The sequence below is a fragment of the Streptomyces sp. CB00316 genome (genome assembly GCF_001905595.1).
Lineage (GTDB): Bacteria > Actinomycetota > Actinomycetes > Streptomycetales > Streptomycetaceae > Streptomyces.
This window is the reverse complement of the sequence record NZ_LIXI01000013.1, coordinates 56529-170344: the sequence shown is the minus strand read 5'-3', so window position 1 is coordinate 170344 and position 113816 is coordinate 56529. Positions and strand designations below refer to the sequence as shown.

Below are 113816 nucleotides of genomic sequence, written 5' to 3'. Positions count from 1 at the left end.
CCGCCCGTACGAGCTGGTCCTTCTCCGCGTCGCTGGTCGTCGGGGACTCTCCGGTGGTGCCGTTGACGATCAGTCCGTCGTTGCCTGCGTCCACCAGATGGGCGGCGAGCCGCTGGGCGCCGTCGAGGTCGAGAGCGCCGTCCGCCGTGAAGGGCGTGACCATAGCGGTGAGGACCCGCCCGAAGGGGGTCTGCGGAGTGGAGATCGGAGCCATGGGTAACACGCTACTCGCTGCTCAGCGCGTGGTCCCCTCTCGGGGGGACGGGGAAGAGGAGCCCGGCACCGCCTGCTCGGGGGTTCAGGCAGTGCCGGGTCCGTTTGATCAGCCTAGATGAACTTCTCGAAACGCCGCAATACGGACACCGCCTACGGGGCTACCCGGCCATTTTTGTTGAAGGCCGCATGAGTGAGCGGCATGAGCCGCGCCCAGTGGGCTTCCATCTCCTCGCCGACCATCTCGATCTCGCGCTGCGGGAAGGACGGGACCTTCGCCAGCTCGTGCTGGGTGCGCAGGCCGAGGAAGTGCATCAGGGAGCGTGCGTTGCACGTGGCGTACATCGAGGAGAAGAGACCGACCGGGAGGACCGCGCGGGCCACCTCGCGGGCCACGCCCTCCGCCAGCATCTCCTGGTAGGCCGCGTAGGAGGCCCGGTAGGAGTCCTCCATGGCGCGGGTCGTGAGGTCGTACTGCTCCTCGGTGCCCTCGACGAACTCGTACTTGCCCGGGCGGCCCTGCTGGACGAGCTTGCGGGAGGTTCCGGGGACGTAGAAGACCGGCTCCAGCTCCCTGTAGCGGCCCGATTCCTCGTTGTACGACCAGCCCGCGCGGTGCCGCATGAACTCGCGGAACACGAAGATCGGGGCGCTGATGAAGAAGGTCATCGAGTTGTGCTCGAACGGGCTGCCGTGCCGGTCCCGCATGAGGTAGTTGATCAGCCCCTTGGACCGCTCCGGGTCCTTGGTGACCTCTTCCAGCGACTGCTCGCCGGCGGTGGAGACCCGGGCGGCGAACAGCACGTCCGCGTCGCCCGCGGCGCTTTTCACCAGGTCAACGGTGACATCGCTACGGAAATGGGGCTTTGCGGGTTCGGGGGTGTCGGTCACCGGCGGGGGTCCTTCCAGGGGCGGCGCTCGGGCGGCGACCACTTTACGGGCCGGGTGGGTGACGCATGCACGCGGCGGCGTCGGGCAGCCGTTCGTGGAGTTCACCCAACAAGTACGGCGATTCGGGCACCGATCCGGCCCGTCGTACGTCTGACTCATTAGCAGCACCCGCCACTGAGATCAAGGAGAGTTTCCTCATGTTCCGCCGGCGTGAATCCGTCCCGTTCTCGTTCGTCGCCGAGGCCGACCGATTCCGCAGTAACGTCACTCCCCCTCCCTCCCCCCGTGCCAGCGTTCCCGAGCTGCTGGGGCGTTCCCTCGTCGGGCTGACCGTGGTCGCCGGACTCGTGGGGTCGCTGCTGCTGGGTCTTCCGGCGCTCGACTCCGGACAGTCCGCCTCGCACGGCAAGCAGTCCGAGGCGTCGCAGGGCCGCTGAGTACGTCCCGGGGCCGCTGAACTACTCGTACGGACCCCCTGGGGTGGTCTGTGCGGGGGCGGCCTCGGTAGCCTCACCGGGCACAGCAATCGAGCGTGCTTGTGAGTGAGGATGAGTCGTGCCCCTGCCCTTTCTGACGGCCGACCGCGCATTCGATGCGAGCGCGGAGGACGTTGCGCTGCCGTTCGACGACCACGACAGCTGGCGGCGGCCCTACCGCCCCGGCCCGTGGCGGGTCGCGGCGGCGGCCGGCCAGCTCTTGCTGGCCTCGTTCGTTCTGCTCGCGGCGATGATCATCGCTTTCACCGGAGCGCCCTCCGGGGCCCTGGTCTGTCTGCTGCTCGCCGGCGCGCTGATCGGTGCCGCGCTGCGGCTCCTGCGGGTCGGCGCCTGGGTGAGCCGGCACGGTGTGCGGCGCGTGGGGTTCTTCCGGACCACCACGGTGCCGTGGGGGGCCACCGCCTCCGTCCGTACCGTCCAGCAGCCCGTCAAGTGGCTGGGGCTGCCCCGTACGGTGCAGGGCCAGGCGCTGATCGTGGCCCGGCAGAACGGGGAGACGCTGCCGCCACTGGCCTCCGACCACAACGCGGACTTCCTCGGGCGCAAGGAGGCGTTCGAGCGGGCCACGGATGCGGTGGAGGCTTGGGCGGATGAGTATCGGCACGGGTGAGCCGTGCCGGCGTGTACATGGATGAGCCCGGGGCCGTTGGTCGGTCCCGGGCTCATCCGCGTACCGCGTGAAAGACGACCTCAAACGCCGGACGGGCTGGACCGGGGCCTGCCGGCGCGCAGGGCGATCGCCCTCTGCATGGCCTTGCGGGCCCTTGGGGTGTCCCTCGCGTCCTGGTAGGCCACCGCCAGCCGGAACCAGGCGCGCCAGTCGTCCGGGGCCTCCTCCGTCTCCTCGCGGCGCCGGGTGAAGACCGCGTCGGCGGCGTCCCGGTCGATGCGGCCGGACGGCGTGCGGAGCAGGTCGTCGACCGGGAGGCCGCCCTCGGCGTCCAGCTCGGCGGCGAGCGCGTTGGCACGGCGGACGAACTGGGTGTTCTTCCAGAGGAACCAGATCCCGATCACCGGCAGGATCAGCACGGCGACGCCGAACGTGACCGTGAGCAGCGTGCCGTGGCGGATGAGCATCAGTCCGCGGCTGCCGACCAGGACGAAGTAGAAGACCAGGACGGCGGCCGTGACAAAGTAGGTGATCTTTGCGCGCATGGTGGGCTCAGTCAGTTCAGGTCGAGGAAGTGTTCCAGGCCGAACGTGAGGCCGGGAGTGGTCACCACGCGGCGGGCGCCGAGCAGGATGCCCGGCATGAAGCTGCTGTGGTGGAGGGAGTCGTGGCGGATGGTGAGGGTCTCGCCCTCGCCGCCGAGCAGCACTTCCTGGTGGGCCAGCAGTCCGCGGAGGCGGATCGCGTGGACCGGGACGCCGTCGATGTCCGCGCCGCGCGCGCCGTCCAGGGCGGTCGTGGTGGCGTCCGGCTGCGGCGCGCTGCCCGCCCTGGCGCGGGCCGCCGCGATGAGCTGGGCGGTGCGGGTGGCGGTGCCGGAGGGGGCGTCGACCTTGTTCGGGTGGTGGAGCTCGACGACCTCGACCGATTCGAAGTAGCGGGCGGCCTGCTCCGCGAACTTCATGGTCAGGACCGCGCCGATGGAGAAGTTCGGGGCGATCAGGACACCGGTCTCCGGGGAGTTCTCCAGCCAGGCGGTCAGCTGCGCGAGCCGTTCGTCGGTCCAGCCCGTGGTGCCGACGACGGCGTGGATGCCGTGCCGGACGCAGAAGTCGAGGTTACCCATCACCGATGCGGGGGTGGTCAGCTCGACGGCGACCTGGGCGCCCGCCTCGGCGAGGGCCTCCAGCTTGTCGCCCCGGCCCAGGGCCGCCACCAGCTCCAGGTCGTCGGCGGCCTCGACGGCTCGTACGGCCTCGGAGCCGATCCGGCCCTGAGCACCGAGAACGGCTACGCGCAGCTTGCTCATCTTGATTCCTTAAGGGATTAAGGGATTAGGAGACCGCTTCGTGGAGACGGTCCGCCTGCTTGTCCTTGAGCGGGCCGATGACCGAGAGCGAGGGGCGGTGGGTGAGGAGCTCGCCCGCCACCTCCCGTACGTCGTCGGGGGTGACCTCCGCGATACGGGCCAGCATGTCGTCGACCGACATCTGCTCGCCCCAGCACAGCTCACTCTTGCCGATCCGGTTCATCAGCGCGCCGGTGTCCTCCAGGCCGAGGACGGTGGAGCCGGAGAGCTGGCCGATGGCGCGGGTGATCTCGTCGTCGTCCAGGCCGTGGGTGGCGACCCGGTCCAGCTCGTCGCGGCAGATCTTCAGGACGTCGTGGACCTGGCTGGGCCGGCAGCCCGCGTAGACGCCGAAGAGGCCGCAGTCGGCGAAGCCCGAGGTGTACGAGTACACGCTGTAGGCCAGGCCGCGCTTCTCCCGTACCTCCTGGAAGAGACGCGAGCTCATGCCGCCGCCGAGGGCGGTGTTGAGGACGCCGAGCGCCCAGCGGCGGTCGTCGGTGCGGGCGAGGCCGGGCATGCCGAGGACCACGTGGGCCTGCTCGGTCTTGCGGTTCAGCAGCTCGACCTTTCCGGCGGTGCGCAGGGTGCGGGAGCCCTCGCGGGGCGCCGTGGGAACGGCGTCCGTCCGGGAGAGGGCGCCGGCCTTCTCGAAGGCCTTGCGGACCTGGCGTACGACCGTGGCGTGGTCGACGTTGCCGGCGGCGGCGACGACCAGATGCGTGGGGTCGTAGTGCTTCTTGTAGAAGCGGGCGATCTGGCCGCGGTTCAGCGCGTTGATCGTGTCGACGGTGCCGAGGACGGGGCGGCCGAGGGGGGTGTCGCCGAGCATCGTGTGCGCGAACAGGTCGTGCACGCAGTCGCCCGGGTCGTCCTCGGTCATCGCGATCTCTTCGAGGATGACGCCGCGCTCGGCGTCGACGTCCTCGGGGGCGATCAGCGAGCCGGTCAGCATGTCGCAGACCACGTCGATGGCCAGCGGCAGGTCGGTGTCGAGGACCCGCGCGTAGTAGCAGGTGTACTCCTTCGCCGTGAAGGCGTTCATCTCTCCGCCGACCGCGTCGATGGCGGAGGAGATGTCGAGGGCGGTGCGCTTCGCGGTGCCCTTGAAGAGGAGGTGTTCGAGGTAGTGGGTCGCGCCGTTCAAGGTGGGCGTCTCGTCGCGTGAACCGACGTTGGCCCAGATGCCGAAGGTGGCGGACCGGACGGAGGGCAGGGCCTCGGTGACGATCCGCAGACCGCCGGGGAGGACGGTGCGGCGGACGGTGCCGATGCCGCCTGTGCCCTTGAGAAGCGTTTGGGTACGGGCGACGGCCCGCCCCTCCGAAGAGGGGCGGGCCGTCGTCGCGGAACTACGGGACGTCACTTGTCGGTGTCGTCCTTCGTCTCGTCCTCTTCACCCTCGATGACGGGGATGAGGGAGAGCTTGCCGCGGGAGTCGATCTCGGCGATCTCGACCTGTACCTTGGCGCCGATGCCGAGCACGTCCTCGACGTTCTCCACGCGCTTGCCACCGGCGAGCTTGCGGATCTGCGAGATGTGCAGCAGGCCGTCCCTACCCGGCATGAGCGAGACGAACGCGCCGAAGGTGGTCGTCTTGACGACCGTACCCAGGTAGCGCTCGCCGACCTCCGGCATGGTCGGGTTGGCGATCGCGTTGATCGTGGCGCGGGCGGCCTCGGCCTGCGAACCCTGCTGGGCACCGATGTAGATGGTGCCGTCGTCCTCGATCGTGATGTCGGCGCCGGTGTCCTCCTGGATCTGGTTGATCATCTTGCCCTTGGGGCCGATGACCTCACCGATCTTGTCCACGGGGATCTTGACGGTGATGATCCGCGGGGCGTTCGGGGACATCTCGTCCGGGACGTCGATGGCCTCGTTCATGACGTCCAGGATGTGCAGACGCGCGTCACGGGCCTGCTTCAGCGCGGCGGCCAGGACCGAGGCGGGGATGCCGTCGAGCTTGGTGTCGAGCTGGAGCGCGGTCACGAACTGCTTCGTACCGGCGACCTTGAAGTCCATGTCGCCGAAGGCGTCCTCCGCACCGAGGATGTCGGTGAGGGCGACGTAGTGGGTCTTGCCGTCGATCTCCTGCGAGATCAGGCCCATGGCGATACCGGCGACGGCGGCCTTGAGGGGCACACCGGCGTTCAGCAGGGACATGGTGGAGGCGCAGACCGAGCCCATGGACGTCGAGCCGTTGGAGCCCAGCGCCTCGGAGACCTGGCGGATCGCGTAGGGGAACTCCTCGCGCGAGGGCAGCACCGGCACGATGGCGCGCTCGGCGAGCGCTCCGTGGCCGATCTCGCGGCGCTTGGGCGAGCCCACGCGGCCGGTCTCGCCGACGGAGTACGGCGGGAAGTTGTAGTTGTGCATGTAGCGCTTGCGGGTCACCGGGGAGAGGGTGTCCAGCATCTGCTCCATGCGGAGCATGTTGAGGGTGGTGACGCCCAGGATCTGGGTCTCGCCCCGCTCGAACAGCGCCGAGCCGTGCACGCGCGGGATGGCCTCGACCTCGGCGGCCAGCGTACGGATGTCCGTGACGCCACGGCCGTCGATGCGGACCTTGTCCTTGATGACGCGCTCGCGGACCAGCTTCTTGGTCAGCGCGCGGTACGCGGCGGAGATCTCCTTCTCGCGGCCCTCGAAGGCCGGGAGGAGCTTCTCGGCGGCGATCTCCTTGACGCGGTCCAGCTCGGCCTCGCGGTCCTGCTTGCCGGCGATGGTGAGCGCCTGCGTCAGCTCGGAGGTGACGGCCTTGGCGAGCGCCTCGAAGACGTCGTCCTGGTAGTCCAGGAAGACCGGGAACTCACCGACCGGCTTGGCGGCCTTGGAGGCGAGGTCCGACTGGGCCTTGCAGAGCGCCTTGATGAAGGGCTTCGCGGCGTCCAGACCGGCGGCGACGATCTCCTCGGTGGGAGCCTCGGCGCCGTCCTTGACGAGCTGGATGGTCTTCTCGGTGGCCTCGGCCTCGACCATCATGATCGCGACGTCGCCGTCCTCCAGGACGCGACCGGCGACGACCATGTCGAAGACGGCGTCCTCGAGCTCGGTGTGCGTCGGGAACGCGACCCACTGGCCCTTGATCAGGGCGACGCGGGTGGCGCCGATCGGGCCGGAGAAGGGCAGGCCCGCCAGGATCGTGGAGCAGGAGGCGGCATTGATCGCGACCACGTCGTACAGGTGGTCGGGGTTGAGCGCCATGATCGTCTCGACGATCTGGATCTCGTTGCGCAGGCCCTTCTTGAAGGAGGGGCGCAGCGGGCGGTCGATCAGGCGGCAGGTGAGGATCGCGTCCTCGGAGGGCCGGCCCTCACGACGGAAGAAGGAGCCGGGGATCTTGCCGGCCGCGTACTGCCGCTCCTCGACGTCCACCGTGAGGGGGAAGAAGTCGAGGTTCTCCTTGGGCCGCTTGGAAGCGGTGGTGGCCGACAGCACCATGGTGTCGTCGTCCAGGTACGCGACGGCGGAGCCGGCGGCCTGCTTGGCCAGGCGGCCCGTCTCGAAGCGGATGGTGCGGGTGCCGAAGGTTCCGTTGTCGATAACGGCCTCGGCGTAGTGGGTCTCGTTCTCCACTAGTGATTTCTCCATACTCGTCGTCTTTCGTCCTGCCGCCCGTATGGCGGAGGACGGTGCGGGAGAAGCGCACCGTGTGTGCGGGCCGGTCTTCGATCGAAGCTCCCGGGCATGCTCCCGGGGGCCACTACCGAGGACCGGCGGCGGCGTCGCTGCGCCTCTCCCTCGTGTGTTGCGGTGGTGCGGTGTGACAGGTGGTGCGGTGTTACTGGTGTTCCGGTGTCCAGGTTACTGAGCTTGACACCGGTCGCGCACGTACGGCAAAGGGAGCGGTCCCCTCAGACGCGGGAACCGCTCCCTCTCCACGGCGTACTTACTTGGCGCCGCCGGCCGCACCGCGGCGGATGCCGAGGCGGTCGACCAGCGCACGGAAGCGCTGGATGTCCTTCTTGGCCAGGTACTGCAGGAGGCGGCGACGCTGGCCGACCAGGATCAGCAGACCACGACGGGAGTGGTGGTCGTGCTTGTGCGTCTTGAGGTGCTCCGTCAGGTCCGAGATCCGGCGGGAGAGCATGGCGACCTGGACCTCGGGAGATCCGGTGTCACCCTCCTTCTGGGCGAACTCGGACATGATCTGCTTCTTCGTAGCGGCGTCGAGCGGCACGCGTACTCCTCTTGGTGTTCGAAGCGCCCACGAGTGCCCCTGGTCTTGATCTCAGGGGAGCTTCCGTGACTCGGAGGCGAAGGTCCGATGAGCGCAGTCCCCAGAATGATCCGGAGAGGCGTACACAAACGGCCACTGGTCAGAGTACCAGCCATCGGGGTCACGCCCGGACGGTGGCCGCCGGAGGTCCGGTGATCAGCTGGTGAGGGCCCGGATCGAGCGGTAGACGTCGAAGACCGCCAGGCAGAGCGGCAGCAGGGTGAGCAGGACGACCGTCTCGGCGATCTCCAGGAAGCGCCCCCAGAACGGGGTCACCCCCTTGCGCGGCACGATCAGGCCGATGGCGGTGATCAGGGCCGCGACGCCCGCGACGGCGGCTGCGAGCCACACCGTACGGACGTCCAGGGCGGCGCCGTCCCCCCGCAGGGCGTCGCGCACCAGGGTGAGCGGCGGGTTGAGGGAGAGGCCGAGGCCCAGGAGGACGAGGGAGCCGAGGCCGGCGGCGAGGGTGCAGCCGACCTGGGCGGTGTAGCGGAACAGGTGGGCGCGCATCAGCATGGCGACCCCGGTGGCCAGGGCGAGCAGCTGGCCCCAGACGTTGTCCGAGAAGCCGAGCACCGCGGCGGCGGCCACGGCCACCAGTGCGCAGCCGCCGACCAGGCCGAGGAGCAGCTCGTGGCCGCGGCGCGCCTGGGCGGCGAGGCGTACGGCGTCGACCGGGCCCTGGGGCGCCGGCTCGGCGGTGCCGTAGTCGCCGACGGCGGAGCGGGGCGGTTCGAAGCCGATGGGGAGGCGGGCGAAGCGGGTGGAGAGGCCGGGCAGGAAGGCCAGGGCGCCCACGGCGAAGGGGGCACAGGCGGCGGCGGCCTCGGTGGGGGCCAGCTCCGCCGTGATCGCGATGAAGGTGACGACGAGGCCGGTGGCGCTCGCGAAGACGAACGCGACGAACGGTCCGTCGCCGCCGGGTGCGGTGATCATGAGGATGACCGCGACGACCAGCACGGCGGCGCAGGCGAGCAAGAACTGCAGCCGCCCCACGCCCTGGCCCGTGCTGAGCGAGAGCAGTCCGGAACCGGCGACCGCGGCGTTCACCATCGCGCCGGTGCCGAGCGCGATGGACGAGCCCCGGTCGTCGTAGACCCGTGCGCGGACGCAGGCGAGGGCGAGCAGGAGTACGGCGGTGACCGCGGCCAGGATGCCCGGCAGCCCGTGCATGTCGTGCCGGGGGTCGGCGGTCCAGAGCACGAAGCCGAGCAGGGTCAGCAGGACGGACCCGCCGAAGAGGCCGGCGCCGCGCATGAGCGAGTCGCCCCAGAGCGTGCGGTCCTTGGCCACGGCGGTGGCGACGGCGTCGGAGACGTCGTCGAAGACGGCGGGCGGCAGCGACTCGGCGAAGGGCCGCAGGGAGAGCAGCTCGCCGTCGAGGATGCGGTGGCCGGCGAGCGTGCGGGCGCTGTCCAGGACGGTGCCGTCGCGGCGTACGAGGTGGTAGCCGACCGGGGCACCAGGGGCGGGGCTCTGCCCGGAGAGCCGGAGGATCTCGGGGTAGAGGTCCGCGACGGGCACGTCCTCGGGCAACGCCACGTCGACCCGGCTGTCGGGTGCGACGACCGTGACCCGGCAGAAGCCCGTGCCGTTGCCGGACGGAACCCCGTGACTCGGCCGGCCGGTCGTGGTGGCTGCCGCTTGGGCCGTCATTGTCACCTGCTGCTCCCCCTGTTTGTTCTGGACTTCGGCTGTTCGGGACTTCGGCGCCGCTCTTGGATGTCCGCCTGATGTTCTTCGGCTTTCGGCGCCGCCCTGAGGCGTCCGCGGCCGTTCCGGAACCGCTGTGTGCCGTTCTGGAACTTCTGCCGGAAACACCCCTGAGGGCGGTGGATCCCGCCCCGCGTCCCGAATGACCGTGTTCTTGCGGTAGTTAGCGGATGCGTATACGCATCGCGACACCCTACCGCCAAGCGGCCCCCGCTCCGCCAGTAGGATCCATCCCGCGGATGGAGCCCGTCGCCACGGGGGCGCCGATAGGAACACTTCCGTCCGGCAAGGGAATTGGTGAGCTGTGAGCCAGATCGTCGTCAAGCGCCCACCGCGGGCCCTGCCCTCCGAAGTGCCGGTCGAGCAGGTGCAGTTGCAACCTCCGCCGGAGCTGCCCCGGGGCCAGCAGGAGGGCATGCTCATGCAGCTCCTGCCGATGCTGGGCATGGGTGGCTCGGTCGTCTTCTTCTTCATGACCCCGAACCCGATCATGCGGATCATGGGCGTGATCATGATCGCCTCCACGGTGGCCATGGCCATCGCCATGATGGTGCGTTTCCGGCGGGGCACCCAGGGTCAGCTCGCGGACATGCGGCGGGACTATCTGAAGTACCTGACGCAGACCCGGCGCACGGTGGTGAAGACGGCGCGCAAGCAGCGTGACGCGCAGTTCTACCTGCACCCCTCCCCTGAGCAGCTGTGGGCGCTCGTCGCCGAGGGCAGCCGGGTGTGGGAGCGGCGGGTCGCCGACGCCGACTTCGCGCAGGTGCGGATCGGTCTGGGCAGCCAGGAGCTGGCCACGCCGCTCGTCGCGCCCGAGACGGCGCCGGTCGAGGAGCTGGAACCGCTGACGGCCGGGGCGATGCAGCAGTTCCTGACGACGCACTCCACGCTGGACGGCCTGCCCATGGCCGTGTCACTGCGGGCGTTCTACCACCTGACGATCGGCGGCCACGCGGAGTCCGCGCGCTCCTCGGCGCGGGCGATGGTCGGTGCTCTGGCCTCGCTGCACTCCCCCGAGGACCTGGTGATCGGGATCGCCACGGGCGCAGAGGCGGCCCCGCAGTGGGAGTGGGCGAAGTGGCTCCCCCATGTACAGGACAGAAGCTCGACCGACGGTGCGGGCAGCCGGCGCCTGATCACCACCGGCGTCCTGGAGCTCGAACAGCAGTTGGCGGCGCGTCTTGACGGCCGCCCCCGCTTCCAGCCCGGCGGCCAGCCGCTCCTGGAGCAGCCGCACGTCGTCATCGTCCTGGATGGTGATTCGGTGCCCCCGATGTCGGTGCTCGCCTCGGCCGAGGGGCTGCAGGGCGTGACGGTCATCGAGGTCGTGCCGGGCGAGGTGCAGGGGGCGCGCGGCGGCCTCTCCGTCGCGGTGCAGCCGCAGTCGCTGCAGCTGGAGTCGGGGCAGGGGCTCGTCTACGAGGGGGTGCCCGACCTGCTGAGTTACGAGGCGGCGGAGGCGCTCGCCCGTCAGCTGGCCCCGCTGCACATGGCGACGGGCGGGGACGACGACGAGCCGCTGCTGGCCAACCTGGAGTTCACCGATCTGCTGAACCTGGGGGACGCGGCCTCCATCGAGGTGAGCCGGACCTGGCGTCCCCGCTCCCAGGCCGAGCGGCTGCGCGTACCGATCGGTGTCGGTGAGGGCGGCGCGCCGGTGATGCTGGACCTCAAGGAGGCGGCGCAGGAGGGCATGGGCCCGCACGGGCTGTGCGTGGGCGCCACGGGTTCCGGAAAGTCGGAGCTGCTGCGCACGCTGGTGCTCGGCCTCGCCGTCACGCACACCTCGGAGACCCTCAACTTCGTCCTCGCGGACTTCAAGGGCGGCGCGACCTTCGCCGGTATGGCGCAGATGCCGCACGTGGCCGCGGTGATCACCAACCTGGCGGACGATCTGACGCTGGTCGACCGCATGGGCGACTCCATCAGCGGTGAGCTCAACCGCCGCCAGGAGATGCTGCGCGACGCGGGCAACTACGCCAACATCCACGACTACGAGAAGGCGCGCGCGGCGGGTGCCCCGCTGCAGCCCATCCCTTCACTCGTCCTGGTGATCGACGAGTTCAGCGAGCTGCTGACCGCGAAGCCCGACTTCATCGACATGTTCGTGCAGATCGGACGCATCGGCCGATCGCTGGGCGTGCATCTGCTGCTGGCCTCGCAGCGCCTGGAGGAGGGGCGGCTGCGCGGTCTGGAGACGTACCTCTCGTACCGCATCGGTCTGCGGACCTTCTCGGCGGCCGAGTCCCGGGCGGCCATCGGGGTGCCCGACGCGTATCACCTGCCCAACGTGCCCGGTTCGGGGCTGCTCAAGTTCGGCACGGAGGAGATGGTGCGGTTCAAGGCCGCGTACGTCTCCGGGGTGTACCGGGCGGAGGGCCGGCCGGTCGCGTCGGGGGGCCCGCTGCCGGTGGACCGCAGGCCGGTTCCGTTCACGGCGGCGCCGGTGCCCGTGCGGTACGTGCAGCCGACCCCACAGGCCGGGGCCGGGGTGCCGGACCAGCGGGCGGGGGACGACGACGCGCTGGCGGACACGGTGCTGGACGTGATCGTGCGGCGACTGGAGGGGCGGGGTGCCTCCGCCCACCAGGTGTGGCTGCCGCCGCTGGACAACCCGCCGTCGCTGGACGAGATCCTGCCGGGGCTCTCGGCCGTACCGGGGCGCGGGCTGACGCAGCCCGGGTTCGAGGGGGCGGGGCGTCTCGTCGTACCGCTGGGCGTGATCGACAAGCCGTTCGAGCAGCGGCGCGACACGCTGTACCGGGACTTCTCCGGCGCGGCGGGCCACATGCAGATCACCGGTGGCCCGCAGTCCGGCAAATCGACCCTGCTCCGTACGCTCATCGCGGGCTTCGCGCTCACGCACACACCGCAGGAAGTCCAGTTCTACGGGCTCGACTTCGGCGGTGGCGGCATGTCGTCCATCGCGGGCCTCCCGCACGTCGGCGGGGTCGCCTCGCGGCTGGACCCCGAGCGGGTCCGCCGTACGGTCGCCGAGGTGTACGGCATCCTCACGCGGCGCGAGGAGTACTTCCGCAGCGCCGGCATCGACTCCATCGCCACCTTCCGCCGGATGCGGGCGCGCGGCGAGATCTCGGTGACGGACCAGCCGTGGGGTGACGTCTTCCTGATCATCGACGGCTGGGGCAACTTCCGTACGGATTACGAGGCGCTGGAGAACGTCGCCGTGGACATCGCGGCGCGGGGCCTCGGTTACGGCATCCACCTGATCGTCACCGCGTCACGGTCCATGGAGGTCAGAGCCAGCCTGAAGGACCACCTCATGAACCGTCTGGAGCTGCGGCTCGGCGACGTCATGGACTCCGAGCTGGACCGCAAGGTCGCGGTCAACGTGCCCGCAGGGGTGCCGGGCCGCGGGTTGACGCCGGAGAAGCTGCACTTCATGGCGGCGGTGCCGCGGATCGACGGCATCAACTCCGACAGCGACCTCTCCGAGGCGACGGCCGCGATGAACGCGGAGGTCTCCCGCCACTGGACGGCTCCGCCCGCACCACAGGTACGCCTGCTGCCGCGCTCCCTGCCGGCGAGCGAACTGCCGGCGGGCCACGCCGCACCCGAGCGCGGTATCGCCTTCGGCATCGACGAGAACAACCTCGCGCCGGTCTTCGTCGACCTCGACCACGACCCGTTCTTCCTGATCTTCGGCGAGAGCGAGTCCGGCAAGTCCAACCTGCTGCGGCTGGTCATCAAGCAGCTCACCGAGCGGTACGACGGCGACACCTGCAAGCTCTTCGTCATCGACAACCGACGCTCCCTGCTGGACGTGACCCCGGCGTCACACCTGGCGGAGTACATCCCCATGTCCAACAACATGGACCACCACATGGTCGCGCTGCACGACCTCATGAAGCGCCGCACACCGTCCGCCGACGTCACGGCCCAGGAACTGCGGGACCGCAGCTGGTGGCGCGGCCCGACGGTCTACGTGATCATCGACGACTTCGACCTGGTCGCCACATCGAGCGGCAACCCGCTGTCGTCCTTGACGGAGTTGCTGCCGTTCGCCCGTGACGTGGGCGTCCGCTTCATCATCGCCCGCAACACGGCGGGGGCGAGCCGGGCCCTCTACGACTCGTTCCTCCAGCGCATGACCGAGCTGGGCGCGCAGGGCGTGCTGCTGTCGGGCGACCCGATGGAGGGCGACATCCTCGGCGGCGTACGCCCGCGGCCCATGCCGGCGGGGCGCGGCCTGTTCGTCACCCGGCGGCGGGGGAACCCGCTGGTGCAGACGGGATTGGTGGACGGGGGGCGGTAGGCGGGGACTACGCCGCGTACGCGGGAGGGGGCGCTGGATGTCCAGCGCCCCCTCCTTCATCGGTCTTCATCGCTCGTCATCGCTCGTCATCGCCCGTCATCGCCCGTCATCGCCCGTGCTGACGTGCAGCGGACATGCATCAGGGTGGACACCTCCCGCGCGTGTCCACCCTGCTGTGCTGCTGTGCAGCCTGCTTCCAGCCGGATCGGCTACTGGAAGTTCGCTGCCGCCCGCTTGTCGCCGCTGCGGTAGGCCGTCTCCGCGTCGCGCACGGCGCGGGAGATCTGCGCGAGGTTCTCCTTGATGCCCGTCGCCTGCGTGTCCCAGCGGCCCTGCGCGGTGCGGTAGGCCGTCTTGGCTTCGCCCTCCCACAGCTCCGAGACCGAGGCGATCATGGTCTTGATCGCCCGGAGGTCCTGGTCGAGCTGCTTGGCCTGACGATCGATCGACGCGGCCGCGAGATCGAGGCTGGCATAAGTGACGACCGTCGTACCGTCGTTGGTGGCCATGTGGTCCTCCTTCAGTCGAGTTACGGAATACGGGTCAGAAGTTGTTCAGGTTCGAGGTCCGGGCCGTGGCCGCGGCGTCGCCCGAGTAGCCGTCGACGACGTCCACTCCCATGAGGGCGGCCTTGATCTCTTCCTCATTGTTGCCCGAAATGGTACGGGCGGCCTTGATGGCCTCCTGGAAGCGCAGCAGCTCGTTGCCGATGCCGACCATGTTGTTGTTGATCTGGACCTGCTTCTGATTGAACGCTCCGGCGCCGATGCCCTTCCAGGCACCTTCCAGGCTGTCGATCGTCGCGTTCAGCTGCTTGAGCTGACCCTTCACCGACTCGAACCTCTCGGTGAGGTCGCCCTCAAGCCTGAGTAGGGCTGCAGCTGAGACTTTCTGGTCTGCCGACATGGCTTTCCTTTCCTTCCGGTGGATTGTGCGAGCCGGCATGGTTCGCCGGCCGGTACATATGAGGAACCTGCGGTCAGGCCGCGCCGCGTCTGCGGACGACGGCGAAGACCACTCCCCCGAGGACGGCCACGCCTGCGATGCCGCCGACGATCAGGCCCAGGGGGGCACCATCGTCCGATGCCGCCTCGCTGTCGCCCGCCGCGACGGTCTCGTCGGCCTTGTCGGCCTGCCCGTTCTGGGCGGGCTGCTGGGAGGCGGGGGCGGAGGCTGCGGAGGAGGGGGCGGCTGAGGCCGGGGAGCCGCCGGTCCGCTCCTCGGTGAGGGGGCTGATGTCCGGGTCTCCGGGGTCACCCTTGCCCTTGAGGATGTTCATCGCGGGACGGATGAGGCCGTGGCCGAGGTACTTGCTGAGAGTGCCCTTCTCCCAGTCCCTTCCGGCCGTGTCGAAGAGGACGTTGAGGACCTGGTTGGCGGTCCAGTCTGGGTGGGCGGACCAGACCAGGGCGGCGGAGGCGGAGGCGATGGCGGTGGCGGAGCTGGTTCCGCCGTCTCCGTCGCAGTAGCTCTGGAAGGAGTTGTCGCACCACCGCGGAAGTGTCTTTCCGGGTGCAGCGATGTCTACTGTATTCCCGTTCTGCGAAGATTCCGCGACTTTCCCCTGCTTATCCGCTGCGGCGATACCTACTACCTGACGGTACGCTGCCGGATACGCGTCTCTGTTGCGCCCTTGACCATCGTTCCCGACCGCAGCGAAAAACAGTTTGCCTTTACTCTCTGCGTACTTGGCTGCCTCACGCTCCTGTTCCGTGGAGTACGGGCTGCTGAACGACATACTGATGATCTTTGCGTCGCTGTCAGCAGCGGCACGAATCGCATCCGCCCAGTCGTGAACGTTGGAGGAGTGCTTCTTTTGAAAGGCGCTGTCTCCAATACGCATCGGGATGATCTTTGCGCCCGGGGCGAGGCCCTTGATTCCGCCGCCCTTACCCGTTCCCGCAATCAATTCAGCCATCGTCGTGCCATGACCGCTGTAGTCGTCGTTCTCATCCCCCTCGACGCCCGTGGCATCGAAGCCCTTCAGCGTCTGGCCTTGCAGGGATGGAGTGGACGCATTGACACCCGTGTCGATGACAGCAAGTTTGATGCCTTCGCCGGTCGTAACTTTCCACATTTCCTCAGCCTGCATGGCCTTCAGGTACCACTGCTTGGACCGCACATCCGCTGCGGCGGCAGGCTGTGCCACGCCGACGACGACCAAGCTCCACGAAGCTGCCACAGCCAGTGCGCTGAGTACGCGCTTCTGGGGTCGGCCCATTCTTGCTGTCATTCCGACTTCCGAACCTTCCCTGGGCCTACTGCTCGACCACTGGCGGTACGGCTCCGCGCCGTCGGGCCGCCCATGTTTCTTCGTCTTCCGTCAGGTAGTCCGGACGAGTCGACCCGGTGTTCTCCTCGTCCTTCCGGTCAGTCTTCCGCCGACCGACAGGGCCACGGACAAGGCCCGCGCCACCGGCTGTGAAGCCCTTGGAGCCAGAGCCCGACATCCCCCGGGCAGCTCCGACCACTCCATTGGCACCCGTGACAGGCGCGCCACGCTGGCCGGAGCGCGGCACACTGCCACTCGCGCCGGGTCCGCCGATCACCGTTCCTCGCGGCACTCCACGAGCCCCGCCAGCCCCGGACGCACCGGAGATGGCCCGCTGCGGAGTGCCGCCCACGATGCCGTTGCCCTGTCCCGTACGAGAGCTGCCCGGTGCCGCTGTGCCGCCGTGGGCGGCCATGGGGCGGCCGCCCGTCACACCGGACTGCCCCGCCGTGGGCAGCTGTGCGCCTCCGCCGGAACGCCCCGTGGCTGATGGCCCACCGGCCATCGGGCTCCCCCTGCCAATAGGCGTGCCTGTGCCACCTCTTGCTGTTGGGCTAGCACCGGTGGAGGAGGCCTTGCCCAGACCTGCTCCGGCCTGGGTCGCAGACCGGGGCACAGCCGGCGAACCCGTGGCTCGCGAGGAGCCCGCCGACACCGAGGTGCCGACACCGGGCACCATTGGCGGAGTCGGTGTAGTGACCGGTGCCGAGCCGCCGGTGGCGGACGGGGTGGGAGCCGTGCCCGTGGTCATCGTAGGGGCGGTCGGAGTCGCAACACTGTTGATTTCTGTCGATGTGCTCTTGTCTAGCACGGGCGCCGATCCGAGGACTTCTCCCGGCATACGTCCGCTGGGTGAGGCCACTGCGCCGGATTCTCCTGGTACTGCGCGCACTGGAGTGACCGGTGCCGCGTTGCTACCCGAAAGATCACCACCACGTGCTGATGAAGGGCTTTCGGGCCGATACTCCGATCCCCCATCCGGCCTGGGCATGTCGACACCAAGCCGCTGATCGAACCGCGGCGGTTCCTGCCCCGCCAGTACCTCCTCCGACACCGCGTAGTACGACGCCAGCCGGTTGATCTGGTTGATGGCCTCCTGGCGGTTCTTCTCCACCGCGAGAGCGGCCGCGTACTGCGGGTTCGTCTCGGTCCGGGCCGGGAACAAGATGTCGTCCACGTCCGTCTGGATCATCCGCCGGTCGCGCGGCGGCATGGAATTGCGTACCGATGCCAGGCCGGTGCCGGCCACTGTGATCTGTGTGCCCGCCGCGTCGGCGAAGTCGCCGAGCTTGGTGGCGTGGGCGACCAGGCCCTTGCCCCATTTGCGGAAGGCCTCGCCGGAGTCGCCCTGCCAGTCGACGCCGTCGATGTGGTCGCCGAGCTCCTTCGCCGCGCCCCGGATCGCGTCCCTGGCCTTCCATAGCGCCTCGCCCGCGTTCTCCAGGTCCGCCGGGTTGGCGTTCTCCACCAGGTCGATGATGGCGTTGAGGTCGTGTCCCTCGAACGAGGTACGGCCTCCGGTGGCGCCGCCACCCGGAGCGAAGAGGCTCAGGACCTTCTTGCCCAGCTCCGTCGCGTCGGTGACGACCAGCTGGGTCCTGACGCGGCCTTCGTCCTGCTTCTGCTGTTCGGCAGGGGTCAGTTCCGGCTGCTTCTCGTCGCTCACTTCGCTCCCCACCCAGGTTCGAACCCGTCGTCGTCGTTGCGCTGCTTCTGCTTGACGGCTTCCTCGCGCTCCCGGTCCATCCGTGTCTGGATCTCGTGGAAGCGCCGACGCGTCTCGTCGTCCACGTTGTCGAAACCGACCGCCGCCGCGTGCACGCCCAGGCTCAGGTACTCGATCTGGTCGCCCAGCGACTTGGAGAGCGAGATCAGGGACTCGTGCACGCGGTTGTACTGGGTGTAGAGGCCGTCCGCCTCGGCGAAGCGGGCGTTCGGGCCGCTCAAGGAGGAGCGCGACACCTTCTGGGCCGCCACCTTCGACTTGCCGGCGGCCGAGCCCTCCAGGTCTGCGAGCAGGGCGTCCACCCGCTTCTTGAATGTCTCCAGCGCGCCTACGCCGCGCCTGAGGTCACCTGGACCGGTCACAATGCCGTCCTCCCCGTTGTGCATCCCCGTTTGCTCGGATCGTTCCGCGTTGCTATCGCACCGATGCGATCCGAGCCCATCTCATCCGGTAACTTTAGTCACTGCGTGGCGCCGGGCCAATTGGGTTGGCGGCCACGTGACTTGTCTCATGCCTTAGCCGAGGTTCCCCTCCGTCAGCCGCCGCCCGCGAGCCGCCTCTTGCGGCGTCTCGTGTCCCGTACGGCCACTGCCGCACCGGTGATGGCGGCGACCAGGACGCCGCCGCCCACGACGACGTACGTCGCGAGGCGGGCGTTGCGTTCGTCGGCCGTTTCCCCCAGGTGGAGCTGGGCCGTGGTCGGTGCTTCGCCTTTGCTCATGCCCTCGCTCGCGACCGGGCGCTCGATGGGCTTGTCGTCCTCGGTGAGGGCGCGTACCGGGTCGACGACGCCCCAGCCCACGTGGCGGTCGTGGCCCGCCACCGAGCGCTCCGCCGTCTGCTGCATCTGGGCCACGATCTGCCGCTGCGTCCAGCGAGGGTGCTTCGCCTTGATCAGCGCGGCGACTCCGGCGACGTACGGGGCGGAGAAGCTGGTGCCGTTGTCGGCGCAGTGGCCGCCGCCGGGGACGGTGGAGATCATGTCCACGCCGGGGGCGGCGATACCGACGAACGGGCCGCCCTGGGAGAAGTACGCGCGTTCGTTGTTCCGGTCCGAGGAGGCGACGGCGAGGACGCCCTCGTAGGAAGCTGGGTAGGTCAGCTTCGCTTTGCCGTCCATGCCGTCGTTGCCGGCCGAGGCGATGACCACGATGTCCTTGGCCAGGGCGTGGTCGACCGCCTGCTTCAGGCGCGGTGTCGGCGCGACGGCGTCGGCGGTGTCCTGGGAGATGTTGATGATGTGGGCCTCCGCCTCGTCGGCGGCGTAGCGGATGGCCCTGGCCAGGGACTCCGCCGTTCCGTTGCCCTCGGCGTCGTTCTGCTGGATCGGGATGATCGTCGCGTCCGGGGCGAGGCCGGCGAAGCCCGTGCCCTTCGCCTCGCGCGCGGCGATGATGCCGGCGACCTTGGTGCCGTGGCCCACCGTGTCCGTGGTGCCGTTCTCCTTGCCGCGTTCGACCTTCCTGCCGTCCTCGGTCTTGAGGTCCTTCGGCAGGAAGTTCCGGCCCGCCTTGACGTCCACGGCGGGGGTCAGTTGGGGGTTCTTCACGTCGACGCCGGTGTCGATGACCGCCACCCGTACCCCCTTCCCGGTGGACTGCTTCCACAGCTCGTCCATGAGGACGCGCTGCAACGACCAGGGGCGGCCAGGGTACTTCTTCCCGTCGAACGTGCACTGGGTCGTGTCGTCCGCGGCTGCCGGAGGGGCCGGCAGGGCGACGAGGAGGAATCCGGTGGCCGCCGCTGTCGTCAGGAGGTGCCTGGTCGCGTGAAGCAGACGCGTGGGCGTGGGGGGCGTCATCGGCTTACCGCTCCTCACGAACCCTGCGGCTGGCTCGCCGCGCCCGTCGAGAGCCGCGGGCCCGTCGGCAGGAAGGTGGACCAGGCGGCCGGGACGGGTGTGGGGTCGACGTCCTTGTAGCCGAGGAGGTTCTGGGCCTGCTGGGCCTCCTGCCGGCGCGCCTCCCGCTCCTTCTTCGAGCCGGACGCGCCGATGCCGGAGTCGTCCTGTCCGCTGTCGCTGTTGGACTGCATCGCGTAGCGCAGTCCGGTGTCGGTGACCAGGAAGAGGAAGCCGACGTCGGTCTTGGAGCCCTGGAACTGGCGGAAGAACTCGCCGGATCCGGGGGTGACATAGGCGCTGGAGGAGCCGGTGGGGAGCGTCGCCGGGAAGCTCGTACCCACCCAGGTGGAGAGGGTGGTGGCGCCGTTGTCGGCGTCGACGTCGCGCAGGACGTTGCACACGGTGTTCCGGCTTCCCTTCGTGACGTCGGGGGAGTTGACGGCCTTCGCCTCGTGGACCGGCCAGTCCAGCTCCGCGCCGAAGGCCCGGCCCGGCGAGAACGCCGCGGCGCCCACCGGCTTCACCTGGCCGGCCTGGCCGAGCTTGTCCAGGTCCCGGCTGCTGAGCAGGAGCTTGGCGATGAAGTCCGAGATCGGGGCGACCCTGCCGGGGAGGACGACGTACTGCTGGGTCCTGGTTCCGGCGGTGGCGGCCAGGACCATGCCGACCCTGTTCGCGTCGGTGTCCAGGGTGCCCGGGACGTTCGCGGGGTCGCCCGGGACCCCGTCCAGGGTCGGGAAGGTGATCCGGTCGCCCTGGTGCAGCGTCGCCAGCCACGCGGCGGAGACCCGCTGGGGCTTGGCGTTCGGGTCGACCAGGGTGCGCAGCAGCAGTTCGTCGTTGGGGACGGGGTACGCCTTGCCCGTGGCGTCCACGAGGTGGCGGGTCCGGTCGGGCCCCTCGACGTACATCACCTCGCCGCCACGCAGCTTCGCCTTGCCCTCGGTCTTCTCCTCCTCGCGCTCGGCGAAGACGAAGGCGGCCTTCTGGATGGCCCGGCCGCCCTCTCCGGGCTGTTCGCAGACCGCCCAGCGCTTGGCGGATCCGGCGTCCTTGGGGTCGGGCAGCCGGTCGGGGGCGTACGGGATACCGAGCGTCGCGCCGTGCGGGATCGTGCCGTTGTCCAGCACCGATTCGTCGACGTTGACGACCTTGCCCTTGTCCTGGGCGAGCAGGAGCTTGGCCGAGGACATGTTCAGGACGGGGTGGAGCTGCTTCTTGCCGCCGGTCGTCAACACCACGTAACGGGTGGTGGACTTGCTGGCGATGATGACGTTCTCGTTGGGGGTGTCCCAGTCCTTGGGGGCCACCGGTTTGAACATGCCCCAGGCGCCGAACACGGCGAGGACGACGACGCCGATGATCGCCCCGGGTACGACCGCGCGCAGGGGGCGCGGTGCGCCTTCCTCGGAGCCGGTCGGGTTGGGTTGCAGGAACTGTGCGATCAACCTCCGCTTCGCAAAGGTGTAGGCGTTGAGCTCGTCCCGCCGTGATGCCATGTTCCGCTGCCCCTTCTCCCCGATGGTCGACCAGGGTGCCACACGCACCGTCGGCCCCTGGTGTCGCACCGGGCCCCTACTATGCCCCCAGGGGCTCGGCCCCCACTGCTCAGGTAGGGTGACCACCCGGTCAACACCCGTGCAAAAAACGGTGAATACGGACACGAGGGGGCAACGCGGCAATGGGTGCAGCTACGCGAGAGCGTACCGGGCGGTCCGGCCGCAGAGCCTCCGGACCTTCCCGTCGGCAACGCAGCAACGAGCCGGCCGCCACAACCCCTGCCCCGACGTCGAACGCCCCCGCGGCGACCACCCTGCGCGCTACCGCGCGGACCGGCCGCATCCGGCCGCTGCGGCGGCAACTGGTGATCATCGAGGCGGCGCTCGCGGTGGCCGTGGTGGGTGCGGCGCTCGGCGGTGCCTGGCTGGTGCCCGCCGGTGTGCTCGTCGTGCTGCTGGTGCTGCTCGCGGTGGTACGCCGCCGGGGCCGCGCGCTCCAGGACTGGCTGTCCAGCGCCCTCATGCTCAAGGCCCGGCGGCGGGCGGCGGCGCCGGGCGTCGACGCGGAGCCGATGCTGGCCCCGGTCGCGGAGAACGTGCCCGGCTTCGGCCCCCACATCTACGTCGACCGGAACCACCGCACGGTGGGCATGGTCGGCGACGGCACGTTCCTGACCGCCGCGGTGCGGGTGGAGGCGAGCGGTGAGGCGCTGCGGCCCGCGTTCGGCGCCCGCTCGCTCCCGCTGTCGCTGCTCGGTGACGCCCTCCAGGTCGACGACATCGTGCTGGAATCGGCGCAGTTGGTGCAGCAGGTACGGGCCGCTCCCGCCCCGCATCTGCCGCAGCAGTCGGTGGCCCGCCTCTCCTACGCGCCCCTCCAGGACAAGACCGGGGCGCCCGCCCTGCGGATGACCTGGGTGGCGGTGAAGCTGGACCCGGAGCTGTGCCGGGAGGCCGTCGAGGCGCGCGGCGGCGGGCTCGAAGGGGCCCAGCGGGCTCTGGTGCGGGTCGCGGACCATGTGGCGAGCCGGATCACGGGGGCCGGGTTCCGGGCCGTCGTGCTGGACCAGGACGAGCTGAACTCGGCGGTCGCCACGTCCGCCTGTGCCAACCCTCTGCTCTCGGGGCGCGCCGGGCGCCCGGACGCGGCGCCCCAGCGGCGCACGATGGAGACGTCGCGGGTCTGGCGGTGCGACGACCGGTGGCACACCACGTACGCCGTGGACCGCTGGCCCGAGTTGGGTCGGGGAGCGACGCCGCTCCCGCAGCTGGTCGCGCTGCTGACGTCGGTCCCCGCGTACGCCACGACCTTCAGCCTGACCGTGCGGCGCGGTGCGCGGCAGGGTGAGACGAGCGTCAGCGGCCACGTCCGGGTGACGGGCGGGTCGGACACCGAACTGGTCGGCGTACGAAGGACGTTGGAGCAGGCTGCCCGGCACGCGAAGGTGGGTCTGGCGCGGCTGGACCGCGAACAGCTGCCCGGCGTGCTGGCGACGCTCCCCCTCGGAGGGGCCCAGTGAGAAGCGGATCGCGGAGAGGCGGAGCAGCAGTGGCGCGTGGTGTGACTGAGCGGACCGGGGCCAGGCGTGGACTGCTCGGCCCCCGCCACGCGGGCCACACCGTGCCCACCGACCACCTCGGCGCCCTGTCGCTCCCGGTCGGCGACGACGGCGTGATCATCGGCAACGACGCGGAGGGGCGCCCGCAGCTGATCGGGTTCCACCGCCCGGTCCCGTACGACGTCACGTTGATCGGCGGGCTGTGGACGGCGCAGGTGCTGGCGCTGCGCGCCGCGGGCACCGGTGCGCGGGTGGCGGTCGAGACCGGCCGGGTGCAGGCCTGGACCACGCTGGCGCAGGCGGCGGGCGCCGGCCTCGAGTGCGTCTCCCTGTACGACGTGGGGCGGGTCCCGCCCACGGGTGCCACGGTCGGCAGCCCCGTGGTGGTCATCCGCGACTGCGGCATGCGACCGCCCCGCGGCCGGGTGATCTCCTCCCCCTGGCAGTCCGTACTGACGCTGCTCCCCTATCTCAGCCCCGTGGCACCCCGCTTGATGCGCTCCTCGGCGCTCGTGGGCATCCAGCGGGTCTCGCCCGACGAGGCGCAGCAGATCGGCCGGATCCTCGGGCTCGCACCCGCCGAGAGCGAGGCGCTGCCGACGCTGGCGGACGGTGTGACGCTCTGGGTGGCGGGCCGCGACCACCACTGGGTGATGACGAGTGCGACGGACGCGGAGACGGGTCTGCTGGGTACAGCTCGCCGGATGGACTGATTCCTCTCCCGTTCGCCCCCCATGTGCCCCTCCGGCCAGGGAGCATGGACCACGCAACGACACACTGTTCGACAGTTCGATCGGAAGGGACGCCGGCATGGGCACCCAGCAGGAAAAGGACGAGCTCTACGCTCTCGACATCTCGGGCGTGGAATGGCTGAGCGCGCCCGGCACCGAGGACGTCGAGGAGCGGGTCGAGATCGCGCATCTGCCCGGGGGCGCGGTCGCCATGCGCTCCTCCCTGGACCCGGACACCGTCCTGCGGTACACCGAGGCGGAGTGGCGCGCGTTCGTCCTGGGCGCCCGCGACGGTGAGTTCGACCTCAAGTAGGCGACGTACGCGGTACGAGGGTGGCGGCCGGGCCTGGCCGCCACCCTTCGTCATGTCGGTGCATGTCCAGAATCGACCGCCTCTCTCCTCCACTTCTGCCGCACTCGGTTCGCCGGTGAGCGGCAGGCGACCCGGGGGGCGCTCTTCGCCGTGCGATACGGCCTGCCGGAGTTCGCCCGATGGCGATTAGGGTGGGTGCGGCGCGGCAGAAGAAACCTGCGAGCGGGTTGTGCGCGTCGCAAGGGGGAGAGCCGGGCGTACCGGGCCCAATGAGACCGGTCGCCCCACCCACCACGGCACAAGGGTGCTCGACCACACCAGGAGGCATAGTGAACAGCGATCGGGACGAGATCCGCGGCGGATGGAACACGCCCGTCGACGAGTCGTCCGACGCGGATCCCGCCGAGATGACGGGTGAGTTCACCATCGACTACACCCCTCCCGCCTGGTACACGCAGAACGCGGCGGGGGACTCGTCGGGAGGCGCGGGCTCGCACCTGGCGCCGCCTCCGCCGCCGCACGGGGCCCCGGTGTCCGTGCCGGAGCAGCCGTCCCAGGGCGGGTTCGACCCCAACTGGGCCCCTGCTCCTCCGGCACCGCCCGCCCCCGCGGATTCCCCCGTCGAGCCGGCCGCTCCGGAGGCGCCCGCTGCCGCCGCCGATCCGGTCGGGCCCGTCGTTCCCGGTGTGCCGGCCGTTCCGGCCGCCTCCGCCGATGCCACCGGTGACCCGGGGCCGTTCGGGGGCGGCGATGTGGAGAGCGGCGCCACGATGCGGTTCTCCCCGGCCGCCCTCAAGCGGGAGATCGCCGAGCGCGAGGCGGCGGCTGCTTCCGCCGCGGATGCGGAGGCGGACTCCGGCCTGTCCGGTACGGAGCCGGGTTCGGCTTCCTCCCGTACGGAGTCGAGCTCCACGGACGCCGACGGTGCGGACGCGGGTTCTACCGCCACCGGCCACGACTCGGGCACGCGCACGGACACGGGCGGCGAAACGGACGCACCGGCCGTCGCGGACACCCCGAAGCCCGCAGCCTCCGCCGACGTGGCGGACCCGGCGGACGCGGACGACCGCGCGGACGTCGGTGGGGACGGTGGCCGCTCCCCCGATGCCGAGGCAGGCCCCCAGGCCGGCGCCGACCCGCTGGACGCCGCTCCCCAGGACGCACCGCCCGCCGCCCCGCCCGGACCGCAGGTCTCCGCCGCGCCGGTCCCGTGGTCCGCGCCCGCCGAGGGTGGCGCGCTGCCGCCGCTGCCGCCCGCCTTCCAGCCGGCGGCCCCGCAGCCCACCGCCCCGCAGCCCGCGGCGCAGTGGCCCGCCCCCGTGCCGCCCCACGAGGCCCCCGGCGGTTACGGCTTCCCGCACGCGGCCCAGCCGCCGCAGGGACCTCAGCAGCCTCACGCGCCGCAGCAGCCACAGCAGTTCCCCGGCCAGGGCCCCCAGGGCACCCCCCTGCCGCCCCAGGCCCCCCAGGGCTCGGCCGGCTACGGCTTCCCGCAGCAACAGCCGCACCACCAGCTGCCCCCGCAAGGTGTCCAAGGCGGCTACGGCTTCCCGCAGGCCTCTCCGCCCCACGCCCCCAACGCACCGCAGCAGCACCAGCAGGGCCAGCAGCCCGCCCCCTTCCCGGCGCAGGCCACCCCCAACCTGCCCGCCCCCGTCGCCCCGGCCACCCCCCAGCAGGGGCAGCCGTACCAGCAGCAGGGACAGCAGCAGGGTCAGCCCCAGCCGCCCCACGCCCAGCAGCAGGGCCAGCAGCCGGGCCACCGAGGCAGCCCGGACCAGCCCGTCGACCCCCGCGCGGGCGGCGCCTGGCCCACCCCGGTCACCCACGACCAGCGCGAGCGTTCCGTACCGGGCGCGCCGCTCGGGTACACGGCAGCGGTCGAGCTCTCCTCCGACCGGCTCGTGAGGGGCAAGCAGAAGGCGAAGAGCAGCCGTAACCCCTCCGCCGCCTCCCGGTTCAAGCTGGGCGGCAAGAAGGAGGAGGCCGAGCGGCTGCGCAAGCTGGAGCTGATCCGTACGCCGGTGCTCTCCTGCTACCGGATCGCCGTCATCAGCCTCAAGGGCGGCGTCGGCAAGACCACGACGACGACCGCGCTGGGCTCGACCCTGGCCACCGAGCGGCAGGACAAGATCCTCGCCATCGACGCCAACCCGGACGCGGGCACGCTGGGGCGCCGGGTACGGCGCGAGACCGGGGCCACGATCCGGGACCTGGTCCAGGCGATCCCGTACCTCAACTCGTACATGGACATCCGGCGGTTCACCTCGCAGGCCCCCTCCGGGCTGGAGATCATCGCCAACGACGTGGACCCGGCCGTCTCCACGGCGTTCAACGACGAGGACTACCGGCGCGCGATCGACGTGCTCGGCAAGCAGTACCCGATCATCCTCACCGACTCGGGCACCGGCCTCCTCTACAGCGCCATGCGTGGCGTGCTGGACCTCGCCGATCAGCTGATCATCATCTCCACGCCCTCGGTCGACGGTGCCTCCAGCGCCTCCACCACGCTGGACTGGCTCTCGGCGCACGGGTACGCGGACCTGGTGCAGCGTTCGCTCACCGTCATCTCGGGGGTCCGCGAGACCGGCAAGATGATCAAGGTCGACGACATCGTGCAGCACTTCGAGACGCGCTGCCGGGGAGTCGTGGTCGTCCCGTTCGACGAGCACCTGGCGGCGGGCGCCGAGGTCGACCTCGACATGATGCGGCCCAAGACGCGTGAGGCGTACTTCAACCTCTCGGCCCTCGTCGCGGAGGACTTCGCACGCGCCCAGCAGCAGCAGGGGCTGTGGACGGCGGACGGCCAGAACCCGCCCCCGCAGTACGCCCCGCCGATGCCGGGCCGGCAGGGCTACCCGGCGCAGGGCCAGCCGATCCCGGGGCAGCAGGGCCAGCAGCCCCACGCCCCGCACCAGCCCCAGGCGCCGCACCTGCAGCCCTACCCGCCGCAGCAGCCCGGCGGCCCCGGCGGCCAGCAGCCGTACGCGCCCCAGCAGCCCGCCCCCGGCCAGCACTACCAGCCGCCGCAGCAGCAGCCGTACCCCGGCCAGCAGGGTCACCAGGGCCAAGGCCAGCCGATGCCGGGTCAGCAGCCCTACCCCGGACAGCAACCCCAGCCGCCGTACGGGGGATATCAGCCGGGCACTGCCCAGCCCCCGCAGCAGCCCTATCCCCCGCACCCGGGCCCGGCCGGACAGCAGAGCGGGTGGCAGCAGGCGCCGCACGCGCAGGCCCAGTCGGGTGGACCGGCCCCGGCCGCGCCCCCGCAGGGACAGCCGGGCGGTCAGCCGGGTGGTCAGGACAACCCGGCAGGCCAGCCCGATCTGCAGGGTCCGGTGGATCCGGCCGGGTGGCAGCAGGGGCCTCCGCAGCCGCCGCAGGCCCCTCACCAGTAAGGCGTTAGAGGTCTAAACCAATAAGGGCCCGCACCGCTCGCGCGGTGGGGGCCCTTTCGGGTATTTCCGCAGCCCACACGCGGTTTGACTGACCGTTGACGAGCCTCGCGACCGCTGATAAACCTTCGCTTCACCAGCTGGCGAACCAGAGATCAACCCGCCTTCTCAAGCGAGTGATGACGCGAGGTCCCCGTCCATGGTCACAAGAGTCTCCTCCCGCACCCTCCGGCCCGGCAGGCGTCCGCGTACCCTGCTGGCCTCGGGCGCGGCCGCCCTGGCCCTCACCGCCGGGGCCGTCGTCCCGGGAAACCCGCTCGCGCCCGCGCCCTCCGAGGCCCGCGCCGACGACGGGAAGACGACGCTCACGCTCACGGTCGCCGTCGCGCAGAGCGTCGACTCGTTGAGCCCGTTCCTCGCCCAGCGGCTGCTGAGCACGAGCATCCACCGGCTCATGTACGACTACCTGACCAACTACGACGCCAAGGACAACAAGGCGATCCCGGGCCTGGCCACCGCGTGGGAGCCGTCCGCGGACAAGCTGACGTGGACGTACACGATCCGGCCGGACTCGAAGTGGTCCGACGGGCAGCAGGCCACCGCCGAGGACGCGGCCTGGACGTTCAACAAGATGATGACCGACGAGGGCGCCGCCACCTCCAACGGCAGCTTCGTCGGCAACTTCGAGAAGGTGACCGCGCCCACCAAGGACACGCTGGTCATCCAGCTCAGGGAGCCGCAGGCCACGATGGCCGCGCTCGATGTGCCGATCGTGCCCAAGCACGTGTGGGAGAAGGTCGAGGACTTCGCCAAGTTCAACAACGACAAGGACTTCCCCGTCGTGGGGAACGGCCCGTTCATCCTGACGGACTACAAGGTCGACAGCTATGTGAAGCTCAAGGCCAACAAGGACTTCTGGCGCGGCTCGCCCAGGTTCGACGAGCTGGTCTTCCGCTACTACAAGGACCAGGACGCGGCCGTCGCCGCTCTCCGCAAGGGCGAGGTGTCCTTCGTCGCGGGCAGCCCCAGCCTGACCCCGGCCCAGTCCGCCTCGCTGGAGAACGCCCCGGACATCAAGGTGAACGACGCCCCGGGCCGGCGCTTCTTCGCGCTCGCCGTCAACCCCGGAGCCCGTACCAAGGACGGGAAGAAGTTCGGCGACGGCCACCCGGCGCTGCTGGACCAGAAGGTGCGGCACGCCCTGTTCATGGCGGTGGACCGCAAGACGATCATCGACAAGGTCTTCCAGGGCCACGCCGTCGAGGGCGAGGGGTACATCCCGCCGCGCTTCTCCGACTACTTCTGGAAGCCCTCGGACGGCCAGAAGCTCGCCTACGACCCGGCGAAGGCCGCCGCCCTGCTGGACGAGGCCGGGTACAGGAAGAACAGCGCGGGCAAGCGCGTCGGCAAGGACGGCAAGCCGCTGGACTTCCGCATCCTCTGCCACGCCACCGACCCGAACGACAAGGCGATCGGCAAGTACCTCCAGGAGTGGTGGGGCGAGCAGGGCATCGGGCTGAAGGTCGACTGCCTCGACAACGTCTCCGACCCCTGGTACGCGGGTGAGTACGACCTCGCCTTCGACGGCTGGTCCGTCAACCCGGACCCCGACTTCGTCCTCTCGATCCACACATGTGCCGCGCTGCCGTCCAAGGCGAAGGAGTCAGCCGCGACGGACAACTTCATCTGCGACAAGCAGTACGACGAGCTCTACAAGAAGCAACTGGCCGAGTACGACCCCGCCAAGCGGGCGGATCTTGTGCGGCAACTGGAGTCGCGGCTGTACGACACCGGGTACATGAACGTCATGGCGTACCCGAATGCCGTCGAGGCCTACCGCACCGACCACATCAAGTCCATCACCACCATGCCGGCGGCCGCGGGCAACATCTACGGCCAGGACGGCTACTGGAGCTGGTGGTCGGCGGTCCCTGCCGCAGGGGCATCCTCGTCGTCCTCCTCCGACTCCGGTGGCTCCTCCACCGGGGTGCTCGTCGGGGTCGGGATCGCCGTCGTCGTCCTCGCCGGTGGCGGACTGCTGTTCGCCATGCGTCGCCGCTCCACCGCGGAAGACCGTGAATAGTCCATGAGCTCAGAAAGCACTCCCGCGCTCCTGAAAGGCGCGGCGGGCGTGGAGAGCACCGAATCCGGCGGCCCGGCTCCGGCCGGGCCGCCGGCCCGCTCGCCGCGCTCCCGCTCGACGGCCGCCTACCTCCGCTACGCGGCGGGCAAGCTGGCCGGGGCGGCCGTCTCCCTCTTCGCCGTCCTCGTCACCAGCTTCTTCCTCTTCCGGCTGATCCCCGGCGACCCGGTCAAGCAGATGACCGGCGGCCGTCAGGTGTCGACCGAACAGATCGCGGCGATGCGCCGTGAGTTCGGGCTCGACCTGCCGCTCTGGCAGCAGTTCACCCAGTACTGCGGCAAGGCGCTGACCGGCGACTTCGGTACGTCGTACCAGTTCCGGGCCCCCGTCATCGACAAGATCGCCGAGGCGCTGCCCGCGACGCTCCTGCTCACCGGCACGGCCTTCGTCATCTACACGCTGCTCGGCATCTGGCTCGGCGCCCGCTCCGCCTGGCGCAACGGCTCCGCCGGGGACCGCACCAACACCGCGTTCGCGCTGACGCTGTACTCGGTGCCCTCGTTCTGGCTCGGCCTGCTCCTGATCATCACCCTGTCGGTCGGCATCGGCCCGATCCCCGGGCTCTTCCCGACCGGTGGCATGGAGTCAGGCTCCACCACCGGCTTCGACCGCGTCCTCGACATCGCCCACCACATGGTGCTGCCCGTCATCACGCTCGTCGCGGTGGAGTACGCGCGCACGCTGCTGGTGATGCGCTCCTCGCTGCTGGACGAGATGGGCAGCGACTACCTGACCACCGCCCGCGCCAAAGGGCTGCGGGACGACCTCGTACGCCGGAAGCACGCCGTGCCGAACGCGATGCTGCCGACGGTGACGCTGCTCTTCGTGAACCTCGGTACCACGGTGGCGGGGGCGATCCTGGTGGAGACGGTGTTCTCCTGGCCGGGGCTCGGCGGCCTCTTCTACCAGGCGCTGAGCGTGCCCGACCTGCCGTTGGTGCAGGCGCTGTTCTTCGTCTTCGCCTCCGCGGTGATCCTGATGAACACGCTCGCCGATGTGATCTATCCGCTGCTGGATCCCCGGGTGGGCCGATGACCGTCACGACCGACCAAGCCGAAACCGCACGGACGGACAGCCCGCGCGCCCTCGCCCGGGCCCGGCGACGGCAGGCCGCCCTCCGCTTCTGGCGGCAGTACCGCACCCACCGGGCCGGACTCGTCGGCCTCGCCGTGCTGGCGGTGATCGCCCTCCTCGCGCTGACCGCGCCCCTGCTGGTGGGTGCCGACTCGCAGAGCGTGACCAACGCCCCGGGCGGCCCGATGGAGGCACCGAGCGGTGAATTCCCCCTGGGAACCGACCAGTTCGGGCGCAGTCTGCTGGCCCTGATGCTCTGGGGGACCCGCGTCTCGCTCACCGTCGGTCTGCTGGCCGCCTTCCTCTCCGTGGCCATCGGCACCCTCATCGGGATCACCGCGGGCCACTTCAAGGGCTGGTACGCCACCGTCATCATGCGGGTCACCGACTGGTTCCTGGTGATGCCGACCCTCGTTCTGGCCATCGCCCTGGCCACGGTCCTCTCCCGGTCGATCTGGACGACGATCCTGGCGATCGGCGTGACGACCTGGCCGACCACCGCCCGCCTGGTCCGGGCGCAGACGCTCTCCGTCGAGTCCCGCCCGTACATCGAACGCTCGCGGGCGCTCGGCGGCGGACACGGCCACATCATGTCCCGCCACGTCCTGCCCAATGTGATGCCGCTGGTGCTCGCCCAGACCACGCTGGTGATCTCCACCGCCATCCTCACCGAAGCGACCCTCGCCTTCCTCGGGCTCAGCGATCCGACGATCGTCTCCTGGGGCGGGCTGCTCCAGGACGCCCGTGAGGCGGGGGCGGTCAGCTCCGGTAACTGGTGGTACCTCGCCCCGCCCGGACTCGCCATCGCCGTGGTCGCGCTCGCCTTCACGCTCTGCGGCCGCGCCATCGAGTCCGTGCTCAACCCCAAGCTGGGGGTGCCCCGTTGACGGCAACAACCACCACGACGAACCCGGACCCGTCCCCCAGGCCCGGCCTCTCGAAGCCTGTCGGTGACCCGCCGCTCCTGGAGGTGCGGAACCTGACCGTGACGTACGGCGGTGGGGCCGGTGCCGTCCCCGCCGTACGGGGGATCGACCTGCGAGTGGAGGCCGGACAGAAGCTCGGCATCGCCGGGGAGTCCGGCTGCGGAAAGTCGACGCTGGCGCTCGCACTGCTGCGGCTCCTCCCCGCGTCAGCCAGGCTCACCGGGGAGATCCTGCTCGACGGCGAGGACATCCTCACCATGAAGTGGGGGCGGCTGCGGGCGGTCCGCTGGGCGGGCGCGTCGATCGTCTTCCAGGGCGCGATGCACTCGCTCAACGCGGTCCACCGGGTGGGGGACCAGATCGCCGAACCGATCCTGCTGCACAGCAAGGCCACCCCGGCCGCCGCCCGCAAGCGCGCCGGAGAGCTGCTGGAAAAGGTGGGCCTGCCGGCCGCCCGTGCCCAGGCGTACCCGCACGAGCTGTCCGGCGGTCAGCGGCAGCGCGTGATGATCGCGATGGCGCTGGCCTGCGATCCGCGCCTGATCGTCGCGGACGAGCCGACGACGGCCCTGGACGTGATGATCCAGGCCCAGATCCTGCGCCTGATCGAGCAGCTGGTGGCCGACCAGGACGTCGGGCTGATCATGATCAGCCACGACCTCGCGGTGCTGGCGGACACCTGCGACCGGCTCTCGGTGATGTACGCGGGCCGGGTCGTCGAAGAGGGCCCGGCCAGGGAGGTGTACGCGGAGGCCCGTCACCCGTACGGCCGGGCGCTCTCCGCGGCCTTCCCGAAGATCGGGGACCTCGCCTCCCGGCGCGCGCCGCGTGGCCTGCCGGGCGACCCGCCGGACCCGGCGGCGCTGCCGGGCGGCTGTACGTTCCACCCACGCTGCCCGGTGGCGCTGGACTCCTGCGCCACGAAGGACCAGGAGCTGCGGGAGGCCGGAGGCGAACGGCGGGCGGCCTGCGTGCTGGTGGACGCCCCCGCTTCGGACCGATCGAGGAGCACCTCATGAGCACGGCCCCCCTCGTCCGCACCACCCCTCTCCTCAGCGCCGAGGCCCTGAAGGTCACCTTCCCCGGCCGGCGCGGCGCCGCCACCGCCCGCGCGGTCGACGGCGTCGACCTCGACATCCGGCCCGGCGAGATCGTCGCGCTGGTCGGTGAGTCGGGGTGCGGCAAGACGACGCTGGCCCGGTCGCTGCTCGGCCTGGTCGCGCCGACCGCCGGCCGGGTCACCTTCGCGGGTGCCCCGCTGGACTACGCGGGCCGGGCGCTCAAGGCATACCGGAAGCGCGTGCAGCTGGTGCTCCAGGACCCCAGCGGCTCGCTCAACCCGAGGCACACGGTGTACGACGCGGTGGCCGAAGGCCTGCGCATCCACGGGTACGCGGGTGACGAACGGGCGGCCGTCTCGGAGGGCCTCTCCCGCGCCGGGCTGCGACCGCCGGAGCGCTTCTTCCTGCGCTATCCGCACGAGCTGTCGGGCGGCCAGCGCCAGCGCGTGGTGATCGCGGGCGCGCTGGTCCTGGAGCCGGAGCTGATCGTGGCGGACGAGCCGGTGGCATCGCTGGACGCGTCGGTACGGGGCGAGATCCTGGCCCTCCTGCTGCGCCTCCGGGACGAACTGGGCCTCTCGGCCCTGGTCGTCACCCATGACCTCGGGCTCGCCTGGAACATCGCCGACCGGGTGGCGGTCATGTACCTCGGCCGGATCGTCGAGACGGGCCCGGTCGAGCAGCTGCTCACGGCCCCTCAGCACCCTTACACACAGGCCCTGTTGTCCGTCCTCCCCGAGGCGGAGGGCGCACCGGTCGTCCTGACCGGCGAGCCCCCGGACCCGTCGAAGGTGCCGTCGGGCTGCCGCTTCCACGTCCGCTGCCAGGTCCTCGCCTCGGGCGAGGCGGAACGAGCCGGGGTGGCGGAGGCCTGCCGCACGGTGGACCTGCCGGTGCTGAACGGCGGGGCGATGACCCAGGTGGCGTGCCACTGGGCGGCGGCGTGCGGCGCTAAGGCGTGAACCCGTGGTGGATCGCCCCCGTCAGCTCGCCGAGCGGACGCCCCGTGCCGCCCCAGCGGTGCTGGATGATCTCGGCCGCGATGGAGACCGCCGTCTCCTCCGGCGTACGGGCTCCGAGATCGAGGCCCAGGGGTGAGGCGAGGCGGGCCAGGTGCGCCTCGTCCACCCCGGCCTCCCGCAGCCGGGCGAGCCGGTCGTGGTGGGTGCGGCGGCTGCCCATGACCCCGATGTACGCGGCCGGGGTGCGCAACGCGGCGGCGAGCAGCGGCACATCGAACTTCGGGTCGTGGGTGAGGACGCAGATCACCGTACGGGCGTCGACCTCGGTCTCCTTCAGATAGTCGTGCGGCCAGGCGCGCACCACCTCCTCGGCGGTCGGGAACCGTTCCCGGGTGGCGAAGGCGGGGCGGGCGTCGCAGACGGTGACCCGGTAACCGAGGAACGAGCCGATCCGGGCTGTGGCCGCCGCGTGGTCGATGGCGCCGAAGACGAGCATGCGGGGCGGCGGGGCGTACGTCCGGACGAAGACGGCGACCTCCTGCATCCGGCGCTGCCCGTGCGCCCCGTACCACCGAATGCCGGTGAGTCCCTGCTCCAGCAGCCCGCGGGCGTCATCCGTGACGGCCGCGTCCAGCCCCTCCGTACCGAGAGTGCCGCGTGCGTCGGTGGCGCGGACCACCATGCGCGCGCCGGTCTCCGCCGCACCCGACAGGACGGTGGCCTCGGCGACGGGCAGGCCGTCGGCGATCAGGTCCAGCAGCGCCGCGAGCTCCGCCAGCTCGGCCTCCGACGCGTACGCGCGCACCAGCACCTCGATGGTCCCGCCGCACGTCAGCCCGACGCCGAAAGCCTCGTCGTCGCTGATCCCGTACGACACCACGCGCGGCCCCGCCCCGGCGAGCACCTCGCGGGCCACCTCGTACACATCGCTCTCGACGCACCCCCCGGAGACGCTGCCGAGCACGGTGCCCGCCTCGTCGACAGCCAGGACGGCGCCCGGATCGCGGGGCGCGCTGCCGTGCACGGCGACGACGGTCGCCAGGGCGAAGGGCGTACCGGCGGCGCAGCGGGCCCGGAGGCCGGGCAGGATGTCGTGCACCCTGCCAGCATCCGCCGTCCCCGGGCGGGGCGCACGGGGAGCGGGTGCGTCAGTGCGTGCGGTCGTACGCGGCGATCAGCTCGCTGCACCGCTTCACGTCGCCGGCCATCGCCACCAGCAGGTCGTCGATCGTGTCGAACTTCAGCATGCCGCGTACGTACGCGAGGAAGTCGACGGCCACGTGCAGCCCGTACAGGTCCAGTCCTACGCGGTCGATCGCGTACGCCTCGACCGTCCGCTCGGTGCCGTCGAACTGCGGGTTGGTGCCGACCGAGATCGCGGCGGGCATCGACTCGCCCGCCACCTCCAGCCAGCCCGCGTAGACGCCGTCGGCGGGGATCGCGGTGTGCGGGAGGGTCTCCACGTTGGCCGTGGGGAAGCCCAGTTCGCGGCCGCGCTGGGCGCCGCGGACCACGATGCCCTCGACGCGGTGCGGGCGGCCGAGGATCTCGGCGGCGCCGGCGACATCGCCCTCGGAGACGAGGCGGCGGGTCAGGGTGGAGGAGAACGGCTGGCCGCCGCCCGCCTCTCCGGTCACGAACAGGTCGATGACCTCGACGGTGTAGTCGTAGGTGGCGCCCAGCTCGGTCAGCAGCGCGACGTTTCCGGCGGCCTTGTGGCCGAAGCGGAAGTTCGGGCCCTCGATGACGGCCTTGGCGTGCAGCTTGTCGACGAGGACCTTCACGATGAAGTCGGCGGGCGACAGCTTCGAGAACTCCGCGGTGAACGGCAGGATCAGCACCGCGTCCACGCCCAGCCCCGCCATGAGTTCGGCGCGGCGGTGGTGCGGGGCGAGCAGCGGCGGGTGGCTGCCGGGGCGGACGACCTCGCTGGGGTGCGGGTCGAAGGTGACGACGACGGACGGAACGCCCAGCTCACGGGCGCGCTCGACGGCCCGGCCGATGATCAGCTGGTGTCCGCGGTGCACGCCGTCGTAGGAGCCGATGGTGACGACGCTGCGCCCCCAGTCCTGGGGGATGTCCTCCAAGCCACGCCAGCGCTGCACTGTGACCGCTCCTCGCCCGAACCTGTGTACGTGTGTATGTCGATTACGCAGGTCTAAGACTGCCATGCTCACGCCCCGCCGCCTGCATCGGCATCGGCATCGCCCGACGTGATGTCTCCAACGCCTCCACCGTGCGCCGGGCGCTGGGGCCCACCACGGCCGCCCACTCCTGCGGGGCGTCGGCGAGCCAGCGGATCACGAGGGCGGCGAATCCGGGCACGTCCCGGGCGAGCTCGACCAGGCGGCGGTCGAAGCGGGCGGCGCCCTCGGGGGTGCGGACGAGGAGCATGCCGGCGCGGTGGACGAGGGCGCGCGTACGGATCTCCGGGCGGGCACCCGCCCCGGCCGCCGCGGCCTGGAGGAGGGCGTCCAGGACGTCCGGGTCCCGTCCGGTGGTCTGCTCGAACTCCAGCAGGACCTCCAGCAGCTCGGCCCGCAGCGGCCGGGACGCGGCGCTCCCGGCCCCGGCGAGCACCCGGGCCAGTGCGGCGCGGACCGGGGGCGGGGCGGGGCGGTCCCTCAGCAGCCCGGTGACCAGGGGGAGGAGCAGGGCGCGGGCGGCGGGGCCGTGTTCGAGGCGGAGGTCGACGTACTCGGCGGCAGGGGTGCCGTCCTCGGGGTGGGCGTCGATGTACTCGCGTACGAGCCCGGCGACGTGCAGCGCGAGCGCGGGCGTGTCCAGCCCGGCCAGGGCCCGCAGGACCGCCGCCGCACCGTCGCCGGGGCGGGCCAGGCGGGCGCGGAGGGCTGCGAGGACCGGCTCGGGGTGGAGGGGGAAGACCTCGGCGAGCAGCTCGACGGGGAGGCGGGGGTCGCCGTGCGCGAAGCGGCGGAGCGCCTGCGGGAGGTGGCGGCCCCTGCTCCTCGGGTCCCGGACGAGGAGGGTGAGGGCGGCGGCGTGGAGCTCCCTGTCCTCGGGGCGCTCCAGCAGGACCTCGGCGGCGGACCTGAGCAGCGCCCGGTCCCCGTCGGCGGTGATCCGGGGCTGGAGGAGTCCGGCGTACCGGGCGGCGGCGGAGCGGCGGGCCGGGCGGTCCTCGTCGCGGGCCCAGCGCTCGACGGCCCGGCAGAGCGCGGTGGGCTCGTCCTCGGCGAGGGCGGCGAGCAGTTCCCCGGCCCGGGTGTGCGGGGTGGCGATGAGCGCGTCGGTCAGGTCGTCGACGGCCAGGTCGCGGCGGGCGTGGAGCAGGGCCTGCGCGGCGGCGGCCACGGTGGGGCGCAGGCCCTCGTCCGGCGCGTCGGGACCCATCAGCAGCGGGCGTTCGTCGGTGAACCAGCGGCAGAGCAGCGGCAGTACGACGGGGGCGTTGAGCGTGAGGCGGCGGGCGACGGCGTCCAGGTACCGCTCGTCGCCGTCGGTGCGGGGCACCCCGTCGGCGGGGACGAGGCGGCGCAGGAGGTCGATCCGGTCCTCCTCGGGCAGCCGGAGCCGCCGCCAGAACCAGGGGCCGAACTCTTTGTACGCCCCTGGGCCCGCCGGTCCCCCGGTGGCGGCCGAGCGGCGGGTGATGCGCCCGGCGAGGACCCGCAGGACGCCGAGGTACGGACGGGCGTCGGGCACCCGGAGCAGGCTGCCGCCGAGGAGGTGGGCCGCCCACCAGGCGGCGTCCTCGTCGCGGGGGGCTCGGTGGCGTGGATTCTCGCGGCGGGCACCCTCGCCTCGGCTTCCTTCGCCACCGTGTCCCTCGTCGTTCCAGAGCCGGTCCAGCGCCTCGATCAGGTCGGCCATCCGGTGCGCGAGCGCGGCGGTGCCCTGGCGGCGGCCGAGGAGCACCATCGCCTGGATCACCGGGCCGATCCGGTGCCGGGGCACGGGCAGGGAGCGCGGATCCCCCTCGGTCGGGGCGCTGGGCTGGTGCACCACTGCCCCGCTCCCCCGGTGCCACCGGTGCACCAGCGAGCGCAGCGCCGCGTCCAGGTCCAGATGGGCGCCCTGCACCCAGTCGCCCAGCTCCTCGTGGGCGAAGCGGTAGCCGGCCCCGGCGGGCACGAGGAGCCCCTCCGTCAGCACGGCGGAGGCCCACCCCGTGCGCCAGGGGAAGACCTCCTCGAACGCCTCGCGGCCCAGCTCCCCCTGCCCCGGGCCCAGGCAGCGTCGGGCCGCCTCGTGGACCTGACCCGCCACCCGGGCGGCCAGTCGGCGTACGGCGGTGCCTCGGGGCTGTTCGCCGGCGGCGGCCGCGATCCGGACCGCGATGCGCACACACATGAGGTCCAGGTGGGCGCCGAAGACGTCCTCGGTGTCGGGGCGGCCCGGGACACCGGGCGGCAGGGCCTCGCGGACCTCGGCGAGCAGCCGCAGGGTGAGCGGATGCCGGTCGTGGCCGGGCGCGAGGGCGTGCGGCGGGATGCCGAGGCGCTCCTTGGCCCGGTCGGCCTGGTCGGGGGTGAGGTCGGCCAGGCGCAGGGCCGGGGGCAGGGCCCGGGCGGGGCGGTGTGGGCGGTGCAGGGCGCCGGGCGGGTAGAGGGCGCCTGCTGTCTCCCAGTGCTCGGGGCGGCAGGCTACGACGAGCCGGACGCCGTGCTCGCGCAGCCAGCCGGCGGTGTTCGCCGTCCATTCGGCGAGCCGGTGGGCCAGCAGCGGGGGCATCTCCTCGGGGCCGTCCAGGACCACGAGGAGGGGGTGGCCCGCGTCGGCGGCGAGAGCGGCGATCCGTTCCGCGGTGGCCGTCGCCATGTCACCGAGGGCCCCGGCCGCGGCGACGATGCGGGCCGAGCGGGTCAGCGTACGGTCCGCCGCGTCGGCGACCGAGGTGTCGTCGGCCAGCAGGTCGGCGCCGCGCAGCCAGAGCGTGGGAGCGGGCGCCGCGCCGTCGGCCCGGCGGGCGGCGAGGGCGGCCAGCTCGGTGGTGCGGCCGGTGCCGGGGGCCCCGACGAGGCCCAGGACCGTGCCCGTGCCGGTCTCGAAGGCGGCGAACTCCGCGCTCACGTCCTCGCGCTCGACGGGGGCGGTGCGGGCTTTCGGACCGTCCGCCGAGCCGACGGAGGTGGCGGTGAGCTGGAGGGCACCGGCGAGGTTGAGGTCGGGGCCGTAGGCGGGGGCGGCGGTGGCGTTGCGCGCCAGGAGGGCGTCGAGGGCGGCGTCGGCGCCGCGCGGGATGGGGAGGGCGAGCCCGGCGGCCTCGTACGGGGTGGTGAGGGCGGTGCACAGGAGGCCGAGGATCGCGCCCGTGGCCGGGTCGCTGACCGGTCCCCCGATGGCCGCGCCGCCGGAGCGCAGGGCGTCGCGCCCGTCGGTGCCGAGGGCCAGCTCCAGGGCGGCGGGGACCGGATGGGCGCCGTCCGGGGCGGTGTAGGTGGCGGGGGCCGTGCCGAGGACGCGGGCCTCACGGCGACCGTGGGCGGCGATCCCGACGTAACTGCCGGGCTCGATCCGCTCCCGTGCGGCGATGGGCAGCGGCTCCACGTCGAGGGTCCCGGAGCCGCCCGTACGCAGGAGGGCGAGGCCGAGGGCGGGGAGCGCGGTGATGTCGTCGGGGCCGACGGAACAGGTGCGGCCGTCGGTGCCGTGGAGGAGGAGCGGTCCGGGGGCGGCGGTGGCCTGGTGGGCGGTGACGACCGTGCCGCGGTCGTCCGCGACGAATCCCGTCCCCCGCGGCCGGCCGACCTGATCACAGATCCTCACCAACGTCGACCGGTCCCCACTGCCCATGGTCCGACGGTAGGCCGCCGGTGATCTCCAGGAGCGCGCGGACGGGGAAAGCGCCCCCCACGCCCCCGGTATTCACTCCGAGCGCCCGTCCGATGGAGTGAATAGCCGTGTCCTGGCGGAGCAGAGATGGTCCCGGGGTGGGGAATGTGGAGCGGGCACCGGGTGGGGGGTGGTGCCCGCTCCACACAGGAAGGGCGGGAAGGGTTCGGACGAAAACACCGTGCGGCGACGGATCAGGCGAAGACGGCGAGGCTCTTGGCCTTGCCCTTCTCCTCCTCCACGAGCACGAGGAACGTCCCGTCGGGCCCGAAGACCGCGACCGGCCCCGGCGGGTACGCGGGCATGTCCAGCCGTACGCCGTTGAGGAGCAGCTTGGCGCGCTTCTCGTCGACGTCCCAGCGGGGGAAGGCGGAGGCGGCCGCGTCGGCGACGGGCATCACCGTCAGCTCCTCCTGGTGCTGGTCCAGGGTGCGGGCCGCGTCCAGTCCGTAGGGGCCGACCCGGGTACGTCGCAGAGCCGTCAGGTGGCCGCCGACGCCGAGCCCGGCGCCGAGGTCCCGGGCCAGCGCGCGGATGTACGTCCCCGAGGAGCAGACCACGGAGACGACCAGGTCCATGACGGGGGTGCCGTCCTCGGCGACGGCCTCGCGGACGTCGTAGACGCGGAAGGAGGAGACGGTCACCGGGCGGGCCGGGATCTCGAACTCCTCGCCGCCGCGCACCCGCGCGTAGGACCGCTTGCCGTCGATCTTGATGGCGCTGACCTTGGACGGGACCTGCATGATCGCGCCGGACAGGGCCGCCACTCCGGCGTCGATGCCCTCACGGGTCACGCCGGACGCGTCGGCGGAGGAGGTGATCTCGCCCTCGGCGTCGTCGGTGACGGTGTCCTGACCGAGCCGGATGGTGCCCAGGTACTCCTTCTCGGTCAGTGCGAGGTGACCGAGGAGCTTGGTGGCCCGCTGGACGCCGAGGACGAGGACACCGGTCGCCATCGGGTCGAGCGTTCCGGCGTGGCCGACGCGGCGGGTGCGGGCGATGCCGCGCATCTTGGCCACGACGTCGTGCGAAGTGAAGCCGGACGGCTTGTCGACGATGACAAGGCCGTCCGGCGTGATGGTCTGCTCGGTCATGCGGAGGCCGGGCCCTCGTTCTTCTCGGAGGGGACGTCGGCTTCCTCGTCCTCGTCCTCGGGCTTGCGGTACGGGTCGGCGTCGCCGGCGTACTTCGCGCCCGTGGAGACCTCGCGCACCTCGGCGTCCTTGGCGCGCGCCTTGTCGAGGAGGTCCTCGATGGTGCGGGCGTTGTCCGGGAGGGCGTCCGGGACGAAGGCCAGGCTCGGCGTGAACCGGACCCCGGTCTGCCGGCCGACCTCGGAGCGGAGGACGCCCTTGGCGCTCTCCAGCGCCGCGGCGGAGGCCGCGCGCTCCTCGTCGTCGCCGTAGACCGTGTAGAAGACCGTGGCCTCCCGCAGGTCGCCGGTGACCCGGGCGTCCGTGATCGTCACGAATCCCAGCCGCGGATCCTTGATTCGCCGGTCCAGGGTCTCCGCGACCACGACCTGGATGCGATCGGCCAGCTTGCGGGCCCGCGCGTTGTCGGTCACCGGTCCGTCACTCTTCCTTCTGATTTCGCTTGCGTGTCAGTCTTCGTCACTGTGCAGCCGCCGTCTCACCGACAGCAGCTCCACCTCGGGGCGGGCGGCCACCAGCCGCTCGCACCGGTCCAGCACGTCCGTCAGGTGTCCGGCGTCACCGGAGACCACGGCGAGGCCGATCTCGGCCCTGCGGTGGAGATCCTGCCCGCCGGTCTCCGCCGCACTCACCGCGTACTTGCGCTGGAGTTCGGCGACGATCGGACGGACGACGGAGCGTTTCTCCTTCAACGACCGTACGTCGCCGAGGAGCAGATCGAAGGACAGGGTCCCCACATACATGTGTGTCCGGATGTCCCGCCGGTTCGGGTTCGTGCCCCGCCAGAACTTGGCGGGGACATCAGAACCGTACCGGAACGGCCGGAGCCGATCGACGGAAATACGACCCGTCGACCGGCCCCGACCGTGGTGGCCGGGTTCCGGGGGCGGACCCCCGGAACCCGATCAGATCTCTGCGGATCAGCCTCGCGGCTTCTCGCGCATCTCGTACGTCGCGATGACGTCGTCGATCTTGATGTCGTTGAAGTTTCCGAGGTTGATACCGCCCTCGAAGCCTTCACGGATCTCGGTGACGTCGTCCTTGAAGCGGCGCAGACCGGAGATGTTGAGGTTCTCCGCGATGACCTTGCCATCACGCAGCAGGCGCGCCTTGGTGTTGCGCTTGACCTCGCCGGAGCGGACCAGCACACCGGCGATGTTGCCCAGCTTGGACGAGCGGAAGATCTCGCGGATCTCCGCCGTGCCGAGCTCGACCTCTTCGTACTCCGGCTTGAGCATGCCCTTGAGGGCCGCTTCGATCTCTTCGATCGCCTGGTAGATGACCGAGTAGTACCGGACGTCCACGCCTTCGCGCTCGGCCATCTGCTCGGCACGCCCTGCGGCGCGCACGTTGAAGCCGATCACGATGGCGTCGGAACCCATCGCCAGGTTGATGTCCGACTCGGTGACCGCACCCACACCGCGGTGCAGGACCCGGATGTCGACCTCTTCACCGACGTCGAGCTGGAGCAGCGAGGACTCGAGAGCCTCCACCGAACCGGACGCGTCGCCCTTGATGATGAGGTTGAGCTCCTGGACCAGACCGGCCTTGAGCGCCTCGTCCAGGTTCTCCAGGGAGAACCGGACACCCTTGCGGGCGAAGTTGGCGTTGCGCTCACGGGCGGCACGCTTCTCGGCGATCTGACGGGCCGTACGGTCCTCGTCGACGACCAGGAAGTTGTCGCCGGCGCCCGGGACGTTGGTGAGACCGAGCACCAGGACGGGGGTCGAGGGACCCGCTTCCTGCACGTTCTGACCGTTGTCGTCGAGCATGGCGCGGACTCGGCCGTAGGCGTCGCCCACGACCATCGTGTCGCCGATGCGCAGCGTTCCGCGCTGGACCAGGACGGTCGAGACGGCACCGCGACCGCGGTCGAGGTGGGACTCGATCGCAATACCCTGCGCGTCCTGCTCCGGGTTGGCCCGCAGGTCCAGCGAGGCGTCGGCGGTGAGGACGACGGCCTCCAGGAGCGCCTCGATATTGAGGCCCTGCTTGGCGGAGATGTCGACGAACATGGTGTCGCCGCCGTACTCCTCGGCCACCAGACCGAACTCGGTGAGCTGACCGCGCACCTTGGTCGGGTCGGCGCCCTCGACGTCGATCTTGTTGACCGCGACCACGATCGGCACCTCGGCCGCCTTGGCGTGGTTCAGCGCCTCGATCGTCTGGGGCATCACACCGTCGTTGGCCGCCACCACGAGGATCGCGATGTCGGTCGACTTCGCACCACGTGCACGCATGGCGGTGAACGCCTCGTGACCCGGGGTGTCGATGAAGGTGATCTTGCGGTCCTCACCGTTGACCTCGGAGGAGACCTGGTACGCACCGATGTGCTGCGTGATGCCGCCGGCCTCGCCCGCAACGACGTTCGTCTTGCGGATCGCGTCCAGCAGTCGGGTCTTACCGTGGTCGACGTGACCCATGACGGTCACGACCGGCGGACGGGAGACCAGGGCCTCTTCGCCGCCCTCGTCCTCGCCGAACTCGATGTCGAAGGACTCGAGCAGCTCGCGGTCCTCCTCCTCGGGGCTGACGATCTCCAGGACGTAGTTCATCTCGTCCGCGAGAAGCCGGAGCGTCTCGTCGGAGACGGACTGCGTCGCCGTGACCATCTCGCCGAGGTTCATCATCACGGCGACGAGCGACGCCGGGTTGGCGTTGATCTTCTCCGCGAAGTCGGTGAGCGAGGCACCGCGCGACAGCCGGACAGCCTGTCCGTTGCCGCGAGGCAGCATGACGCCGCCGACGGACGGGGCCTGCATGGCCTCGTACTCCTGGCGCCTCTGCCGCTTCGACTTACGGCCACGACGCGCCGGACCGCCGGGACGGCCGAACGCACCCTGCGTGCCACCACGGCCACCGGGACCACCCGGACGCCCGCCGAAGCCGGGACGACCGCCGAAGCCGCCGCCGCCGCCGGGACGACCGGCACCGCCGCCGCCACCGGGACCGGCCGGACGGCCGGCGAAGCCGCCGCCGCCACCGGGACCGGCCGGACGGCCGGCGAAGCCGCCGCCACCGCCACCGGGACGACCGCCGCCGCCACCGGGGCGACCGCCGCCACCGGCACCGGGACCACGGCCACCACCGGGACCGCCACCGGGACGCGGGCCGGCAGCGGGACGCTGCGGCATCATGCCCGGGTTCGGCCGGTTACCGGCGGGACCGCCGCCGGGACGCGGAGTCTGCGGGCGGGGCATGCCGCCCGGAGTGGGACGGGCACCGCCCTGACCCTGACCGCCCTGGGGGCGCGGGGCGCCGCCGGGGCCGCCCTGGGGACGCGGGGCGCCGGGGCGCTCCGAGCCGCCACCGGGGCGCGGGGCACCGCCGGGACGGGGCGCCGAGGGGCGCGCCATGCCGGTGGAACCGCCGGAGGTGAAGGGGTTGTTGCCCGGACGGGGACCGGCCGGACGGGCGCCGCCGGGGCGCGGTGCGCCCTGGCCCGCGGGACGTGCGGGGCGGTCTCCGCCACGCTCGCCACCACGGCCGCCGTCACGCTGACCACCGTCGCGGGCGCCACCGTCACGCTGACCGCCGGCCGGAGCCGGACGGGCAGGGCGGGGACCCGGGGCGGCGGCCGCGGGACGCGGGGCCTGGGGCTGCTGGGGGGCGGCCGGCTGGGCCGGAGCCGGAGCCGAGAACTCGGCGGCCGGGACCGGGGTCACCGGGGCCGCCTTCGGCGCGGGCCTCGGGCCCGGACGGGGGCCCGCCGACGGCGCGGAGGGCGCCGCGGGGGTGCTGGTCTCCGGGGCCTCGGCAGCGGCCGGCTTGGCAGCCGGTACGCCGGGCTTCGGGGCAGCGGGACGTGCCGCAGCGGCCGGGGAGGGCGCTGCGGGCTTTGCGGGCGTCGCCTTGCGGGGCGCGCCAGGCTTGGCAGCGGACTTGCCGGCGTTGCCGCCGGGCCCCTGCAGTGCGTCGGTCAACTTACGTACAACCGGCGCCTCGATCGTCGAGGACGCCGAACGGACGAATTCACCGAGTTCTTGGAGCTTGGCCATGACGACCTTGCTCTCGACGCCGAACTCCTTGGCGAGTTCGTATACCCGGACCTTAGCCACATCGCTCCTTTTAGGTCCGGGTTACCGCCGGACCGTCGCTACTTCATGGGCGTACTCATCGCGTACTCATCGAGTGCTCATCGCAATCTCGACCTACTTCCAACTCGCGAGGTACCTGACCGCACGGGGTCCCGTGCCGTTCACGTTCACTTTCTTACGGTGTCACCCGCTCGACGAACCGCGTGAGTGCCGCGGTGTCGAACGGCCCCTTGGCCTTGAAGGCCCGGGGGAACGCCCGGCGGCGAACCGCCAGGTCGAGACAGACAGAGGTGGGGTGCACATAAGCACCCCGGCCGGGCAGCGTACCGCGTGGATCAGGGGCGCAGGCACCCTCGTCCACCACGATGCGCAGCAGCTCGCTCTTGGCCACTCGCTCCCGGCATCCCACACAGGTTCGCTCGGGGCAAGCGCGGGCTTGCGTCCGGCCAGACACGTTTAAGTCTACCTCCCCGCACCGACCTCACCCCTTGGGGGCCAGAATCGAACGGATGTTGTCGTGATCTCAGCGGCGTAGGGCCAAGATCTATTCCCTGGAGCGGCTCCGGGTCAACGCCTTTCCGAGCGCTCCCGGGCTCGCTCGGCCCGCTCGCGGTCGGCCGTCTCGCGCTCCTCGTCCGTCTCGGTGTCGGGACGGATGTCGATGCGCCAGCCGGTGAGGCGGGCGGCGAGGCGGGCGTTCTGGCCCTCCTTGCCGATCGCCAGCGACAGCTGGTAGTCCGGCACGGTGACGCGGGCGGAGCGGGCGCCGAGGTCGACGACCTCGACCTTGCTCACCCGGGCGGGCGAGAGCGCGTTGGCGACCATCTCGGCCGGGTCGTCCGACCAGTCCACGATGTCGATCTTCTCGCCGTGCAGCTCGGCCATGACATTGCGCACACGGCTGCCCATCGGGCCGATGCAGGCGCCCTTGGGGTTCAGGCCGGCGCGGGTGGAGCGCACGGCGATCTTGGTGCGGTGGCCGGCCTCGCGGGCGATGGCCTCGATGACCACGGAGCCGTCCGCGATCTCCGGGACCTCCAGCGCGAAGAGCTTCTTCACCAGGTTCGGGTGGGTGCGCGACAACGTCACCGACGGACCGCGGACGCCCTTGGCGACCCGTACGACATACGTACGAAGACGCAGACCGTGCACGTACTCCTCGCCCGGGACCTGCTCCTGGACCGGCAGCATGGCTTCCATCTTGCCGATGTCGACCAGGACGTTCTTGGGGTCCTTGCCCTGCTGGACGATGCCGGTGACGACGTCCCCCTCGTGGCCCGCGTACTCCCCGAAGGTGCGGTCGTCCTCGGCGTCGCGCAGCCGCTGCAGGATGACCTGCTTGGCGGTGGTCGCGGCGATCCGGCCGAACCCGGAGGGGGTGTCGTCGAACTCCTTGGGCTCCTGGCCCTCCTCGAGGTCGGCCGGGTCCTCCTTGGCCCACACGGTGACGTGGCCGTTCTCGTCGAGCTTCACGCGCGCCCGGCGGTGGCTGCCGTCGGTGCGGTGGTACGCGATGAGGAGGGCCGACTCGATCGCCCCGACGAGCACGTCGAAGGGGATCTCCTTGTCCTGCGCCAAGCCCTTCAAAAGCTTCACATCGATGTCCACGGCTACGCCTCCTCTTCCTTCTTGTCCTTGCGGTTGAATTCGATCTCCACTCGCGCCTTGGCGATCTCGTCGAAGGCGAGGCGGCGGGACGTGGGCTTGCGGCCCTTGACGCCGGGCACTTCGAGGTCCAGCCCGTCCTCGTCGACGGCGAGGATGCGGGCGACCAGCTCACCGGATCCGTCGGCGGCGAGGTGGAACCGGGCCAGCCGGCCGATGGCGCGTACGTAGTGGCGGTGTTCGGTCAAGGGGCGGTCCGCGCCGGGGGAGCTGACTTCGAGGACGTACTCGCCCTCGCCCATCACGTCGGTCTCGTCCAGCTTCTGGGAGATCGCGCGGCTCAGCTCCGCGCAGGTGTCCAGCTCCACGCCCTCGTCGGAGTCCACGATGATCCGCAGCACTCCACGTCGGCCGGCCCGGGACACCTCGATCTCCTCGAGGTCCAGCTGCTGCGCGCTGACGAGCGGTTCCAGCAACCCGCGCAGCCTCTCGCTCTGGGTGGTGCTCATCCGGGTGACTCCTCGGCCGCGTGTGCTGTTGTGGGGATCGTCGTGCGTCAGGTCAAAGGGTATCCGGTCGCCAGGGGTGTTGCCGTCCGCCCGCCCTGTCACCGCGGGTACGCTCGCCTGCGGTGATCACTTCAGGACAGATCCTGTCAGGATCGGTCCCGGCCCGAAGGAGAAACGTGCGGCGCACGGGGACGACCCGCAGGGGGGCGCTCACCGCGACGGGGGCTCTCGCACTGGGTGCGGTGCTGACCGGCTGCGGGGACGACGACAAGAGCCAGGGCCGGAGCGGTCCCGTACGCACCGGGGCCGAAGCGGTCCGGGCGGAGAAGGCCCTGCGTACGGCGGCGGCGCGCACCGCCGCCCTGACGCTCGCCCACTACGACCTGGCGGCCGAGGCCCACCCGGCGCTCGCGGAGGGCCTGGCACCCCTGCGGACCGCCGTACAGGAGCACACCGAGGCCCTGTCGGCGGGTGCCAGGAAGGCCGCGGCCCCGCCCGCACCCGGTCCCGTGTCCGCCGACGCGCGGGCCGCGGTGAAGGAGCTGGCCGACGCCGAGCGCCGCCGGGCCGACGCCCACGCCGAGGCCCTGCTCACCGCGGAACCGGAGCTGGCCCGGCTGCTGGCCTCGGTGGCCGCGGCCGCGGCGGTCCACGCGTACCTGCTGACCGAGCTGGCCAAGGAGACCTCGTCATGACCCTTCCCGCCGAGGACGAGGCCCCCTCCCCCGCCCTCACCGCCGCACAGACCGCGCTGGCCGCCGAACACGCGGCCGTCTACGGGTACGGGGTGCTCGGCGGCCGGATCGCAGGGAAGCGGCGCACCGAGGCGAGCGCGGCGTACGACGGCCACCGCGCGCGCAGGGACGCGCTCATGCGCACCGTGCGTGACCTGGGCGGTGCGCCGGTCGCCGCCGGCGCCGCGTACGCTCTGCCCTTCGCGGTTACCGACACCACGTCGGCGCTGCGCCTCGCCGCCGTCCTGGAGGACCGGGTGGCGGGCGTGTACTCCGATCTCGTACGGGCCACCGAAGGGCCCGCGCGCGCCGACGCGGCGGGCGCACTGCGGGAGGCCGCCGTGCGGGCGGCCCGCTGGCGGGGCGGCAACGTAGCCTTTCCGGGGCTGGCCGAGCGGGCCCCGGGCGCGGGTCCGGCCGAGAAGACGGGTCCGGTGGAGGCCGCGGGAGCGGATGGCACGAGCTGACCGAGGGACCGGAAAGGGAACAACGGACGTATGGGTTTCGAACCGCCGCAGCGCCTGGTGCGCGCGCTCGGCGAGATGTACGGGGACGGTGCGGCGGCCGAGTGGCTGGACCGCCTCCCCACGCTCACCGAACAGGCGATCTGCGCCGCCGGGCCGGACCTCACCGTGGAGCGGGTGGCCGCCCCCGGCGGGCGCAGCGCCCTGGTGCTCCTGGTCCGGCAGGCCGACGGGACCCCGGCCGCGCTGAAGATCGCCCCGCCGCGCGCCGAACCGGAGCAGGAGCGGGCGGCGCTGGCCCACTGGGACGGCTGGGGCGCGGTGAAGCTGCTGGACGCGCCTGATCCCGACGCGTCCGGGGCGCTGCTGCTGGAGCGGCTGCACCATGAGGTGTCGCTGCGTTCGCTGCCGGAGGCCAAGGCGCTCCTGGAGGCGGCGGGCACGGTCCGGCGGCTGTGGGTGGAGCCGCCCGTCGGCCACCCCTTCGAGACCGTGGCCGAGCGGACCAGGCGCCAGACGGGGGGCATGCGGGCGGCCGCCTCGGCCGATCCGGAGCTCGCCCCGCTGGTGGAGGCGGCCCTCGCGGCCCGTACGGAACTGGCGGACGGCTCCCCCGAACTCCTGCTCCTGCACGGCAACTTCCGCCAGAGCAAGGTGCTCTCCGGCGAGCGCGCGCCCTGGCTGACGGTGGGTCCGGAGCCGCTGGTGGGCGAGCGCGCCTACGACCTGGCGCGGCTGGTGCGGGACCGGGTGGAGGATCTGATCGCCTCCCCGGGCGGCCCGGTGACGGCGCGGCGGCGGGTCAAGAAGCTGGCGGAGTCGCTGGAGGTGGAGCAGGCGCGGCTGCACGGCTGGACGCTGTTCCGGGCGGTCGAGTCGGGGACGCGTGCGCTGGCCGAGGGGCGGCGGCAGATGGGCGAGGTCAACCTGGAGTTCGCGGGCTGGCTGTAGTTCGGCGTACCTGGGAAGAGGGCCCGTGCGCGGGGCCCTCTTCCCACGTGGTCAGCCCAGGTCGGCGGAGAGGCGGGCGACCGCTTCGTCCACCGTCAGCTCCTCGCGCTCACCGGTGCGGCGGTCCTTCAGCTCCAGGACGAGGCGGGCGACCGCCTCGTCCACCGTGAGCTCCTCGCGCTCACCGGTGCGGCGGTCCTTCAGCTCCAGGACGCCGTCGGCCGAGCGGCGGCCGGCAACCAGGATCTTGGGCACGCCGATGAGCTCGGAGTCGGTGAACTTCACGCCGGGCGAGACGCCGGGGCGGTCGTCGACCAGGACCCGCAGGCCCGCCGCGTTGAGCTTCTCCGAGACGTCAAGGGCAAGCTCGGTCTGGAGGGCCTTGCCCGCGGCGACGACGTGGACGTCGGCCGGGGCGATCTCGCGGGGCCAGCACAGGCCCTTGTCGTCGGCGGTCTGCTCGGTGAGGGCGGCCACCGCGCGGGAGACGCCGATGCCGTACGAGCCCATCGTCACGCGGACCGGCTTGCCCTGCTGGCCCAGCACGTCGAGCTGGAAGGTGTCGGCGTACTTGCGGCCGAGCTGGAAGATGTGGCCGATCTCGATGGCGCGGTCCAGGGTGAGGCCGGTGCCGCACCGGGGGCAGGGGTCGCCCTCCTCGACCACGACGACGTCGAGGTACTGGTCGACCTCGAAGTCACGGCCCGCGACGACGTTCTTCGCGTGCTTGCCCTCCTGGTTGGCGCCGGTGATCCAGGCAGTGCCGGGGGCGACGCGGGGGTCGGCCAGGTAGCGGACCTTCTCCAGGCCCTGGGGGCCGACGTAGCCGCGTACGAGGTCGTCACGGCCGACGAAGTCCTCGGCGGTGACCAGCTCGACGACGGCGGGCGCCAGGTGCTCGCCGAGCTTGCCGAGGTCGACCTCGCGGTGGCCGGGGACGCCGACGGCCACGATCTCGCCGTCCACCTTGACCAGCAGGTTCTTCAGGGTGGCGGAGGCGGGGACGCCCAGGTGCGCGGCGAGGGTCTCGATGGTCGGGGTGTCAGGGGTGTCCAGCTCCTCGACCGCGGCGTGCGCCGAGCCGTCGACCGGGGCGAGCGCGAAGGTCACGGCCTCGGTGTTGGCGGCGTAGTCGCAGTTCGGGCAGTCCGCGAAGGTGTCCTCACCGGCGGCGGCGGGCGCCAGGAACTCCTCGGAGGCCGAGCCGCCCATCGCGCCGGAGACGGCGGAGACGATGCGGTGGTCGAGGCCCAGACGCTCGAAGATCCTGATGTACGCGGCCCGGTGCAGGGCGTAGGAGTGCGCGAGGCCCTCGTCGGTGGTGTCGAAGCTGTACGAGTCCTTCATCTGGAACTCGCGGCCGCGGAGCACACCGGAGCGGGGGCGGGCCTCGTCACGGTACTTCGTCTGGATCTGGTAGAGCATCACCGGCAGGTCCTTGTAGGACGTGCACTGGTCCTTGACGGTCTGGGTGAAGATCTCCTCGTGGGTCGGGCCGAGGAGGTAGTCGCCGCCCTTGCGGTCCTTGAGGCGGAAGAGCAGGTCGCCGTACTCCTCCCAGCGGCCGGATGCCTCGTAGGGCTCCTTGGGCAGCAGGGCGGGGAGCAGGACCTCCTGGGCGCCGATGGCGTCCATCTCCTCGCGGACGACGTTGGAGATGTTGTCCAGGACCTTCTTGCCGAGCGGCAGCCAGGACCAGATGCCGGCCGCGTTGCGGCGCACGTACCCGGCGCGGACCAGCAGCTTGTGGCTGAGCGTCTCGGCGTCCGCCGGGTCATCGCGCAGTGTCTTGATCATCAATCGGGACATGCGCTGGACCTGGGCCATGATGAACTCCTGCTCGCAAGGGTGGTGGGCCCGAGGTTAGCCGGGCGGTGCGGGCAGGCGGAAATCGATTCGGCCCAGGGGGCCTCTCGTCCGGATCAGGCCGGACCCCGCGAGCCCGGCCTGATCCGGACGAGAGGCCCTACCGCCGGAGCGGCAGGGGCGCGCCCATCACGGCGTACGGGAGCGGGGCGCTGGGGAAGACCACCTGGCGGGCCAGGTCGCGGTAGCCGAGCGCGCGGTAGAGGGCGCGGGCGGGGCTGTCCCGGTCGATCGCGGAGAGGATCGACCGGGGGTGCGGGACGGCGTCGGTGATGGTGGTGATCAGGGTGCGCCCGAGGCCGTGCTGCTGGTGGTCGGGGTGGACGTGGAGCTCGGTGATGACGAAGGAGTCGTCGAGCCAGCCGTCGGAGCCGGCCGCCCGGAGGTAGGGCTCCACGACGGTGGACCACCAGTGGGCGCGGTCGTTGGGCAGCCCGTAGACGAAGCCGACGAGCCGCCCGTCCGGGGTGAGTGCGCCGAGCGCACGGGCCTCGGGGTGGTCCAGGTGCCGCAGGACGATGTGGCGGCGTACGTCGATCTCGTCCTGGCTGAGTCCGAAGGCCGCCGCCTGTACGTGGAGGGCTTCGTCGACGCGTGAGGCCAGGTCGATGGGGCCGACCTCGATGCCGGGGTTCGCGGGGCCGTTCCCGGTGACTGCTGGTGCCATGCGCGAACCCTACTGGCCGGGGTGGGCGGGCCGGTACGGGTGGAGGCCGGGGGGCGCCCCCCGTACGGGCCGTTCAGAACAGGACGCTCATGAAGGTGCCCGTCTCGCGGAAGCCCACACGCCGGTAGGCCTTGCGGGCGGGAGCGTTGTAGTCGTTCACGTACAGGCTGACGATGGGGGCGACGTCGGCCAGGGCGTAGCGCAGGACGGCGGCCATGCCGGTCTCGGAGAGGCCCTTGCCGCGGTGTTCGGGGGCGACCCAGACGCCCTGGATCTGGCAGGCCCGGGTGGTGGCGGCGCCGATCTCCGCCTTGAAGACGACCTTGCCGTCGTCGATCCGGGCGAAGGAGCGTCCGGCGCCGATGAGTTCGGCGACCCGGGCCTGGTAGAGGAGTCCGCCGTCCCCGGCGAGCGGGGAGATGCCGACCTCCTCCGTGAACATCGCCACGCAGGCCGGCATCAGGATCTCGGTCTCGTCCTTGCGGATGCGGCGGACGAGCGGGTCAGGGGTGACATCGGCGGCGGGGCTCTCGGTGACCATGAGGGGCTGGTTGGCGCGGACCTCGCGGGCCGGGCCCCAGCCCGGCTCCAGGAGCCGCCAGAGCAGGGCGGTGGGTTCGGCGGGGCCGACGATCGAGGAGCAGCGGCGGCCGGCCCGGCGGGCCCGGTCGGCGAAGGCGCGTACGGCTTCGGGCCCTGCGCAGATGGGGACCAGGTTGGCACCGGCGTAACAGAGGGAACGGAGCCGTCCGTCGGCGTACCAGCCCCACATCTCGCCGCCGAGGCGCCAGGGGTCGAGCCCCGCGACCTGCACGCGGGACGTGACGAATGCGTTGACCACGGGCTCGCTCTCCAGGATGGCGAGCGCTGCGCCGAGGTCGCTGGGTTCGAGGACCCGGGTGGTGGTCTGCGTCAACACGAGGGGGCCTCACCATGCGGTCTGCTGATTTCCGCACTGTACCCAACAAGCCTGGAGAACGCCGCCCGGGCCGGTAAGCGGGCTCCTGGACAGGCTTGGATACGCCGCCGCCCCGCCGGGCGCGGGGCTCGGCGGGGCGGCGATGACGGGGAAGAGCGCAGGTCAGCTGATGGAGACCTGGGGCTCGCCGGAGGCGATGCCGTCCTTCTCCATCTGCTCGGCGATCTTCAGGGCTTCCTCGATGAGGGTCTCGACGATCTTCGACTCGGGCACGGTCTTGATGACCTCGCCCTTGACGAAGATCTGGCCCTTGCCGTTGCCGGAGGCGACACCGAGGTCGGCCTCGCGGGCCTCGCCGGGGCCGTTGACGACGCAGCCCATGACCGCGACGCGCAGCGGGACCTCCATGCCCTCCAGTCCGGCACTGACCTGGTCGGCGAGCTTGTAGACGTCGACCTGGGCGCGGCCGCAGGACGGGCAGGAGACGATCTCCAGGCGGCGCTGCTTCAGGTTCAGCGCCTCCAGGATCTGCAGGCCCACCTTGACCTCCTCGGCCGGCGGGGCCGAGAGGGAGACGCGGATGGTGTCGCCGATGCCCTCGGACAGCAGGGCGCCGAACGCGACGGCCGACTTGATCGTGCCCTGGAACGCCGGTCCGGCCTCGGTGACGCCGAGGTGGAGCGGGTAGTCGCTCTGGGCGGCGAGCTGGCGGTAGGCGTTGACCATGACGACCGGGTCGTTGTGCTTGACGGAGATCTTGATGTCGCCGAAGCCGTGCTCCTCGAAGAGGGACGCCTCCCACAGGGCGGACTCGACGAGGGCCTCGGGGGTGGCCTTGCCGTACTTCTTCAGGAGCCGCGCGTCCAGGGAGCCGGCGTTGACGCCGATCCGGATCGGGGTGCGGGTCTCGGAGGCCGCCTTGGCGATCTCCTTGACCTTGTCGTCGAACTGCTTGATGTTGCCGGGGTTCACGCGGACCGCCGCGCAGCCCGCGTCGATCGCGGCGAAGACGTACTTCGGCTGGAAGTGGATGTCGGCGATCACCGGGATCTGCGACTTGCGCGCGATCGTGGCGAGGGCGTCGGCGTCGTCCTGGGTCGGGCAGGCCACCCGGACGATCTGGCAACCGGAGGCCGTCAGCTCGGCGATCTGCTGGAGGGTGGCACCGATGTCCGACGTACGCGTCGTCGTCATCGACTGCACGGAGACGGGTGCGTCCCCGCCGACCGCGACCGAGCCGACCTGGATCTGTCGGCTGACCCGTCGGTCGGCGAGCTTGGTCGGAACGGCCGGCATTCCGAGAGAAATCGCAGTCATGCGCTGTGCATCCCCAAGGTGTGGATCAAGGTCCCGATGTCGGCGGGCTCCAGGCTTCGAGATTACGGCACCGGAGCCGGGGCGCACGCACCGTACGGACAAGTCAACCAGATGGTGACCGACCGGACACGACGCGTGTGCCCGGCGGTCACTTCTGGGGCGGATGGGGCGACTACTGAGGCGGTCCCCCATCGGATCATCAGCTGATCTTGACCGGGTTCACGATGTCGGCCACCAGCACCAGCAGCGTGAAGCAGATGAAGAGTCCGGCGACCACGTAGGCGACCGGCATCAGCTTCGCCACGTCGAACGGGCCAGGGTCGGGGCGCCGGAAGACCTTGGCCAGATTGCGCCGCAGCGACTCCCAGAGCGCACCCGCGATGTGCCCCCCGTCCAGTGGGAGCAACGGCAGCATGTTGAACAGGAACAACGACAGGTTGAAGCCCGCGAGCAGGAACAGCATCATCGCGACCTGGTTCTGGGCCGGGATGTCGAGGTTCATCACCTCGCCGCCGATGCGGGCCGCGCCCACGACACCCACCGGCGAGTCGTCGGCGCGTTCGCCGTCGCTGAAGGCGGCGTCCCACAGGGCCGGGATCTTGGAGGGCAGCGCGATGATCGCGTCGACGCCGTTCTCGATCATGTCGCCCATGCGCACGACGGAGTCGCCGAAGGAGAGCGGCACGATCTCGGTCCGGGCGGCGAAGCCGAGGTAGCCGGCCTTGATGAACTGGTCCGGAATGACCTCGCCGTTGCCGTCCTTCTTCGCGACGGCGTTCTCGCGCAGGACGGCGTTGAGGGTGACCTCCTGGCCGGCGCGCTCGACGGTGATGGTGGCGGGGCCCATGGTGTTGCGGATGCGGTCCGAGAGCGTCGCCCAGTCGTCGACCTTCTGCCCGTCGAAGGCGACGATCTTGTCACCCTCCTGCAGGCCCGCGGCCTTGGCCGGGGAGACGGGGTCGGTGCCCTCGCAGGTGTCGCGCTTCTCGCTCTGCGAGATGACGCACTGCTGGACGCCCGCGACCTCGGTGGTCTGCGTCTGGAAGCCGAAGGTCATCGCGACGCCCATGAAGATCGCGACGGCGAGGACCAGGTTCATGAACGGGCCGGCGAACATCACGATGACGCGCTTCCACGGCTTGCGCGTGTAGAAGAGCCGCTTCTCGTCGCCGGGTTCGAGCTCCTCGTACGCGGCGGAGCGGGCGTCCTCGATCATGCCGCGCCACGGTGAGGTGGAGCGGGCTTCGAGGCGGCCGTCGGCGCCGGGCGGGAACATCCCGATCATGCGGATGTAGCCGCCGGCCGGGATGGCCTTGATGCCGTACTCGGTGTCGCCCTTCTGCTTCGACCAGAGCGTCGGGCCGAATCCGACCATGTACTGCGGGACCCGGATGCCGAACATCTTGGCCGTGGAGAGGTGGCCCAGCTCGTGCCAGGCGATGGAGAACAGCAGGCCCACGACGAAGACGGCGATCCCCAGGACCGTCAGCAGGATCGAGGTCAGACTCATGCGCGCGCCTCCGCTGTCGCTTTCGCCGAGAGTTCCCGGGCCCGTGCGCGGGCCCAGGTTTCCGCTTCGAGGACATCCGCGACGCTGAGCGGGGTTCCCGGGGCGGGGGTGCCGTGTTCGGACACCACAGCGCTGACCGTATCCATGATTCCGTTGAAGGGCAGCTGTCCGGCGAGGAAGGCGTCGACGCACTCCTCGTTGGCCGCGTTGAAGACGGCGGGTGCCGTGGAGCCGAGCGTACCGACATGGCGGGCGAGGGCGACCGACGGGAAGGCCTCGGTGTCCAGCGGGAAGAACTCCCACGTGGACGCTTTCGACCAGTCGAAGGCGGGGGCGGCGTCCGGGACCCGCTCGGGCCAGCCGAGGCCGATGGCGATGGGTCCGCCCATGTCGGGCGGGGTGGCCTGGGCGAGCGTGGAGCCGTCGGTGAACTCGACCATGGAGTGCACGTAGGACTGCGGGTGGACCACGACCTCGATACGGTCGAAGGGGATGTCGTAGAGGAGGTGCGCCTCGATGACCTCAAGGCCCTTGTTGACCAGCGTCGCGGAGTTGATCGTGATGACCGGGCCCATCGCCCAGGTGGGGTGGGTCAGGGCCTGCTCGCGGGTGACATCGGCCAGCTCGTCGCGCGTACGGCCCCGGAACGGCCCGCCGGAGGCGGTGACGACGAGCTTGCGGACATCGGCGCGGGTGCCCGCGGCCAGTGCCTGGAAGAGCGCGGCGTGCTCGGAGTCGACCGGGATGATCTGGCCGGGGGCGGCGAGCGCCTTCACCAGCGGGCCGCCGACGATCAGCGACTCCTTGTTGGCGAGGGCGAGCGTGCGGCCCGCCTTCAGCGCGGCCAGCGTCGGGGCGAGCCCGATGGAGCCGGTGATCCCGTTGAGCACGGTGTGGCAGTCGCTCGCGGCCAGCGTGGCCGCCGCGTCGGGTCCGGCGAGGATCTCGGGGAGCGGCTCCCGGGCCCCGTACCGCTCGCGCAGCGCCTCGCGCAGGGCGGGGACCGCGGTCGGGTCGGCGACGGCGACCGTGCTCACCCGCAGCCGGTGGGCCTGCTCGGCGAGGAGGGTGGTCCGGCCGCCGGCGGCCGAGAGCGCGGTGACCCGGAAGCGGTCGGGGTTGCGCAGGACCAGGTCGATGGCCTGGGTGCCGATGGACCCGGTGGAGCCGAGGATCACCAGATCCCGGCGGCCGTCCGCGGTGTCGAAGAGGAGATGCGGATCGGCGAGTGGGGCGGGGCTGTCGCTCATGCCCCCATTGTTGCCGCTCCGGCTGCGCGTGTGGACAGCGCGTCCCGGTGGGGCGGGGATTCGGTACGGAGGGGGCGCGCCCTACGTACGGACACCAACAGTGTCCGGCGTACGGACGCGCCCCCTCGCAGCGATGGGTCACGGCTCAGCGGACGGGCCGGTGCCGGTTCTCCTCGGCGGAGGGTCCGGGGGTGGCGTCCGCGATCCAGGGGCCTTCGCCGCTGGGGTCGACGACGCCCTCCTCCAGCCACGTGTACGTACCGGACAGGACGCCGTCCACCACGCGCCGGTCCAGGTCGTCGGTGTTGGACCAGAGCCGCGTGAACAGCTCCTCCACCCTGACCCGGGACTGGTGGCAGAAGGCGTCGGCAAGCTGGTACGCCTCACGGCCGTGCTCCCCGGAGCCCCGCAGATGCTCGGCGCGGACGCAGGCGGCGCTCATCGCGAAGAGTTCGGCGCCGATGTCGACGATCCGGCCGAGGAAGCCCTGTTTCGTCTCCATCCGGCCTTGCCAGCGGGACATGGCGTAGAAGGTCGACCGGGCGAGCTTGCGTGAGGAGCGCTCGACGTACCGGAGGTGCCCGGAGAGGTCGCGGTGCCCGGCGGGGTTGAACTCACCGTACGTACGAGGGAGTTGCCCGGCCCCGGTGACGAGCTGAGGCAGCCAGCGGGCATAGAACCCGGCGGCGTTGGCACCCGCCTTGGCCTTGTCGGCGAGCGGCTTCTCCGGGTCGATGATGTCGCCGGCGACCTTGAGGTGGGCGTCGACGGCCTCGCGGGCGATCAGCAGATGCATGATCTCGGTGGAGCCCTCGAAGATCCGGTTGATCCGCATGTCGCGGAGCATCTGCTCGGCCGGGACGGCGCGCTCCCCGCGGGCGGCCAGCGACTCGGCGGTCTCGAAGCCGCGCCCGCCGCGGATCTGGACCAGCTCGTCGGCGATCAGCCAGCCCATCTCGGAGCCGTACAGCTTGGCGAGGGCGGCCTCGATACGGATGTCGTTGCGGTCCTCGTCGGCCATCTGCGAGGAGAGGTCGACGATCGCCTCCAGGGCGAAGGTGGTGGCCGCGATGAAGGAGATCTTCGCGCCGACCGCCTCGTGCTTCGCGACGGGCCGCCCCCACTGCTCCCGTACGGCGGACCACTCGCGGGCGATCTTCAGGCACCACTTCCCGGCTCCGACGCACATCGCGGGCAGCGAGAGGCGCCCGGTGTTGAGGGTGGTCAGGGCGATCTTCAGCCCGGCCCCCTCGGGCCCGACGCGGTTCGCGGCAGGCACCCGCACCTGATGGAAGCGGGTGACGCCGTTCTCGATGCCGCGCAGCCCCATGAAGGCGTTGCGGTGCTCCACGGTGACACCGGGGGCGTCCGCCTCGACGACGAAGGCGGTGATGCCGCCCGGGTGCCCCTCGGAGGCAGGCACGCGAGCCATGACCACGAGCAGATCGGCGACGACCCCGTTGGTGGTCCAGAGCTTCACCCCGTCCAGCAGATAGTCGTTCCCGTCGGGCACGGCGGTGGTGGCGAGGCGGGCCGGGTCGGAGCCGACGTCGGGCTCGGTCAGGAGGAACGCGGAGATGTCGGTGGTGGCGAGCCGGGGCAGGAAGACGTCCTTCTGCTCCTGGGTGCCGAAAATCTTCAGCGGCTGCGGTACGCCGATCGACTGATGCGCCGAGAGCAGCGCACCGATCGCCGGACTCGCGGAGCCGACGAGGGCGAGCGCCTTGTTGTAGTACACCTGGGTGAGCCCGAGACCGCCGTACTTGGTCTCGATCTTCATGCCGAGGGCGCCGAGTTCCTTGAGCCCGTTGACCACCTCGTCGGGGATCTTCGCCTCGCGCTCGATCCGGGCACTGTCGATGTGCGTCTCGCAGAAGGCGCGCAGCCGCGCCAGGAACTCCTCGCCGCGCCGGATGTCGTCGGGCGGCGGCAGGGGGTGCGGATGGATCAGGTCGAGCCGGAAGCGCCCGAGGAACAGCTCCTTGGCGAAGCTGGGCTTACGCCAGTCCTGCTCCCGGGCGGCTTCGGCGACCTTGCGTGCCTCACGCTCGGTGACCTTGGGTGCTTGGGGGACCTGGGGGGTGTTGTGTGGTGCGGACATGTCGGGCCTCACCTCGCCGCGCGTCACCAGGACGGACGGCCCCCCGGCCGCGCGGACTGCGTAGGGGCTGCTTACTGGTCCGTATGTAACCCGTTTACCCGCACTTCGGCACCCGCACCAGTCCTCGCGTACGCGCGGCGGACGGCCCGAACCCCCGCACAGTGGGTTCGGGCCGTCCGTCTCGCGTCCCCGCCCGCGCTCGCTGTCCAGGCGGGGGCGCGGGTGGGGTCGTCCGGGGGCGGTTACAGGGCGAGGCCTGTGAGGACCAGGACGCGCTCGTAGGTGTAGTCGTCCATCGCGTAGCGGACGCCCTCGCGGCCGACACCGGACTGCTTGGCGCCGCCGTACGGCATCTGGTCGGCGCGGTACGAGGGGACGTCGCCGACGATCACGCCGCCCACCTCCAGGGCGCGGTGGGCGCGGAAGGCGGTCTGGAGGTCATGGGTGAAGACGCCTGCCTGGAGGCCGTACTTGGAGGAGTTGACGGCGGCGAACGCCTCCGCCTCGCCGTCCACCTTCTGGAGGGACATGACCGGGCCGAAGACCTCCTCGCAGGAGAGCTTCACGTCGTCCGGGAGGCCCGCCAGGACCGTCGGGGCGTAGGTGGCGCCGTCGCGCTTGCCACCGGTGAGGAGTTCGGCGCCGCCCTGGACCGCCTCGTCGACCCAGGACTCGACGCGCTTGGCCGCGTCCTCGCTGACCAGGGGGCCTACGTCGGTGGTCGCGTCGGCGGGGTCGCCGGTGACCAGGGCCTCGACGGCGGCGACGATCTTCGGGACGAGCCGGTCGTAGACCGAGGCGTCGGCGATGACGCGCTGCACCGAGATACAGGACTGGCCGCCCTGGTAGTTGGAGAACGTGGCGATCCGGGTGGCCGCCCAGTCCAGGTCCTCGTCCGAGGCGTAGTCGGACAGGACGACCGCCGCGCCGTTGCCGCCGAGCTCCAGGGTGCAGTGCTTGCGGGGCACCGACTCCATGATCGCGTAGCCGACCGGACCCGAACCGGTGAACGAGATGACCGGCAGGCGCTCGTCCTGGACCAGGGCGGGCATCTTGACGTTCGGGACCGTCAGGACGGACCAGGAGCCGGCCGGGAGGTCGGTCTCGGCCAGCAGCTCCCCGAGGACGAGCGAGGAGATCGGCGTCGCCGGAGCCGGCTTCAGGATGATCGGGGCACCTACGGCGATGGCCGGGGCGACCTTGTGGGCGCTGAGGTTCAACGGGAAGTTGAAGGGCGCGATACCGAGGACGGCTCCGCGCGGGAAGCGGCGGGTCAGCCCGAGGCGGCCGGTACCGCCGAGGTCGGTGTCCAGGCGCTGTGCCTCGCCGCCGTTGAAGCGGCGGGCCTCCTCGGCCGCGAACCGGAACACGGAGACCGCACGGCCGACCTCGCCGCGCGCCCACTTGACCGGCTTGCCGTTCTCCGCCGAGATCAGCTGGGCGATCTCCTCGGTGCGCTCCCCCAGCCGCCGTACGACGTGGTCGAGGGCCGCGGCCCGTACGTGCGCCGGGGTCGCGGCGAACTCGTCACGTACGGCGTGGGCGGCGGCGACGGCCTCCTCGACCTGGGCGTCGGTCGGCACGCTGACGGTGCCGACGAGGCGTCCGTCGTACGGGTTGGTGACGTCGAAGCTGTCGGCACCGGTGGCCTGGCGGCCGGCCACCCAGAAGGCGTGGGGCGAAGTCATGGAGGTTCCGGCCCTTCGGAGGTCGTGAGCGTGCGGAGGTCGTGATGGAGGTGGCTGCGTGCGTCGTGGGCGCCCGGAGGCTTCCCCTCTGTGGTCCACGGTAGGGCGGGGACGCCGCGATCGTGTTTGTCCGAGGTGGAGTGGGGCGCGCCTCCGGTGCTCCGGTTTGTCGGAGACCGTGTCCGTCCGGTCGGTGATGGCGCCCGGCCCGGGTCCTCCGGTCTGTCGGAGGCGGTGCCGCAGTCGGTCAGTCTTCGGCCGGCGCCGCCGCCTCCGTCGCCTTCAGTGCGAGCCACAGCTCCATCCGGGCGTCCGGGTCGTCCAGCGAGCGGCCCAGGATCTCCTCCACCCGGCGCATCCGGTAGCGCAGGGTGTGCCGGTGCACGCCGAGGTCGGCGGCGGCCGCGTCCCACTGGCCGTGGCGGGAGAGCCAGGCGCGCAGGGAGGCCACGAGGTCGCCGCGGCCCTTGGCGTCGTGCTCGTACAGGGCGCGGAGCATGCCGTCGGCGAAGGCCCGTACGGCGTCGTCCGCGAGGAGCGGCAGGACCGAACCGGCCGCCAGCTCCTCGTGCTCGACCAGGGCCCTGCCCCGGCGGCGGGCGACCGAGAGGGCCTGTTCGGCCTGCTTGTACGCGGCGGAGACCGCGATCGGGCCGCAGGGGGCGGAGAGGCCGACCACGACATCGCTGTCCTCGGCGCCGCCCTCGCGCGGGGCGCGGTCGTCCTGGGCCTCGGCGTAGGCCGCGCAGGCGGCGACCGCGGTGCCGCCGTCGGCTGCCAGGACGACGACGCGCTCGCCCTCGGGGACCATGAGCAGCGCCTCGCCGGAGCGGGCGGCGGCGGCCTCCATCGTCTCCGTGAGCAGCTCGAAACCGGCGGGCGCGGCCGCCTCCGCGATCAGCAGCCGGAAGGGGGCGTCGAGGAGGCCGCCGTACAGGTCTCCGGCCACCGCCCGGGCGTGGTCGGGCTGCCCGGCCAGGAGCATGCGCAGGACGGCGGCGCCCAGGCGCTGTTCGGCGCCCTGGAGGGAGCGGGAGCGGGCGGTGGTGAGGGTGAGCAGGGCGACGGCGGAGTGGACGGCGTACCGCTCGGCGGTTCCCAGCGCCGAGCCCGTACCGACCGCCAGTGCGCCGCGTGCCCGGCGGCCGGTGCCCAGCGACTGGAGTTCGACCCGGTCCTCGCTGTCGCCGACGACGACGCTGGCGGGCGCGGGTCTGTCCCGGAGGCGTTCGACGTCGGGGGTGAGGCGGGCGGCCCGGCGCGCGGCCCAGTCGGGGGCGGCGGCGAGCACCGCGCCGGAGGTGTCGTACAGCGCGGCCCAGCCGTCGATGTGGGCGGCGAGGCGGGCGAGGATGTCGGCGGGGCCGTCCCCGGCGAGCGCGGCCTTCGTCAGCTCGCGCTGGGCCTCGAAGCCGGCGGTGACCGCGCGGTACTGGTCGGCGGCGATGGCGGCGGAGACGGCCTTGCTGATGGCGAGGAACGGGGTGCGGCGAGGCACTTCGAGGAGGGGCAGGCCCGCTTCCTCGGCGGCGTCGAGGAGGGCGGCCGGGATGTCCTCGTAGTTCACGCCGACCGCGAAACCGACCCCGGCGACCCCCGCTCCGGCCAGCCGCCGTACGTACCGGTGCATCGACTCGGCGTTCTCGGCGTCCAGGTTGGTGGCGGTCACCAGGAGCAGTTCGCCGCCGTCCATGTACGGGACGGGGTCGGCGAGCTCGCTGGCGTGGGCCCAGCGCACCGGGGTGTCGAGCCGGTCCGCGCCCGCCCGCACCGTGAGCTTGAGCGCCGAGTGCTGGACGAGCGAGGCGAGCGTGGGGGGCATGGGACCGGAAACCCTCGGTATCGGGGACGCGTGGCCGACGAAGGGGTTCGCCGCCGTATCAGTGGTCGGTAGTCGGTGATTGCGCCGTCCCGTATGAACGGCTGTCACCGATTCTGCCAGGGCGGCAGAGTTCCTGTAACCGCTCTCAGTCGTCCCCGGTCCCCGAGGGGCGTTTCTCAGCCGCCCAGCTCCACCAGCAGCGGCGGCGCGTGCTCGCCCTCGACCGTGGCCAGCCGGATCACCGCGTGCCCGGCCGGGACCGCGTACGCCAGCTCCGAGGCCGACCACCGCTCCCGCTCCACCTGCCGTACGGTCACCGCGTCCGTGGTCACCGCCTTGCCCGTGACCAGCTTGCGCAGCGCGTGCAGGGCGCGGGTGAACGGCTGGTCGGCGAAGACCGTGTGCTGGGCGACCTCGCGGGTCTCCACCCACTCCTTGCCCCAGGCCTCGGCGAACCGCTTGCCGTCCCACGTGGTGATGCCGGAGAAGGCCGCCGTGCAGCCGACGGCGCCGAGCAGCGGGGTGTGCAGGGCTTCGGGCACGTCGTCGACGGTACGGAGGGCGAGGACGGCCCCCGCGTTGACCGAGCGCAGCCGGCGGATACCGCGTACGGTCTCGGCGGTCACCGCGTGGGTCGCGTCGTCCAGGACCAGGCCCGCGAAGAGCGTGGTGTCGGTGCGGGCGGCGGTGATCGCGGTGAACTGGGCGAGCAGGAGCCGGGTGAGGAGGCGGGACGCCTCGGCGTGGCCGCGCTCCGGCAGGTCGACGCGGACCCGCAGCGGGTACTGGCCGAGCGAGCGCAGCGCGAAGGGGCGGGCGTCCGGGCCGGTGGCGAAGAACCCGGCGAACGCGGGCCGGTCCAGCAGCGCCACCCGGTCCGCGAGGGCCGGGGCGGGGTCGCCGGGGCCGCCCGCCTGCCGGGTCCTCGCCTCCAGCTCGCGGAGCATCGCCTGGTGCCCGGCGGCTTCGAGGGTGGCCCGGAGTCCGGCGAGGGCCTGCGGGGAGCCGTCGAGGAGTTCGCGCAGTTCCGGCACGGAGGGGAAGTGGCCGTGGGCCGTCCGGTACGGGCCCAGCAGTTGGGCGAGGACGGTGGCGGCGCGGCGGCTGTCCAGGCTGCCGACATCGCCGACGAGCCCCTCCGCGAGGACGGCGGCGGCCTCGTCGGGGTCGGTGGTGCCGCCGTACAGGTCCAGGTCGTGGGCGGAGGCGGGGTTGCCGACGCGTACGACGACGTCGAAGGCCTCGTCCGGGCCGAGCGGTGCGCCCGCGCCGCCGACGGCGAGTACGGCCGCCTGGCCGGCCAGGGCGCGCAGGCCGAGGGCCTCCACGACGGGGCGCACCAGCCGGGCGGACTTCCCGGAGCCGGGCGGCCCGACGGCCAGCAGCGAGGTGCCGAGCAGGGTGGGGTCCAGGGCGATACCGGTGGACCGGCGGGCGTAGGGGTTGTGCGGGTCATCCGCGCACCGGCCGATGCGGACCTGGCCGGTGAGCACGTCGTGGCGGGCGGTACGGCGGGGCAGGTCGCGGTCGCCGGAGGGGTGCGGGGCGGCCGCTCCCCCGGTGCGCAGGACGGCCTCGGCGAGAGGGGCGAGGCTGTCGGGGCTGCGGGTGGCCCGGGTCCAGGCGTGGCGGAGGCGGGCCACGTCGACGTCGTTCATCCGGCCGGTGCGGACCTCGGCGGTGAGGGTGTCCGCAACGTCGGTCCAGCCGGCCGCGCGCAGTTCGGGCCACTGGTCGGCGGAGGTCGCGCCGGCGGGGGCCGAGGCGGTCCCGGCCGGGGCCGGGGTGCGGGTTCCCCCGCGGGCGGCGAGCAGTTCGCGCCAGCGGCCGAGGCGGGCGAAGGGGTACAGGACGGCGGCGGCGATCAGCCCGTAGACGATGTTGACGACGGTCTGGCTCTGGTAGATCTCGCCGCCCGCGACGGCGGCGACCAGGACCAGGACCGGGCGGACGACCGGCAGGGTCTCCTTCCAGACCAGAAGCTGGGTGAGCCCCGCCGCGACGGCTGCGGCGAGGGCGAGGAAGGGCTGCCCGCGGCTCACGGCATGGCGGCGGAAGAGTTCGGAGAAGTTGCCGATCCGGCCGCAGCCGTAGGCGAGCAGCCCGAAGAGGAGGGCCTCGTACACGGTGAGGGCGTCGGAGCCCTCGATGGTGCGGGGGCCGCCGGAGGTACCCGGGTTCCACCACTCGCCCGGCGTGAAGAGCTTGAGGGGGACGAGGCGGTACGGGAGGTAGCCGTTGCGCCAGAGCGACCAGAGGAGGAGGGCGGAGAGCAGGGAGATGAGGGCACCGACGAGGAGGGAGCGATCGGAGACCTCCTCGCCCTGCTCGGGCGGACGCGGTGTGAACCCGTACCGCCAGACGCCGGGGGCCTGCGGTGGGCGGGGCGTACGGAGCCAGGCGTCCAGGGCCGGGGCCCCGGCCGAGGGCTGCTCGACGGGGGGCGGCGGGGAGGAGGGGCGGGCGGGGTGCGGGCCGGGCGGAGGCGGCGGGGAGGCCCACGCGGAGGGCTGCCCGCCCCACGACGCCCCCGGGTCCGCAGGCGGCTCCACCCGTGGCGGCCCCGACGGCGGTGGTGGCACGGCCGGGCCGGGCACCCTGTCCGCGCTCGTGCCCCGTACGCCGCGCGTGCCCTCGTCTTCCATGAACCACTGCCCCCTCGACCTGCCGGGTCCATCCGCTGCCCCGGCCAATCTAGTGCGCGCCCACGGGGAGTTCAGCAACCCGCCCGAAGAGTGACCGTCCCGGACCGGCCCCTGCCCTCATCGCACCAGGTCGGCAGGGATGTACACCGCCTTCTGTCCGCGACGGACAACGACACGCGCCCATCACTCCCGATCGGAGCATGCCCGGGTGGGGCGCCCGCCCCTAGCCTGCGATGAGAAGCGCGTCCGAAACACCCCCCAGGAGCCCCTCATGACCGCAATCCCGCAGGAGCGCCGCGTCGTCACTGCCATCCCCGGCCCGAAGTCGGTCGAGCTGCAGGCCCGCCGTCTCGCCGCCGTCGCCGCAGGGGTGGGCTCCACCCTGCCGGTCTTCACCGCCCGCGCGGGCGGCGGGATCATCGAGGACGTGGACGGCAACCGTCTGATCGACTTCGGCTCCGGCATCGCCGTGACGTCGGTGGGCGCCTCCGCCGAGGCCGTCGTACGCCGCGCCTCCGCGCAGCTCGCGAACTTCACCCACACCTGTTTCATGGTCACTCCGTACGAGGGGTACGTCGAGGTCTGCGAGCAGCTCGCCGAGCTGACGCCGGGTGACCACGCGAAGAAGTCCGCGCTGTTCAACTCGGGCGCCGAGGCCGTCGAGAACGCGGTGAAGATCGCCCGCGCCTACACCAAGCGCACCGCCGTCGTCGTCTTCGACCACGGCTACCACGGCCGCACCAACCTCACCATGGGCATGACGGCGAAGAACATGCCGTACAAGCAGGGCTTCGGCCCGTTCGCGCCCGAGGTCTACCGTGTCCCGGTCGCCTACGGCTACCGCTGGCCGACCGGTGCCGAGAACGCCGGCGCCGAGGCGTCCGCGCAGGCCATCGACGAGATCACCAAGCAGATCGGTGCGGAGAACGTCGCGGCGATCATCATCGAGCCGGTGCTCGGCGAGGGCGGCTTCATCGAGCCGGCCAAGGGCTTCCTCCCGGCGATCGCGCAGTTCGCCAAGGACAACGGCATCGTCTTCGTCGCGGACGAGATCCAGTCCGGCTTCTGCCGTACCGGCCAGTGGTTCGCCTGCGAGGACGAGGGCATCGTCCCGGACCTGATCACCACCGCGAAGGGCATCGCCGGCGGTCTGCCGCTCTCCGCCGTGACCGGCCGCGCGGAGATCATGGACGCCGCACACGCCGGCGGTCTGGGCGGTACGTACGGCGGGAACCCGGTCGCCTGCGCGGGTGCGCTCGGCGCCATCGAGACGATGCGCGAGCTGGACCTGAACGGGAAGGCCAAGCGGATCGAGGAGGTCATGAAGGGCCGCCTCGCCGAGATGCGGGCGAAGCTCCCCAACGGCGACATCATCGGTGACATCCGCGGCCGCGGCGCCATGATCGCGATCGAGCTGGTGAAGTCCGGCACGAAGGACCCGAACCCGGAGGCGGCCGGCGCGCTCGCCAAGGCCTGCCACGCCGAGGGCGTCATGGTCCTGACCTGCGGCACCTACGGCAATGTGCTGCGCTTCCTGCCCCCGCTGGTGATCGGTGAGGACCTGCTGAACGAGGGCCTCGACGTGATCGAGCAGGCATTCGGCACGCTCTGATCCTTCGAACCCGGGAACGGGCGCGCGACGGCGTTGCGCGGTCGCCGTCCGGCATCCGGGTGAGGCCTGTGAAGAAGGTGTGCGGGGGCGATGGCGGGTGGCGGCTGCGACTGTCGGCCGCCCCTTCGCTGCCGTACGGTTTCTGCAGATGAGAGAAACACATCGCCCACGGGAAACCGCGGGTGATTCCGGGTCGGGGCTTCCCCAGCACCGTCCCGGGCGTGCCTTCGTGCACGCCTCCGGAGCCTCTGGCTCCGGTACTCCTCACCGATCGGACGGCCGCCCGCCCCACACCCCCCGGGGCGCGCGGCGACCCGGTCCCGCCGGCCATCCCGGAACAACCCCCCCTGTTCCCGGGTGGCCGGCCTCTCTTTCCCTAGGCGTCCTGGTGGCGCTGTTCGCGCTGATCACCTGGCAGGTGGTGGCCGAGGGGCCGCTGATCCGGCTGGACGAGCGCGTCGGCGAGAGCCTGTTCCGGCGCGGCCCGGCAGGACTGACCCAGCTCTTCTCGGATCTCGGCGGGGTACCGGTGGCGCTCCCGGTGCTCGTCTGCGCGATCGCGTACGCTCTGTGGCGCGGCGCCCGGCGGCTGCCGGTGTACGCGGCCCTCACCATGGCGGCCGTACCCGCGCTGGTGATCCCGTTGAAGGTGGCCACCGCCCGGCAGGGTCCGCTGACCGAGGCCGTCAACTACTACCCGTCGGGCCATACGGCGACGGCCGCGGTGGCATACGGGGCTTCGGCGCTGCTCCTCCTCGCCGTTCCCCGGCCGGCGTGGCTGCGCGCGTGGGTCCCGCCCGCCGCCGCTCTGCTGCTGACGGCGGCGACGGGCGTCGGTCTCGTGCTGCGCGGGTACCACTGGCCGCTGGACGTGCTGGCGAGCTGGTTCCTGGGGCCGGTGCTGCTGGCGCCGTTGTGCTGGGTCAGCCGCGGGCCTCGGCTGCGGTCAGGAGAGCCGCGAGCCACTCGGTGAGTTCCGCGGTGTCGTGGCCGATCGCCGCGAAGTGGATGCCGAGCGGCTCGTCGGCGGGGACGGCGGGCGGGAGGGCTTGTCCGCGTGGTCAGGCGTCAAAATCACCCCAGGACGGCGGCACGGCAGCACGGCATGGATGATGCCCGTCGCCGCGATCCTCTTCACCCCGGCGACGGGCATCGGTCTGGTGGGCTACCTCAGCGGCCGAAGTAGGCGTTGAAGTTCCGGCTGAACTCCCAGTTGCCGAACCGGTCCCAGTTGATCGACCAGGTCATCAGGCCGCGCAGCTCCGTCCAGGTCCCGTGGGTCTGGTAGGAGCCGCAGTCGGTCTTCTTGGTCAGGCAGTTGAGCGCCTTGTTGACCTCGGCCGGTGAGGTGTGGCCGTTGCCCGCCTGGGTGGAGGCCGGGAGGCCGATGGCGACCTGGTCGGGGCGGAGTCCCGGGAAGACGCGGCTGGTGTTGCCCGCGACCGGGAAGCCGGCGAGCAGCATGTCGGTCATGGCGATGTGGAAGTCCGCGCCGCCCATCGAGTGGTACTGGTTGTCGAGGCCCATGATCGGGCCCGAGTTGTAGTCCTGGACGTGCAGCAGGGTCAGGTCGTCGCGCAGGGCGTGGATGACCGGCAGGTAGGCGCCGGCGCGCGGGTCCTGGCCGCCCCAGGGTCCGGAGCCGTAGAACTGGTAGCCCAGCTGCACGAAGAAGGTCTCGGGCGCCATCGTCAGGACGAAGCCGGAACCGTACTTCGCCTTGAGGGTCTTCACCGCGGAGATCAGGTTGACGATCACCGGCGAGGTCGGGGCGCGGAAGTCGGTGTCCCCGGTGTTCAGCGAGAGCGAGTGGCCCTCGAAGTCGATGTCCAGGCCGTCCAGGCCGTAGGTGTCGATGATCTTCGAGACCGAGGTGACGAAGGCGTCCCGGGCGGCGGTGGAGGCGAGCCGCACCTGGCCGTTCTGGCCGCCGATGGAGATCAGGACCTTCTTTCCTGCCGCCTGCTTGGCCTTGACGGCCGCCTTGAACTCCGCCTCGGACTCGACGTTCGGGCACTCGGCGACCGGGCAGAGCGAGAAGCGGATGTCACCGGAGGTGACGGAGGTGGGCTCGCCGAAGGCGAGGTTGATGACGTCCCAGGAGTCGGGCACGTCCGCCATGCGGGTGTAGCCGGAGCCGTTGGCGAAGCTGGAGTGGAGGTAGCCGACCAGCGCCCGGGCGGGGAGCTTGGCGTCGCCGCCCCCGCCGCCCGCCGTGGTGGTCGCGGTGACGGCGGCCGACTTCGCGGACTCGCCGGCCGCGTTGGTGGCGGTGACCTGGAAGCTGTACGCGGTGGAGGCTGCCAGTCCGGTCACGGTGGTGGACGGGCCGGTGGCCGTGGCCACCTTCGTACCACCGCGGTAGACGTTGTAGCCGGTGGCGCCGGAGACGGCGTTCCAGGAGAGCGCGACCGAGGAGGAGGTGATCGCGGTGGTCCGCAGGCCCGCGGGGACGGCCGGGACGACCACCGGGTCGCCGCCGGGGCCGACGAGGGTGAGGTCGTCGACGTAGTGGGCCGGGGTGCCGTACCAGCCGTGGGTGTAGACGCTCACGGAGGTGGTGGAGGGGCCGGTGGTGAAGCTGGTGGTGAGCTGCTTCCAGGCTCCGGTGGACTGGGTCCAGGTGGAGACGTCGGTGGTGCCGGTGCCGGTGGCGCCGAGGTAGACGGGGCTGCCCTGCACCCAGGCGCTCAGCGTGTAGCGGGAGTTGGGCTTGACCGTGACCGCCTGGGAGCACCTGGCGTTGTCGTTGCCCGCCGGGGTCGCCCTCAGGGCTGACGTACCGCTGCGTACGGGGGTGGAGACGGCCGCCCCGCTGCCGGCGGTGCAGCTCCAGCCGTCGAGACCCGCCTCGAAGCCGCCGTTGCGCGCCACGTCCACCTCCGCCGCGCCGGCCGCCGGTGCCGTGGCGACCAGGGCACCGGCAGCGAGCACCGCGGCCGTACAGGTGGCCAGAAGTCCGGAAGATCTGACGGTTGGTCCGGTGCGTTCCACAACAGCCTCCGTGCAGGGGGGAATTGGGTGTGGCGTGCGCACAACATGGTCCAGACCAATCAGGTTGTCAAGACCTCTGGCGGGGAGGTCACCCCCTGACAGCCTCCGAGCTGGGGGTCACCCTCCTTCGCGGTCGCCCTGGGCCGCGGCTCCGGCCGCCTCGTGCATCGCCAGCTCCAGCAGCGCCGCGTCCGTGAGGGTCCCCGAGCCGTCCGGCGGGATCAGCCACCTCACTCCCCCGGCCGCCCGGCCGGGGTGGGGAACGACGATCCAGGTGCCGGGGCCCGCGCCCCGGACGCCGGTACCGAGCCAGCGCGACGCGGTGCCCGGCGGGACGAAGAAGCCCATGCGGGACCCGCCGAAGTCGGCGAGGACCGGACCGGGCCGGTCGATGAGGCGGGTGAGCACGTCCAGCGTCGGACATCCCAGCTCCCCCGGCAGGATCAGCACGTCCCAGCACTCGCCGGCGGGAAGGAGCGCGATCCCCTGCGGGTTCCGCTCCCACTCCCACCGACAGGCACCCGGATCCGGTGCCACCGATGTGAGCCACTCGACCGCGGCCCTGGTCTCCGAGCCAGTCATGACCAGCCTCCCGTTGACGTGAGCACCGGCAGGGTCCTGCCGGTGCGTACACGGAGGAGAGAGCGTCGGACGCGAACTATGACGCGGGTTGGGGCCACTCGTCGGCAGTGAAGTGGGTCACACTGTTGGACGGGGTGTCAGCTGTCGAAGCCCAGCCCCAGCTTGTCCATGGTCCTCAGCCACAGATTGCGGTGTCCGCCGTTGACATCGGCGCGGGCGAGGGACCGCTTGGTGATCTCGATGCCGGCCCAGGCGAACGGCTCCGGTGGGAACGGCATCGGCTTCGAGCGGACCATGTCCAGGCGGGTCCGCTCGGTCTCCTCGCCGGCGAGGAGATCCAGCATCACATCCGCCCCGAAACGCGTCGATCCGACGCCGAGACCCGTATATCCGGCGGCGTACGCGACCCGTCCCTGATGGGCCGTCCCGAAAAAGGCCGTGAAGCGGGAACAGGTGTCGATCGCGCCGCCCCAGGCGTGTGAGAAATTCAGTCCGGAAAGCTGCGGAAAACAGTCGAAGAACTGCTCCGCGAGTTTAAGGAACGTCTCCGGTCGCTGGTCCAGATCGGCGCTGAGGCGGCCCCCGTACGGATAGATCGCGTCGTATCCGCCCCACAGGATCCGGTTGTCCGAGGAAAGCCGGAAGTAATGGAACTGGTTTGCGCTGTCTCCGAGTCCCTGGCGCCCCTTCCAGCCGATGGAATCCAGTTGCTGGGGGGTGAGCGGTTCGGTCATCAGCGCGTAGTCGTAGACCGGCACGGTGTACGGGCGGACCCGCTTCACGAGCGACGGAAAGATGTTGGTGCCGAGCGCGACCCGGCGGGCGAAGACCCGGCCGTACGGCGTACGCACAGCCATCCCCTGGCCGGAGCGCACGAGGTCGAGGCCCCGGGTGTGCTCGTAGATCCGTACGCCCAGCTCCCGGCAGGCTCGCTTCAGGCCCCAGGCGAGCTTGGCCGGGTGCAGCATCGCGACGCCGTTCCGGTCCCAGAGGCCGCCGAGGAAGGTGGGCGAGTCGACCTCGGCGCGCAGGGCGTCGCGGTCCAGGAAGTCCACGCCCGTGATGCCGAGCTTCACGAGCTCCTCGTGCCATTCCCGCAGCTCTTCGAGCTGGTGGGGCTCGGTGGCGACATCGATCTCACCGGTCCGCTCGAACTCGCAGTCGATCTTGTAGCGGGCGACGGCGGCCTCGATGGCGTCGAGGTTCCGCTCCCCCAGCTCCTCCAGCTTCGCGATCTCGTCCGGCCACCGCTCCACGCCGTTGGCCAGGCCGTGGGTGAGGGAGGCGGCGCAGAAGCCGCCGTTGCGGCCCGAGGCGGCCCAGCCCACCTCGTGCCCCTCGATGAGGACGACGTCCCGGCCGGGGTCGCGCTCCTTGGCGATGAGCGCGGTCCACAGTCCGCTGTAGCCGCCGCCGATGACCAGGAGGTCGGCGTGCTCGTCGCCCGTCAGGGCGGGGAGCGCGTCGGGTTTGGCCGGGTCGTCCAGCCAGTAGGAGACCGGCTTGGCGCCGGAGAGTGATTGGGCAGCGATACTCATGGCAGCTGGGGCCATGGTTTCCAACTCCTTCAGGACTTTCAGGTTCGAGCGTTGCTCTTCCGTCGGCTCGCGATGAGCTGGCCGACGAGAACCATCGTTACCGCAATGATGAACATGGCGGTGCCGATGACGTTGATCTGCACGGGCGTGCCGCGCTGCGCCGATCCCCAGACGAACATGGGGAAGGTGACGGTGGAGCCCGCGTTGAAATTCGTGATGATGAAATCGTCGAACGAGAGCGCGAAGGCGAGCAGCGCTCCCGCCGCGATTCCGGGGGCCGCGATGGGAAGGGTCACCCGTACGAATGTCTGCACGGGGCCCGCGTAAAGGTCACGGGCGGCTTCCTCCAGTCTCGGGTCCATCGACATCACGCGCGCCTTGACGGCCGTCACCACGAAGCTGAGGCAGAACATGATGTGCGCGATCAGCACGGTCCAGAAGCCGAGCTGGGCGCCCATGTTCAGGAAGAGCGTGAGCAGCGACGCGGCCATGACGACCTCGGGCATCGCCATCGGCAGGAAGATCAGCGAGCTGATCGCGCCGCGCGCCCGGAACCGGTAGCGGACCAGCGCGAAGGCGACGGCCGTGCCGAGCGCGGTGGCTCCGAGCGTCGCCCAGAACGCGATCTGGAGCGAGAGCGAAAGGGATCCGCAGAGGTCGGCGACACCGCAGGGATCCTTCCAGGCGTCCAGCGAGAACCGCTGCCACGCGTAGTTGAAGCGCCCATTGGGCTTGTTGAACGAGAACACCATCACGACGATGTTCGGCAGGATCATGTACGCGAGGGTCAGCAGACCCGCGATGACTATCAGGTTCCGGCGTATCCAGCGCAGTAGGGGCATCAGACCAGGTCCTCCGTCCCGGAGCGGCGGATGTAGAAGGTGACCATCAGCAGGACGATCGCCATGAGGATGAACGAGAGCGCGGCGGCCGTGGGATAGTCCAGGACCCGCAGGAACTGGCTCTGGATGACGCTGCCGACCATCTTGGTGTCGGTGGAGCCCAGCAGCTCGGCGTTGACGTAGTCACCGCTGGCCGGGATGAAGGTCAGCAGGGTGCCGGAGACGACGCCCGGCATGGAGAGCGGGAACGTCACCTTGCGGAAGGTGGTGGCGGGGGTGGCGTAGAGGTCGCCCGCCGCCTCGTGCAGCCGGCCGTCGATCCGCTCCAGCGAGGTGTAGAGCGGCAGGATCATGAACGGCAGGAAGTTGTACGTCAGACCGCAGACGACGGCCATCGGGGTGGCGAGGACCCGGTTGGACTCGGTCCAGCCGAGCCAGCTGGTGACGTCCAGGACGTGCAGGGTGTTGAGCACCTCCACGACCGCGCCGCCGTCGGCGAGGATCGTCTTCCACGCCAGCGTACGGATGAGGAAGCTGGTGAAGAACGGGGCGATGACCAGCACCAGCACCAGGTTGCGCCAGCGGCCCGCCTTGAAGGCGATGAGGTAGGCGAGCGGGTAGCCGAGCAGCAGGCAGAGGATCGTGGCGGTGCCCGCGTACAGCAGGGACCGGATGAACTGCGGGTAGTAGTCGCGCAGCGCGTCCACGTACGTCTGGAAGTGCCAGGTGACCTCGAAGCCCTGCTCCAGGGAGCCGGTCTGTACGGAGGTGGAGGCCTGGTAGACCAGCGGCAGCGCGAAGAAGACGAGCAGCCACAGGATCCCGGGGAGCAGCAGCCAGTACGGGATGAGGCGTTTACGGGTGGAGGGCTTGCGGAGCGTGAGCTTCCGGGGCTCCTCGGGCTGTGCGGGGGGCGCGGGCGGCGCTTCGGTGAGGCTCACTCCGCGTCCTCCACGCTGGTGGCGCCCGCGTCGATGTCCTGGGCGGCGTCGAGGCCGAAGGTGTGGGCCGGGTTCCAGTGCAGGACGACCTCGGCGCCGGGCAGGAGTCCCGCGCGCCTGTCGACGTTCTGCTCGTAGACCTGGAGAGCGGTCCCGGCCGGGCTCTCGACCACGTACTGCGTCGAGACGCCGATGAAGCTGGAGTCGGTGATGCGGCCGGTGACGCGGTTGCGGCCCGCGGCGATGTCATCCGCGTCGTCCGCGTGGGCCAGGGATATCTTCTCGGGCCGGATACCGAGGAGGAGCCGGCCGCCGCTGGTGGTGGGGGCCGAACACCGCTCGCGGGGCAGGGTGAGCTTCCCGCCGCCCGCGGCCACGACCAGGTCGGTGCCGGAGGAGACGATCTCACCCTCGATGAGGTTGGAGGTGCCGAGGAAGTTGGCGACGAACGTGGTGCGCGGGTTCTCGTACAGGTCGGCCGGGGCGCCGAGCTGCTCGACTCGGCCTCCGTTCATCACCGCGACGGTGTCGGCCATGGTCATGGCCTCCTCCTGGTCGTGGGTGACGTGCACGAAGGTGATACCGACCTCGGTCTGGATCCGCTTGAGCTCCAGCTGCATCTGACGGCGGAGCTTGAGGTCGAGGGCGCCGAGCGGCTCGTCCAGCAGCAGGACCTGCGGGTGGTTGATGAGCGCGCGGGCGACGGCGACGCGCTGCTGCTGGCCACCGGAGAGCTGGTGCGGTTTGCGGCGGGCGAAGTCGCCGAGCTGGACCAGCTCCAGCATGTCGTCGACCTGCTTCTTCACCGACTTGATGCCGCGCCGGCGCAGCCCGAAGGCGACGTTCTCGGCGATGTCCAGGTGCGGGAAGAGGGCGTAGCTCTGGAAGACGGTGTTGACCGGCCGCTTGTACGGGGGCAGGTCGGTTATGTCCTTCTCCCCGAGGAGCACCGTGCCGGTGGTGGCCTCCTCCAGCCCCGCGATCATCCGCAGGGTGGTGGTCTTGCCACAGCCGGAGGCGCCGAGCAGGGCGAAGAAGGAGCCCTGGGGGACGGTCAGGTCGAGCGGCTGTACGGCAATGAAGGAGCCGTAGGTCTTGCTGATCCCGACGAGGCGGACATCGCCGCCCGCGGTCTGCTGCTGCTGTGTCATGGGTCGCGGTCCCAGTGTGTTCGGGGGAGTACGGGGAAGGGGTGACCTGGCGGTGTACCGGTGAGGTGCCTGGTCAGGCGCCGATGAGTTTGGCGAACTTCTCTTCGTACGCCGTCTCTTCCTCCGTGCTCAGGGAGCGGAAGGAGCGGGACTTCGCCGCCATCTCCCTATCGGGGAGGATCAGGGTGTTGGAGGCCATCGACTCGTCGATCTTGGCGAGTTCGTCACGTACGCCGTCGACCGGGCAGACGTAGTTGATGTACGCGGCGAGCTGGGCGGCGACCGGCGGCTCGTAGTAGTAGTCGATGAGCTTCTCGGCGTTGGTCTTGTGCCGGGCCTGCGCGGGGACCAGGAGGTTGTCGCTGGAGGTGATGTAACCGGCGGCCGGGATCGCGAACTTGATGTCCGGGTTGTCGGCCTGGAGCTGGATGATGTCCCCGGCCCAGCCGACGCAGGCGGCGATGTCGCCCTTGCTGAGGTCGGCGGTGTAGTCGTTGCCGGTGAAGCGGCGGATCTGCTTCTTGTCGACGGCCTTCTGGAGCCGGCCGATCGCGCCGTCGAAGTCGGCGTCGGTGAACTTCCCCGGGTCCTTGCCCTGGTCGAGGAGGGTCATGCCGACGGTGTCGCGCATCTCGGAGAGGAAGGAGACGCGCCCCTTGAGCTTCGGGTCGTCCAGGAGCTGCGTGACCGAGTCGACCTTGCGGCCTCCGGTCGCCTTCGCGTTGTACGCGATGACCGTGGGGATGCCGGTCCAGGGGTAGGAGTAGGCGCGGCCGGGATCCCAGTCGGGGGTGCGGAACTGGGCGGAGACGTTGGCGAAGGCGTGGGGAAGGTTCGAGGGGTCGAGCTTCTGTGCCCAGCCGAGCCGGATGATGCGGGCGGCCAGCCAGTCGGTGACGCAGATGAGGTCGCGCCCGGTGTTCTGGCCGGCGGCGAGCTGCGGTTTGATCTTCCCGAAGAACTCGACGTTGTCGTTGATGTCCTCGGTGTACTTGACCCTGATCCCGGTGCGTTCGGTGAACGCGGCGAGGGTGGGGCGGGTCTTCTCGTCGTCGCTGACGTCCATGTACTCGGTCCAGTTGGAGAAGGTGACTTCCTTCTCCTTCTCCGAGTGGTCGTCGGCGGCGGCGGCTCCCTCGGCGCGTCCGGCGGGCGGGATGCCGCAGGCGCCGAGGGTGGCTATCCCGCCCAGCGCGAGGGCGCCCATACCGGAGGCGCGCAGCAGGGAGCGGCGGGTGAGGGCTCCCCTGCCGCTGGTCAGGGAACGCTTCACGGCCGCCAGCTGGGCGGACGAGAGGCGCTCGGGCTCGTAACTCTCCATACGTGTTTGCCCTTTCGGGTGGGAGGCCGCCGGGGCCTGTACTCGTGGACGGGCCCCGATCGCGCGGCAGCTGCTATCGGTCCCCGAAGATCGTGCGGTGCCAGTCCTTGCGGGCGACCGCGGTGTTGTCGTACATGACGTGCTTGACCTGCGTGTACTCCTCGAAGGAGTACACCGACATGTCCTTGCCGAAGCCGCTGGCCTTGTATCCGCCGTGCGGCATCTCGGAGAGGATCGGGATGTGGTCGTTCACCCACACACAGCCCGCCTGGATCTCGCGGGTGGCGCGGTTCGCGCGGTACAGGTCGCGGGTCCAGGCGGAGGCGGCCAGTCCGTACGGGGTGTCGTTGGCCAGCGCGATGCCCTCGTCGTCGGTGTCGAAGGGGAGGACGACCAGGACGGGGCCGAAGATCTCCGACTGGACGATCTCGCTGTCCTGGGCGGCGCCCGCGACGAGGGTGGGCCGGTAGTACGCGCCGTCCGCGAGGTCGCCGCCGGGGGCCTCGCCGCCGGTGACGACCTGGGCGTAGCCGCGGGCCCGCTCGACGAAGGCGGCGACGCGGTCGCGCTGGGCGTGGCTGATGAGGGGGCCGAGGTCGGTGGACGCGTCGAACGGGTCGCCGAGGCGGACGGTCTCCATGAGCGCGGCGACGTCACGGACGAAGGCGTCGTAGAGGGGGCGCTGGACGTAGGCGCGGGTGGCGGCGGTGCAGTCCTGGCCGGTGTTGATGAGGGAACCGGCGACCGCGCCGTGGACGGCGGCCTCCAGGTCGGCGTCGTCGAAGACCACGAAGGGGGCCTTGCCGCCGAGCTCCAGGTGGAGGCGCTTGACGGTGGCGGTGGCGATCTCCGCGACCCGCTTGCCGACGGCCGTGGAGCCGGTGAAGGAGGTCATGACGACATCGGGGTGGCCGACGAGGTGCTCGCCGGCCTCCTTGCCCGCGCCGGTGACGATGTTGATGACGCCGTCGGGGATGCCCGCCTCGGTGGCCGCCTGGGCGAACATCAACGAGGTCAGCGGGGTGAGCTCCGCCGGCTTGAGGACGATGGTGTTGCCCGCGGCGACGGCCGGGAGGACCTTCCAGGCGGCCATCTGGAGCGGGTAGTTCCAGGGGGCGATGGAGCCGACGACACCGATCGCCTCGCGCCGTACGTACGAGGTGTGGTCGCCGTCGTACTCGGCGGCGGCCTTGCCCTCCAGGTGGCGGGCGGCGCCCGCGAAGAAGGCGGCGTTGTCGACGGTGCCGGGGACGTCGAACTCGGTGGAGAGCTTGAGCGGCTTGCCGCACTGGAGGGACTCCGCGTACGCGAAGTCGTCGGCCTGCTCGGCGAGGACTGCGGCGAACCGGTGCAGGGCCTCGGAGCGCTCGCCGGGGGTGGCTGCCGACCAGCCGGGGAAGGCGGCCCGGGCGGCGGCGACGGCCGCGTCCACGTCCTCGGTGCCGGCCAGCTCGTACCGCAGGACGCTCTCGCCGGTCGCGGGGTTCACCACGTGGTGGTGGCGGCCGGACGTGCCGGGGAGCAGCTTGCCGCCGATGTACTGCGCACCTTCCGCGAAGCGGTCCTGAACCTGGAAGCCGTTGCTCATGACGCTCTCCTCCGCCGCTGTACCCGCTGCGCGGGGTCGGCGTAGCCTCTTCGTGAATTGAGTGCCGATCCTGACAGAGGGGTCCAGGCCCAACAAGTGATTCCGTTGTTGCCTTTTGGTTACGCGACGGAATCTGTCGACCATGTGTCGTGTCGGTGCGGAAATCCCCGTACGGAGTGTCAGTGGCGGATGCCACACTCACATGCCATGGGACCGATCGATGAGCTTGTGGCCGACGTGGCGCGGGGCAAGCGGGTGAAGTATCTGCCGTTCTGGGGCCACCGCCCGCGCCCGGACGGCCGGCTCGGGCCGAGCTGCCTGAGCCAGTGGTGGCCGTCGCCGTTCACCGTGGACGGCGTCACGTACGCGAGCGCCGAGCACTGGATGATGGCCGGCAAGGCCCGCCTCTTCGGCGATACGGAGGCGGAGAAGGCGGCTGTGGAGGCGAGCGGTCCGGCGGCGGCCAAGAAGGCGGGGCGGCTGGTGCGCGGCTTCGACGAGGACCTGTGGATACGGGAGCGGTTCGCCCTGGTGGTGGAGGGCAGCACGCACAAGTTCGGGCAGAGCCCTGAGCTGGCCGGCTATCTGCTGGGCACGGGCGACCGGGTGCTGGTGGAGGCGTCCCCGCTGGACCGGATCTGGGGCATCGGGCTGGCCGCGGACGACGAGCGGGTGGAGCGGCCGCAGGAGTGGCGGGGGCTGAATCTGCTGGGGTTCGCGCTGATGGAGGCGCGGGTTCGACTGCGGACGGTCTAGCCCGGCTGCGGGCCTTCTCGACCACAGGTACGACAGCGCCGCCCGGTCCGGCGGGGAAGGGGTTCCCTGCGGGACCGGGCGGCGGATGCGGTACGTCCCCCGGGGCTAGCCGCGGCCCTCGATGACCAGCGACGTGGCGAACGGGTCGTCGTCGTAGGTGTCGTCGAAGCTGGAATCGCCGTTGGCGACGGCCCAGATGATGAAGCCGAGGAGCACGGACCCGAGCACGATGCCGACCGAGCCCGTGATGATGCCGGCGATCGCCATGCCCCGGTTGGTCGCCTCGCCGCGCTTGGCCCGGCCGAGGCCGATGATGCCGAAGATCAGGGCGAGGATGCCGAGGATGATGTTCACCCCGTACATGCAGAAGCCGACCACCGAGATGATGCCGAGCACCAGCGCGGCCGTGCCGAGGCCGTTCGAGGGCTGGGGCCCCCAGGGCTGCTGGCCGCCGTAGGCGTCGTACCCCGGGTAGCCGCCGTACGGCTGTGCCGGAGGTGCCGGGTAGCCGTAGTGCCCGGCCGTCGGGGGCGGCGGCGCCTGACCGGGGCCGCCCGGGCCGACCGGCGGCGGTACGGTCGAGGGCGGCGGGCCGAAGCCCCCGCCCGCGGGTATCGGTCCGGTGCCCTCCGGCGCCGGCCCCGCACTCGGCATCGACGTCACGGTCTGCTGGTCGTGCACGGCGGGCGGCGGCGGGGCGGCGGCCTGCTTGCCCAGGTCCACCCTGCTGTCCGGCGGTGCCCACGGATCGCGCGGCGCGGCCCCGCCCCCGGGCTGCTCTGTGTTGTCTGACATGGGCCTCCCCCATCGTGGTCCCGTCATGCTACGGCCCGGCTCCGCGACACCTCACCCCGCCTACGATGATCGGTGCAGCCGGCCGGACCACCCCCGGGGCTCCGCCGATGTACACGCCGAACTGTGGGAGACAGACACATGACCGATCCGCACCCCTTCATCGCCGGGCTGCCCAAGGCCGAGCTCCACGTCCACCATGTCGGGTCCGCCTCGCCCCGGATCGTCGCCGAACTGGCCGCCCGGCACCCGGACTCCAAGGTCCCCACGGACCCGGAGGCGCTGGCCGACTACTTCACGTTCACCGACTTCGCGCACTTCATCGAGGTCTACCTCTCGGTGGTGGACCTGATCCGCACCCCGGAGGACGTCCGGCTGCTCACCTTCGAGGTGGCGCGGGACATGGCACGGCAGAACATCCGGTACGCGGAGCTGACCGTGACCCCGTTCAGCTCGACCCGGCGCGGCATCCCGGAGGTGGCCTTCATGGAGGCCATCGAGGACGCCCGCACGTCCGCCGAGGCCGAGTTGGGCGTCATCCTGCGCTGGTGCTTCGACATCCCGGGCGAGGCCGGGCTCCAGGCGGCCGAGGAGACGGCCCGGCTGGCGGTGGAGCGGCGGCCCGAGGGGCTCGTCTCCTTCGGCCTCGGCGGACCGGAGATCGGGGTGGGGCGCCCGCAGTTCAAGCCCTACTTCGACCGGGCCATCGCCGAGGGCCTCCACTCGGTGCCGCACGCCGGGGAGACCACCGGACCGCAGACCGTCTGGGACGCTCTCACCTCGCTGCGCGCCGAGCGCATCGGCCACGGCACCAGCTCCGTCCAGGACCCGAAGCTGCTGGAGCACCTCGCCGAGCACCGGATCGCCCTGGAGGTCTGCCCGACGTCGAACATCGCCACCCGCGCGGTCACCGACATCGAGCTCCACCCGATCCGGGAGATGGTGCAGGCGGGCGTCCTGGTCACCGTCAACAGCGACGACCCGCCCATGTTCGGCACCGACCTGAACAACGAGTACGCGGTCGCCGCCCGGCTGTTGAAGCTGGACGAGCAGGGCATCGCCGGCCTCGCGAAGAACGCGGTGGAGGCCTCGTTCCTGGACCCGGCCGGCAAGCGGCGGCTGGCCGAGGAGATCGACACGTACACGGCGAACTGGCTCCGGGGCCCCGCCCGCTGACCCCGGTCGTCACAATGGCCCCATGGCCGACACCACCTCCCCCCTCACCGCCGTCGCGCATCGCGGCGACCCGTACCGGGCCCGCGAGAACACGCTGCCCTCGATCCGCTCCGCCCTGGACCGGGGGGCGGACGCGGTCGAGATCGACGTGCGGGTGACCCGCGACGGGGTGCCCGTCCTGCTCCACGACACGACGCTGGAGCGGCTGTGGGGCCATGACCGGCGCGTCGACCGGCTCACCCACCAGGAGGTGCTGGAGCTGACCGGCGGCGGGGTGCCGACCCTGCGCGAGGCGCTGGACGCCACCGGGGGGCACCGGGTGATGGTGGACCTGCCCGGCTCCACGGACGCCTCGGTGAGGAAGATCGTGGGTACGGTCCTGGAGTGCGGGGCGGGCGAGCGGGCGTACTACTGCGCCGGCGCGGACGCGATGCTGCGGGTGCGCGCCGTGGACCCGGCCGCGGAGATCGCGCTGACCTGGAACACGCTCGCCCCGCCGCGCCCGGTCCTGCTGGAGGCGGTGAAGCCGCGCTGGCTCAACTACCGTTTCGGGCTCGTCAGCCGCGAACTGGCCGACCGGGCGCACCGGGACGGGTTCCTCGTCTCCGCCTGGACGGCCGACACGAAGCGCACGATGCGCCGGCTGATCGAGCGGGGCGTCGACTCGATCACCACCAACCGGATCGACGCCCTCCACAAGCTGCGATCCAACTCCCCTGCACTGAGGGGCTCTTGATCGGTCCGGCATGATGGTCGGTGCCGTGACGCGCCGATGGGTACCGAGGAGCAGCAGACGTGAGTGAGAACCGACCGCGGGCCGAGGCCCCCGCCCGGATACGTTCCGACGTCGCGCACAACGCCCGGGTCTGGAACTACTGGCTGGGCGGCAAGGACCACTACCCGGTGGACCGGGCGGTGGGCGACCAGGTGACCGGGATGTACCCGAGCATCGGCGAAGTGGCCCGCGCGGACCGGGCGTTCCTCGGCCGGGTGGTGCGCCATCTGGCCGGGGACGTGGGCATCGACCAGTTCCTGGACATCGGCACCGGCCTGCCGACGGCCGACAACACCCACGAGATCGCCCAGCACACCGCCCCGCACGCCCGTGTCGTCTACGTCGACAACGACCCGATCGTGCTGGCCCACGCGCGGGCCCTGCTCAGCAGTTCGCTGGAGGGCGCCACCGAGTACGTCGACGCGGACGCACACCACCCGGAGCGCATCCTGAAGGCGGCGGAACCCACCCTGGACCTCGGGCGTCCCGTGGCGGTGATGATGCTCGGCATCCTCAACTTCATCCTGGACACGGACGAGGCGCGGTCCATCGTCCGCACCCTGATGGCGGCCGTGCCCTCCGGCAGCCACCTGGTGCTCACGCACCCGACGCTGGAGCTGGGCGGCGAGGGCAACGAGGCGGCGATGCGCTTCTGGAACGAGAACGCCACCCCGCCGATCACCGCCCGCAGCCGGGAGGAGTTCGCCTCGTTCCTGGACGGTCTGGAGATCCTGGAGCCGGGGGTCGTCTCCTGCTCCCGCTGGCGTACGAACCCTCGGGAGCCGGAGGTCGCGCAGTTCGGTGTGGTGGCCCGGAAGCCGTGAGACTCAGGCGCTCGCCGGGACAGGGGCCGTAGGGGCCGGCGCCTGCTCCAGCGCCTCCAGCCGCTTGATCATGCGCCGCACGATCAGCAGGGGGATGACGCCGAAGACCCCGAAGGACATGTCGATCACGGACCACCAGAACGGGATGTCCCGGATCGGGCCGCAGATCAGGGCGAGCGGGATGATCCCGGCGCAGGCGATCACGCCGAACTCGATGACCCAGATGTTGCGGACCGGGTCGCGGTAGGGGCCGTAGAAGGCGACGGCGATGACCAGGTGGGCGAAGGCCAGCCAGTCGGTGCCGTACAGCATGAAGGGCGTGTCGCGTTCGATGGTGTCGAGCCCTTCGCGGACCCGGGTGATCCACTCCATCAGGCCCGGGAGGTGCTCGGGGACCGGGGAGGCGGAGGCGCTCAGGAGATCCTCGGCCCAGCGGAGTTCGGTGACGAGCGGGAAAGCCGTGATCCCGCTCAGCACCAGACAGACGATGAAGAGGACCAGCCACCTGCGTATACGCCGGGTGAGGGCGTGTCGCTCGCTCATATCCGCAGCGTACGCCCGCCTTCACGCCCTCTTCACGCCGCCCTGTTACGGGTTCACAAGCCGACGATGGAGTTCCACTTCTTGGCGAAGTCCATTCGCTCCTCGGAGGTGATGTCGCGGGCGATGGCGAGCCGTTCGCGCATCGTGTCGTCGGGGAAGATCAGCGGATCCTCGGCGAGCGCGGCCGTCTCCTCGTCCTTCGAGGAGGCGAGGACGTCACGGGCGGCGGGGACCGGGCAGACGTAGTTGACCCAGGTGGCGAGTTCGGCGGCGACCTCGGGGGCGTAGTAATGGTCGATCAGCCGCTCGGCGTTGCGCTTGTGGCGGGCGAGGTTGGGGATCATCAGGGACTCGGCCCACAGTTCGGCGCCCTCCTCGGGGACGACGAACTCGATGTCGGGGTTGTCGGCCTGGAGCTGGATGACGTCGCCGGAGTAGGCCTGGCAGGCGAGCACATCGCCGGTGGCGAGGTCCTTGATGTAGTCGTTGCCGGTGAAGCGGCGGATGTGCTTGGAGCGGACCCGGCGCTCCGTCTGCTCGCAGATCTCGTGGAAGTCCTCGGACGTCCAGCGGGTGATGTCGACGCCGTTGCCCTGCATCAGCAGCGCGAACGACTCGTCAAGGCCGGAGAGCAGGGTGACCCGGCCGCGCAGGTCGTCCGCCCACAGGTCGCCGGTGGAGCGGATCTCGCGGCCGAGCCGCTTCCGGTTGTACGCGATACCGGTGATCCCGGACTGCCACGGGACGCTGTGGCGCCGCCCCTCGTCGAAGGCGGGTGAACGCAGCTGAGGATCCAGGTACTTGGCCACGTTGGGCTGCGTCGCCCGGTCCATCTCCTGGACCCAGCCGAGCCGGACGAAGCGCGCCGCCATCCAGTCGCTGATGACGATCAGGTCCCGGCCGGTCTGCTGGCGGTTCATCAGCGCGGGGCTGATCTTCCCGAAGAACTCGTCGTTGTCGTTGATCTCCTCGGTGTACGTGACGGAGATCCCCGTCCGCTCCGAGAAGGCGTCCAGGGTGGGCCGCTTCGACTCGTCGTCGTCGTCGGTGTCGATGTAGAGCGGCCAGTTGGCGAAGTGCAGCGTGCGGTCGGTGGCGGAGCTGTCGTGTCCGGCCCGGTCCCCCGGCTCGACGAAGGCCGCGGGCACCCCGCAGCCGGCCAGGGTGGTGCCGGCCGCACCCGCCCCGAGGGCGCGCAGCAGGGAACGGCGGGACATGAGGTTCTTCCTGATCGCTCGCACCCGCGCAGAATGCCCGTCGGCGGACGCTCGGACAATGGACCAAGCGTCCAGCGGGACGGTCCCGCCCCGCACACGTTGTACAGAGGAGGGCGCACGCGTACGGCCCCGGGTCGGAGCCCGGGGCCGTACACCGCGACGATCCGTGGATCAGTCCTCGATGGACGTCATGACGTGCTTGACGCGGGTGTAGTCCTCGAAGCCGTACGCGGAGAGGTCCTTGCCGTAGCCGGACTTCTTGAATCCGCCGTGCGGCATCTCGGCGACCAGCGGGATGTGGGTGTTGATCCACACGCAGCCGAAGTCGAGGTTCTTGGACATGCGCATGGCGCGGGAGTGGTTCGTGGTCCAGACCGAGGAGGCGAGCGCGTACTCGACGCCGTTCGCGTACTCCACCGCCTGCTTCTCGTCGGTGAACGACTGGACCGTGATAACGGGCCCGAAGACCTCGTTCTGGATGATCTCGTCGTCCTGCTTGAGGCCGGAGACGACGGTCGGGGCGTAGAAGTAGCCCTTGTCGCCGACCCGGTGGCCGCCCGCCTCGACCTTGGCGTGGGCGGGGAGCCGCTCGATGAAGCCGCTGACCTGCTTCAGCTGGTTGGCGTTGTTGAGCGGGCCGTACGCCACGTCCTCGTCGTCCGGCTGCCCGGTCTTCGTGTCGGCGGCGGCCTTGGCGAGCGCGGCGGTGAACTCGTCGTGGATGGACTCGTGGACCAGGACCCGGGTCGCGGCCGTACAGTCCTGGCCCGCGTTGAAGAAGCCGGCCTCGGAGACGCCCGAGACGGTCTTGGCGATGTCGGCGTCCTCGAAGACGATGACGGGCGCCTTGCCGCCGAGCTCCAGGTGGACACGCTTGACGTCCTTGGCGGCGGACTCGGCGACCTGGATGCCGGCCCGTACGGAACCGGTGATGGAGGCCATCGCCGGGGTCGGGTGCTCGACCATCGCGCGGCCGGTGTCCCGGTCGCCGCACAGGACGTTGAAGACGCCCTTGGGCAGGATCTGGCCCATGATCTCGGCCATCAGCACGGTCGACGCCGGGGTGGTGTCGGACGGCTTGATCACGACGGTGTTGCCCGCGGCGAGCGCCGGGGCGAACTTCCAGACGGCCATCATCATCGGGTAGTTCCACGGCGCGACCTGCGCGCACACGCCGACGGGCTCGCGGCGCACGATGGAGGTCAGGCCCTCCATGTACTCGCCGGCCGAGCGGCCCTCCAGCAGGCGCGCGGCACCGGCGAAGAAGCGGATCTGGTCCACCATCGGCGGGATCTCTTCGCTGCGGGTGAGCCCGATCGGCTTGCCGGTGTTCTCCGACTCGGCCGCGATCAGGTCCTCCGCGCGCTCCTCGAAGGCGTCCGCGATCTTCAGCAGGGCCTTCTGACGCTCCGCGGGCGTCGTGTCGCGCCAGGCCGGGAAGGCGGCCGCGGCGGCTTCCATGGCGGCATCGACGTCGGCCTGGCCGGAGAGCGGCGAGGTCGCGTAGACCTCTTCCGTCACCGGGCTGACCACATCGATGGTCCGCCCGTCCGCGGCGTCCCGGAACTCCCCGTTGATGTAGTTGCGCAGACGGCGCACCTCGGTGGTCATGACCACCCCTCCTGTCGGCTGTCCGATGGGTGAGACACCCACCCTAATCGGTCCGGTGACGCTTTCGACATAGGCAACCACCACCAGCTTCGGATTCAGTCGGTTCCGCACGCTCACTCAACGAATTTCATCGATCTGGGGTTGCGAGACAGACGAGTGCGGTGCAGAGTGGATGTGTGGCCAGTCGCAGCGCAGACTCCAGGACCGGGAACGGATCGCCGCCAGCGGTCGATGCCGTCTCCCTCGCAATCATCGAGCAGCTCCAGGAGGACGGACGGCGTCCGTACGCCGCGATCGGCAAGGCCGTGGGCCTCTCCGAAGCGGCTGTGCGCCAGCGCGTCCAGAAGCTGCTCGACCAGGGCGTGATGCAGATCGTCGCCGTCACGGACCCGCTCACCGTGGGATTCCGGCGCCAGGCGATGGTCGGCATCAATGTCGAGGGCGACCTCGACCCGGTGGCCGAAGCCCTGTCGGCCATGGCCGAGTGCGAGTACGTGGTGATGACCGCGGGCTCCTTCGACCTGATGGTGGAGATCGTCTGCGAGGACGACGACCACCTGCTGGAGACGATCAACAAACGCATCCGGACCCTTCCCGGCGTGCGCTCCACCGAGAGCTTTGTCTACCTCAAGCTCAAGAAGCAGACCTATATGTGGGGAACCCGATAGCCGTGAGCAAGGACCTCAGCCGAACCGCGTACGACCACCTGTGGATGCACTTCACCCGCATGTCGGACTACGAGAACGCGCCCGTTCCCACCATCGTGCGTGGCGAGGGAACGTACATCTTCGACGACAAGGGCAAGCGCTACCTGGACGGCCTCTCGGGCCTGTTCGTGGTCAACGCCGGCCACGGTCGTCACGAGCTCGCCGAGACGGCGTACAAGCAGGGCCAGGAGCTCGCCTTCTTCCCGGTGTGGTCCTACGCCCACCCGAAGGCCGTCGAGCTGGCCGAGCGTCTCGCCGACTACGCCCCGGGCGACCTCAACAAGGTCTTCTTCACCACCGGTGGCGGCGAGGCCGTCGAGACCGCCTGGAAGCTGGCCAAGCAGTACTTCAAGCTCAAGGGCCAGCCGACCAAGTACAAGGTCATCTCGCGCGCGGTCGCCTACCACGGCACCCCGCAGGGCGCCCTGTCCATCACGGGCCTGCCCGCCCTCAAGGCCCCCTTCGAGCCGCTGGTCCCCGGCGCGCACAAGGTGCCGAACACCAACATCTACCGCGCCCCGCTCTTCGGCGACGATCCGGTGGCCTTCGGCCGCTGGGCCGCCGACCAGATCGAGCAGGAGATCCTCTTCGAGGGCCCGGAGACCGTCGCCGCGGTCTTCCTGGAGCCCGTGCAGAACGCGGGCGGCTGCTTCCCGCCGCCGCCCGGCTACTTCCAGCGGGTCCGCGAGATCTGCGACAAGTACGATGTGCTGCTCGTCTCCGACGAGGTCATCTGCGCCTTCGGCCGCCTCGGCACGATCTTCGCCTGCGACAAGTTCGGCTACGTGCCGGACATGATCACCTGCGCGAAGGGCATGACCTCCGGCTACTCCCCGATCGGTGCCTGCATCGTCTCGGACCGCGTCGCCGAGCCGTTCTACCAAGGCGGCAACACCTTCCTGCACGGCTACACCTTCGGCGGCCACCCGGTCTCCGCGGCGGTCGGCCTCGCCAACCTGGACATCTTCGAGCGTGAGAACCTCACGCAGCACGTCCTGGACAACGAGAACGCCTTCCTCACCACGCTGCAGAAGCTGCACGACCTGCCGATCGTCGGCGACGTCCGCGGCAACGGCTTCTTCTACGGCATCGAGCTGGTGAAGGACAAGGCCACCAAGGAGACGTTCACCGACGAGGAGACCGAGCGCGTCCTCTACGGCTTCCTCTCCAAGGCGCTGTACGACAACGGCCTCTACTGCCGGGCCGACGACCGCGGCGACCCGGTCGTCCAGCTCGCGCCGCCGCTGATCTCCGACCAGTCGACGTTCGACGAGATCGAGGGCATCCTGCGGGCCGTGCTGACAGAGGCGTGGACGAAGCTCTGACCCTCGCATGAACGCCGGATGATCATCATTCAGCGGTCATTTCATACGGTCCACCCGGCCCGGATGCACCCTTTCGAGTGAGAAGGGGAGCGTCCGGGCCGCGTGCTGTGCGTACACCCCGGTCCGACTATCTACGGTGCCCAGTGACCGATCGGCCGCGTCCTCGTTCCCCCGTACGGGGGAACGGGAAAATTCATCCGAACCGAGGTGTACGCCATGGTGGCCCCGCCGGACAACGACGTGATCTGGGCGCGTTCCCTGCACCACTCCCACAACGGATCGCCCGGTCTCGGCGGTGTCTCCATCTCCGTCCGCGACGCCGAGATCCTGGCCGTGACCGGCCCGCGCGGCAGCGGGAAGACGACCCTGCTGCACTGCCTGTCGGGCCGGCTGGTGCCCGAGCAGGGCGAGGTCTGGTTCAACAGCGTCCCCGTGCACACCATGACTCCGCGGGTGCGCGAGCAGCTGCGGAGGGAACGGTTCGGCTGGATCGGCGCCGACCCGGAGCTCGTGCCCGAGCTGACCACCTGGGAGAACGCGGCGCTGCCGCTGCTGCTGCGCGGCGCCTCGCACCGGGCCGCCAAGAAGGCCGCCACGGAGTGGCTGGAGCGCCTGGACATCGCTCCGCTCGCCAAGAAGCGCCCGCACGCCCTGCTCCAGGCCGAACGCCAGCGGGTCTCCGTCGCCCGGGCCCTCTGCGGGCGGCCGACGGTGCTCTTCGCCGACGAGGCCACCGCGACCCTGCATCGGGCCGAGCGCTCCCAACTCCTGCGCACCCTGACCGCCGCGGCCCGCTCGCACGGCATCACGGTGGTCCTGGCCACCCATGACGCGGAGGTCGCCGCCCTCGCCGACCGGACCGTCTCCCTGCTGGACGGCCGCCGCGTCGCCACCGTCGCCCTGCCCGGCGTACCCGCCGATACGGAGGGCAGCGCGGCGTGCTCGCTCTCCGTCTGACCCGCGGTACACACCCCCTCGTCCTGGTCCGGCGGCTCCTCGTCGCCGCCGCCTCCGCCGGTGTCGGCTTCCTCCTCCTGTGCTCCCTGGGGTACGCCTCCGCGCACCCCGCGTCCGCCGGTTCGGTGCTACGGCTGCTGTGGTGCTTCGTTCCGCTCGCCGCCACCGTGATGTTCGCCGTGGCGGTGGCCCGTACGGATCCGAGCACGCGCCCCCGGCCCGGTCTCTCCTCAATGGGCCTCGGCCCGGTACGGCTCTCGGTCCTGGCCGCGGTCTCGACGGCCGTCTCCACCACGCTCGGCTCGATGGTGGCGCTGCTGTTCTTCCTGCATCTGCGGGGCGATCTGACCGGGATGCCGTTCGACGGCGGAGCGGCGGAACTCCTCGGCGCGGGCACTCCGTTGCCGCTGGCCGCCGCGCTGATGCTGCTCGCCCTCGTACCGGTGGTGTCGGCGACGGCGAGCGCGCTGGCGCTGCGGTCGCGGCCCGACCCGGCCCGGGACACCTTCGGCTCCGAGGAGCTGCCGGAGCCCGCCCCCGCGCCGAGCGGTCTCCCGTGGGGTGTGGCGCTGGTGGCCCTGGGGCTGGCGGTCGAGGCGTACGCGTCCCGGGACGCGGCGGGCAGCGCGTTCCCGTTGCCGGGCCGGTTCGACGCGACCCCCGTGGCGGTGCTGGCCGGCTGGACGCTGGCCGCGGCCGGCCTGGCCGTCGCCGGTCCCGGTCTGACGTATCTGTGCGGGCGGGCGCTCCAGGCGGTGCGCCCGGGTGCCGCACGCCTGCTGGCGGGCCGGGTCCTGATGGACGAGGCGCGCCGGATCGGCCGCCCGCTCGGGATCGTCTGCGCGGTGTTCGCCGCGGTGATCGCCGCCTCGGCGCTGTACGGGGGCGACGAGCGCCCCTGGGGTCCGCTCACCGCGCTCGGTGCGGTGCTGGTCCTCGGGTGCACGGTGGCGACGCTGCTGACCTCGGCCCTGGAGGCGAAGCAGGCCCGCGCCCACACCGCCGAGGCGCTGCTGCGGATGGGCGCTCCCGCCTCCGTACTGCGCGCCGCGACCGCGCTGCGGGCGGCCGCACTGCTGGCCGTGTTCGCCCCGCTGACCTGGGTGATCGCGGAGCTTGCGGCGCTGCCGCTGGCGAAGTAGGCCGCGCGGGGGCTCAGGGGTGAGTGGCCAGGCGGGCGGCCAGCGCGTCGAAGAAGGCCTCCCAGCCGTCCTCGGCCGCCGCGTACTGCTCCGGTGTGAGGTTGCCGCCGCGCTGCTGGAAGGCGAGCTCGGTGGTTCCGTGGCCGAGGTCGGTGAAGGTCACGGTGATGATCTCACCCTCCGCGTCCTTCGGCGCGGAACCGTCCTTGAGCGTGAGGACCAGGCCGTCGGGCTCGCTCACCTCGCGGTAGACCCCGTGGAACGGCATCTCGACACCCGGCATCACGATGACCAGGCTCCATGCGCCGCCCGGCCGTACGTCCATCGACACCCGGTCCAGCGGTACCTCGGCCTCGCCGCCGTACCAGGCGGCGAAGTCCTCCGGTGACGTCCAGGCCGCGAAGACCCGCCGCTGCGGGGCGTTCAGCACGCGGGTGAGGTCGATGCCCTGGCGGGTGCCACCGTTCATGGTCGGGTCCTCGTCTCGTGGTCGCGGTCGGGGGTCGGGTCCGGGGATTCGGGGTCCGTCTCCAGCTTGCCCGGGCGCCCCCGTCCTGTCCTGTCGCGCCGGTCCCTCCCCGGACCGCCTCCGCGTCCGCCCCCGGCGCCAGCGTGCCCGTGCGTCGGGGCGACGGCCCGCCGTGTCCCGGCCTCGCGCCGCACCCTGTCCGCCATCAGCCCGAGCGGCGCGGCGGCCCCGAACCACACGCCAGCACCACCGTCTCAGCCGCGTCGAACCGGACGCCCACCACCGCACCCTCGTCCGGGGTGTCCCGCAGGGCGCACTCGGCCTCCAGCACCGGCGCGTTCTCGGGGGTGAGCCGCACGGTCACGTGGTTGCCGCGGAACGTGCGTACGCCGACCGCGCAGCGCAGCCCGTCCTCCGGGGCGCCGATCAGGACCCCGGCAGGTCGCACCAGCAGGTCGACCTCGCCCTGGGGGGAGCCCTCGGGGACCGGCACCTTGCCCCAGGCGGTCGCGGCGGCCTGGCCGGTCACCGTCGCCGGGGTCACGTTGTCGAAGCCGAGGAAGCGGGCGACGAACGCGGAGGCGGGGCGCTGCCAGACGTCCAGCGGGCTGCCCTCCTGGGCGATCCGGCCGTCCCGCATCACCACCACCCGGTCGGCGAGTGCGAACGCCTCGCCCTGGTCGTGGGTGACGGCGAGCACCGTCGTACCCAGTTCCTGGAACAAGGTGCGCAGTTCGATGACGAGCCGTTCGCGCAGGCTGCGGTCGAGCTGGCCGAGGGGTTCGTCCAGCATGAGGAGTTTGGGGCGCGGGGCGAGGGCGCGGGCCAGGGCGACGCGCTGCTGCTCGCCACCGGAGAGGGCGGCGACCGCGCGGCGCTCGGCGCCGGGGAGACCCACCAGGTCGAGGAGTTCGCGGACCCGGCGCTCCGTTCCGGCGCGCCCGGTGCCGTGCATCCGCAGTCCGAAGGCGACGTTGGCACCGACGTCGCGGTGCGGGAAGAGCTGGTGGTCCTGGAACATCAGGCCGAGTCCGCGCCGGTGGACCGGGACGCCCGCCTGGTCCTGCCCGGCCAGCAGCACCCGGCCGCCGTCCATGGGCTGGAGCCCGGCGACGGCCCTGAGCAGGGTGGACTTCCCGCTGCCGCTGGGGCCGAGCACGCAGACGATCCGGTGGTCGGCGACCTCCAGGTCCACCGCGTCGAGGGCCGTCCGCTTCCCGAACCGTACGGTGGCCGCTTGCAGGCTCAGCATGCGCGCAACTCCCCTGTCATCGTTCAGAACTCCCCGGATCGGTCGGTACGGATGCGTTCGAGAAGCAGCAGCGAGACCGCGCACACCAGCATCAGGATCGTGCTGAGGGCCATCGCCTGCCCGTAGTTGAGCTCCCCGGACCGGCCCAGCAGCCGGGCGACCGCGACCGGCAGGGTCGGGTTGTCGGGCCGGGCGATGAAGACGGTGGCGCCGAACTCCCCGAGCGAGACGGCGAACGCGAAGCCCGCGGCGATCAGCACCGCCCGCCGCACCAGCGGCAGATCGACCTCGCGCCAGGCCCGCAGCGGGGAGGCTCCGAGCACTGCGGCCGCCTCGCGCAGCCGGTCGTCCACCGCGCGGAGCACGGGCAGCATGGTCCGTACGACGAAGGGGACACCCACCAGCGCCTGGGCCAGCGGGACCAGGATCCAGGAGGTCCGCAGGTCGAGCGGCGGCTTGTCGAGGGTGATGAGGAAGCCGAAGCCGACGGTCACTGCGGAGACCCCGAGCGGCAGCATCAGCAGCGCGTCGAAGCCGCGTACGAGCCGTCCCGCCCGCCGGGTCAGGGCCGCCGCCGCCAGACCGCCGACGACGAGGGCGATGAGGGTGGCGACGAACGCGTACTGGAGGGAGTTGCCGACCGCCTCCAGCGGCGGTACGAGGAAGGTGGAGCCACTGCCTCCGGCCGACTGGAGGGCCTCGTAGTAGCCGAGGCCGTAACCGCCCGGCCCGTCGAACGACCGCTCCACCAGCACCCCGAGCGGCAGCAGGATCAGCAGCAGCGCGGTGAGCAGCACCCCGCCGAGCAGCGCCCGCTGTCCGGCGCCGTGCGGCCGACGGGAGGTCTGCGCGGGGTCGACGAGCTTCAGCGCCCGCTCCCGGCGGCGTACGGTCACGGCGTGCAGGGCGAGGATCGCGCCGACCGCCACGAACTGGACCATGGTCAGCACGGCGGCCGTCGGCAGGTCGAGCAGCTGGGCGGTCTGGCGGTATACCTCCACCTCCAGGGTGGAGTAGGCGGGGCCGCCGAGGATCTGCACGACACCGAACGAGGTGAACGTGAAGAGGAAGACCATCAGCGCCGCGGCGGCCACCGCCGGGCCGAGCGCGGGCAACGTCACCCGGCGCCAGGCGGCGAACCGTCCGGCACCGAGAACCCGGGCGGCCTCCTCCTGGCGCGGGTCGAGCTGCGCCCAGAGGCCGCCCACCGTCCGGACGACCACCGCGTAGTTGAAGAAGACGTGGGCCAGCAGGATCGCCCACACCGTGGTGTCCAGCCGTACGCCCCACAGCTCGTCGAGGAAGCCGCCGCGCCCCAGCAGTGCCAGGAACGCGGTCCCGACGACGACGGTGGGCAGCACGAACGGCACGGTGACGACCGCCCGCAGCACCTGTTTCCCGGGGAAGTCGAAGCGGGCGAAGACGTACGCGCCGGGCAGGGCGATCAGCAGGGTGAGCGCGGTGGAGGCGAGCGCCTGCCAGGTGGTGAACCAGAGGACGTCGAGGATGTCCGGGCGGGACAGCACATCGCCGATCCGGCCGAACTGCCAGACACCGTCCGTCTTCAGCCCGCGTCCCACGATCGCGGAGACGGGATAGGCGAAGAAGACGGCGAAGAACGCGACGGGCACGGCCATCAGGCCGAGCCGCACCGCGGCTCCACGCCGCCCACCTCCGCCGGCGGTACTGGCTACTTCACGACGAGCGAGTGCCACGACCGGACCCACTGCTCACGGTTGGCGGCGATCTTCTCCGGGGCCACCGTGGCCGGCTTCTCGACGCTCTCGCCGAACTCCGTGAAGATCGCCGGCAGCTTCGCGTCCGTCACGACCGGGTTCACGAACATGTTCAGCGGCACGTCCTCCTGGAACGTCTTGCTGATCAGGAAGTCCAGCAGCGCCTTGCCGCCCGCCTCGTTCTTCGCGCCCTTCAGCAGCCCGGCGTACTCGGTCTGCCGGAAGCAGGTCCCGGTGGAGACGCCGGTCGGGGCCTCCTTGGGCTGCGGGTCGGCGTAGAGGACCTCGACGGGCGGGCTGGAGGCGTAGCTGACGACGAGCGGCCGGTCCGCCTTGGCCTTCCTGCCGCCCGCGGAGCCCGAGAACTCCTCGTTGTAGGCCTGCTCCCAGCCGTCGACGACCTTGACGCCGTTGGCCTTGAGCTTCTTCCAGTACGCCTCGTAGCCGTCCTCGCCCTGGGTGGCGACGGTGCCGAGGAGGAAGCCGAGGCCGGGCGAGGAGTTCGCCGCGTTCTCGGTGACGAGGAGGTTCTTGTACGCGGGCTTCAGCAGGTCCTCGAAGGTCTGCGGCGGCGCGAGCTTCTTGTCGGCGAAGTACTTCTTGTCGTAGTTGACGCAGATGTCACCGGTGTCGACGGGCGTGACGCGGTGCTCGCCGTCCTGCTCGGTGCCGTCCGCGACCCGGTCCAGGCCCTTGGCCTCGTACGCGGTGAAGAGGCCGTTGTCGAGGGCGCGGGAGAGCAGGGTGTTGTCGACACCGAAGAAGACGTCGCCGCGCGGGGAGCCCTTGGTCAGGATCTCCTGGTTGAGGGCGGCACCGGCGTCGCCGCTCTTGAGGAGCTCGACGGTGTAGCCGCTCTCCTTCGTGAACTGCTTCAGCACGTCTTCCGAGGCGTTGAAGGAGTCGTGGGTGACCAGGGTGACGGTCTTGGAGCCGCTGCCCTTCGACGCGCCGGACCCGGCCGAGGTGTCGTCGGAGCCGCCGCAGCCCGCGAGGACGGTGACGCCGAGGGCCGCGGCGAGCGCGGTCGCGGCGTACTTCTTGGTGGTGTTCATGTGATTCCTCCTGGAGGTGACCAGGAAGAGACGCGGCCCCACCCGCCGCCGGGTCGTACCGGAAGCGGGCAGGGCGCAACAGCTTGAGTAAGGTCCGAACTTCCTACCCGGAATGACCCGGGCGAGGTTCAGAGGGTCTGCGGCCAACCTGTCCTTGGTGCCGCACTCTCAGCGCTGTGGCGCTCCCCTGTCGGAATATGAAGTTGATTTCGGCCCAGGCTACACCGGCCGTTTTCGGCCGGGCCGGCCAAGGTCACCAGCGCCTCAGCGCTCGGAGGCCGCCAGCTGCCCGCAGGCCCCGTCGATCTCCTGGCCGCGGGTGTCCCGGACGGTGACCGGCACGCCGTGGGCCGCGATGGCCTCGACGAACGCCTTCTCGTCCTCGGGCCGCGAGGCGGTCCACTTCGAGCCGGGCGTCGGGTTCAGCGGGATCAGGTTGACGTGCACCCGCTTGCCCTTGAGCAGCCGGCCGAGGAGGTCGCCGCGCCAGGCCTGGTCGTTGATGTCCCGGATGAGGGCGTACTCGATGGAGATCCGACGGCCGGACTTCTCCGCGTACTCCCAGGCGGCGTCCAGCACCTCACGGACGTTCCACCGGGTGTTGACCGGGACCAGGGTGTCGCGCAGCTCGTCGTCCGGGGCGTGCAGCGAGACGGCGAGGCGGCACTTGAAGCCCTCGTCGGAGAAACGCAGCATCGCCGGGACGAGCCCGACCGTGGAGACGGTGATCCCGCGCTGCGAGAGGCCGAGGCCGTCCGGCTCGGGGTCGGTGAGCCGGCGGATCGCTCCGACGACACGGTTGTAGTTGGCGAGCGGCTCGCCCATGCCCATGAAGACGATGTTGGAGAGCCGGGCCGGACCGCCGGGCACCTCCCCGTCGCGCAGGGCGCGCATGCCGTCGACGATCTGGTGCACGATCTCGGCGGTCGACAGGTTGCGGTCGAGCCCGGCCTGCCCGGTGGCGCAGAACGGGCAGTTCATCCCGCAGCCGGCCTGGGAGGAGATGCACATCGTGACGCGCTCGGGGTAGCGCATCAGGACGGACTCGACGAGCGTCCCGTCGTGCAGCTTCCAGAGCGTCTTACGGGTGGTGTCGTCGTCACAGCTGATGTGGCGGACCACGGACATCAGGTCGGGGAACAGCGCCTCGGCGAGCTTCTCCCGGGACCCGGCGGGGATGTTGGTCCACTGCTCCGGGTCGTGCGCGTACCGCGCGAAGTAGTGCTGCGAGAGCTGCTGGGCGCGGAAGGGCTTCTCGCCGGTCGCGGCGACCGCTTCCTTGCGCTCGGCGGGCGTGAGGTCGGCCAGGTGCCGCGGCGGCTTCTTGGCTCCGCGGGGCGCGACGAAAGTGAGTTCTCCGGGCTTAGGCATGGTTCATCCAGTGTCGCAGACAGACGAGTGAGGGCCGCCGCCCTGTGGACGACGGACCCTCACTCGTAGAACGTGCAGGTGGGACGTGGTGCGCGGCCTGATGAGGACGCTCAGCCGGAGCCGACGAACAACACCAGCAGCAGCCAGAACACCGGCGCGGTCGGCAGCAGCGAGTCCAGCCGGTCCATGATGCCGCCGTGGCCGGGGAGCAGAGTTCCCATGTCCTTGATCCCGAGGTCCCGCTTGATCATGGATTCGCCCAGGTCACCGAGGGTGGCACTGACGGCGACCGCGAGACCGAGCAGCAGACCCTGCCACCAGGCGCCGCCGTCGATCAGGAACTCCATGCACAGCGCCCCCGCGACCATCGCGAAGGACACGGCGCCGAGCAGGCCCTCGCGGGTCTTGCCGGGGCTGATGCGCGGGGCGAGCTTGTGGGTGCCGAAGCGCCAGCCGACCGCGTACGCCCCGGTGTCGCTGACGACCGTGAGGACGAGGAAGACGAGGACCCGCCAGTGCCCGTCGTCCACCGTCAGCATCATGGCGACGAAGGTGGCCAGGAAGGGGACGTAGAACGCGGCGAAGACGCCCGCCGTGACGTCCTTGAGGTACCCCTCGGGCGGCTCGGTCATCCGCCAGACCAGCACCGCCAGGGCGGTCAGCGCCATGGCGACCCAGGCGCCCTCCGCGCCGCGCGCGTAGCCGGCGACGACCATCGCGGCCCCGCCGACGGCCAGCGGGATCAGGGGCGCCTTGATGCCCCTCTGCTCCTGGAGGCGGGAGGTGAGCTCCCACAGGCCGACGACGACGGCGAGGGCGATCACGCCGACGAAGACGGCCTTCACGATGAACAACGAGGCGACGATGACGGCGCCGAGCCCCACGCCGACCCCTATGGCGGCGCGCAGATCACGCCCCGCACGCTTCTTCTGCGGCGGGGACGGCAGCGGGGTGGGCATGGGCTCCTGCGGCATCTCGTCACGGAACAGGGGGCCGCCGACGTGCGCGGCGTCCCCATCCCGGTTGGCGCGGCTCTGTGCGTCTCTACCTGCGTCGGGATCGTCCGGCACGTTGGGCATGGGCCGAGTCTGCTGGGCTTCATGCACATCGTAGGCGGGACCCGCCGGAGCGACTCCCATCTCGGGGGCACCCCGGTAACCGGCTCCCTGCGGTGCACCCCAGGAAGAGTCGTTCATCAGACTTCGAGCAGCTCGGCTTCCTTGTGCTTGAGCAGCTCGTCCACCTGCGCGACGTACTTCGCGGTGGTGTCGTCGAGCTCCTTCTCGGCGCGGCGCACCTCGTCCTCGCCGGACTCCTTGTCCTTGACGAGCTTGTCGAGCGCTTCCTTGGCCTTGCGACGGATGGAGCGGATCGAGATCTTGGAGTCCTCGGCCTTGGTCTTGGCGACCTTGATGTACTCCTTGCGGCGGTCCTGGGTGAGCTCGGGGAAGGTCACCCGGATGATATTGCCGTCGTTGCTCGGGTTGACGCCGAGGTCGGAGTCGCGGATCGCCTGCTCGATGTTGCGCAGCGCGGTCTTGTCGAACGGCGTCACGACGGCCATCCGCGGCTCGGGAACCGAGAACGAGGCCAGCTGGTTGATCGGGGTCAGCGCGCCGTAGTAGTCGGCGACGATCTTGTTGAACATCGCCGGGTGCGCACGGCCGGTACGGATCGCGGCGAAGTCCTCCTTCGCGACGACGACGGCCTTCTCCATCTTCTCCTCGGCCTCGAGGAGGATTTCTTCGATCACCACGTGCTCCTGCGTGTCTTGAGCGGGCCTGTCACCGACGGGCCCTGCGAGGTCCTGCGTCGCGTCCTCACCTGCACGGTGTCCGACCGGCAGGCGTCCTGGGGGCCGTCAGCCCCGGGTGCTCTCGTCGCTGACGAGCGTGCCGATCTTCTCACCCTTGACCGCGCGGGCGATATTGCCTTCGGCGGTCAGCTCGAAGACGAGGATCGGGAGCTTGTTGTCACGGCAGAGCGTGATGGCGGTGGCGTCGGCGACCTTCAGGTCGCGCGTGATCACCTCGCCGTACTCCAGCGCGTCGAACTTCACCGCGTCGGGGTTGGCCTTCGGGTCGGAGTCGTAGACCCCGTCCACGCCGTTCTTCCCCATGAGCAGCGCCTCGGCGTCGATCTCCAGAGCGCGCTGGGCGGCGGTGGTGTCGGTGGAGAAGTACGGCATGCCCATGCCGGCGCCGAAGATGACGACGCGCCCCTTCTCCAGGTGCCGTACGGCGCGGAGGGGGATGTACGGCTCGGCGACCTGGCCCATGGTGATGGCGGTCTGGACGCGCGAGTCGATGCCCTCCTTCTCCAGGAAGTCCTGGAGCGCCAGGCAGTTCATGACGGTGCCGAGCATGCCCATGTAGTCGGACCGGGCCCGGTCCATGCCGCGCTGCTGGAGCTCGGCACCGCGGAAGAAGTTGCCTCCCCCGATGACCACCGCGATCTCCGCGCCATCGCGTACGACGGCGGCGATCTCGCGGGCGATGGTGTGCACGACGTCGGGGTCGACGCCGAGACCGCCGCCACCGGCGAAGGCCTCGCCGGAGAGCTTCAGCATGAAGCGCCCTGAAAACTTGTCGTCACGCTTGTCGTCGGCCTGAATGGCGTCCGCGCCCTTATCCATGGAAATTCTCCTCGTGCACATACGAAGAAGGCCATTGCCGGTGGGTCTGGTGTCCCTACAGCGGCAATGGCCTCCTCGTCAGATCTGCGGTCGTCCGGCGTGGGTGCGGCCGTCGACTGCACCAGACCCTATCGGGTCCGGCGCTGTTCGCCCGGACGGACTCAGATGCCGACCTTGATGCGCGAGAAGCGCTTCAGGGTGACACCGGCCTCGTCCAGGACCTTCTGGACGGACTTCTTGGCGTCCAGCGCGTACGGCTGGCCGAGAAGCGTGGCCTCCTTGAAGAAGCCGTTGACGCGACCCTCGACGATCTTCGGGAGGGCTGCCTCGGGCTTGCCCTCGGCGCGCGTGGTCTCCTCGGCGACGCGGCGCTCCGCCTCGACGACCTCGGCCGGGACGTCCTCGCGGGAGAGGTACTTCGGGGCGAAGGCGGCGATGTGCTGGGCGATGCCCTTGGCCAGGTCGGCGTCGGCCTTGTCCAGCTCGACCAGGACACCGATCTGCGGGGGCAGGTCGGGCATGGTGCGGTGCATGTACACGGAGACGAAGTCGCCGGTGAACTGCGCGAAGCGGTCCAGGACGATCTTCTCGCCGAGGTTGGCGTTGGCCTCGTCCACGTACGCCTGGACGGTCTTGCCGGGCTCGATCTCGGAGGCGAGGAGCGCGGCGATGTCGGCCGGGGAGGTGGCGGCGACGTGCGCGGCCAGCGCGTTGGCGACGGCCTGGAACTTGTCACCCTTGGCGACGAAGTCCGTCTCGCACTTCAGCTCAAGGAGGACGCCGGACGTCTTGTCCTCGGAGATGAGGGAGACGACGGCACCGTTCTCGGCGGAGCGGCCCTCGCGCTTGGCGACACCCTTCTGGCCCTTGATACGGAGGGCCTCGACGGCCTTGTCGACGCTGCCGTCGGCCTCGTCGAGCGCCTTCTTGCAGTCCATCATGCCGGCGCCGGTGAGCTCGCGGAGCTTCTTGACGTCAGCGGCGGTGTAGTTCGCCATGAGTCTTTATGTCTCTCTCGAAGTCGGAAAGATCTACGGGTGAACGGCGGGGGCCGCGCTTATGGCGCCGTCCCCCGCCGTCAGCAGCCGTGACGGGTGTCAGGCCTGCTCGGCGTCCGCGTCGGCGGCCGGAGCCTCGGCAGCGGCCTCGGCCTCGGCGACGGCCTCGGCCGGCTTCTCGGCGTCGGCGACCTTCTCGGTCTCGGCGGAGGACTGGACCTCGGCGGCAGCCTCGGTCTCGTCCTTCTTGTCGCCCTCGAGCAGGTCGCGCTCCCACTCGGCCAGCGGCTCGCCGGCGGCCTTCTCGCCCGGCTTCGAGTCACCGGTGGCGGCACCGGAGCGGGCGATGAGGCCCTCGGCGACGGCGTCGGCGATCACGCGGGTGAGCAGGGTGACGGAACGGATCGCGTCGTCGTTGCCCGGGATCTTGTAGTCGACCTCGTCGGGGTCGCAGTTGGTGTCGAGGATCGCGACGACCGGGATGTGGAGCTTGCGCGCCTCACCGACGGCGATGTGCTCCTTCTTGGTGTCGACGATCCAGACGGCGCTGGGCACCTTCTGCATCTCGCGGATACCACCGAGGGTCTTCTCCAGCTTGGCCTTCTCACGCGAGAGGACCAGGAGCTCCTTCTTGGTGAGGCCGGAGGCGGCCACGTCCTCGAAGTCGATGAGCTCGAGCTCCTTCAGACGCTGAAGGCGCTTGTAGACGGTGGAGAAGTTGGTGAGCATGCCGCCGAGCCAACGCTGGTTGACGTACGGCATGCCGACGCGCGTCGCCTGCTCGGCGATGGCCTCCTGGGCCTGCTTCTTCGTACCCACGAACATGATGGAGCCGCCGTGGGCGACGGTCTCCTTGACGAACTCGTAGGCGCGGTCGATGTACGACAGCGACTGGAGCAGGTCGATGATGTAGATGCCGTTGCGCTCGGTGAAGATGAAGCGCTTCATCTTCGGGTTCCAGCGACGGGTCTGGTGACCGAAGTGGACGCCGCTTTCCAGCAGCTCCCGCATCGTGACGACGGCCATGGCCGTACTCCTTGAGGTGCTCGGTTATCGCGACCGCAGGTTTGCGCTCGCGCCTGACGCCCCGACGCGCCGTGCCACAAGGGACCGAGGGGCGCGGCCACCATCTCGGAAGAGGGAGGTGGCGGGGCGTGCGAAGTCGACCCGGTGACCCGGATCGCCACAAGAAGTGTACGGGACCCGCCGGGTGCCGGGTGACGGCGATATCCACAACCGGCGAGTAGTCCACAGGAGCGGTCCATGATCCCCGGAATGCGGGATTCCAGGAGAGCGTCGATCCATGCGATTCCTGCTCTCACCACTCCGTACGCCCGGCCCGCACCGGTGCCGCGTGCCGATGTTCCTGCTGGTCGTGGCCCTGCTGACGGCGGCGCTGCCGGTGGCCTCGGCCGGTACCCGGTTCCTGCCCGCCGTCCGGACCGGAGAGGCGCCGCCGGATACAGAGGCGTCCCCGCCGGCGGCCGGGCCGGACGAGGACGCGGGTGCGGGTGCGGGCGACGGGACGTTCGCGGCGCTGGACGGTGGGCCGGTCTGGCCGCTGGCCGGCCGGCCATCGGTGTTACGGGGGTGGGAGCCCCCCGCCACTCCGTACGGACCCGGCCACCGCGGCGTCGATCTGGCGGCCCGGCCGGGCGACGCGGTGGTGGCCGCCGCCACCGGCCGGGTCTCGTTCGCGGGACGGGTGGCCGGGCGCGGGGTGCTGGTCATCGAGCTGGCCGGGAGCGGGGCACCCCCGCTGCGCACGACGTACGAGCCGGTGCGGGCGCTGGTGGACAAGGACGACGAGGTCGTCGCGGGGCAGCCCGTCGGAGTAATGGAGGCGGGGCCGTTCCACTGCGCCGGGGGCTGTCTGCACTGGGGGCTGCGGCGGGGCGACGCCTATCTCGACCCGCTCTCGCTGCTGCCGCCCGCACTCCTGCGGCGCGGGCCCTCACGGCTGCTGCCGGTGTTCGGGGTGCCGGAACCGGGTGGAGCGGCGGGGGACGCCGCGCTCAGCCGCGTACGCCGCGCAGGATCATCGCGACGGCGGTGTCCGCGATGACGCCGGGCTCCTCCGCCACGCTCAGCTCGATACGGCGCACGGCGGCGTCCACCGACCCCTGCAGGAGCATCGCGGCGAGCCTCGGCTGCGCGTGACCGAGGTCGCCCAGCGCTTCGACGATCATGGCGATCAGGCCGCCGTGCGCGGCCCGGATCTTCTCCCGCGCACCGGCGTCCAGTTCACTCGCGGAGATCGCGACGACCGCCCGGTGACGGCGGTCCCCTACAAGGTCGAGCTGTCGGCGCACATACGCCTCGATCTTCGCCTCGGGAGTCTCGGCGCGCTGCATCGCGTTCTCGACCTCGGCCGCCCAGACGGGGAAGTCTACGGCGCAGAGCTCCTCGACGACGGCGGCACGGGAGCGGAAGTACTCGTACACGGAGGACCGGGCGAGGCCCGTGCGCTCGGCGAGTGCGGGGAAGGTCAGCGCCTCCGTACCACCCTCGGACAGCAGGGATCGCGCGGCGTCCAGGAGGGCGCCGCGCTGCATGGTCCGGTGCTCGGCCACGGAGGCCGCTCGAATCCTGGGCACGTATCCACTCTACGGCGGCAGATGCCGGAGGGAAGGGCAGAGCGTTGGTCCGGGTGGCCGGAGGGAAGGGATCAGCCTCGGCCCAGGTGGCTGGAAGAGGGCTTTCAGCGTCCGGCGTCGGCCAGCTTGGCCCGGAGCTGGAGCACGGATTTGGTGTGGATCTGACTGACCCGACTCTCGGTGACGCCGAGGACGTTGCCGATCTCCGCGAGGGTCAGGCCCTCGTAGTAGTAGAGGGTCACCACCGTCTTCTCCCGGTCAGGGAGCGTGTTGATGGCGCGCGCGAGCAGCCGTCTGAGTTCGCGGCCCTCGGCGACCTCCACCGGATTGTCGGCGGCGGTGTCCTCCAGGGTGTCCATCAGGCTGAGCCGGTCGCCGCCCTCGCCGCCGACGTGCAGCAGCTCCTCAAGGGCGACCACATTGGCCAGGGACAACTGGCTGAAAACCGCGTGCAGTTCCTCCAGAGCGATGCCCATCTCGGAGGCGACCTCGGACTCGGACGGGGTGCGCCGCAACTGCGCCTCCAGCGTGGCGTAGGCGCGCTCCACGTTCCGCGCCTTCTGCCGCACCGAGCGGGGGATCCAGTCGAGCGCCCGCAGTTCGTCGATCATCGCGCCGCGGATCCGGGTGATCGCGTACGTCTCGAACTTGATGGCCCGCTCGATGTCGAACTTCTCGATGGCGTCGATCAGTCCGAAGACTCCGGAGGAGACGAAGTCCGCCTGCTCGACGTTGGACGGCAGCCCCACACTCACCCGGCCCGCGACGTACTTGACGAGCGGCGAGTAGTGCAGGATCAGCTGCTCACGCAGCCGCTCATCGCCGGTGGTCTTGTACGAACGCCACAGCTCGTCGAGCGAGGAGGGGGCGGGAGGACGCACAGTGCCACGCGCAACCGGTGGTACTGCCGCCCGGTCAGACCCGGAGGTGTGCTGGGGCATGTGGTGCCTTGAGCCGTTCTGCCGTGAAGTGCTGGGGGACTTCTGTCTGGGGCGGAATCCTTGTGAGCGTAGCGTGACTGCGGCGTCGCGGTCCGCACAGGAGCGGAGATCCGGGCTGCGTGATTGCGTTCTGCCGTTCACGCCGCCCGCGCCTGCCGGAAGCCGGGGCCGTCGCCGTGGGCGAGGGCCCCCGGCAGGTCACCGATCGATCGTGCGAGGTCATCGGCCTTACCTTTTCACCCGAATGCTCCAGGTCAAGAACCGCCTCGCCGCGCGTCGCCGTCGCAAGGTGACGGACGCGTCAACCGCCAGCCGTCGCCTTCCCGTTCGACGAACCCCAGTGAGTGCAGTTCGTACAGTCGCGCGAGCGTTTCGTCCGCGGACATGCCGGCGCCGCGCGCCAGGTCACGGGGGCTGGCCGGCCCGTGGTACGGGAGGGCGTCGAGGACCCTCGCCGCCACCGGGTCCAGCCGGTCCCGGGGCAGCACCGGGCCGCGCCGGTCCGGTGCGAGGTCGCCGATCTCCCCGATCAGTTCGGCGACTTCGGACGCGTCGGTGACCAGCACCCCCTCACTGCGGAGCAGTTCGTGGACACCGGCCGACAGTCCGCTGGTGGCGGGTCCCGGCACCCCCATCACGAACCGGCCGAGTCGCTGGGCCTGACGGGCGGTGACGAGGGAACCGCTGCGGTATTCGGCCTCCACCACGACCGTTCCCCTGGTCAGGGCGGCGATCACGCGGTTGCGCAGGACGAACCTGCTGCGGGTGGGATGCGCACCCGGCGGCAACTCCGCTACCAGAAGGCCCTGTTGAGCCATCCGACCAATCAACTCCGTGTGCCCCCGCGGATAGGGGACGTCGACACCGCAGGCCAGCACCGCCGCCGTCGCGCCACCCACGGCCAGGACGCCGCGGTGCGCCGCCCCGTCCACGCCGAACGCGGCGCCCGACACCACCACCCAGCCGCGCTCCGCGAGCCCGGCGCCGAGGGTCGCCGCCATGTGCGCCCCGTACGGCGTGCAGGCCCGCGCACCGACCACCGCGACCGAGCGCAGGGCCCAGAGCCGCAGGTCCGGCCGGCCCCGCACCCAGAGCCCGACGGGCCGCGCGTCCCCCAGGTCGTCGAGTTGGCTCGGCCACTCCCGGTCACCCGGGCAGACGAGGCGGCCGCCCAGGGCGACCACCGCCGCAAGGTCCCGCGCCGGCTCGGCCGCCGCCGCCGCCCGGAGCCGGTACCCCTCCAGCCGTACGGCGGTCATCCCCGGCAGCCTCTCCGCGGAGCCGTCCGCCACGCGGAGCGCACGTAGCAGCTCCACGGGCCCCGCCTGCCGCAGCCAGGCCCCCGCACGCTCGTCCCCCGGCTCCAGCACCCGCGTCAACGCGGCCCGCGCGAGCCGCTCGGGCTCCGGCCCCTGCGCGGGCCTGCGCCCCGACTCCGCCGCCTCCACCCCGCTCACAGCGCCCCCACCTCCGTCGGCGCCCCGCGCTGGATGCCGGTCCGCAGCTCCAGGGCGACCGCGATGTCACAGTCCTCCGGCCGGGGAGCGCCCCTCAGGTCGGCCACCGTCCAGGCCACCCTCAACACCCGATCCAGCCCCCGGGCCGTGAGCATCCCGCGCTCCAGGTCCCGCTCCACCGCTGCCAGTGCCCCGGGGGCCGCCAGCAGCCGGGTCCGCAGCTCATGGCCGGGCACCTCACTGTTGGTCGTCCACGGCGTCCCGGCCAGCCGCTCCGCCGCCCGGGCCCTGGCCTCCCGCACCCGCGCGGCCACCACGGCCGTCGGCTCGCCCCGGCCGCCCTGCTCCAGCAGGTCCGCCCGGTCGACCGGCTCCACCTCGACCCGCAGGTCCACCCGGTCCAGCAGGGGGCCGGACAGCCGTGCCTGGTAGCGGCGGACCACCGAGGGCGGGCACTCGCAGCCCGCACCGGTGAGGGAGTGGCGCCCACAGGGGCACGGATTTGCGGCCAGCACCATCAGGAACCGGGCGGGCAGCCGCACAACCCCCGCCGCCCGCGCCACCACCACGTGGCCCGACTCCAGCGGCTGCCGCAGCGCGTCCAGGGCCTTGCTGGAGAATTCGGGTGCTTCGTCGAGGAACAGGACCCCTCGGTGAGCGAGCGAGACCGCTCCCGGCCTCGGCATACCGTTGCCCCCGCCCACCAGCGACTGCATGGTCGCCGAGTGATGCGGGGCGCAGTAGGGCGCCCGGGAGACGAGCGGTTCACCCGGGGGGAGGATGCCCGCCACGGAGTGGACCGCCGTCACTTCGAGGGATTCCTGCCGGGTCAGCGGCGGCAGGACCGCTGAGAGCCGCTCGGCCAGCATGGTCTTGCCCGCACCCGGCGGCCCCGAGAACAGCAGATGGTGTCCCCCGGCCGCCGCCACCTCCAAGGCCTTGCGGGGGCGCAGCTGTCCCGCGACCTCCGCCAGGTCCGGGGTGTGGCCCTCACCGTGCGAGGAGGCCGGGGCCAGGCCTGCGCCGAGGCCCGTGCCCGGGACCATGAGCCCGGCGAGCATCGCGTCGGGGCGCCCCCGGTCGTCCACGGGCTCGTCGGGGACCGGTTCGTCGCAGAGGATCGCGATGAGCTGGCGCAGGCTCCGGACGCCGAGGACCGAGACGCCCGGCACCAGGGCGGCCTCCTCGGCCGTCTGTTCGGGGACGACGACCTGACGGTATCCGGCCTCGGCCGCCGCGAGGACGGCCGGCAGCACGCCCCGTACCGGACGGACCCGGCCGTCCAGCCCCAGTTCGCCGATCATCACCACATCGGCGAGGGAGGCGGGGTCGATCCGCTCCGCCGCGCCGAGCACCGCACACGCCACGGCGAGGTCGAAACCCGAACCGCTCTTGGGGACCGAGGCCGGGGAGAGGCCCACCGTGAGCTTCTTCTGCGGCCACTCGCCCCCGGAATTGACCACTGCGGCCCGCACCCGGTCCCGGCTCTCGATCAGGCTCTTGTCCGGCAGCCCGACCAGCGTGAAGGCCGCCACCCCGGGCTCCAGGTCCGCCTGGACCTCCACCACCACACCCTCGACGCCGACCAGCGCCACGGAACACGCCCGTGCGTACCCCATCAGGACACCCCCCGCGCATGCTCGGTGACGGGGGCGCCGCGCCGGGGCACGATCACCCCGATCAGGTCGATCCGGACCCCGCCGGCCGGCGGCCCGCCGTGCCGCTCCAGCCAGATCTCGGCGAGCCGTCGCAGCCGGTCCGCCTTGACCGGGGTGACCGCGGCCATGGGATGTTCGAACCCATTCGGCCTGCGGGTCTTCACCTCGCAGAAGACCAGTGCGTCGCCGTCCCTGGCGACGATGTCGACCTCTCCGGCGCGACAGCGCCAGTTGCGCTCGATCACGGCCATTCCGGCGTCGGTCAGCAGCCGCGCCGCCAGATCCTCGCCGTACCGCCCGAGTGCCCTCCGTGCGTTCATCTCGGCACCACCTCCGGCACCGACTCTGACCCGACCCGACGGAAGTTGTGGATCTTGGTGGACAACCTTCCCGATGTGGAAAACCCGGCCACCCACACGGGTGACCGGGTCTGTACCGCATCTCGCACGAGTCGGCGGCCCAGTAACCTACGGACCGCGCGGGGTCAGCCTCCCGGAAGTTCCAGATCGCTCTTGTTGAGCTCTTCGATATTGACGTCCTTGAAGGTCAGCACGCGGACCTGCTTGACGAACCTCGCGGGCCGGTACATGTCCCAGACCCAGGCGTCCGCCATGGACACCTCGAAGAAAACCTCACCCTGGACGGAGTGCACCTGCATCTCGTAGTCGTTGGTGAGGTAGAAGCGCCGTTCGGTCTCGATCACATATTTGAACAGACCGACGACATCGCGGTACTCCCGGTAGAGCTTCAGCTCCATCTCGGTCTCGTACTTCTCGAGGTCCTCGGCGCTCATGGCATGTTTCCCCTTCAGCCGTGCGTCCCCCCATTGTGCGTCAGCCTCCGGCGCCCCTGGACGATCAGGCGATCTCGGCGGCGAGGACCAACGGCACACGCGGGGGACCCTCGTCGAGGAGCGTGCGCAGCAGCTCGGCGAGTCTGGTCGGGTACACCGTCTCACGCGCCGCGAGAAGTTCGGCGGAAGTCCACCACCTCAGACCGGCGACGCTGCGCGATTCGAGCTCGGTGAGGCCCTGGGGGTCGGTGGCGGTCTGCGCCGTACGGGCGAGGAAGTACCACTCGTCCTGGTCCCAGCGCCGTCCGTCGAACGGGAAGGAGCAGATCCGTTTCCAGAGCACCGGGCCCAGCTCGATGTCGGTGATCCCGGTCTCCTCGGCCAGCTCGCGGCGGGCCGCCTCGTCATGGGTCTCGTCGCCCTCCAGGCCGCCGCCGGGCGTGAACCACCAGTCGTCGTCGAGGTCACCCGGCTCATGGCCGTGGAGCAGAAGGATGCGGTCGTCGGGGTCCAGGAGCACCACCCGGGCGACCCTGCGTACGGCGCCGGTCACCCGGTGGTCCGCCGGCGGCGGGCGGAGCGGGCGGCGACGGGTCCGTACGCCGCTCCGCCCAGGATGAGGACCACGCCCACCAGCACCGCCCCCACCTGGAGCGGGAGCGGGCCGTCGGCGGAGACTCCGCCGGGCAGCGGGGCGAACGAGTCGGGCCGGCCGATCATGCCGTTCATCGGCCAGGCCACCGCGTCGACCCGGGCCTGGACCGCGCTCAGGGGCACGGAGCCCTGCCCGGCGTCCTCCAGATGGACCCGGGAGTCCAGGGAGGTGGACCGCTCGTCGCCGAGGAGGAAGATCTGGCCCTTCGGCACCTTGGCGGAGAAGTCCTGCGGCGAGGCGGGCGCCCGTGTGCCTGCGGCGGCGGGACCGCGGTTGATGTACGACTCCTCGACGGGGATCCCGCCGACGGTGAGCCGTCCCTCCTTGTCGCAGCAGGCGACCGTGTCCCCGCCGATGCCGACCACGCGCTTCACCATGGGGGTGTCGCCCCAGACGCTGTCGCTGAAGACCACCACGTCACCGCGCCGGACATCGGCGCTCTCTATCCGCTCCGCGAGCACCCGGTCCCCGGCGTTCACCGTGGGGGACATGGAGTCGGTGGGGACCGCGTACGGCTTGTACACCACCGCCGCCCACAGGAACCCCCCGAGGAAGAGCACACAGCCGACGGCCACGGCCAGACCCGACACCATGGTGCCGGTCCGGCCGCGGCCGTCATCGTTGCGTTGCGTACCGCTCATCCCGGCGCTCCCCATCGGAGGTCGACAATCGCTGATCCGAGTCGGCACCCTACCCGGCGGTACGCCCGGCGGTCAGCCTCCTGCGCCGCCACAACACGAGGGGCAGCGCTCCGGCTACCCCGAGTGCGGCCGGGGCCAGCGCGGCGGCCGCGTTCAGCCCGGGCTGGTCGAACGTGCTGGGGATCGGCAGGGTCGCCCAGCGGCCCACGGGCCAGGCGACGACGATCGCACGGCCGACGACCTCATCGTTGGAGACGGTGCCCTGGCCGGGGAGCTCCTGGTGCCACCGGGAGTCCAGGGAGTTCTGCCGGTGGTCGCCCATGACGAAGATCCGGCCCTCCTCGACCTTGATCGGGCCGAAGGGCTTGTCGTTGCACGGGGTGTTCCCCGGGAAGATGAACGACTTCTCGTCGAGCGGCTTGCCGTTGACCGTGACCGGCCCGTTCTCCTTGCACTCCACGGTGTCGCCGCCGATCGCGATGACCCGCTTGATCAGGTCCTGCTCCTCGGCGGAGGGCATCAGACCGATGAAGCTGAGGAACTTCTGCGCCACGTTGGGCTCCGGGGTGGAGGCATCCTCCAGCCAGCCGCCCGGATCGTGGAAGACCACGACCTCGCCGCGCTCCGGCTCGGAGCCGAACCAGGGGGTGAGCTTGTCGACCAGCACCCGGTCGCCCCGCTGCAGGGTGTTCTGCATCGAGTCCGAGGGGATCGAGAACGCCTGGATCAGGAAGGTCTTGATCAACAACGCCAGAATCAGCGCGATCCCGATGAGCAGCGGCAGCTCCATCCAGAAGGAGCGCTGCCTCCGGGGAGGCCTGCCGCCGCCCGGAGTGCCGTCGTCGCCCGGTGTACCGCCGTCAGCGCCCGGCGGCACCGCCGTCCCGCCCTCGGGAGACCCGTCGCGCTCCGGCCGGTCCTCGGGTTCGTCGTGTCCGGATCGTGCGCCGACCGCCAAATCCCCCACATCCACTCCTCAGTACGTGCCACTGCCCGCGCCCGATCCGGTGCAGGCCCACCACTCCCATAACGAGCGGGAGTTCCGCAGGGGTCGGGAGCCGGACCATTCCGTCCCGATCCGGAGTGGCAACCCTATGCGACGGCACCGGAACCGCCGCCTCCGAGCCGCTCGCCCGCGCCACCGCGGCGAAGGTCTCGCGCTCCTCCAGGGTGGTCCAGTTGGAGAAGGGCCAGGCGATCACGACGGCCCGCCCCACCACCTCCTCCTCGGAGACCGTGCCCTTGCCGGGCTCGTCGAGATGGAAGCGGGAGTCGGCGGAGTTGGACCGGTGGTCGCCCATCATGAAGAGGCGGCCCGTCGGAACCTCCACCTCGAACTGCACGGTCGAGGGCCGGTCGTCCGGGTGCAGATAGGGCTCGGTCAGCGGTACGCCGTTGACGGTGACGCGACCGTCGGTGCCGCAGCACTTCACGGTGTCGCCGCCGACGGCCACCACCCGCTTGATCAGGTCCTGCTCGTCGTCGGAGGGCAGCAGACCGATGAACTTCAGCGCCCCGGTGGCCTGCTTGACGCCGATGGGCGGATCCTCCTTGTCGGCGCCGTTCTCCTGCTGGAGCCAGCCGCCGGGGTCCTTGAAGACGACGACGTCCCCGCGCTGCGGCTTCGACCCGAAGTTCGGAGTCAGCTTGTCCACCAGGACACGGTCGCCGATCTTGATGGTCTGCTCCATCGAGCCGGACGGGATCACGAACGCCTGGACGAGGAAGGTCTTCAGGACCAGCGCGATCAGCAGCGCCAGCACGATGAGGACCGGTATCTCCTTCACCGCGGATCTGCGCCGCTTGCGCCGGACCTTCTTGGCGAGCCTGCGGCGCTCGGCCCGGGTCGGCAGCGAGCGGGGCGTGGTGGGCCGGCTCCCGGTCGGCAGCGGGACGTCGGGGGCCGAGGCGCCGCGCGGGCGCCCGCGGTTACCCATGCGCCCTGCCGGGCTCCCGTACGCCGTCGAAGGCGCCGGTCTCCTCCAGGCCGCCGATCCGGGAGGGCGGCCAGCCCAGCCAGTCCACCCGGCCGATCACCCGCTCGACGGGGACCATCCCGCCCCCGGGCGATCCCAGGTGGTCGCGGGAGTCGCTGGAGCGGCTGCGGTGGTCGCCCATAACCCAGAGCGTGCCCTGCGGGACGACGATGTCGAAGGGGGCCTCGGAAGCGGTGTCCCCGGGGTGGAGGTACGTCTCGTCCGCCGGCACCCCGTTCACCTGGAGCCTCCCCCGCGCGTCGCAGCAGACGACCCGATCACCGCCCACGCCCACCACACGCTTCACGAAGTCGGTGTCGGGGGGTTCGGCCAGGCCCAGGGAGGCCGCCGCCCCACGGGCCCGCGCGGCCACGGGATTGGCGTCCAGGTCCTCCCGGACGAAGGAGCCGGTCCCGTCGAAGACCACGACATCCCCGCGCCGGGGCTCGCCGCCGGACCGGTACGCCAGCTTGTTGACGAGCACCCGGTCCCCGACCCGCAGGGTGGGCTCCATGGAGCCGCTGGGGATCAGGAAGGGCTGGACCACGAAGGCGCTGAACAGCAGCAGCCCGGCCGTGCCCGCCACCCCCGCGACGAGGATGCGCCGCCGCCAGGGTCGTACGGCCGCGACAGCGCCCCGGGCACGCGAGAAGCGCGACCCCTCCTCGGACCCGGCACGGGGTTCCGAGGAGCGATCGCGCTCCGAATGCTCTGCTTGCGTGTCCATCGCGGCCGAATCCTATCCGGCCGAGCTGTGGACGCCAGAGGGTGCCTTGCCGGTCACCCGCCGACGGCAGATCAGTTGTCGCGCTTCTCCTTGATCTTCGCGGCCTTGCCGCGGAGCTCACGGAGGAAGTACAGCTTGGCGCGACGGACGTCACCGCGGCTGACGAGCTCGATCTTCTCGAAGATCGGGCTGTGGACCGGGAAGGTGCGCTCGACGCCGACGCTGAAGGAGACCTTGCGGACCGTGAAGGTCTCACTGACGCCCGAGCCCTGACGGCGGATGACGATGCCCTTGAACTGCTGGATACGGGAGCGGTTGCCCTCGATCACGCGCACGTGGACGTTGACGGTGTCACCGGGGCGGAACGCCGGGACGTCCGACCGGAGGGTGGCGGCGTTGACGCCATCGAGCAGGGAAGTCATGACTTCTGCTTTCTTCGCCGATGCCACAGGTCATCGACGGGATATCGAGAGGAGTAAAGGAGTGCTGATCGCGTCGGGCGGGCGTCTTTCCCCCTGTGGCAGGGGCGCACACCGGACGTACAGCAGCGGCCTATTCTTCCACGGCCGGGGGCCTGCGCCAAAATCGGCCGCCGGGCTCCGGCGCGAAGCCGAGGATGGAGAGGATCTCGCGGTCCTTCTTGTCGAAGGCGCCCGCCTCGCACCGCTCGATCAGATCGGGCCGGTTGAGGGCGGTCCGGGCGAACGCCTGGTCCCGCCGCCAGCGCGCGATCTTCCCGTGGTGGCCGCTGAGCAAAACGTCCGGGACCCCCCGGCCGCGCCACTCGGGCGGCTTGGTGTAGACGGGACCCTCCAGGAGGTCGGCCATGGCGCCGGGGGCGAAGGAGTCGTCCCGGTGTGATTCGGCGTTGCCGAGGACGCCGGGCAGCAGCCGGGCCACGGCCTCCGTGATCACGAGGACGGCGGCCTCACCGCCGGCCAGCACGTAGTCGCCGATGGAGACCTCGACGACCGGGAGCCGGGTGGCGTACTCGTCGATCACGCGGCGGTCGATGCCCTCGTACCGCGCCGGGGTGAAGACCAGCCAGGGCTTGGCGGAGAGCTCGACGGCCAGTTCCTGGGTGAAGGGGCGGCCGCTGGGCGTGGGCACGACGAGGACCGGGGTGTGCGCGCCGGACTCGTACCCGTCGGCCAGTGCCTGATCCAGCGCATCGCCCCAGGGCTCGGTCTTCATGACCATGCCGGGGCCGCCGCCGTAGGGGGTGTCGTCGACCGTGTTGTGCCGGTCGTACGTCCACTCCCGCAGGTCGTGGACGTGGACGTCGAGCACCCCACGGGCGCGGGCCTTGCCGACCAGGGAGACGTTCAGCGGGTCCAGGTACTCGGGGAAGATCGTGACGACGTCGAGCCGCATCAGGCGTCGCCCTTCGGCGCCTCGTCGTCCCCGGGGGCTCGCTCCTCGCCCCCGGAGGCCTGCTCCTCGTCGCGGGAGGAGACCACCACGGCCTCGCTCTCGTCGATCAAGCCGGGCGGCGGGGTGATGACCGCGCGCTGCTCCTCCAGGTCGATCTCGGTGACGATCTCCTCCACGAAGGGGATCATCACCTCGCTGCCGTCGGGGCGTTCCACGATGAAGAGGTCCTGCGAGGGCAGGTGGGAGATCTCGGTGATCCGGCCGATCTCCGTGCCGTCGGCGAGCACCACGTCCAGGTCGACGAGCTGGTGGTCGTAGAACTCCTCGGGGTCCTCCGGGAGCTCCTCCGGGTCCACCTCGGCGATCAGCAGGGTGTTGCGCAGGGCCTCGGCGCCCGTGCGGTCACGCACGCCCTCGAAGCGCAGCAGCAGCCTGCCGCTGTGCACCCGTCCCGACTCGATCGTGAGCGGGCCGGTGGCCGCCGGGTCGGTGGCCAGGACGGCACCGGGCCCGAGCCGCAGCTCCGGCTCGTCCGTTCGCACCTCGACGGTGACCTCGCCCTTGATGCCATGGGCGCGGCCGATCCGCGCAACTACCAACTGCACGCTGTTCTCCGATTGATGGGGTGGGGGGCCTGGGGAGCCGACCGGTCGCGGGAAGGCCCGCGGTGGCCTACGACAAAGGCCGGGGACGGCCCGAAGGCCCTCCCCGGCCCTGGCCGGTGTTCAACTGCGGTCAGCGGACCTGGTCCACATCGACGAGGTCGACGCGGATCCCACGACCGCCGATGGCGCCCACGACGGTCCGCAGAGCGCGGGCGGTACGGCCGTTACGGCCGATCACCTTGCCGAGGTCGTCGGGGTGGACCCGGACCTCCAGCACGCGCCCGCGGCGCAGGGTGCGCTCGGCAACCTGCACGTCGTCGGGGTTGTCGACGATGCCCTTCACGAGGTGCTCGAGAGCCTCCTCGAGCATGCTCAGGCCTCGGTCGACTCGGTGGACGCGGCAGCGTCAGCCGCCTCGTCCGCCTTCTTGTCGGCCTTCTTGGCCTTGGGGGTGATGGCCTCACCCTTGGCCTCGTCGCCGTCCGAGGACAGCGCCTCGAACAGTGCGCGCTTGTCAGCCTTGGGCTCCGGCTGCAGGAGCGGCGCGGGGGCCGGGAGACCCTTGTGGGCCTGCCAGTCACCGGTGAGCTTCAGGATCGCGAGGACCGGCTCGGTCGGCTGGGCGCCGACGGACAGCCAGTACTGCGCGCGCTCTGCGTTGACCTCGATGCGGGAGGGGTTCTGCACCGGGTGGTACAGGCCGATCTCCTCGATGGCCCGGCCGTCACGGCGGGTACGGGAGTCGGCGACGACGATGCGGTAGTGAGGCGAACGGATCTTGCCCAGACGCTTCAGCTTGATCTTGACTGCCACGGAAGTGGTGTCTCCTGGTCTCTGACGTGGTTGGGCACAACTAGATGCCACGTGGGGTTGCGGTACTCGGAGTGCCCGATGGACGCGTCAGCCGGAGGAGAGAGGGGTCCTGTGCGACTGTCGAGTACAGCTAGCCATTGTGCCACACCACTTCACCTCACCCCACCGCGACCGCCGCTTCCGGGATCTGGAACGGCTTGCCGCAGCCGCCGCAGACGATCGGGGCCTGGGCCAGGACCGAGGGGACGACGCGGACGTTGCGCCCGCAGTCGCAGACGGCCTTGACCCGGACGCCCCCGCCGGAGGAGCCGTGCCGGGCGGCGGGGCCCCGGAAGGAGCGCTTGGTGTCGGCGGCGGTGGCGACCGTGTGCGCCTTGAGGGCGCGCTGCAGCCGTTCGGTGGTCGGGCGGTACCGGCGCTTGGCCTCCGGATTCAGCGTGACCAGCGAGAATCCACTGCTGGGATGGGGCTCCTCGGCATGGTCGAGGCCCAGCTCCTCGGCGATCGCGAGGAAGCGTCGGTTGTGGTAGCGGCCGGCGCGGGAAGTGTCACGGACTCCTCTCGCGGCGGCGATGCCGTGGACTGCCTCGTGGAGCAGTCGCTCGAAGGAGAGCTCGGCGCCACAGGCGGACGAGGACTCTCCGATCAGGGACTCGGGCGCGGCTAGATCGGGCAGCTCGGGGTGGTACCGCTGAATGTCGGCCCACGCCTGTGCCAGCTCTGCGGCAAGTACAGGTGGTGTCGTGCTCACGTCGTGACAACGAGTCCGAGTGCCCCGGTGTTCCTATTCCGGGGCATCCCAAATAATTTGCACGTACCAGTCAGTTGCTCGTGATGTGCCCTGGATGCGTCCGGAGGCGGGCGGGTGCGCCGAACTGCGGAGAAGACGCACAGCTCGCACCAAGGTGGTGCACAGCGCGCGGTGCGCCCGGCGCACGGGATGTGCGGTGCGCCGGTGCCCGGCGCCACTTACCGGCCCGCCGGAGAGGGTACCCGGCGGACCGCTCGACGTGCCCGGTGCCCGGTGTCGGGTAAGACTGATTCGGAGAGGCGCACGACCGGGGTACGCAAACAGTGCCCCACAACCCCTGGACGGAACGGCGGATGCGCAGTTCCCTGGCATACGGGGGGTGCGGACATACGCACACGGGGGCCGTCCACTCGGGCAAGATCGACCTCTTGGCGGATTGGGGCACTTTCCATGACACCAACGCTCGTCCGGAACCTCCGGGACGCGGATCCCTCCGCGCCGGCGGACGCCGGTACCCGTGCCCGCGACTGGGCCGAGATCCAGGAACGCATGCTGGCACCGCTCTACGAGGCGGTGTACGACCGGCTCGAAGTCGGACCCGCCACC

The 113816-nt window shown here is 71.2% G+C and carries 101 protein-coding genes, 1 pseudogene and 1 riboswitch (2 of these 103 cut by a window edge); of the genes and pseudogenes, 28 read left to right on the top strand and 74 right to left on the bottom strand.

Features of this window, described 5'->3' with window-relative positions; genetic code table 11:
• On the bottom strand, window positions 1-214 hold the beginning of the coding sequence (gene dapA, locus AMK21_RS30505; protein ID WP_073882394.1) for a 4-hydroxy-tetrahydrodipicolinate synthase. 686 nt of this gene lie to the left of the window's left edge; 214 of the gene's 900 nt are visible here — the first part of the coding sequence; it begins with the start codon at window positions 212-214; the stop codon falls past the left edge of the window.
• A gap of 152 nt (window positions 215-366) precedes the next feature.
• A complete protein-coding gene (thyX, locus tag AMK21_RS30500) occupies window positions 367-1104 on the bottom strand; it encodes an FAD-dependent thymidylate synthase (RefSeq protein ID WP_073882393.1) in 738 nt (245 codons plus the stop codon).
• 197 nt (window positions 1105-1301) lie between these two features.
• Here thyX and AMK21_RS30495 point away from each other — a divergent pair, with 197 nt between their 5' ends.
• Together AMK21_RS30495 and AMK21_RS30490 are read left to right on the top strand one after the other, a co-directional pair.
• Window positions 1302-1541: a hypothetical protein gene (locus AMK21_RS30495; RefSeq protein WP_018512717.1), complete on the top strand. Its 240-nt coding sequence runs from the start codon at window positions 1302-1304 to the stop codon at window positions 1539-1541.
• A gap of 118 nt (window positions 1542-1659) precedes the next feature.
• Window positions 1660-2211 (top strand): PH domain-containing protein, encoded by a 552-nt coding sequence (locus AMK21_RS30490; RefSeq protein WP_073882392.1) that lies wholly within the window; start codon window positions 1660-1662, stop codon window positions 2209-2211.
• Between the two features lie 80 nt (window positions 2212-2291).
• On the opposite strand, the gene AMK21_RS30485 is transcribed toward AMK21_RS30490, so the two are convergent.
• The 6 genes from AMK21_RS30485 to eccD form a co-directional block, all read right to left on the bottom strand.
• A complete protein-coding gene (locus AMK21_RS30485) occupies window positions 2292-2756 on the bottom strand; it encodes a tetratricopeptide repeat protein (protein ID WP_073882391.1) in 465 nt (154 codons plus the stop codon).
• 11 nt (window positions 2757-2767) lie between these two features.
• Window positions 2768-3520 (bottom strand): 4-hydroxy-tetrahydrodipicolinate reductase, encoded by a 753-nt coding sequence (gene dapB, locus AMK21_RS30480; RefSeq protein ID WP_073882390.1) that lies wholly within the window; start codon window positions 3518-3520, stop codon window positions 2768-2770.
• A gap of 25 nt (window positions 3521-3545) precedes the next feature.
• Window positions 3546-4925, bottom strand: coding sequence for a M16 family metallopeptidase (locus AMK21_RS30475; protein WP_073882389.1), 1380 nt, complete (start codon window positions 4923-4925; stop codon window positions 3546-3548).
• Window positions 4922-7135 (bottom strand): polyribonucleotide nucleotidyltransferase, encoded by a 2214-nt coding sequence (locus tag AMK21_RS30470; RefSeq protein WP_073882388.1) that lies wholly within the window; start codon window positions 7133-7135, stop codon window positions 4922-4924. Before AMK21_RS30470 ends, AMK21_RS30475 begins: the two co-directional genes overlap by 4 nt.
• Window positions 7136-7448: 313 nt before the next feature.
• A complete protein-coding gene (gene rpsO / locus AMK21_RS30465; RefSeq protein ID WP_003965855.1) occupies window positions 7449-7739 on the bottom strand; it encodes a 30S ribosomal protein S15 in 291 nt (96 codons plus the stop codon).
• A gap of 195 nt (window positions 7740-7934) precedes the next feature.
• Window positions 7935-9437, bottom strand: a complete 1503-nt coding sequence (gene eccD, locus AMK21_RS30460; protein WP_073882387.1) for a type VII secretion integral membrane protein EccD — start codon at window positions 9435-9437, stop codon at window positions 7935-7937.
• 361 nt (window positions 9438-9798) lie between these two features.
• Between eccD and eccCa the strand changes: the two genes are divergently transcribed.
• Window positions 9799-13773, top strand: a complete 3975-nt coding sequence (gene eccCa / locus AMK21_RS30455; protein ID WP_073882386.1) for a type VII secretion protein EccCa — start codon at window positions 9799-9801, stop codon at window positions 13771-13773.
• A gap of 209 nt (window positions 13774-13982) precedes the next feature.
• On the opposite strand, the gene AMK21_RS30450 is transcribed toward eccCa, so the two are convergent.
• The 7 genes from AMK21_RS30450 to eccB all read right to left on the bottom strand — a co-directional run bounded on the left by AMK21_RS30450 (window position 13983) and on the right by eccB (window position 21113).
• A complete protein-coding gene (locus AMK21_RS30450) occupies window positions 13983-14282 on the bottom strand; it encodes a WXG100 family type VII secretion target (protein ID WP_073882385.1) in 300 nt (99 codons plus the stop codon).
• 34 nt (window positions 14283-14316) lie between these two features.
• Entirely contained in the window at window positions 14317-14679 is a 363-nt protein-coding gene (locus tag AMK21_RS30445) for a WXG100 family type VII secretion target (RefSeq protein WP_073882384.1), read from the bottom strand.
• A 73-nt stretch (window positions 14680-14752) separates the two neighbouring features.
• A complete protein-coding gene (locus AMK21_RS30440; protein WP_073882383.1) occupies window positions 14753-16006 on the bottom strand; it encodes a S8 family serine peptidase in 1254 nt (417 codons plus the stop codon).
• A 25-nt stretch (window positions 16007-16031) separates the two neighbouring features.
• Entirely contained in the window at window positions 16032-17711 is a 1680-nt protein-coding gene (locus AMK21_RS30435; RefSeq protein WP_073882382.1) for a WXG100 family type VII secretion target, read from the bottom strand.
• Window positions 17708-18157 carry a hypothetical protein gene (locus tag AMK21_RS30430; protein ID WP_073882381.1) on the bottom strand — a complete coding sequence of 150 codons (450 nt, stop codon included), beginning with the start codon at window positions 18155-18157 and terminating at the stop codon, window positions 17708-17710. The genes AMK21_RS30435 and AMK21_RS30430 overlap by 4 nt, the downstream gene beginning before the upstream one ends.
• A gap of 149 nt (window positions 18158-18306) precedes the next feature.
• Window positions 18307-19572, bottom strand: a complete 1266-nt coding sequence (gene mycP, locus AMK21_RS30425) for a type VII secretion-associated serine protease mycosin (RefSeq protein ID WP_073882380.1) — start codon at window positions 19570-19572, stop codon at window positions 18307-18309.
• A 14-nt stretch (window positions 19573-19586) separates the two neighbouring features.
• Window positions 19587-21113 (bottom strand): type VII secretion protein EccB, encoded by a 1527-nt coding sequence (gene eccB / locus AMK21_RS30420; RefSeq protein WP_073882399.1) that lies wholly within the window; start codon window positions 21111-21113, stop codon window positions 19587-19589.
• A 182-nt stretch (window positions 21114-21295) separates the two neighbouring features.
• Here eccB and eccE point away from each other — a divergent pair, with 182 nt between their 5' ends.
• From eccE to AMK21_RS30375, 9 genes are all read left to right on the top strand, one after another.
• Window positions 21296-22633, top strand: a complete 1338-nt coding sequence (eccE, locus tag AMK21_RS30415; protein WP_073882379.1) for a type VII secretion protein EccE — start codon at window positions 21296-21298, stop codon at window positions 22631-22633.
• Window positions 22634-22674: 41 nt separating this feature from the next.
• A complete protein-coding gene (locus AMK21_RS30410; protein WP_073882378.1) occupies window positions 22675-23385 on the top strand; it encodes a hypothetical protein in 711 nt (236 codons plus the stop codon).
• A gap of 97 nt (window positions 23386-23482) precedes the next feature.
• On the top strand, window positions 23483-23716 hold the full coding sequence (locus AMK21_RS30405; RefSeq protein ID WP_015611831.1) for a DUF397 domain-containing protein: 234 nt from the start codon (window positions 23483-23485) through the stop codon (window positions 23714-23716).
• Between the two features lie 329 nt (window positions 23717-24045).
• Window positions 24046-27114, top strand: a complete 3069-nt coding sequence (locus AMK21_RS30400) for an SCO5717 family growth-regulating ATPase (protein WP_073882377.1) — start codon at window positions 24046-24048, stop codon at window positions 27112-27114.
• A gap of 196 nt (window positions 27115-27310) precedes the next feature.
• Window positions 27311-29194: an ABC transporter substrate-binding protein gene (locus tag AMK21_RS30395; RefSeq protein ID WP_073882376.1), complete on the top strand. Its 1884-nt coding sequence runs from the start codon at window positions 27311-27313 to the stop codon at window positions 29192-29194.
• A gap of 3 nt (window positions 29195-29197) precedes the next feature.
• Window positions 29198-30289 carry an ABC transporter permease gene (locus tag AMK21_RS30390; protein ID WP_073882375.1) on the top strand — a complete coding sequence of 364 codons (1092 nt, stop codon included), beginning with the start codon at window positions 29198-29200 and terminating at the stop codon, window positions 30287-30289.
• A complete protein-coding gene (locus AMK21_RS30385) occupies window positions 30286-31215 on the top strand; it encodes an ABC transporter permease (protein WP_073882374.1) in 930 nt (309 codons plus the stop codon). Before AMK21_RS30390 ends, AMK21_RS30385 begins: the two co-directional genes overlap by 4 nt.
• Window positions 31212-32273 carry an ABC transporter ATP-binding protein gene (locus AMK21_RS30380; RefSeq protein WP_073882373.1) on the top strand — a complete coding sequence of 354 codons (1062 nt, stop codon included), beginning with the start codon at window positions 31212-31214 and terminating at the stop codon, window positions 32271-32273. Before AMK21_RS30385 ends, AMK21_RS30380 begins: the two co-directional genes overlap by 4 nt.
• Window positions 32270-33277, top strand: coding sequence for an oligopeptide/dipeptide ABC transporter ATP-binding protein (locus AMK21_RS30375; RefSeq protein ID WP_073882372.1), 1008 nt, complete (start codon window positions 32270-32272; stop codon window positions 33275-33277). Before AMK21_RS30380 ends, AMK21_RS30375 begins: the two co-directional genes overlap by 4 nt.
• Here the strand turns inward: AMK21_RS30375 and AMK21_RS30370 are convergent.
• From AMK21_RS30370 to rimP, 10 genes are all read right to left on the bottom strand, one after another.
• A complete protein-coding gene (locus AMK21_RS30370; RefSeq protein ID WP_073882371.1) occupies window positions 33267-34376 on the bottom strand; it encodes an XdhC family protein in 1110 nt (369 codons plus the stop codon). The genes AMK21_RS30375 and AMK21_RS30370 overlap by 11 nt on opposite strands.
• A 49-nt stretch (window positions 34377-34425) precedes the next feature.
• Window positions 34426-35382, bottom strand: coding sequence for a bifunctional riboflavin kinase/FAD synthetase (locus AMK21_RS30365; protein ID WP_073882370.1), 957 nt, complete (start codon window positions 35380-35382; stop codon window positions 34426-34428).
• Window positions 35383-35425: 43 nt separating this feature from the next.
• Window positions 35426-39034: a hypothetical protein gene (locus AMK21_RS30360; protein ID WP_073882369.1), complete on the bottom strand. Its 3609-nt coding sequence runs from the start codon at window positions 39032-39034 to the stop codon at window positions 35426-35428.
• 233 nt (window positions 39035-39267) lie between these two features.
• A complete protein-coding gene (truB, locus tag AMK21_RS30355) occupies window positions 39268-40167 on the bottom strand; it encodes a tRNA pseudouridine(55) synthase TruB (protein ID WP_073882368.1) in 900 nt (299 codons plus the stop codon).
• Window positions 40164-40640 (bottom strand): 30S ribosome-binding factor RbfA, encoded by a 477-nt coding sequence (gene rbfA / locus AMK21_RS30350; protein ID WP_073882367.1) that lies wholly within the window; start codon window positions 40638-40640, stop codon window positions 40164-40166. The genes truB and rbfA overlap by 4 nt, the downstream gene beginning before the upstream one ends.
• 36 nt (window positions 40641-40676) lie before the next feature.
• Window positions 40677-40970, bottom strand: coding sequence for a DUF503 domain-containing protein (locus AMK21_RS30345; RefSeq protein WP_073882366.1), 294 nt, complete (start codon window positions 40968-40970; stop codon window positions 40677-40679).
• 177 nt (window positions 40971-41147) lie between these two features.
• The gene (infB, locus tag AMK21_RS30340; protein ID WP_073882365.1) at window positions 41148-44285 is read right to left on the bottom strand and encodes a translation initiation factor IF-2; all 3138 of its coding nucleotides are present in this window, start codon (window positions 44283-44285) and stop codon (window positions 41148-41150) included.
• Window positions 44286-44439: 154 nt separating this feature from the next.
• Window positions 44440-44718 (bottom strand): YlxR family protein, encoded by a 279-nt coding sequence (locus AMK21_RS30335; protein ID WP_199787082.1) that lies wholly within the window; start codon window positions 44716-44718, stop codon window positions 44440-44442.
• Between the two features lie 113 nt (window positions 44719-44831).
• Window positions 44832-45872, bottom strand: coding sequence for a transcription termination factor NusA (nusA, locus tag AMK21_RS30330; protein ID WP_073882364.1), 1041 nt, complete (start codon window positions 45870-45872; stop codon window positions 44832-44834).
• Window positions 45873-45874: 2 nt separating this feature from the next.
• The gene (rimP, locus tag AMK21_RS30325) at window positions 45875-46378 is read right to left on the bottom strand and encodes a ribosome maturation factor RimP (protein ID WP_073882363.1); all 504 of its coding nucleotides are present in this window, start codon (window positions 46376-46378) and stop codon (window positions 45875-45877) included.
• Between the two features lie 176 nt (window positions 46379-46554).
• On the opposite strand from rimP, the gene AMK21_RS30320 reads away from it, so the two are divergent.
• The 3 genes from AMK21_RS30320 to AMK21_RS30310 are packed head-to-tail and all read left to right on the top strand — an operon-like array spanning window position 46555 to window position 48527.
• Window positions 46555-47073 carry a hypothetical protein gene (locus tag AMK21_RS30320; RefSeq protein WP_073882362.1) on the top strand — a complete coding sequence of 173 codons (519 nt, stop codon included), beginning with the start codon at window positions 46555-46557 and terminating at the stop codon, window positions 47071-47073.
• Window positions 47070-47579 carry a ferritin-like domain-containing protein gene (locus AMK21_RS30315; protein WP_073882361.1) on the top strand — a complete coding sequence of 170 codons (510 nt, stop codon included), beginning with the start codon at window positions 47070-47072 and terminating at the stop codon, window positions 47577-47579. The genes AMK21_RS30320 and AMK21_RS30315 overlap by 4 nt, the downstream gene beginning before the upstream one ends.
• A 30-nt stretch (window positions 47580-47609) precedes the next feature.
• Entirely contained in the window at window positions 47610-48527 is a 918-nt protein-coding gene (locus tag AMK21_RS30310; RefSeq protein WP_073882360.1) for an aminoglycoside phosphotransferase family protein, read from the top strand.
• 141 nt (window positions 48528-48668) lie between these two features.
• Here AMK21_RS30310 and AMK21_RS30305 read toward each other — a convergent pair.
• From AMK21_RS30305 to AMK21_RS30260, 10 genes and pseudogenes are all read right to left on the bottom strand, one after another.
• A pseudogene (locus AMK21_RS30305) lies at window positions 48669-50354 on the bottom strand (proline--tRNA ligase); the annotation flags it as partial.
• A gap of 139 nt (window positions 50355-50493) precedes the next feature.
• Entirely contained in the window at window positions 50494-51060 is a 567-nt protein-coding gene (locus tag AMK21_RS30300; protein ID WP_073882359.1) for a GNAT family N-acetyltransferase, read from the bottom strand.
• Between the two features lie 73 nt (window positions 51061-51133).
• A complete protein-coding gene (locus tag AMK21_RS30295) occupies window positions 51134-51976 on the bottom strand; it encodes a GNAT family N-acetyltransferase (RefSeq protein ID WP_073882358.1) in 843 nt (280 codons plus the stop codon).
• A gap of 165 nt (window positions 51977-52141) precedes the next feature.
• Window positions 52142-53296, bottom strand: a complete 1155-nt coding sequence (gene ispG, locus AMK21_RS30290) for a flavodoxin-dependent (E)-4-hydroxy-3-methylbut-2-enyl-diphosphate synthase (RefSeq protein ID WP_073882357.1) — start codon at window positions 53294-53296, stop codon at window positions 52142-52144.
• Between the two features lie 199 nt (window positions 53297-53495).
• Window positions 53496-54806: a M50 family metallopeptidase gene (locus tag AMK21_RS30285; protein WP_073882356.1), complete on the bottom strand. Its 1311-nt coding sequence runs from the start codon at window positions 54804-54806 to the stop codon at window positions 53496-53498.
• Window positions 54803-56056 (bottom strand): 1-deoxy-D-xylulose-5-phosphate reductoisomerase, encoded by a 1254-nt coding sequence (gene dxr / locus AMK21_RS30280; protein WP_073882355.1) that lies wholly within the window; start codon window positions 56054-56056, stop codon window positions 54803-54805. The genes AMK21_RS30285 and dxr overlap by 4 nt, the downstream gene beginning before the upstream one ends.
• 145 nt (window positions 56057-56201) lie before the next feature.
• Complete coding sequence (locus AMK21_RS30275; RefSeq protein ID WP_073882354.1) at window positions 56202-58157, bottom strand: acyl-CoA dehydrogenase family protein; 1956 nt, start codon at window positions 58155-58157, stop codon at window positions 56202-56204.
• 242 nt (window positions 58158-58399) lie between these two features.
• Complete coding sequence (locus AMK21_RS30270; protein ID WP_073882353.1) at window positions 58400-59845, bottom strand: aldehyde dehydrogenase family protein; 1446 nt, start codon at window positions 59843-59845, stop codon at window positions 58400-58402.
• A gap of 247 nt (window positions 59846-60092) precedes the next feature.
• Window positions 60093-61667, bottom strand: a complete 1575-nt coding sequence (locus AMK21_RS30265) for a PucR family transcriptional regulator (RefSeq protein ID WP_073882352.1) — start codon at window positions 61665-61667, stop codon at window positions 60093-60095.
• A 176-nt stretch (window positions 61668-61843) separates the two neighbouring features.
• Window positions 61844-64312, bottom strand: a complete 2469-nt coding sequence (locus AMK21_RS30260) for an ATP/GTP-binding protein (protein ID WP_073882351.1) — start codon at window positions 64310-64312, stop codon at window positions 61844-61846.
• A 271-nt stretch (window positions 64313-64583) separates the two neighbouring features.
• Between AMK21_RS30260 and gabT the strand changes: the two genes are divergently transcribed.
• The 3 genes from gabT (at window position 64584) to AMK21_RS36390 (ending at window position 67117) form a co-directional block, all read left to right on the top strand.
• The gene (gabT, locus tag AMK21_RS30255) at window positions 64584-65924 is read left to right on the top strand and encodes a 4-aminobutyrate--2-oxoglutarate transaminase (RefSeq protein ID WP_073882350.1); all 1341 of its coding nucleotides are present in this window, start codon (window positions 64584-64586) and stop codon (window positions 65922-65924) included.
• Between the two features lie 148 nt (window positions 65925-66072).
• Entirely contained in the window at window positions 66073-66897 is an 825-nt protein-coding gene (locus AMK21_RS30250; RefSeq protein ID WP_073882349.1) for a phosphatase PAP2 family protein, read from the top strand.
• A gap of 13 nt (window positions 66898-66910) precedes the next feature.
• Window positions 66911-67117 carry a hypothetical protein gene (locus AMK21_RS36390; RefSeq protein WP_234422079.1) on the top strand — a complete coding sequence of 69 codons (207 nt, stop codon included), beginning with the start codon at window positions 66911-66913 and terminating at the stop codon, window positions 67115-67117.
• Here the strand turns inward: AMK21_RS36390 and AMK21_RS30245 are convergent.
• The 8 genes from AMK21_RS30245 to AMK21_RS30210 form a co-directional block, all read right to left on the bottom strand.
• The gene (locus AMK21_RS30245) at window positions 67095-68918 is read right to left on the bottom strand and encodes a chitinase (protein ID WP_073882348.1); all 1824 of its coding nucleotides are present in this window, start codon (window positions 68916-68918) and stop codon (window positions 67095-67097) included. The two genes, AMK21_RS36390 and AMK21_RS30245, sit on opposite strands and share 23 nt — an antisense overlap.
• Before the next feature lie 117 nt (window positions 68919-69035).
• Window positions 69036-69500 carry a hypothetical protein gene (locus AMK21_RS30240; protein WP_073882347.1) on the bottom strand — a complete coding sequence of 155 codons (465 nt, stop codon included), beginning with the start codon at window positions 69498-69500 and terminating at the stop codon, window positions 69036-69038.
• A 137-nt stretch (window positions 69501-69637) separates the two neighbouring features.
• Window positions 69638-71053 (bottom strand): NAD(P)/FAD-dependent oxidoreductase, encoded by a 1416-nt coding sequence (locus AMK21_RS30235; RefSeq protein WP_073882346.1) that lies wholly within the window; start codon window positions 71051-71053, stop codon window positions 69638-69640.
• 23 nt (window positions 71054-71076) lie between these two features.
• Window positions 71077-71880 (bottom strand): ABC transporter permease, encoded by an 804-nt coding sequence (locus tag AMK21_RS30230; protein WP_073882345.1) that lies wholly within the window; start codon window positions 71878-71880, stop codon window positions 71077-71079.
• Window positions 71880-72821, bottom strand: a complete 942-nt coding sequence (locus tag AMK21_RS30225; protein ID WP_073882344.1) for an ABC transporter permease — start codon at window positions 72819-72821, stop codon at window positions 71880-71882. The genes AMK21_RS30230 and AMK21_RS30225 overlap by 1 nt, the downstream gene beginning before the upstream one ends.
• The gene (locus AMK21_RS30220; protein ID WP_073882343.1) at window positions 72818-73972 is read right to left on the bottom strand and encodes an ABC transporter ATP-binding protein; all 1155 of its coding nucleotides are present in this window, start codon (window positions 73970-73972) and stop codon (window positions 72818-72820) included. Before AMK21_RS30220 ends, AMK21_RS30225 begins: the two co-directional genes overlap by 4 nt.
• 73 nt (window positions 73973-74045) lie before the next feature.
• Window positions 74046-75293 carry an ABC transporter substrate-binding protein gene (locus AMK21_RS30215; protein ID WP_073882342.1) on the bottom strand — a complete coding sequence of 416 codons (1248 nt, stop codon included), beginning with the start codon at window positions 75291-75293 and terminating at the stop codon, window positions 74046-74048.
• Window positions 75294-75366: 73 nt separating this feature from the next.
• On the bottom strand, window positions 75367-76881 hold the full coding sequence (locus AMK21_RS30210; RefSeq protein ID WP_073882341.1) for a gamma-aminobutyraldehyde dehydrogenase: 1515 nt from the start codon (window positions 76879-76881) through the stop codon (window positions 75367-75369).
• A gap of 207 nt (window positions 76882-77088) precedes the next feature.
• On the opposite strand from AMK21_RS30210, the gene AMK21_RS30205 reads away from it, so the two are divergent.
• Complete coding sequence (locus tag AMK21_RS30205) at window positions 77089-77637, top strand: NADAR family protein (protein ID WP_073882340.1); 549 nt, start codon at window positions 77089-77091, stop codon at window positions 77635-77637.
• A gap of 105 nt (window positions 77638-77742) precedes the next feature.
• Here AMK21_RS30205 and AMK21_RS30200 read toward each other — a convergent pair whose 3' ends face one another.
• On the bottom strand, window positions 77743-78432 hold the full coding sequence (locus AMK21_RS30200; protein WP_073882339.1) for a DUF4190 domain-containing protein: 690 nt from the start codon (window positions 78430-78432) through the stop codon (window positions 77743-77745).
• Window positions 78433-78570: 138 nt separating this feature from the next.
• On the opposite strand from AMK21_RS30200, the gene AMK21_RS30195 reads away from it, so the two are divergent.
• From AMK21_RS30195 to AMK21_RS30185, 3 genes are read left to right on the top strand one after another with little or no spacing between them, the layout of a single operon-like run.
• Window positions 78571-79605 carry an adenosine deaminase gene (locus AMK21_RS30195; RefSeq protein WP_073882338.1) on the top strand — a complete coding sequence of 345 codons (1035 nt, stop codon included), beginning with the start codon at window positions 78571-78573 and terminating at the stop codon, window positions 79603-79605.
• 22 nt (window positions 79606-79627) lie between these two features.
• Window positions 79628-80341, top strand: coding sequence for a glycerophosphodiester phosphodiesterase (locus tag AMK21_RS30190; RefSeq protein WP_073882337.1), 714 nt, complete (start codon window positions 79628-79630; stop codon window positions 80339-80341).
• A 59-nt stretch (window positions 80342-80400) separates the two neighbouring features.
• Window positions 80401-81204 (top strand): SAM-dependent methyltransferase, encoded by an 804-nt coding sequence (locus tag AMK21_RS30185; protein ID WP_073882336.1) that lies wholly within the window; start codon window positions 80401-80403, stop codon window positions 81202-81204.
• Between the two features lie 3 nt (window positions 81205-81207).
• Here the strand turns inward: AMK21_RS30185 and AMK21_RS30180 are convergent, their stop codons facing one another.
• The 3 genes from AMK21_RS30180 to AMK21_RS30170 form a co-directional block, all read right to left on the bottom strand.
• Entirely contained in the window at window positions 81208-81747 is a 540-nt protein-coding gene (locus AMK21_RS30180) for a hypothetical protein (protein WP_073882335.1), read from the bottom strand.
• A gap of 53 nt (window positions 81748-81800) precedes the next feature.
• Window positions 81801-82964, bottom strand: a complete 1164-nt coding sequence (locus tag AMK21_RS30175) for an extracellular solute-binding protein (protein ID WP_073882334.1) — start codon at window positions 82962-82964, stop codon at window positions 81801-81803.
• Window positions 82965-83135: 171 nt separating this feature from the next.
• Window positions 83136-84575 (bottom strand): gamma-aminobutyraldehyde dehydrogenase, encoded by a 1440-nt coding sequence (locus AMK21_RS30170; protein WP_073882333.1) that lies wholly within the window; start codon window positions 84573-84575, stop codon window positions 83136-83138.
• 176 nt (window positions 84576-84751) lie between these two features.
• Here AMK21_RS30170 and AMK21_RS30165 point away from each other — a divergent pair, with 176 nt between their 5' ends.
• The 4 genes from AMK21_RS30165 to AMK21_RS30150 all read left to right on the top strand — a co-directional run bounded on the left by AMK21_RS30165 (window position 84752) and on the right by AMK21_RS30150 (window position 88706).
• Window positions 84752-85243, top strand: a complete 492-nt coding sequence (locus AMK21_RS30165) for an Lrp/AsnC family transcriptional regulator (RefSeq protein ID WP_012378816.1) — start codon at window positions 84752-84754, stop codon at window positions 85241-85243.
• Window positions 85228-86607, top strand: a complete 1380-nt coding sequence (locus AMK21_RS30160) for an aspartate aminotransferase family protein (protein ID WP_073882332.1) — start codon at window positions 85228-85230, stop codon at window positions 86605-86607. The genes AMK21_RS30165 and AMK21_RS30160 overlap by 16 nt, the downstream gene beginning before the upstream one ends.
• A gap of 216 nt (window positions 86608-86823) precedes the next feature.
• The gene (locus AMK21_RS30155) at window positions 86824-87564 is read left to right on the top strand and encodes an ABC transporter ATP-binding protein (protein ID WP_073882331.1); all 741 of its coding nucleotides are present in this window, start codon (window positions 86824-86826) and stop codon (window positions 87562-87564) included.
• Complete coding sequence (locus AMK21_RS30150; RefSeq protein ID WP_073882330.1) at window positions 87546-88706, top strand: hypothetical protein; 1161 nt, start codon at window positions 87546-87548, stop codon at window positions 88704-88706. Before AMK21_RS30155 ends, AMK21_RS30150 begins: the two co-directional genes overlap by 19 nt.
• A 13-nt stretch (window positions 88707-88719) precedes the next feature.
• Here AMK21_RS30150 and AMK21_RS30145 read toward each other — a convergent pair whose 3' ends face one another.
• The 10 genes from AMK21_RS30145 to rpsB all read right to left on the bottom strand — a co-directional run bounded on the left by AMK21_RS30145 (window position 88720) and on the right by rpsB (window position 99248).
• Window positions 88720-89175, bottom strand: coding sequence for an SRPBCC family protein (locus AMK21_RS30145; protein ID WP_073882329.1), 456 nt, complete (start codon window positions 89173-89175; stop codon window positions 88720-88722).
• A 205-nt stretch (window positions 89176-89380) separates the two neighbouring features.
• Window positions 89381-90427: an ABC transporter ATP-binding protein gene (locus AMK21_RS30135; protein ID WP_073882327.1), complete on the bottom strand. Its 1047-nt coding sequence runs from the start codon at window positions 90425-90427 to the stop codon at window positions 89381-89383.
• Between the two features lie 23 nt (window positions 90428-90450).
• Window positions 90451-92064 (bottom strand): ABC transporter permease, encoded by a 1614-nt coding sequence (locus AMK21_RS30130; protein WP_073882398.1) that lies wholly within the window; start codon window positions 92062-92064, stop codon window positions 90451-90453.
• A gap of 53 nt (window positions 92065-92117) precedes the next feature.
• Window positions 92118-93218, bottom strand: a complete 1101-nt coding sequence (locus AMK21_RS30125) for a thiamine ABC transporter substrate-binding protein (RefSeq protein WP_073882326.1) — start codon at window positions 93216-93218, stop codon at window positions 92118-92120.
• An 82-nt stretch (window positions 93219-93300) separates the two neighbouring features.
• Window positions 93301-93417: riboswitch (TPP riboswitch) on the bottom strand.
• Between the two features lie 65 nt (window positions 93418-93482).
• The gene (rlmN, locus tag AMK21_RS30120; protein WP_030569530.1) at window positions 93483-94589 is read right to left on the bottom strand and encodes a 23S rRNA (adenine(2503)-C(2))-methyltransferase RlmN; all 1107 of its coding nucleotides are present in this window, start codon (window positions 94587-94589) and stop codon (window positions 93483-93485) included.
• A gap of 110 nt (window positions 94590-94699) precedes the next feature.
• Complete coding sequence (locus tag AMK21_RS30115) at window positions 94700-95785, bottom strand: phosphatidate cytidylyltransferase (RefSeq protein WP_073882325.1); 1086 nt, start codon at window positions 95783-95785, stop codon at window positions 94700-94702.
• Window positions 95785-96342, bottom strand: coding sequence for a ribosome recycling factor (gene frr, locus AMK21_RS30110; RefSeq protein ID WP_018509617.1), 558 nt, complete (start codon window positions 96340-96342; stop codon window positions 95785-95787). Before frr ends, AMK21_RS30115 begins: the two co-directional genes overlap by 1 nt.
• 108 nt (window positions 96343-96450) lie before the next feature.
• Entirely contained in the window at window positions 96451-97224 is a 774-nt protein-coding gene (pyrH, locus tag AMK21_RS30105) for a UMP kinase (protein ID WP_073882324.1), read from the bottom strand.
• Window positions 97225-97385: 161 nt separating this feature from the next.
• Window positions 97386-98222, bottom strand: a complete 837-nt coding sequence (gene tsf / locus AMK21_RS30100; RefSeq protein ID WP_030569540.1) for a translation elongation factor Ts — start codon at window positions 98220-98222, stop codon at window positions 97386-97388.
• A 99-nt stretch (window positions 98223-98321) separates the two neighbouring features.
• Window positions 98322-99248 carry a 30S ribosomal protein S2 gene (gene rpsB, locus AMK21_RS30095; protein WP_073882323.1) on the bottom strand — a complete coding sequence of 309 codons (927 nt, stop codon included), beginning with the start codon at window positions 99246-99248 and terminating at the stop codon, window positions 98322-98324.
• Between the two features lie 277 nt (window positions 99249-99525).
• Here rpsB and AMK21_RS30090 point away from each other — a divergent pair, with 277 nt between their 5' ends.
• The gene (locus AMK21_RS30090) at window positions 99526-100287 is read left to right on the top strand and encodes a murein hydrolase activator EnvC family protein (RefSeq protein ID WP_073882322.1); all 762 of its coding nucleotides are present in this window, start codon (window positions 99526-99528) and stop codon (window positions 100285-100287) included.
• On the opposite strand, the gene AMK21_RS30085 is transcribed toward AMK21_RS30090, so the two are convergent.
• The 17 genes from AMK21_RS30085 to AMK21_RS30005 form a co-directional block, all read right to left on the bottom strand.
• Entirely contained in the window at window positions 100238-100795 is a 558-nt protein-coding gene (locus AMK21_RS30085) for a TetR/AcrR family transcriptional regulator (protein WP_073882321.1), read from the bottom strand. The two genes, AMK21_RS30090 and AMK21_RS30085, sit on opposite strands and share 50 nt — an antisense overlap.
• A gap of 128 nt (window positions 100796-100923) precedes the next feature.
• Window positions 100924-101760: an RNA polymerase sigma factor WhiG gene (gene whiG, locus AMK21_RS30080; RefSeq protein WP_073882320.1), complete on the bottom strand. Its 837-nt coding sequence runs from the start codon at window positions 101758-101760 to the stop codon at window positions 100924-100926.
• 254 nt (window positions 101761-102014) lie between these two features.
• Window positions 102015-103130 (bottom strand): DNA-processing protein DprA, encoded by a 1116-nt coding sequence (gene dprA / locus AMK21_RS30075; RefSeq protein WP_107430013.1) that lies wholly within the window; start codon window positions 103128-103130, stop codon window positions 102015-102017.
• Between the two features lie 83 nt (window positions 103131-103213).
• Window positions 103214-104836, bottom strand: a complete 1623-nt coding sequence (locus tag AMK21_RS30070; RefSeq protein WP_073882318.1) for a YifB family Mg chelatase-like AAA ATPase — start codon at window positions 104834-104836, stop codon at window positions 103214-103216.
• Window positions 104836-105195, bottom strand: coding sequence for a YraN family protein (locus tag AMK21_RS30065; protein WP_073882317.1), 360 nt, complete (start codon window positions 105193-105195; stop codon window positions 104836-104838). The genes AMK21_RS30070 and AMK21_RS30065 overlap by 1 nt, the downstream gene beginning before the upstream one ends.
• Window positions 105196-105359: 164 nt before the next feature.
• Window positions 105360-105668: a DUF2469 domain-containing protein gene (locus tag AMK21_RS30060; protein WP_003965949.1), complete on the bottom strand. Its 309-nt coding sequence runs from the start codon at window positions 105666-105668 to the stop codon at window positions 105360-105362.
• 64 nt (window positions 105669-105732) lie between these two features.
• Window positions 105733-106221 (bottom strand): NUDIX hydrolase, encoded by a 489-nt coding sequence (locus tag AMK21_RS30055; RefSeq protein ID WP_073882316.1) that lies wholly within the window; start codon window positions 106219-106221, stop codon window positions 105733-105735.
• Window positions 106218-106964: a signal peptidase I gene (gene lepB, locus AMK21_RS30050; RefSeq protein WP_073882315.1), complete on the bottom strand. Its 747-nt coding sequence runs from the start codon at window positions 106962-106964 to the stop codon at window positions 106218-106220. The genes AMK21_RS30055 and lepB (AMK21_RS30050) overlap by 4 nt, the downstream gene beginning before the upstream one ends.
• 49 nt (window positions 106965-107013) lie before the next feature.
• Window positions 107014-107922: a signal peptidase I gene (lepB, locus tag AMK21_RS30045; protein ID WP_073882314.1), complete on the bottom strand. Its 909-nt coding sequence runs from the start codon at window positions 107920-107922 to the stop codon at window positions 107014-107016.
• The gene (gene lepB / locus AMK21_RS30040) at window positions 107825-108901 is read right to left on the bottom strand and encodes a signal peptidase I (RefSeq protein WP_073882313.1); all 1077 of its coding nucleotides are present in this window, start codon (window positions 108899-108901) and stop codon (window positions 107825-107827) included. The genes lepB (AMK21_RS30045) and lepB (AMK21_RS30040) overlap by 98 nt, the downstream gene beginning before the upstream one ends.
• Entirely contained in the window at window positions 108894-109667 is a 774-nt protein-coding gene (gene lepB / locus AMK21_RS30035) for a signal peptidase I (protein ID WP_073882312.1), read from the bottom strand. Before lepB (AMK21_RS30035) ends, lepB (AMK21_RS30040) begins: the two co-directional genes overlap by 8 nt.
• Window positions 109668-109738: 71 nt before the next feature.
• A complete protein-coding gene (gene rplS, locus AMK21_RS30030; RefSeq protein WP_073882311.1) occupies window positions 109739-110089 on the bottom strand; it encodes a 50S ribosomal protein L19 in 351 nt (116 codons plus the stop codon).
• A 130-nt stretch (window positions 110090-110219) separates the two neighbouring features.
• Window positions 110220-111041, bottom strand: a complete 822-nt coding sequence (gene trmD / locus AMK21_RS30025) for a tRNA (guanosine(37)-N1)-methyltransferase TrmD (protein WP_073882310.1) — start codon at window positions 111039-111041, stop codon at window positions 110220-110222.
• Complete coding sequence (gene rimM, locus AMK21_RS30020; protein WP_073882309.1) at window positions 111041-111646, bottom strand: ribosome maturation factor RimM; 606 nt, start codon at window positions 111644-111646, stop codon at window positions 111041-111043. The genes trmD and rimM overlap by 1 nt, the downstream gene beginning before the upstream one ends.
• 130 nt (window positions 111647-111776) lie before the next feature.
• Window positions 111777-112016, bottom strand: coding sequence for an RNA-binding protein (locus AMK21_RS30015; RefSeq protein WP_003965959.1), 240 nt, complete (start codon window positions 112014-112016; stop codon window positions 111777-111779).
• Between the two features lie 2 nt (window positions 112017-112018).
• Window positions 112019-112459: a 30S ribosomal protein S16 gene (rpsP, locus tag AMK21_RS30010; RefSeq protein WP_030569580.1), complete on the bottom strand. Its 441-nt coding sequence runs from the start codon at window positions 112457-112459 to the stop codon at window positions 112019-112021.
• Window positions 112460-112616: 157 nt separating this feature from the next.
• The gene (locus tag AMK21_RS30005) at window positions 112617-113210 is read right to left on the bottom strand and encodes a hypothetical protein (protein WP_018509633.1); all 594 of its coding nucleotides are present in this window, start codon (window positions 113208-113210) and stop codon (window positions 112617-112619) included.
• A gap of 450 nt (window positions 113211-113660) precedes the next feature.
• Between AMK21_RS30005 and AMK21_RS30000 the strand changes: the two genes are divergently transcribed.
• Window positions 113661-113816, top strand: partial view of a methyltransferase domain-containing protein gene (locus AMK21_RS30000; RefSeq protein ID WP_073882308.1) — the beginning only. Its footprint extends 702 nt past the window's final position; the window shows 156 of its 858 coding nt (coding positions 1-156); its start codon is at window positions 113661-113663; its stop codon lies beyond the right edge, outside the window.

What these genes read in the sequence shown, in the direction of transcription:
- ispG (WP_073882357.1), bottom strand. Translation starts at nt 53,296, where the DNA reads ATGACTGCGATTTCTCTCGGAATGCCGGCCGTTCCGACCAAGCTCGCC.
- AMK21_RS30360 (WP_073882369.1), bottom strand. Translation starts at nt 39,034, where the DNA reads ATGGGCAGTGGGGACCGGTCGACGTTGGTGAGGATCTGTGATCAGGTC.
- AMK21_RS30450 (WP_073882385.1), bottom strand. Translation starts at nt 14,282, where the DNA reads ATGGCCACCAACGACGGTACGACGGTCGTCACTTATGCCAGCCTCGAT.
- AMK21_RS30180 (WP_073882335.1), bottom strand. Translation starts at nt 81,747, where the DNA reads ATGAGCGAGCGACACGCCCTCACCCGGCGTATACGCAGGTGGCTGGTC.
- AMK21_RS30215 (WP_073882342.1), bottom strand. Translation starts at nt 75,293, where the DNA reads ATGGAGAGTTACGAGCCCGAGCGCCTCTCGTCCGCCCAGCTGGCGGCC.
- AMK21_RS30015 (WP_003965959.1), bottom strand. Translation starts at nt 112,016, where the DNA reads ATGCTCGAGGAGGCTCTCGAGCACCTCGTGAAGGGCATCGTCGACAAC.
- rplS (WP_073882311.1), bottom strand. Translation starts at nt 110,089, where the DNA reads ATGACTTCCCTGCTCGATGGCGTCAACGCCGCCACCCTCCGGTCGGAC.
- lepB (WP_073882315.1), bottom strand. Translation starts at nt 106,964, where the DNA reads ATGAGCGGTACGCAACGCAACGATGACGGCCGCGGCCGGACCGGCACC.
- AMK21_RS30210 (WP_073882341.1), bottom strand. Translation starts at nt 76,881, where the DNA reads ATGAGCAACGGCTTCCAGGTTCAGGACCGCTTCGCGGAAGGTGCGCAG.
- mycP (WP_073882380.1), bottom strand. Translation starts at nt 19,572, where the DNA reads ATGACGCCCCCCACGCCCACGCGTCTGCTTCACGCGACCAGGCACCTC.
- lepB (WP_073882312.1), bottom strand. Translation starts at nt 109,667, where the DNA reads ATGGACACGCAAGCAGAGCATTCGGAGCGCGATCGCTCCTCGGAACCC.
- eccE (WP_073882379.1), top strand. Translation starts at nt 21,296, where the DNA reads ATGGGTGCAGCTACGCGAGAGCGTACCGGGCGGTCCGGCCGCAGAGCC.
- truB (WP_073882368.1), bottom strand. Translation starts at nt 40,167, where the DNA reads ATGACCGAGCAGACCATCACGCCGGACGGCCTTGTCATCGTCGACAAG.
- AMK21_RS30090 (WP_073882322.1), top strand. Translation starts at nt 99,526, where the DNA reads ATGCGATTCCTGCTCTCACCACTCCGTACGCCCGGCCCGCACCGGTGC.
- gabT (WP_073882350.1), top strand. Translation starts at nt 64,584, where the DNA reads ATGACCGCAATCCCGCAGGAGCGCCGCGTCGTCACTGCCATCCCCGGC.
- trmD (WP_073882310.1), bottom strand. Translation starts at nt 111,041, where the DNA reads ATGCGGCTCGACGTCGTCACGATCTTCCCCGAGTACCTGGACCCGCTG.
- AMK21_RS30175 (WP_073882334.1), bottom strand. Translation starts at nt 82,964, where the DNA reads ATGTCCCGCCGTTCCCTGCTGCGCGCCCTCGGGGCGGGTGCGGCCGGC.
- whiG (WP_073882320.1), bottom strand. Translation starts at nt 101,760, where the DNA reads ATGCCCCAGCACACCTCCGGGTCTGACCGGGCGGCAGTACCACCGGTT.
- lepB (WP_073882313.1), bottom strand. Translation starts at nt 108,901, where the DNA reads ATGGGTAACCGCGGGCGCCCGCGCGGCGCCTCGGCCCCCGACGTCCCG.
- eccD (WP_073882387.1), bottom strand. Translation starts at nt 9,437, where the DNA reads ATGACGGCCCAAGCGGCAGCCACCACGACCGGCCGGCCGAGTCACGGG.
- AMK21_RS30395 (WP_073882376.1), top strand. Translation starts at nt 27,311, where the DNA reads ATGGTCACAAGAGTCTCCTCCCGCACCCTCCGGCCCGGCAGGCGTCCG.
- AMK21_RS30200 (WP_073882339.1), bottom strand. Translation starts at nt 78,432, where the DNA reads ATGTCAGACAACACAGAGCAGCCCGGGGGCGGGGCCGCGCCGCGCGAT.
- AMK21_RS30220 (WP_073882343.1), bottom strand. Translation starts at nt 73,972, where the DNA reads ATGACACAGCAGCAGCAGACCGCGGGCGGCGATGTCCGCCTCGTCGGG.
- AMK21_RS30170 (WP_073882333.1), bottom strand. Translation starts at nt 84,575, where the DNA reads ATGACCACCGAGGTGCGCCGTCTGCGCAACTACATCAACGGGGAGTTC.
- AMK21_RS30195 (WP_073882338.1), top strand. Translation starts at nt 78,571, where the DNA reads ATGACCGATCCGCACCCCTTCATCGCCGGGCTGCCCAAGGCCGAGCTC.
- AMK21_RS30065 (WP_073882317.1), bottom strand. Translation starts at nt 105,195, where the DNA reads ATGAACGCACGGAGGGCACTCGGGCGGTACGGCGAGGATCTGGCGGCG.
- rlmN (WP_030569530.1), bottom strand. Translation starts at nt 94,589, where the DNA reads ATGCCTAAGCCCGGAGAACTCACTTTCGTCGCGCCCCGCGGAGCCAAG.
- AMK21_RS30275 (WP_073882354.1), bottom strand. Translation starts at nt 58,157, where the DNA reads ATGTCCGCACCACACAACACCCCCCAGGTCCCCCAAGCACCCAAGGTC.
- AMK21_RS30145 (WP_073882329.1), bottom strand. Translation starts at nt 89,175, where the DNA reads ATGAACGGTGGCACCCGCCAGGGCATCGACCTCACCCGCGTGCTGAAC.
- AMK21_RS30300 (WP_073882359.1), bottom strand. Translation starts at nt 51,060, where the DNA reads ATGGCACCAGCAGTCACCGGGAACGGCCCCGCGAACCCCGGCATCGAG.
- AMK21_RS30205 (WP_073882340.1), top strand. Translation starts at nt 77,089, where the DNA reads ATGGGACCGATCGATGAGCTTGTGGCCGACGTGGCGCGGGGCAAGCGG.
- AMK21_RS30250 (WP_073882349.1), top strand. Translation starts at nt 66,073, where the DNA reads ATGAGAGAAACACATCGCCCACGGGAAACCGCGGGTGATTCCGGGTCG.
- AMK21_RS30285 (WP_073882356.1), bottom strand. Translation starts at nt 54,806, where the DNA reads ATGAGTCTGACCTCGATCCTGCTGACGGTCCTGGGGATCGCCGTCTTC.
- AMK21_RS30270 (WP_073882353.1), bottom strand. Translation starts at nt 59,845, where the DNA reads ATGACTTCGCCCCACGCCTTCTGGGTGGCCGGCCGCCAGGCCACCGGT.
- AMK21_RS30125 (WP_073882326.1), bottom strand. Translation starts at nt 93,218, where the DNA reads ATGAACACCACCAAGAAGTACGCCGCGACCGCGCTCGCCGCGGCCCTC.
- pyrH (WP_073882324.1), bottom strand. Translation starts at nt 97,224, where the DNA reads ATGGATAAGGGCGCGGACGCCATTCAGGCCGACGACAAGCGTGACGAC.
- AMK21_RS30130 (WP_073882398.1), bottom strand. Translation starts at nt 92,064, where the DNA reads ATGGCCGTGCCCGTCGCGTTCTTCGCCGTCTTCTTCGCCTATCCCGTC.
- AMK21_RS30190 (WP_073882337.1), top strand. Translation starts at nt 79,628, where the DNA reads ATGGCCGACACCACCTCCCCCCTCACCGCCGTCGCGCATCGCGGCGAC.
- AMK21_RS30345 (WP_073882366.1), bottom strand. Translation starts at nt 40,970, where the DNA reads ATGTATGTGGGGACCCTGTCCTTCGATCTGCTCCTCGGCGACGTACGG.
- AMK21_RS30310 (WP_073882360.1), top strand. Translation starts at nt 47,610, where the DNA reads ATGGGTTTCGAACCGCCGCAGCGCCTGGTGCGCGCGCTCGGCGAGATG.
- AMK21_RS30135 (WP_073882327.1), bottom strand. Translation starts at nt 90,427, where the DNA reads ATGCTGAGCCTGCAAGCGGCCACCGTACGGTTCGGGAAGCGGACGGCC.
- eccB (WP_073882399.1), bottom strand. Translation starts at nt 21,113, where the DNA reads ATGGCATCACGGCGGGACGAGCTCAACGCCTACACCTTTGCGAAGCGG.
- dxr (WP_073882355.1), bottom strand. Translation starts at nt 56,056, where the DNA reads ATGAGCGACAGCCCCGCCCCACTCGCCGATCCGCATCTCCTCTTCGAC.
- rpsB (WP_073882323.1), bottom strand. Translation starts at nt 99,248, where the DNA reads ATGGCCGTCGTCACGATGCGGGAGCTGCTGGAAAGCGGCGTCCACTTC.
- AMK21_RS30440 (WP_073882383.1), bottom strand. Translation starts at nt 16,006, where the DNA reads ATGACAGCAAGAATGGGCCGACCCCAGAAGCGCGTACTCAGCGCACTG.
- AMK21_RS30390 (WP_073882375.1), top strand. Translation starts at nt 29,198, where the DNA reads ATGAGCTCAGAAAGCACTCCCGCGCTCCTGAAAGGCGCGGCGGGCGTG.
- AMK21_RS30495 (WP_018512717.1), top strand. Translation starts at nt 1,302, where the DNA reads ATGTTCCGCCGGCGTGAATCCGTCCCGTTCTCGTTCGTCGCCGAGGCC.
- AMK21_RS30265 (WP_073882352.1), bottom strand. Translation starts at nt 61,667, where the DNA reads ATGCCCCCCACGCTCGCCTCGCTCGTCCAGCACTCGGCGCTCAAGCTC.
- AMK21_RS30375 (WP_073882372.1), top strand. Translation starts at nt 32,270, where the DNA reads ATGAGCACGGCCCCCCTCGTCCGCACCACCCCTCTCCTCAGCGCCGAG.
- dapB (WP_073882390.1), bottom strand. Translation starts at nt 3,520, where the DNA reads ATGAGCAAGCTGCGCGTAGCCGTTCTCGGTGCTCAGGGCCGGATCGGC.
- AMK21_RS30070 (WP_073882318.1), bottom strand. Translation starts at nt 104,836, where the DNA reads ATGGGGTACGCACGGGCGTGTTCCGTGGCGCTGGTCGGCGTCGAGGGT.
- AMK21_RS30315 (WP_073882361.1), top strand. Translation starts at nt 47,070, where the DNA reads ATGACCCTTCCCGCCGAGGACGAGGCCCCCTCCCCCGCCCTCACCGCC.
- AMK21_RS30445 (WP_073882384.1), bottom strand. Translation starts at nt 14,679, where the DNA reads ATGTCGGCAGACCAGAAAGTCTCAGCTGCAGCCCTACTCAGGCTTGAG.
- tsf (WP_030569540.1), bottom strand. Translation starts at nt 98,222, where the DNA reads ATGGCGAACTACACCGCCGCTGACGTCAAGAAGCTCCGCGAGCTCACC.
- AMK21_RS30405 (WP_015611831.1), top strand. Translation starts at nt 23,483, where the DNA reads ATGGGCACCCAGCAGGAAAAGGACGAGCTCTACGCTCTCGACATCTCG.
- AMK21_RS30235 (WP_073882346.1), bottom strand. Translation starts at nt 71,053, where the DNA reads ATGGCCCCAGCTGCCATGAGTATCGCTGCCCAATCACTCTCCGGCGCC.
- AMK21_RS30260 (WP_073882351.1), bottom strand. Translation starts at nt 64,312, where the DNA reads ATGGAAGACGAGGGCACGCGCGGCGTACGGGGCACGAGCGCGGACAGG.
- AMK21_RS30115 (WP_073882325.1), bottom strand. Translation starts at nt 95,785, where the DNA reads ATGAACGACTCTTCCTGGGGTGCACCGCAGGGAGCCGGTTACCGGGGT.
- AMK21_RS30385 (WP_073882374.1), top strand. Translation starts at nt 30,286, where the DNA reads ATGACCGTCACGACCGACCAAGCCGAAACCGCACGGACGGACAGCCCG.
- AMK21_RS30240 (WP_073882347.1), bottom strand. Translation starts at nt 69,500, where the DNA reads ATGACTGGCTCGGAGACCAGGGCCGCGGTCGAGTGGCTCACATCGGTG.
- AMK21_RS30155 (WP_073882331.1), top strand. Translation starts at nt 86,824, where the DNA reads ATGGTGGCCCCGCCGGACAACGACGTGATCTGGGCGCGTTCCCTGCAC.
- AMK21_RS30230 (WP_073882345.1), bottom strand. Translation starts at nt 71,880, where the DNA reads ATGCCCCTACTGCGCTGGATACGCCGGAACCTGATAGTCATCGCGGGT.
- AMK21_RS30060 (WP_003965949.1), bottom strand. Translation starts at nt 105,668, where the DNA reads ATGAGCGCCGAGGACCTCGAGAAGTACGAGACCGAGATGGAGCTGAAG.
- rimP (WP_073882363.1), bottom strand. Translation starts at nt 46,378, where the DNA reads ATGAGCACCACCCAGAGCGAGAGGCTGCGCGGGTTGCTGGAACCGCTC.
- AMK21_RS30430 (WP_073882381.1), bottom strand. Translation starts at nt 18,157, where the DNA reads ATGCACAACGGGGAGGACGGCATTGTGACCGGTCCAGGTGACCTCAGG.
- AMK21_RS30485 (WP_073882391.1), bottom strand. Translation starts at nt 2,756, where the DNA reads ATGCGCGCAAAGATCACCTACTTTGTCACGGCCGCCGTCCTGGTCTTC.